Below are 114,372 nucleotides of genomic sequence, written 5' to 3'. Positions count from 1 at the left end.
CAGTGGCTCGCTGGCGAGTCAGATCACTTTTCCAAACAGGACCCGGTCAGCGGCGACACGCTGTGGCAGGGGTGCGCGGCTTCATCGGAGCAGGTTACAGCGGCCTGCCAGGCGGCCCGGTCGGCCTTTCCGGCGTGGGCAAGACAGCCTTTTGCCGCCCGTCAGGCCATCGTTGAACGTTTCGCGGTACAACTCGAGAACCATAAAACCGCCCTGGCCGACTGCATTGCGCAGGAAACGGGGAAACCGCGCTGGGAAGCGCTGACGGAAGTGACCGCGATGATCAACAAAATTGCGATTTCCGTTAAAGCCTATCACGCTCGCACCGGGGAGCAGCAACAGGGCGAAAATGCCCTGCGTCATCGTCCTCATGGCGTGCTGGCGGTATTCGGCCCGTATAATTTCCCGGGCCATTTACCGAATGGTCACATTGTGCCCGCCTTGCTCGCCGGTAACTGTGTGGTGTTCAAACCCAGCGAGCTGACGCCGGCCACCGCTGAGAGAACGGTACAGCTGTGGCGGGAGGCGGGCCTGCCAGATGGCGTCATGGGACTGCTGCAGGGCGGACGTGAAACCGGCCAGGCGCTGGCGGCTGAGCAGGGCATTGACGGCCTGCTGTTTACCGGTAGCGCACATACCGGTTATCAGCTTCATCGCCAGTTTGCCGGGCAGCCTGAAAAAATGCTGGCGCTGGAAATGGGCGGTAACAATGCACTGATCGTGGACGATCCCGCGGATACCGACGGGGCGGTGCATATCGCCATTCAGTCAGCCTTTATCACGGCAGGCCAGCGTTGTACCTGCGCGCGCCGCTTACTGGTCAAACGGGGCGCGGCTGGTGATGCCTTCCTGACACGGTTGGTTGAGGTGGCCGGGCGGTTGCAACCCGGCGCCTGGAACGCCGATCCGCAACCTTTTATGGGCAGCGTGATCTCCTGCGCCGCTGCCGAAAAAATTTATGCCGAATGGCAGCAGCGCGTCGCGGCGGGCGGCAAGATACTGCTGGCAATGCGCTGGCCCAACCGGCAACAGGCGCTGTTAACGCCCGGCATTATTGACGTGACCGCGGTAGACAATTTGCCGGATGAAGAAGTATTTGGCCCGCTGCTGGCGGTGATGCGTTACGACGATTATCCGCAGGCGATTCAACTGGCTAACCAGACGCGTTACGGCCTGGCGTGCGGGTTAATTTCACCTTCCCGCGAGCAGTTTGACCAGCTGTTGCTGGAAGCGCGTGCCGGTATTGTGAACTGGAATAAGCCGCTGACTGGCGCTGCCAGTACGGCACCGTTTGGCGGGATTGGCGCCTCGGGTAACCATCGCGCCAGCGCCTGGTATGCCGCAGACTATTGTGCCTGGCCGATGGCCTCGCTGGAATCGCCGCAGCTTACGCTTCCGGCAACACTGTCACCGGGCCTGGATTTTTCACCGCAAGGAGGTCGCTCATGAAAGCCACAGAAGCCAACTTTGATGGGCTGGTCGGACTGACGCACCATTACGCGGGGTTGTCATTCGGTAACGAAGCCTCGACGCGCCATCAACACCAGCCGTCGAATCCGCGGCTGGCGGCAAAGCAGGGCTTACTGAAAATGAAAGCGCTGGCCGACATGGGATTTGTTCAGGGCGTGATGCCGCCGCATGAGCGGCCCGGCATTGCCGTGCTGCGTCAGCTGGGTTTTAGCGGCAGCGATGCGCAGGTCCTGGAAAAAGCCCATAAAACGGCCCCCGCGTTACTGTCAGCCGCCAGCTCGGCCTCGGCGATGTGGGTGGCCAATGCGGCAACGGTATCACCCTCAGCCGACAGCGCTGACCGTCGGGTGCATTTCACCGTCGCGAATCTCAACAACAAATTTCACCGTTCCATTGAAGCCCCGCAAACGGCCGCTCTGCTGCGAGCGCTGTTTCGCGATCCGCGACATTTTGTTGTGCATGATGCGCTACCGCAGGTGGCCAGGTTTGGTGATGAAGGGGCGGCCAACCATAACCGTCTGGGCGGCGACTATGGTGACGCGGGTGTACAACTGTTTATCTATGGTCGCGACGGCCAGTCTGATACGGCCCCCCGACGCTACCCGGCCCGGCAAACCCGTGAAGCCAGTGAAGCGGTCGCCCGCCTGCATCAGCTCTCGCCTGAAAAAGTCATTTTTGCGCAGCAAAATCCGGCGGTCATCGATCAGGGCGTTTTCCATAACGATGTCATTGCCGTGAGCAATCAGCAGCTGCTGTTTTGCCATCAGCAGGCTTTTGTTGATCAGCCCGGTTTACTGGCGCAACTGCGCGACCGTGTGCCGGGTTTTGTCGCCCTGGAGGTGCCAACAGCCCGGGTGTCCGTGCAGGATGCCGTCAGTACCTACCTGTTTAACAGCCAGCTGCTGACGCGCCCGGATGGCAGCATGATGTTGGTGCTGCCGGAAGAGTCGCGCCAGCATCCCGGCGTCTGGGAATACCTGCGTGAACAGGTGGAAGGCGGCGGTCCGTTACAGTCCCTGCAGGTGTTTGACCTGCGGGAAAGTATGCACAACGGTGGCGGCCCCGCCTGCCTGCGGTTGCGCGTGGTATTAACCCCCGAGGAGCGCCAGGCCGTTAACCCGGCGGTGCTGATGAACGATCACGTGTTCGCCACGCTGAACCGGTGGGTCGATAAGCACTATCGCGACAGGCTGACGCAAAGCGATTTAGGCGATCCGCAATTACTGGAAGAAGGGCGGGTTGCCCTTGATGAATTGACCAGGCTGCTAGACTTAGGAAATGTGTATACATTTCAGCAGTGAAGCAGGTGGTGCCGTCAGGGTTGCCCGCTTCCGCTTTTAAGGAGAAACGATGCAGGACTTTTTGCAGCAAACGCTGTCGGGTGAAGCGCCACGTTTGCGTAGCGGTGAGACGGCGCATCTTCGCTGGCAGTGGTTATACCATGGTCTTTTGCTTATGGAGCCAAAGGCACCGGTTAACCAGGCGCTGGTACTCTCTGCGGGCATTCACGGAAATGAAACCGCCCCGGTTGAAATCCTTAATCAGCTCATCACGCCTTTACTCCGGGGCGAAAAACCACTTCAGCAGCGTATGCTGGTGGTGTTAGGTAATCCTTCGGCACTGCGCGCGGGGAAGCGTTATGTGACCAGTGACATTAACCGACTGTTTGGTGGCCGCTGGCAGCAGATTGATGATGGCGATGAAGCGCGGCGGGTGCTGCGGCTGGAACAAACGCTGGAAAACTTCTGGCAGCGGGGGGCATGTGACGAAACCCGCTGGCACCTGGATATGCATACGGCACTGCGCGGCTCTTACCATCCCCGCTTTGGCGTACTGCCGCATAATCCGCGTCCCTGGCCGGACGCGTTTTTGCACTGGCTGGGCGCAGCCGGCCTGGAGGCGCTGGTATTTCATCGTTCGCCGGGGGGCACTTTTACCCATTTCAGCTGCGAACATTTTGGCGCAGCCAGCTGTACCCTGGAGTTGGGGCAGGCGCGGCCGTTTGGCGAAAACGATCTGTCGCAGTTCAGCGCCGCGTTTCAGGCCCTGGCTGCTCTGCTGTATGGTGAAACATTGCCTGAGCCCGCCGGTCGCCCGCGCCGTTATCGGGTCTGCCAGCAGATCACGCGCTTAAGTGAGGCGTTTCAGTTGCATATGCCGAATGACACGAAAAATTTTACCGCGTTTCCGCAGGGGGCGTTATTAGCTGAGGATGGCGAGACGCGCTACTTTGTCCAGCAGGCGCGGGAATACGTGCTCTTTCCCAATCCCCATGTCGCGCTGGGATTGCGGGCGGGTTTAATGCTGATTGAAGAGAGCGAGCAGACTCAGGCGTTACCTCTCTGAACGGTCTCACCGCGCAGTTTAAAAAAAGAGCGGAAGAGACCTTCCGCTTTACTGCTAAAGGCATTACAATTCTCCACGATTTATCCGAAATTTCCTGATTATTCATACTCTTTTGCAATTCCTGACGCCATTCTTCTTATTCCCTCCATGATCGGCTGAAATATGACTTTTGTGCTTTCACGCTTTTACGCTCACTCGCAGTAGTTGACGTTCAACGTCGTATGCTTGTTTCCGAAGACGCGACAGCGCGCTGTCGTAACGAAAGTGAACAAGTAAAAAAGGACACTGTTATGCGTAAACTGACTTCTCTGTTACTGGCTTCTACCCTGGCATTTGGTGCGGCATCTGTAGTGCATGCCGAAGCGGATAACCTGACGCCACCGCCAGCAGGCAGTGAGAAACCGATGCACAAGCCGATGCACCGGGGTGGGATGGACATGATGTTTGGCGGACTGAATCTGACGCCAGAACAAAAAACAAAAATGCATGAAATTATGAAAGCGGGCCGTGGCGAGATGCAGCGCCCGTCAATCGAAGAGCGTCGCGCTAACCATGCGATTATCGCCTCTGACAGCTTCGACAAAGCGAAGGCCGAAGCCCAGGCGGAGAAAATGACCGCCAACGCCAAAGCGAACGCGGTGGCAATGATGGAAACCCAGAACAAACTGTACAACGTACTGACGCCAGAGCAGAAAAAGCAGTACAACGCGAATTTTGAAAAGCATCTGACTGAAAAACGCCCGATGCATGACAAAGCGGCTCCGGCCCCTGCACCTGCTGAATAAGCCTCGGGTTAATCACTAAAGCCGGTCTGAGACCGCCGGCCTTGTCCACGTTGCGTGGGCAGTGCCGGCGGTTTTTTTATGCACGCGCGCCAGCGGGAAAGCGGTTAAGGAAAAGGGCGGTTCTGTCGCGTCACGCGGTCAACTCAGGGTTGCGTTGCAGGTCGCCATCTGTCCGCCTTTTGTGCCGTCAGCAGGCGGTTCAGAGCGGAATGACCGGATACTGGCCGGACAGCACCGGACGGCACAGGATCTTATAACCATCGTGGTCGAACCCGCCTTTACCCCGTTTCAGCCGTCTGGCTTCTTCAAGCGAGTCAACTGAGCCCAGATAGAACCAGTGGTCAATGACATGAATCTGCGTCATCTGTTTCCCTTCTTCCACCAGCGCCACCGCCCCCTGCCAGGGCCAGCAGAAGACGCGGACGTTTTCCAGCGCCGCCAACAGTCGGTCCTGATGATCGCTCACGGACTCTTTGCCGCAGCAGGCCCCCGCACAGCGGCGTAACGCTGAGCGGAAACAGCCCCGGCTGGGGCTCAGTGCTTCCAGACCTAATAAGCCGTGGCAAAGCTGATACTCATCGGCCAGCTGTTTCAGCCGTTCCAGGGCAGCGAAGCGACTGCGGTATAAACCAAACAGGTTGGGCGACTGACTGAAATCGACATCGCGCGCATACACGACCTGTGGTTTCCCTTCGGGCGTAATTTGCAGCGAGCAGAGCTGGCGATTTTTGCGCAGGCGTTTATTGAAGAGCGGCTGCTGAGTTTTAATCATCTGCGCCTCCAGTAGCAACGCGCCGAGATCGCCCGCCGTGGGGATCCAGCTAACGCGTCGCGACTGGCGCAACATTTTGGCTTCATCAGGTGTTCGGAAATGAGACATGACGCGCGAACGCAGGTTAACGCTTTTGCCAATGTATAACGGCAGCGTGTCGCTTTCGCCATGAAAGGTATACACGCCGGGCAGGTTGGGCAAGCCTTCCAGCCATTCACGCAAATGTTCCGGGTATTCATAAATCGCTGCCGCATCAAATTCGAGGCGGTGGGTTGCTGCACGTCTTGCCAAAACGAACTCCCTATACTGGTTGTCCATACAGCATAACAGGCAGGTTAAATGATCGCCAGCTTCAGATTCATAACCGGTATGTTGCCCGCCAGCCGATCAGCGAGCCTGCGGTGATCAGGGCAACACCTTGCCAGAAGCTGGCGGGCGGTGTCAGGCCCAGCCATAAGCTGGCCAGCAAGGCGGACAGCACGGGCGTAAAACAGGAGGCGGTCGCCAGCAGGGGCAAATTTCCCTGCTGAATGCCGTCGTTCCAGGCAGAGTAGGCCACGGCGGTAGAGGCATCCACGAACAGCACTTGCGCCAGCGCGGTGACGATAAAAAACAGTGAAACACCGTTGCTACCGCATGCATAACGGCGTGTCACATTGTTATAAAGCGCCCGGGCCAGGGCTGCCGCCCACCAGCAGATAGCGACGGGGCAGGACACGCGGATCGGGCAGGCCTCTTGTCAGGCACAACAGCAGGGCGGTGATGGAATAGATCAGGGCGGCACCGCCGGTGGGGCCAAAAGCCTCACTGACGCTACGCAGCAGACCCAGGGTCGTACTCCAGAGTAAAATTGCGCTCAGCCCGGTCAGGGTGGCGTTCGTGTAACGTTACGGACATGGGGTTTCAGCAGTTAAGGCAACCCTTGCCGGGCGGCAAGGGTCGGCGGCGTTATTTCCAGAATTCGTCGAAAACAGTGATAGGCGGTCGACGTTTGTGCTCGGTTTTCAGATACCAGCCTTCAATGATTTTCGCGCTGTCCGGATCGATCGTTTTCCCTTCAAGGTAGTCATCGATCATGTCGTAGGTGACGCCCAGTGCGACTTCATCCTGCAGACCGGGGCGATCGTCTTCTAAATCGGCGGTCGGTTTTTTCAGATACAGATGTTCCGGGCAACCCAGCGTTTTCAGCAGCAGTTTGCCCTGGCGCTTATTGAGGCGGAAGATAGGGTTAATATCGCTGCCACCATCGCCGTACTTGGTAAAGAAGCCCGTGACGGCTTCTGCGCCATGGTCGGTGCCCACCACCACGCCTTTGGTCATACCGGCAATGCTGTACTGCGCTTTCATACGCTCACGGGCTTTCTCATTGCCGCGGACGAAATCCGACAGCACAATGCCGGCGTCTTTCAGCGCGCGCTCACTGGCCAGCACCGCTTCTTTAATATTGACCACCAGCGAGCGGTCTGGCTGGATGAAGGCCAGCGCATCCTGGCAGTCCTGCTCATCAGCCTGCACGCCGTAAGGCAGACGCACCGCGATAAAGGTGTAGTCGTTATCGCCTGTTTCCTGGCGAAGCTCCGTGATCGCCATCTGGGCCAGCTTGCCCGTCAGGGTAGAATCTTGTCCGCCGCTGATACCGAGTATTAACGCCTTCAGGCCGCTGTGGCGCGTTAAATACGCTTTGAGGAAATCCACGCTGGTACGAATTTCCTGCTGCGGATCGATAGTGGGTTTCACACCCAGTGCGGTAATGATTTCCTGCTGCAGTGACATCAACATCTCCTTAAGTCTTTAGCCAGCCGGCACAATACAAAGCCTGTCTTAAAGCTAACGCGCATCCCCGAAAACAACAAGCCAAAGCGGGTGATGTTTTCTTTTTGCTGGTCTGAATCCGACAAGTTTTACCTCAGCGGAGGTTTTTTTGCCAAAACGATAAAGGTCAGTATAGCCAGCATGAAGCAACCAAATATCGTCAACGTCATACTGATTACTGATGTGCCGCCCATCCCGGTTACCGGCACGGCAAGTGCGCCCAGAGTGAACATCGTCACGCCAATGACGGCCGAGGCGCTACCGGCACGTTGCCCCTGACTTTGCATCGCCAGTGAGGCGGCGGTGGTGGCAATGACACCATTGCTGGCAATCGAAAAGAACAGCGCAACCAGCAGCAGCGGGAGCGGGGCGTGCGTTAACCCGGCGGCCAGCAGCGCGCTGGAGGCCACGAATGCCAGCATCAGGCCGCCTTTCAGGACGCGATATTCACCCCAAAGCGGGCAGAGGCGGGCGCTGGTCTGTGAGGCAATCACTAAACCGATACCGTTGGCGGCAAAGCAAAAGCTGAACGCCTGGGGTGACAGACCGTAGATTTCCTGCAGCACGAACGGCGATGCGCCGATATAGGCGAACATGCCCGACATCATAAACCCTTGTGTCAGGCAGAAACCCATAAAGGCACGGTGGGTGATGACCTGCCCCAGTGCAGCATAAGCAGCAAAAACCGAGCCCTGACTCCGCCGATCAACGGGCAGACTTTCATGCAGTTTCCCGCGCGCCAGCAGGATGAGCAAAATGGCGATGCCGCTCAGCACAACAAAAATACCGCGCCAGTCCAGCACGGTCATCAGGGCACCGCCCAGTACGGGAGCGCCAATAGGGGCAAGGCCGTTAACCAGCATCAGCAGCGCAAAAAAGCGCGTCAGTTCATGGCCATTGTACATATCGCGCGCTACTGCCCGTGACAGCACCGCACCGCCCGCTCCCGCTAATCCCTGAAACAGACGAGCCAGTAACAGTTGATCGATAGTCTGGGCAAGGGCGCAGCCCAGCGACGCGATAAACAACAACGTCAGTGACAGGGTCAGAGGGCGCAGACGACCAAATTTGTCGCTCATGGGACCAAACAGAAGCTGACCGGCGCCCAGTCCCAGCAGGCCAGCGGTAAGGCTGAGTTGTGCTGTAGACGTTGGCGTAGCCAGGTCACTGGCTAACTGAGGCAGGGCGGGCAGATACAGATCGATGCACAACGGTCCCAGCGCAGCCAGTAATCCCAGGGTGATGGCGTAAACCAGCCGGTTGGGTGAGGAAAGCGTCATTTGGCCTCTGATGATAATGTTTAAGTGACGTTGTCACAAAAGTGCATTCAGCGCGTCTTTTGTGCCTGTAAAACGGCACTGGCCAACACGCAATGGTGCAGTGAGCCAGCATGCCTGGTCTGTTCCGGCGCATTTTAACAAATCCCGCGAGACAGATTGAGTTTAAGTCTGTCATTAACTTGATAAAAACCGTTTTATGTTCCAGGCTTTTCACCACATGGACAAAAAATGAGGAACAACAAGATGAATAAAGTGATGGGATGTATCGCTGCAGCGCTGACGCTGGCTGCGCTCTCTGGTTGTACGACTTACGATCGTGCGGAAAGCTACGTGACTAAGCCAGTGGTTAAGGACGTCAAAAAAGGCATGACCCGCCAGCAGGTCCGTCAGATTGCTGGCCCTGCTTCAACTGAAATCACCATGGTGCATGCGCGCGGTACCTGTCAGACCTATGTGATTGGCGAGCGTGACGGTAAAGCACAAACTTACTTCGTGAGCTATAACGATATGGGTCGCGTGATGAACTACGGCTTCCAGAGCTGTGCTGAATACGATACCGATCCGCAGGTTAAGCAGTAAATTTTCGCTGACCTGAAAAAACGGCTCGCTTATGGCGAGCCGTTTTTTTATCTCTACAGTCCAGCCGGACGCGGCACTTCAACGTAGCTGCCGTTAATCTCCCGCTGATAGTAATGCCCGTCCTGCACGTAGAACCGTCGGCCATTAAAATCCAGCACCCGCATACCGCCGACGCTGCTGACATAGGTCGGAGCAGGCGGCTCAACAACCACGTACTCATCACCGTGTCGCTGATAATAACTGCCATTCAGCAAATAGTAGGTTAATCCCCCAATCAGAACCGCCGTTGCCGCCACTGGCAGAACGTGGAAATGGTCAGGACCATGCCAGCGCGGCGCAGGACCATGCCAGCCCGGGCCGGGCCGGTACCAGTGAGGGCCGGGCCCCCAGTCGCCGGGGCGCGCAAACACTGCGCTGGGCGTAATCATCGCTAACGCGAGGAATGAAGCGATAACCGTTTTCATGTGCATTCTCCTGCTGTGACTCGCTGCAGAATTCTCCTTTTAGCGTCCAAAAACAAGCAGAAAGCGCACGTATTATTGCCCATTTACCACGCTTAACGTTTCCTTAACGTGAATGTAAAGAGAGAGGGAAAATAAGGAGAAACAGGCAGGGAAAAGGGAGAAGACCTGGCACCGGGTGCCAGGTCAGCTGTGATTAGCTGTGCTCTAATTCACGGTGTTCGTCTTGCTCAAGAACGCGTCGGTCTGTCAGGCCCAGCCAGCGACTGGTCAGGGAACCTGCGGTCATTGCACCATTCACGTTTAACGCGGTTCTGCCCATATCGATCAACGGTTCGATCGAAATCAGCAGTGCGACCAGCGTGACGGGCAGGCCCATCCCGGGCAGCACGATTAACGCCGCGAAAGTCGCACCACCGCCGACACCGGCAACGCCCGCTGAGCTCAACGTCACAATGCCCACCAGAGTGGCAATCCACAGCGGATCAAACGGGTTAATGCCCACTGTCGGCGCTACCATCACGGCCAGCATGGTCGGATAAAGACCAGCACAACCGTTCTGCCCGATCGTAGCGCCAAACGACGCCGAGAAACTGGCAATGGATTCCGGCACGCCCAGACGACGGGTTTGCGCTTCCACGTTCAGCGGAATGCTGGCGGCACTGGAGCGGCTGGTGAAGGCAAAGGTCAGCACGGGCCAGACTTTGCGGAAAAAGCGCATAGGGTTGATGCCGTTTACGGACAGCAGCAGACCGTGTACCACAAACATAATGCCCAGGCCCAGATAGGATGCGACCACGAAGCTACCCAGCTTAATGATGTCCTGCAGGTTCGATCCGGCAACCACTTTAGTCATCAGCGCCAGCACGCCGTAAGGCGTCAGTTTCATGATCAGGCGCACCAGCTTCATCACCCATGACTGCAGCGTATCGATCGCCGTCAGGACACGCTGGCCTTTCACTTCGTCATCTTTAAGCAGGTGCAGGGCCGCCACGCCTAAAAAGGCTGCGAAGATGACGACACTGATAATCGAGGTGGGGCTGGCACCGGTTAAATCGGCAAAGGGGTTTTTCGGGATAAAGGACAGGATAAGCTGCGGCGCCGTCAGATCGGCCACTTTGCCTACATAGTTATTCTGGATGGCACTCAGACGCGCCGTTTCCTGGGCACCCTGTACCAGGCCGGTTGCATTAAGATGGAACAGCCCGGTCACGAAAACCCCGACCAGCGCCGCAATCGCGGTCGTAAACAGCAGCACGCCAATGGTCAGGAAACTGATTTTGCCCAGCGAAGAGGCGTTATGCAGGCGCGCCACCGCGCTCAGAATTGAGACAAAGACCAGCGGCATCACGATCATCTGCAACAGCTGGACATAGCCGTTACCAACCACGTTAAACCAGCCAATTGACGCTTTGACCGTATCGCTGTTACTGCCGTAAATAAACTGCAGCGCCAGGCCAAACGCGACGCCAAACACTAACCCGACCAGCACTTTTTTTGACAGACTCCAGTTGGCGCGGCTCAGGCGTGACAGCAGAAGCAGCAGCACCACAAAGGCAATGATATTAAGCGTTAAAGGGATATCCATAGAAACTCCGAATCATGCAGCATTCCCCTGGTAAGGAAAGCAAAAGTAGTTATTGTTCATACAGGTGTCCGGAAATGGTATCAGGTGAATTTAGTGCGATCTTATATCCAAATGGAATAGCTTATAACGTTGCTTGAGCGGCCAGTGGCTCAGGAGCCGGAATGCCCCGACAGGAGGCGGCTGACGCCGTTTTGCAAGGTATCAAATACCTGAGTGGGCCAGCCATTTTCGCCAAACGCAGGCATCCCTGGCGGGAACCACAGCGCGTAAGCCATCAGGCACAGGCACAGAGCGCGCTCCAGTTGATTGCCTTTTTGGCTGTTAAGAATGGGCAGACGAAAACGCCAGCGACAGGGCCAGAGCAGAGGAACGCCGGCCGGAGTGAGCATATCGGCCACAATGTGGCTCAGGTAACCCAGCGTCATGCCCTGCAGAACATCGGCGGGCACCGGCCAGCTTTTCGGCACGTTAATCTGAAACAGCCACAGGCCAGCCGCGACGGCAAGCAGGCTGTGGGTGAACCCGCGATGACCAAATGCCCGGGCAATGGGATGCGACAACCAGCGCAGGCGCTGGCCCAGCAAGGACTTAGGATGATCGATGTCAGGCAGCAGGCAGGTCAGCAGGCTGGCGGGAATTAAATGCCACCAGTCCGCCTGAGCCATCACCGGGGTGAGCTCGGCCCGTTTCGCAAAAATGGCGCTGGCAACAGCAAAAAAGATATGGCCTTCGGCCGTCATGATAAACCTGGCTGCAAAAGAAACTGTCAATGCATCCAGTATAGGGATTTATCCAGTAAATGAGAACCTGTGACGCTGTAACGAAGCGTTAATTTTTTAAGGGGATGCAACAGGTTACAGCGCCTTTGCGGTTAAGCCTGCAAATGCTCCCGCGTTAACTGCGTCAGGCTGCTCAGCTTCACGTCGGCGAGCGCCCAGCGGGCATCATCCTGATGGCTGGCTGCCGGAATCACAATTGATCGCATTCGTGCGGCTTTGCTTGCTACCATGCCGTTCACCGAATCTTCCAGCGCGACGCAGTGAAGCGGATCAATGCCCAGCGCCTCGGCGGCGTTGAGGTAGACCTGCGGATGCGGCTTGCTGTAGGGCAGATGTTCGGCGGAAGACAGCACATCAAAATAGTGATTCAGGTTAAACATCGTCAGTACCTGTTCCAGCATGAAGCGGGGCGATGCGGAAACCAGGCCGGTCTTCAGGCCGTGCTGTTTGCACAATGAGAGGGCGGACTCGACGCCGGGCAGAAGCGGGCGGTTTATCGCAATTAGTTCCATTGCACGGGCGATGATACGCTGTGTGACCGCTTCCTGACTCGGTCCCGACCAGGGCAACGTTTCGTACCACATGCGCACCGTCTGATCGATACGTAATCCGAGCGTATCGGGTAATTCGTGGCGTCGGGTCAAATCGATATTCAGGGTTGAAAAGATGTCCATTTCAGCCTGATCCCAGAGAGGTTCAGAATCAATCAACAAGCCATCCATATCAAATAAAGCTGCAAAAACAGGGCGGTGGTAAGACATGTTTCGCTCCTTAAAAAGTTCAGGCTACCTTAGCATGAACACAGGGTTGGTGCGCAGATGAGGCGAAACGGGCGCAGACCGCTCTTTTTTTTGGGAAAATTCTGCAAGGGCAGGTAGACTGAAGCAAATGGGATTTTGGGTTCAGGAGATATCATGACCTATCAACAGGCTGGCCGCATTGCCATCCTTAAGCGTGTCGCTGGCTGGGTGATTTTTTTACTCGCGTTGCTGTCTACCATCATTTCACTGCTGAGCTTTTTGTTTAAGCACAGTGAAAAGAAACCCGGTATTGATGCCGTGATGCTGGATTTCATTCATGTCATGGTGGATATGATTCGCTTTAATACGCCGTTTCTGAATGTGTTCTGGCAAAACTCACCGGTGCCCGAGTTCAATGGACAGATGAATCTGGGCTTCTGGTTTATCTATATTTTGATTTTTGTCGGGCTGGCGCTGGAAGCGTCCGGTGCGCGCATGGGACGTCAGGTGCGCCATGTGCGGGAAGGGATTGAAGATCAGATGATTCTTGAGCAGGCAAAAGGCAGCGATGGCCGGACCCGGCAGCAGCTGGAAGAAAAGGTACGGGTCCCGCGCCACACCATTTTTCTGCAGATTTTCCCGCTCTACATCCTGCCGCTGGTGATTGCCATCGCCGGTTACTTTCTGCTTTCTCTGCTTGGTTTTCTCTAAACGATCAGGCCGGTTTCACCTGACCGGCTGCCCGTGCATCGTCATCCAGCAACTGGCTCACGGCAAACTGCGCCGCGCCCAGCCAGTTGCCGCCAAACACGTTGGCCCGGTTCAGCAGATAGTAAAGCTGATAAACCGGCTGACGCTGCGAAAAGCCATCGGGTAATGGCCAGCTCTGGTGATAACCGTCAAAGATCGCCTTCGGCAGATCGGTAAACCAGCTCAGCATCGCCAGGTCGCATTCCCGGTCGCCCCAGTAACAGGCAGGATCGAAAATCCAGGGGCCAGTCTCGCTGCCCGCACAGTTAGCTGGCCACAGATCGCCGTGGAGCAGGGAAGGTTGAGGGTGATGGGACGCCAGGGTCCGTTGCACACAATCAATAATCCGTTCGGCATCGCCGTACAGAATGCCTTTCTCAGCGGCAATCTGCAGTTGCCAGCCGATTCGTTGCTCCGCAAAGAAAACTGACCAGCGCCGCAACCAGCTGTTGGGCTGTGGTGTAGAGGTCAGATTATTATCGAAATCAAGCCCGAACTGAGGTTGCTCGCTCCACTGATGCAGACGCGCCAACTGCTGGCCTAACTGGTAGGCGCTCTGCGGATTCAGGGGCTGAGGTTTGATATATTCCAGCAGCAGGAAACTGTAGTCACGATCGCTGCCAACGCCATAAACGTCCGGAACGCGGATCGTCTGGGTACGGCGCAGCAGGGCGAGTTGATCGGCTTCCCAGCTAAACAGGGACACTTTATCGCGGCTGTTGCACTTCACAAACACATCCTGCTCACCATAGCGGATGAGCCAGGCGGGATGCACATCACCCCCGGGGAGTTCATGACGTTGGGTAATTTCGGCGTTGCCAAATTGCTCGTTTAACAGACGACTAATGGCTGACCACATCGGGTTATCCTCTTTATTCGCTGCCTGAGTTCAATTGTAACGCGGACGCACGCGATAAAAACCTGCGCGTGTGCACAGACTAGTCTGCGGCACCTGTTGCTTGGCGCAGAAAGTCGTCAAGCGTGGTCAACGTCACGTCGGGTTTCTGGCCCAGCGCGCTTTCGCCCGCGGCAAGAGCCTGCTGTTTTAGCGCGGCCTCATCCAGTGTGGTGACAATGCCAAAACTGTTGGTGCCAAGCTCATGGGCGTTGCCACTGTCATCCATTAACGTGGTAGAGAAGCCCCCTGATGTCAGAGCACCGGTCAGGTTCAGAACGTCACTGAGTCCGGCTTCCTGATAATGAAAGGTCACGACATAGCGATGTAGATCTCCACTGCGCATTTTGCACCTCGAAAGGGTTAAATATCACACAGCGTAGTACAGGGTGAAAAAACAGGCGAATAATGAAGGGGATGAGCCAACAATTCGGACTAAACTGTTTACCGTTTGTGCGGATGCTGGCGACCCGAACGTATGTAAATCTTGTAAACGAACAGATGTTATTTGGCAAAAACAACTCTATAATGCGCGCCGAACTCAGGTTAACGTCCAGCAAATACGGGACGTTACGCTAATGCATGATGTTCTGAGCGAATTCATATCTCTTTACAAAAGTTACGGTAAAGGGGATTGATCGCACCGGGAAACCCTTCAGAATCTTCGTTTTCAAAACTGTTGCACGGATCACACTTAATGAACGCCTTTAACAAGCTGTCTGCTGTTCTATTGCTCTCTGCCGGAGCGTTTTGTCACCAGGCGCTGGCCGATAACGCGGTCTTCACCGCGATGGATGACCCTTCAACGGCGAAAAAGCCTTTTGAAGGATCGGCCTCTGCAGGTTACCTGGCGCAAACCGGTAACACCACCAGCTCATCGTTGACCGCACAGACCAACATGACCTGGTATACAGAATCAATGGCCTACAGCTTGTGGGGCAATGCCGCGAATACCTCTGCAAACGATGAGCGCTCGTCCGAAACCTATAACGTAGGTGCGCGTTCGCGTTACAACATGAGCGCCTATGACTACCTGTTTGGTCAGGCAAGCTGGTTAAGTGACCGTTACAATGGTTATGACGGACGCGATGTCCTGACCGCCGGTTATGGTCGTCAGATCCTGAATGGCCCGGTGCATTCACTGCGTGCGGAATTCGGTCCTGGTGTCCGTTACGACGATTACCGTGAAGGTGGCCATAAAACGCAGGCGCTGGCTTACGGTGCGGTGAGCTACCAGTGGCAGCTGACAGATACCACCAAATTCATTCAGGGGGTTTCCGTGCTGAGCTCACTGGGTGACGATACGACAGTGAACTCTGAAACGGGCTTACAGGTAGCGATTAACGACCATTTCGCCCTGAAACTGGCGTATAACGTCACCTGGAACAACAATCCACCTGAGTCTGCGCCCGACCATACGGATACCAAAACCACGGTCATGCTGACGTACGCGATGTAATCCGCGTTAACTCTGTCTGACAGAGAAGCGGTCTGGCCTGGGGCCTGGCCGCTTTTTTTTGATCTGTCTGAGAGTTAGCGGAAAGGCATGGGTTTTGCTCACGTCTGAAAACTGCTATTATTCGTGCCGCATCAACTTCCTGGCGACATTCCGACAATGTGGGTCTGATTTCACGCCAGGTGAATCAAACTACTCAATTTTGTATGTAGGCTTTCGTGTGGCTTACCACTGCAACTAAGGACATTCTATGCCTGTAATTACGCTTCCTGATGGCAGCCAGCGCACTTATGATCGCCCTGTCAGCGTGATGGACATCGCGCTTGATATCGGCCCCGGTCTGGCCAAAGCCTGTATCGCCGGACGAGTGAACGGTGAACTGGTCGATGCGGTTGATCCCATCACCGACGACGCGTCTGTCGCCATTATTACTGCAAAAGACGAAGCGGGTCTTGAAATCATCCGTCACTCTTGCGCGCACCTGTTAGGCCATGCCATTAAGCAGCTGTGGCCCGACACGAAAATGGCTATTGGTCCGGTTATCGACAACGGTTTCTACTATGATGTCGATATCGATCGCACGCTGACCCAGGAAGATATTGAGCTGCTGGAAAAACGCATGCATCAGTTGGCTGAGACCAACTACGATGTCGTGAAGAAGAAGGTTAGCTGGCAGGAAGCGCGCGATGTCTTCGCGGCGCGGGGTGAAGTCTATAAGACCACCATCCTGGACGAGAATATCAGCCATGATGATCGCCCTGGGCTGTATCATCATGAAGAATACGTCGATATGTGCCGCGGTCCGCACGTACCGAATATGCGTTTTTGTCACCATTTCAAACTGCAGAAAATTTCAGGTGCCTACTGGCGTGGCGACAGCGACAACAAAATGTTGCAGCGCATCTACGGCACCGCCTGGGCCGATAAAAAGCAGCTGTCTGCCTATCTGCAGCGTCTGGAAGAAGCGGCGAAGCGCGACCACCGTAAGATCGGTAAACAGCTCGACCTCTACCATATGCAGGAAGAAGCGCCGGGTATGGTTTTCTGGCATAATGACGGCTGGACAATTTTCCGTGAACTGGAAGTGTTCGTCCGCAGTAAGCTGAAAGAGTACCAGTACCAGGAAGTAAAAGGTCCGTTCATGATGGACCGCGTGCTGTGGGAAAAAACCGGTCACTGGGAAAACTACAAAGATGCGATGTTTACGACCTCTTCGGAGAACCGTGAGTACTGCATCAAGCCAATGAACTGCCCGGGTCATGTGCAAATCTTTAATCAGGGGCTGAAATCCTATCGCGATTTGCCACTGCGTATGGCCGAGTTCGGGAGCTGCCACCGTAATGAACCCTCAGGTGCGTTACATGGTCTGATGCGCGTTCGTGGCTTTACTCAGGATGATGCCCATATTTTCTGTACGGAAGATCAACTGCGCGCCGAAGTGAACAGCTGTATCCGCATGGTTTACGACATGTACAGCACCTTTGGCTTTGAAAAGATCGTGGTGAAACTGTCTACCCGTCCTGAAAAACGCATCGGTTCTGATGAAACCTGGGATCGTGCAGAAGAGGATCTGGCTGCGGCGCTCAATGAAAACAACATTGCGTTTGAATACCAGCCGGGTGAGGGCGCCTTCTACGGCCCGAAAATTGAATTTACTTTATACGATTGCCTTGACCGTGCCTGGCAGTGCGGAACAGTTCAGCTAGACTTTTCCCTGCCTAAACGTCTGGATGCCACCTACGTGGGTGAAAACAACGATCGTCAGACGCCCGTGATGATTCACCGTGCGATTCTGGGGTCGATGGAACGCTTTATCGGTATTTTGACCGAAGAGTTTGCCGGTTTCTTCCCTAGCTGGCTGGCACCAGTGCAGGCTGTCGTCATGAATATTACCGACGGTCAGGCAGAATATGTTGAGACTTTGACACGTAAATTGCAGAATGCTGGCATTCGTGTGAAAGCGGACTTGAGAAACGAGAAGATAGGCTTTAAAATCCGCGAGCACACATTACGTCGCGTCCCTTATATGTTGGTCTGTGGTGATAAAGAGGTGGAAGCTGGCAAAGTGGCCGTTCGCACCCGCCGTGGTAAAGACCTTGGGTCGATGGATGTCGATGTGTTTGTTGAGAAGCTGCAGCAAGAGATTCGCAGCCGCAATCTTCACCAATTGGAGGAATAAGGTATTAAAGGCGGAAAACGAGTACAACCTACGCGTCCGAATCGCATCAACAGTGAAATTCGCGCAACAGAAGTGCGCTTAACAGGCGTTGAAGGCGAGCAACTTGGTATTGTCAGTCTACGCGAAGCTTTGGAAAAAGCTGAGGAAGCGGGTGTAGATTTAGTTGAAATCAGCCCGAACGCCGAACCGCCGGTTTGCCGCATTATGGATTACGGCAAGTTCCTCTATGAAAAAAGCAAATCTTCTAAGGAACAGAAGAAGAAGCAAAAAGTTATTCAGGTTAAGGAAATTAAATTCCGTCCTGGAACCGATGATGGCGACTATCAGGTCAAACTACGCAACCTGATTCGCTTTCTGGAAGAAGGCGATAAAGCCAAAATCACGCTGCGTTTCCGCGGTCGTGAGATGGCGCACCAGCAGATCGGTATGGAAGTGCTTAACCGCGTCCGTAAAGACCTGTGTGATGATCTGGATTTGGCTATTGTCGAATCCTTCCCTTCGAAGATCGAAGGCCGCCAGATGATCATGGTGCTCGCACCTAAGAAGAAACAGTAGGCATTCAAGTAGCAATGACCGCGCAGCGCTCGCGTTGTGCGGTTTGTTGTTCGCCTGTCTGGGTCATGTTATCAACAATGCGAAGTGGATATTTTTTAAAATGCCAAAGATTAAAACTGTACGTGGCGCGGCTAAGCGCTTCAAGAAGACCGCTTCTGGCGGCTTCAAGCGTAAACACGCGAACCTGCGTCATATTCTGACTAAGAAATCTACCAAGCGTAAACGTCACCTGCGTCCGAAAGGCATGGTGTCTAAAGGCGATCTGGGTCTGGTTGTTGCCTGCCTGCCGTACGCATAAGTAAATTTTTTTAATCAATTCAGAATATTAAACAGGAGAGCTAAATGGCTCGTGTAAAACGTGGTGTAGTTGCTCGCGCACGTCACAAAAAAATCTTAAAACAAGCTAAAGGTTACTACGGTGCACGTTCACGTGTTTACCGCGTTGCCTTCCAGGCTGTTATCAAAGCTGGTCAGTATGCTTACCGCGACCGTCGTCAACGTAAGCGTCAGTTCCGTCAGCTGTGGATCGCGCGTATCAACGCAGCGGCGCGTCAGAACGGTATGTCTTACAGCCGTTTCATCAATGGTCTGAAAAAAGCAGCCATTGAAATTGACCGTAAAATCCTGGCCGACATCGCTGTATTCGACAAAGTGGCATTCACTGCACTGGTAGAAAAAGCGAAATCAGCTCTGGCGTAAGTCAGTTGAAAAAGGGAGCTTGCTCCCTTTTTTATTACCTGTAACCTGAGCAAAAGATTGACTTTTTCGCCTCTGCGCTTTTCAATAGTGCCGTTGAGTATCACAACAAGGTAACGCAAGCATGAATGCTGCTATTTTCCGTTTCTTTTTTTACTTTAGCGCCTGACAATCAGGGGCTTTTGCGCATAAGAAAAGAAACGAAAAATCGCGCTGAAAGCCTCCCACGTGGAGGCTTTTTTATTTTTGGCGCTAGCATATTGGACCGGCAGGTCCCAACAAGTACTAACCAGCCTGACTGGAAAAAGAGGAAAACATGTCCCAACTAGCAGAACTGGTGGCGAACGCCACGGCGGCCATCGACGGGGCGACCGATATCGCCGCCCTTGACGCGGTGCGCGTCGAATATCTGGGGAAAAAAGGGCATCTGACTTTGCAGATGACCACGTTGCGTGAGCTGCCAGCAGAAGAGCGTCCAGCAGCCGGTGCCGTGATTAACGAAGCCAAACAGCAGGTGACAGATCGTCTGAATGCCCGCAAAGAAGCGATGGAGTCGGCGGCGCTCAACGCCCGTCTGGCGGCGGAAACCATCGATGTCTCGCTGCCGGGACGCCGTATCGAAAACGGTGGACTGCATCCGGTTACCCGTACTATCGATCGCATCGAAACCTTCTTTGGTGAACTGGGCTTTGCGGTGGTGACCGGCCCGGAAATTGAAGACGATTACCATAACTTTGACGCGCTGAATATCCCCGGCCATCACCCGGCACGTGCCGATCACGACACCTTCTGGTTCGATGCCACTCGCCTGCTGCGTACGCAGACATCCGGCGTACAGATCCGCACGATGAAAAACCAGCAGCCGCCGCTGCGCATTATCGCCCCGGGCCGCGTGTACCGTAACGACTACGATCAGACACACACGCCGATGTTCCACCAGATGGAAGGCCTGATCGTCGATAAGAACATCAACTTCACCAACCTGAAAGGCACGCTGCACGATTTCCTGAACAACTTCTTTGAGGAAGATTTGCAGATCCGTTTCCGTCCGTCTTACTTCCCGTTCACCGAACCGTCTGCGGAAGTGGATGTGATGGGGAAAAACGGCAAGTGGCTGGAAGTGCTGGGCTGCGGCATGGTGCATCCTAACGTGCTGCGCAACGTCGGTATCGATCCGGAAGTCTACTCGGGCTTCGCCTTTGGTATGGGCATGGAGCGTCTGACCATGCTGCGTTACGGCGTGACCGATTTACGCGCATTCTTCGAAAATGATTTACGTTTCCTCAAACAATTTAAGTAAGGGCAGGTTATCCAATGAAATTCAGTGAACTCTGGTTACGCGAATGGGTAAATCCAGCCCTTGACTGCGCAGCGCTGTCAGAACAAATCACCATGGCGGGTCTGGAAGTGGATGGCGTTGAGCCAGTGGCTGGCGCGTTTCATGGCGTGGTGGTCGGTGAGGTCGTAGAGTGCGGTCAACACCCGAATGCCGACAAGCTGCGTGTGACCAAAATCAACACCGGGGGCGATCGTCTGCTGGACATCGTGTGCGGTGCGCCGAACTGTCGTCAGGGCCTGAAAGTAGCCGTCGCCACCGTGGGTGCCGTTCTGCCGGGCGATTTCAAAATCAAAGCCGCAAAGCTGCGCGGTGAACCCTCGGAAGGCATGCTGTGCTCGTTCTCGGAGCTGGGTATTTCCGATGATCACAATGGCATTATTGAACTGCCTGCCGATGCGCCTGTGGGCACCGATATCCGTGACTATCTGCAGTTAGATGACAACACCATCGAAATCAGCGTGACGCCTAACCGCGCTGACTGTCTGGGCATCATGGGCATCGCTCGGGATGTTGCGGTCCTGAACGGCCTGCCGCTAAATGCGCCCGCCATCGAGCCGGTCACTGCCACGATTCCCGATACCTTCCCGATTCGCGTTGACGCGACCGATGCCTGTCCTCGCTATTTAGGCCGGGTGGTCAAAGGCGTGAACGTTGCCGCAGCAACGCCGCTGTGGATGAGAGAGAAACTGCGCCGCTGCGGTATTCGCTCTATCGATCCGGTCGTGGATATCACCAACTACGTGCTGCTGGAGCTGGGTCAGCCGATGCACGCCTTCGATCTGGATCGTCTTGACGGCGGGATCGTGGTGCGCATGGCAGAAGAGGGCGAAGCACTCACGCTGCTGGATGGTACAGAAGCCAGACTCAGCAGCGATACGCTGGTCATTGCTGACCACCAGAAAGCGCTGGCGATGGGCGGCATTTTTGGCGGTGAGCATTCCGGCGTAAACACCGAAACGCAAAATATTTTACTGGAATGCGCCTGGTTTGAGCCGCTGGCGATTACCGGCCGGGCGCGTCGTCATGGTTTGCATACGGATGCTTCACATCGTTACGAGCGTGGCGTGGATTCGGCGCTGCAGCACAAGGCGATGGCGCGGGCGACGCAGCTGCTGCTGAGCATCTGTGGCGGCGAAGCCGGTCCGGTTATCGATCAGACGGTAGAGGCCGCGTTGCCGGTGCCTGCCACTATCACCTTACGTCGTGAGAAGCTGGATCGCTTAATCGGTCATGTGGTCAGCGATGCCCAGGTGACCGACATTCTGACCCGCCTCGGTTGTCAGGTGAGCGTAGGCAATCAGGAATGGCAGGCGGTCGCACCGACCTGGCGCTTCGATATGGCTATCGAAGAAGACCTGGTGGAAGAGATTGCGCGCATCTACGGTTACAACAATATCCCGAACGTGCCGGTGCAGGCCGGTCTGGTGATGACCAAGCACCGTGAAGCCAACCTGTCGCTGAAACGCGCAAAGATGCTGCTGGTGGATAAAGGCTATCAGGAGGCCATTACCTACAGCTTCGTGGATCCAAAAGTCCAGCAGTTGCTGCATCCCGGCGAAGAGGCATTGCTGCTGCCAAGCCCGATTTCCAGCGATATGTCCACCATGCGTCTGTCGCTGTGGACCGGTTTGCTGAGCGCCGTGGTCTATAACCAGAATCGTCAGCAGAGCCGCGTGCGCCTGTTTGAGAGCGGTCTGCGTTTTGTGCCTGATACACAGGCAGATTTAGGTATCCGTCAGGATTTGATGCTGGCCGGCGTACTGAGTGGCAATCGCTTCGAAGAGCACTGGGATCTGGCGCGCCAGGCGGTTGACTTCTATGATTTGAAAGGCGATTTAGAGTCATTACTGGATTTAACCGGTAAGCTCGACGCCATCACTTTCCGTGCAGAAGCGAATCCGGCGTTACATCCGGGACAAAGTGCGGCAATTTATTTGCATGATGAACGAATCGGATTTATCGGAGTGGTTCATCCCGAACTTGAACGTAAGCTGGATCTGAACGGTCGCACCTTAGTCTTTGAACTGCTTTGGAATAAGGTCGCAGACCGCGTCCTGCCTGATGCGCAAGAGATTTCGCGCTTCCCGGCAAACCGCCGAGATATCGCCGTTGTTGTGGCGGAAAACGTGCCCGCAGCAGATATCATCGCAGAGTGTAAGAAAGTTGGCGTAAATCAGGTAGTTGGCGTAAACTTGTTTGACGTGTACCGAGGTAAGGGTGTTTCCGAGGGCTATAAGAGCCTCGCAATCAGCCTGATTTTGCAGGATACCAGCCGGACACTCGAAGAAGAGGAGATTGCCGCGACGGTTGCCAAATGCGTTGCGGCATTAAAAGAGCGATTCCAGGCAACCTTGAGGGATTGAACCTATGGCGCTTACAAAAGCTGAGATGTCAGAATACCTGTTTGAGAAACTCGGGCTGAGCAAACGTGATGCAAAAGAGTTAGTGGAGCTGTTTTTCGAAGAGGTTCGCCGCGCTTTGGAAAATGGAGAACAGGTTAAACTGTCGGGGTTTGGTAATTTTGATCTGCGTGACAAAAACCAACGTCCGGGCAGAAACCCAAAAACGGGAGAGGATATTCCGATTACTGCACGTCGCGTAGTCACCTTCCGTCCAGGGCAGAAGCTTAAAAGTCGCGTTGAGAACGCCACACCCAAAGACAGTGACTGATCCCAGTGTTTTAAAAAGGCCGCGCAAGCGGCCTTTTTCATTTCTTTTTTTCGCAATCCTTTTACAATCAATTCCCTGTTACCCAGATCAATTCCGCTTATGTCCCAGCTTGAACAACTTGCACGGCACAGCACACGGCAAAATCAAAAATGGCTGATGGGCCTGAGTCTGCTGCTGCTGGCGCTTTTTACGGTCAGCCTGTGTGCAGGCGAGCGCTGGATAGGGCCTGCCGCCTGGTGGAGTGAGAGCGGCAGGCTGTTTGTCGGCCAGTTACGTTTACCCCGTACCGTCGCGGTGATGCTGGTGGGGGCGGCGCTGGCGTTGAGCGGGGTGATGATGCAGGCGCTGTTTAGCAATCCGCTGGCCGAGCCCGGCCTGCTGGGGGTGTCCAGCGGGGCAGGCATTGGCCTGGTGGCGGGCGTGCTGTTCAGCGGCGGCGCATTATGGAGCCTCTCGCTTTCGGCGATAGCGGGCGCGTTGGTGATTACGCTGATTCTGCTGCACTTTGCCCACCGCCATTTATCCGTCAGCCGTTTATTGCTTACCGGCGTAGCGCTGGGCATGATTTGCAGCGCGATGATGACCTGGGCGGTGTATTTCAGCAGCAGTCTCGATTTGCGCCAACTGATGTACTGGATGATGGGCGGATTCAGCGGCATCGACTGGCGTTATGGCTGGATGATGCTGGCGTTATTGCCGGTGATTCTGGCCAGCATGACGGCGGCCCGCGCGCTCAATCTGTTGGCCCTCGGTGAGACCTCCGCGCGCCAGTTAGGACTGTCTCTGGTCTGCTGGCGTAATCTGCTGGTGCTGGCCATGGGCTGGCTGGTCGGGGTAAGCGTTGCGCTGGCCGGGGCGATAGGATTTGTCGGGCTGGTCATTCCTCATCTGTTACGCCTGGTGGGATTGCACGATCATCGTGCGTTGCTGCCGGCCTCCGCGCTGGCAGGGGCCAGCGTACTGTTGGGGGCAGATATTATTGCCCGTCTGGCACTGGCCTCGGCTGAGTTGCCTGTTGGCGTGGTCACGGCCACGCTGGGTGCGCCATTGTTTATCGTTTTGTTAGTCAAATCGACACGTCAGCCTGCGCTGACAAACAAGTCTTAACCACAGGAACCCCGTATGAGCATTTATCAAACTGAACTGGTTACGCTGGATGGTGAGAAAACCACGCTGTCTGCCTGGCAGGGCAACGTCCTGCTGGTGGTGAACGTGGCCTCGAAATGTGGTTTAACGCCGCAATACGAAGCCCTGGAAAATATCCATGAAGCCTGGCATGACCAGGGCTTCAGTGTACTGGGTTTTCCGTGCAATCAGTTCCTGGAGCAGGAACCCGGCACCAGCGAAGAAATCAAGACGTTTTGCAGCACCACCTACGGTGTGACCTTCCCTCTGTTCGAAAAATGTGAGGTGAATGGTGAACATCGTCATCCGCTTTATGCGCAGCTGGTGGCCGCAAAACCGGATGCCGTTCGGCCGGAAGAAAGTGGCTTTTATGAGCGTATGGTCAGTAAAGGCCGGGCACCAAAAGCGCCAGGGGATATTTTGTGGAATTTTGAAAAATTCCTGATTGGACGTGACGGCAGCGTGATCCAGCGTTTCTCGCCCGATATGTCGCCAGAAGACCCGATTATTCTGGAAACGATTAAGGTCGCGCTGGCGAAATAGGTGTTACTCAGCCTGCAAGCGGTCGCCGTTGCCGGACGGCTGCAACCGGTGAGCGGTGCGCTTCATGCCGGGCATCTGATCCATCTGGTGGGGCCGAATGGCGCGGGCAAAAGCACCTTGTTGTCCGCGCTGGCCGGTCTGGAGCCGATAACCGGTCAGATGACTTTACAGGATAAAGCGCTGGCTGACTGGCCCGGACCGGCGCTGGCCCGGGTGCGCGGCTGGTTGCCTCAACAGCAGCTGCCACCCGGCATGATGCCGGTTTATCACTATCTTCGTCTGCATCTGGCGTCTTCAGGGCCACACAATGATGCGCGGTTAATGAGCTTACTCGCCCGGCTGCAGTTGACAGAAAAACTCTCCCGACCGCTGAATCAGCTTTCCGGGGGCGAATGGCAGCGCGTCCGACTCTGTGCGGTCATGGCACAAATCGATCCGCAGATTAATGCGGACGGTAAACTGCTGATTCTTGACGAACCCATGACGGCGCTGGATGTGGCGCAGCAACACGCTGTCGATAATCTGATTCAGGAACTCTGTCGTGCAGGGGGTTGTGTAATTGCCAGCAGCCATGACCTTAACCACAGCCTGTGGCATGCCGATCGGGTCTGGCTGTTGCATCAGGGCGCGGTTGTGGCACAGGGCAAACCCTGTGAAATCCTGCTCCCGGAACAGCTCACGCCACTCTACGGTATCCCTTTCCGACAACTCACCCTGGAAGGCCGTCCGCTGCTAACGGTTTTACCCTGAGACTTGCCACGTAGCGGGCTTTGCCGCTACATTTACCCCGTTATAACTGATTAAGGATGAGCTGTGATGCGCATGGGGTTGCTGTTCGTGGTGTTACTGTTGGTGGGCTGTAGCCATCGTGCACCGCCTGTCAATGGTCGCCTCTCTGACTCCATTACCGTTATCGCGCAGCTCAACGATCAACTGGGGAGCTGGCGGGGAACACCGTATCGCTATGGTGGCATGAGCCGCAAGGGCGTTGACTGCTCGGGTTTTGTCTATCTGACATTTCGGGATAAGTTTGATTTGCAGCTCCCACGCAGTACCGCCGCCCAGAGTGATATCGGCACGCGCATCAGCAAAGAGGACCTTCTGCCCGGCGACCTGGTGTTCTTCAGGACCGGCAGTGGCGAAAATGGCTTACATGTGGGCATTTACGACACGGATAACGCCTTCATCCATGCTTCAACCAGTCAGGGCGTCATTCGGTCCTCGCTGGATAATGTCTACTGGCGGAAAGTGTTTTGGCAGGCGCGACGCATATAATTTGTCAACCTAAGCCCGCCCGGTTAGTGCGGATTAATTCAGAAAATGACCGGATCTAAAAAATATTCCTAATTTGGCTTTAACCAACTCATTTTATTTATAACATTGGGAGCGGGAATCTTTTTCATACTTTACAGAATTGTCCCAAAAATTATTTGGCTTAAAGTTTATTTTCTTAAAACTAAAGCCAGTAATGGCCTAAAAATATCTATCTCATCAGTCCTTTGCTACTATTGCCAGTAAGTTTTTAATCATATACGATGCACTATCGCCACATATACTGGCTGTAAAATGAAAATTCATCTGTCGGCCGACTATGAGTCGGAAATTTGGTTTTATGCCGCCTGTTCTCAGGAAGGGCACTTAACCGCTATTGAGCTGGCTACCCAGTTCGTCCACGAAAGTGCGCCTATCACGTTGCCGCAGGATGTTCTGTTGCCGCAGCTTGATGAGACACAGCGCCTGCGCCTGCTGCAGCGGCAGGTTTCGTTACTGGAAAAGCATCAGACCTTTTTCGAAACGCACAATCTGCTGGCCTTTATGCCCACAGACGAGGGCATGGCAAGCACCCTGCTCGAAAGTGAGTTTCTGACGCGTAAAATAAAACAACTGCCCTTTTTAAGGTTGGATATCAGCGAAACGTTTCTCTCGCTCCATTTGGGAAAAAATAATCCGCTTCTCGCGGCGTTATATGGTGAGTTTAAATTGTCTCTGTCGCATTTTGGCGCGGGGAAATCGTCGACGACTGCCGTTTACGATAATCTGTTTAGCTGTATCAGGCTGGATAAACACTTTATTCAGTCGCTTGCTAAACGTGCTTCTTTTTTACCATTTATGCAAAGCATCATTGATAATTTCCGTAGCCATTGCGATCGGATGATTATTTGTGGCGTAGATGACGAAATTTTACTGGATAAAGTTAGCCATCTAAGTAATGTGCATCTGCAGGGGGCCTTGTTCCCGGTGGTGAAATCTGATGCGTTTGAGTCCTTGATCTACTCCGAGCAATTCCTGCACTCTCCCTGATATTTGCACGACTGTCGCCTGTTTAATCCCGGCTATCAACGCTACACTGTGGGTTTTATCATACGATACCCGGTGTCGTTTGGGAGTAGACATGGTCTTTGACAACAGCTGGTTTCGAGAGCTTTCGGGTACTTATACCGCCTTACATCCCACCCCGCTTGCCGGTGGCAGACTGTTATATCACAACGGTCCGCTGGCGCACGAAATGGCGCTGGAGAGCGATCTGTTTACCGGGCAGGGGCACGGTGTCTGGTACGGTGCGTCACTGTTGCCGGGTATGCAACCGCTGGCGCAGGTATACAGTGGCCATCAGTTCGGCGTCTGGGCAGGTCAGCTGGGTGACGGGCGCGGCATTCTGCTGGGTGAGCAGCGCCAGCAAGACGGCAGCCGTCTCGACTGGCATTTAAAAGGAGCAGGGCTGACGCCGTATTCGCGCATGGGCGATGGTCGTGCTGTGGTGCGCTCGACGGTGCGTGAGTTTCTGGCCTCGGAGGCGCTGCACCATCTGGGGATCCCGACCACGCGCGCGTTAACGATAGCCATCAGCGATGAGCCGGTTTACCGTGAAACCGCTGAGCGCGGTGCAATGCTGATGCGGATCGCGCCGAGTCATCTGCGCTTTGGCCATTTCGAACACTTCTTTTACAGCCAGCAGCCTGACAAGGTCAAACAGCTGGCGGAGTATGCCATTCGTCATCACTGGCCGCATCTGACGGAGGACGCCGACCGTTATTATCTGTGGTTCGCCGATATCGTCCTGCGCACAGCACGCCTGATTGCGCAGTGGCAGAGCGTGGGCTTTGCGCATGGTGTGATGAATACCGACAACATGTCGATCCTTGGCCTGACGATGGATTACGGCCCTTACGGTTTTCTGGATGACTACCAGCCGGACTTTATCTGTAATCACAGTGATTACCAGGGGCGCTACAGCTTCGAGAATCAGCCGATGATCGGTCTGTGGAATCTTAATCGCCTGGCGCATGCCCTCTCAGGATTACTCAGTGCAGAGCAGCTAAAGCAGGCGCTGAGCGGTTATGAAAACGAACTGATGCGCGTCTGGGGCCAGCGGATGCGGGCGAAACTGGGCTTTCTGACCGAAGAGGCAGGGGATAACGCGATTCTGACCGGTCTGCTCAGCTTAATGAGTCAGGAACGGCGCGATTATACGCTGACGTTCCGCCTGCTCAGTGAAACGCAGCAGTCAGAACAGCGATCGCCGTTACGGGATGAATTTATCGATCGCGCTGCCTTTGATCGCTGGTATCAGGATTACCGCACCCGTTTGTTGCAGGAGCAGGTCAGCGATGCGACGCGCCAACAGGTGATGAAAGCGGCCAATCCGGCGCTGGTATTGCGAAATTATCTGGCACAGCAGGCGATCGAGGCGGCGGAGCAGGGTGAGAGCGGGGCGCTGGCCCGTTTACATCAGGCGCTTCAGCAGCCCTTCAGTGACGCGACGGCCGCTGAGTATCGTCAACGGCCGCCGGACTGGGGCAAATCACTGGAAGTCAGTTGTTCCAGCTAAGTTATAAACGGTGAGAAACTGCCTCAGCTAACAGGGCCAGTACAGCTTCGCTGTCTTGCCAGTTGAGGCAGGGATCGGTGATGGACTGACCGTACGTCAGGGGCTCACCGCTCACCACTTTCTGATTGCCTTCTTCGATAAAACTTTCGATCATCACGCCCGCTACCGCGCGTGAACCTCCTTTGATCTGTTCAGCCACCTCAGCAGCAACGTCGCGCTGACGACGATGCTGTTTCAGGCAGTTGCCGTGGCTGAAATCAATCACCAGCTGTGGCGCTAAGCCGAATTCATTCAGGCAGGCAGTCGCCTCGGCGACATCGGCGGCATGATAATTGGGCTGTTTACCGCCACGTAAAATCACATGGCCGTGCGGGTTGCCGCTGGTCTGGTAAATGGTCATCTGCCCCTGTTTATCCGGCGACAGGAACATATGGCTGGTTCGGGCAGCGCGAATGGCATCCACAGCAATACGCACATTGCCATCGGTGCCGTTTTTGAAGCCGACAGGACAGGAGAGCGCAGAGGCCATTTCACGATGGATCTGGCTTTCAGTGGTGCGGGCTCCAATGGCCCCCCAGCTGATCAGATCGGCAATAAACTGCCCGATCACCATATCCAGAAATTCCGTTGCTGTGGGTAAGCCGAGGGCGTTGATATCAATCAGTAGCTTACGGGCAATGCCGATGCCGCGGTTCACATCAAAGCTACCGTCCAGATCCGGATCGGAGATCAGGCCTTTCCAGCCGACCACCGTACGTGGCTTTTCAAAATAGGCCCGCATCACGATTTCCAGCCGGTCCTGATACTGCTCGCGCAGCGCATTTAAACGCCGGGCATAGTCTAAAGCCGCCACCGGGTCATGCAGGGAGCAGGGACCAATCACGACCAGCAGACGGGGATCGTCGCCCGTGAGGATGCGCGCAATGCGCTTGCGTGCTGCGGTGATATTATCGGCCATGGCGGAGGAAAGCGGATATTCAGCTGCCAGACTGGCAGGAGAGATCAGGCTGCCAATGCGCGCCGTGCGCAGTTCGTCAGTTTTATTCATGGTGTTCTCTAAATGTGTTCTTCGCAGCGGTGGAATACCGGGAAGTGATGAGGGTCACAATAAACCATTAGCTTGTGAATTCAAGCACCAACGTGACAATGGCAGGCAAAATTACGGCAGCGCCACGTTACAGGGCGCTGCCGGCGGCGGATCAGTACATGCGGCGCGTCAAGCCCATAATATCGAGGATCTTGGTGGCGATCTCTTCCACGGAATAGTTGGTACTGTTGAGATAGCGAATCTGGTGGGTACGGAACAGCGCTTCCACTTCGCCCACCTCCAGCCGACACTGACGCAGGGAAGCATAGCGGGTATTTTCCGCGCGTTCCTGACGTATGGCCGCCAGGCGTTCCGGGTCAATTGTCAGGCCAAACAGTTTATGCTGATGCTGGCGCAGAGCGGGCGGCAGTTTCAGGTTATCCATATCATCGGCAATAAACGGATAGTTCGCGGCACGAATACCAAACTGCATCGCCAGATAGAGGCTGGTGGGGGTTTTACCACAACGGGAAACGCCTAACAGAATGACCTGCGCGTCTTCCAAGCCGCGCAGTGAAATGCCGTCATCATGTGCCAGGGTGTAATCAATCGCCGCAATACGCGCATCGTATTTACCCAGATTGCTGGCATCCAGTCCGTGCGTTCGGTGTGCGACCGGTGCCGGTGCGAGACCAAGCTCCTGCTGAAGCGGAGCGACCAGCGCCTGAACAATGTCCTGACAAAACCCGTCACTTTGCAGAATGATGTCGCGCACTTCCGGCGTGACGATAGAAAAAAAGACCAGTGGACGCACGCCGCTTTGCTGAAAAAGGGCATTGATCTGCGCTTTAACCGCCTGCGCGCGCTGAACATTTTCAACAAACGGCAGGGTGACACTGTTGGTGTTAACGGGAAACTGCGATAGCACCGCGTGGCCTAATACTTCGGCGGTAATCGCAGTGCCGTCGGAGATATAAAAAACGCTTCTGTCGGTGGTCATGGAGCATGCCTCGTGCAAGGAAGTCGTGAAAAGACGGAGCAGGGTTAAGTTCAGGCGCGCGAATCCCAGCGGGGGCATGTGAAGTCTGGCTTAACCATTTGTCGTACAGTTTTAGCATAACCGACAGAAAATATTCCTTTTCTCCGCCACAGATTTGCCATGAAAATCGCGCCTGAAGCGGCCTTTTTCACCCGCCTTGTTGCGCAACAAAAACGACGCTTTAGAGGGCCCTGAAATGAAAAATAATTTTAAATGAGTGGCTTGTGATAAAAAACATCCTTTGCGCAACGTCTTAAAAAAGCGGGTTATAGTCTGAAACTGGCGTGCAGAATCTGCTTTAACGATTCAACAGATCGTGTTTGCCAAAACGTTATGCCAGGCTGATTGTGTTAATAGCAGGATTTTCCATGTGCCCATTCATTAATAAAGGATCAGTTCAATGTCCAATAAAGGCGAACAGCCGTTAGTACTCTGGTACAACCAGCTTGGCATGCATGATGTTGATCGGGTAGGAGGCAAAAATGCGTCTCTGGGTGAGATGATTACCAATTTGTCCTCTCTGGGGGTTTCGGTACCCAATGGTTTCGCGACCACCTCCTGGGCCTTTAATCAGTTTCTTGAGCAGAGCGGTCTGAACCAGCGTATTTATGCATTGCTGGATGACACCAATATTGATGATGTTGATCAACTGGCGAAAGCAGGTAAGCAGATTCGTCAGTGGGTCGTCGAAACGCCCTTCCAGCCTGAACTTGAAGCCGCCATTTTGTCGGCCTACGAACAGCTCTCAGCAGACGATGCCGAGGCCTCTTTTGCCGTACGCTCCTCGGCCACCGCAGAAGATATGCCCGATGCTTCCTTTGCCGGACAACAGGAAACCTTTCTGAACGTGCAGGGCATCGAAGCTGTGATGGTAGCGGTGAAACATGTTTACGCATCCCTGTTTAACGATCGTGCCATCTCTTACCGTGTTCATCAGGGCTACGATCACCGGGGTGTTGCCCTGTCGGCAGGCATACAGCGTATGGTCCGTTCCGATCTGGCCGCATCAGGCGTGATGTTTACCATTGATACGGAATCTGGCTTCGATCAGGTGGTGTTTATCACGGCGGCGCTGGGTCTGGGCGAAATGGTGGTGCAGGGCGCTGTCAACCCGGATGAGTTTTACGTGCATAAACCCACACTGGCCGCGAAGCGTCCGGCAATCGTGCGCCGCAACATGGGCTCGAAAAAAGTGCGGATGGTGTATGCCGATTCACGTGAGCACGGCGAGCAGGTGCGAATCGAGGATGTGCCGGAAACGGAACGCGACCGCTTCTGCCTGAACGACAGCGAAGTTCAGGCACTGGCACAGCAGGCGGTACTGATCGAGCAGCACTATAAGCGCCCGATGGATATTGAATGGGCAAAAGACGGGCATACCGGCAAGCTGTTCATCGTGCAGGCGCGACCGGAAACCGTGCGCTCAAATGGTCAGGTGATGGAGCGTTACACCCTGCAAGGCCAAGGAAATGTGGTCATTGAAGGCCGTGCAATTGGCCATCGCATTGGTGCCGGGCCGGTTAAGGTGATTCATGACATCAGCGAAATGAACCGTATCGAAAAAGGTGACGTGCTGGTGACCGATATGACCGATCCTGACTGGGAACCGATCATGAAAAAGGCCTCCGCTATTGTCACCAATCGCGGGGGGCGTACCTGTCATGCCGCGATTATAGCGCGTGAATTGGGAATTCCGGCGGTGGTCGGGTGCGGCGATGCCACCGAGCGCCTGAAAGAAGGTCATACCGTGACCGTGTCCTGTGCGGAAGGCGATACCGGCTATGTTTACGACGAACTGCTCGATTTTGACGTGACCAGTTCGCAGGTCGATACCATGCCGGACCTGCCGCTGAAGGTGATGATGAACGTGGGTAACCCGGATCGCGCCTTTGATTTTGCCTGCTTACCCAATGAAGGGGTTGGGCTGGCGCGCCTGGAGTTCATCATCAACCGCATGATCGGTGTGCATCCTAAAGCGCTGCTTGAGTTTGACCAACAACCGCCGGCGTTGCAGCAACACATCCGTCAGCTGATGAAAGGCTTTGACGATCCCGTCGAGTTCTATATTGCGCGCCTGACTGAAGGTATCGCGACCCTGGGCGCGGCATTCGCACCCAAACGGGTGATTGTGCGATTGTCCGACTTCAAAACCAATGAATACGCCAATCTGGTCGGCGGGGAACGGTACGAACCGGAAGAAGAGAACCCCATGCTGGGCTTCCGCGGCGCTGGCCGTTACGTGTCAGAAAGCTTCCGCGACTGTTTTGCGCTTGAGTGTGAAGCGGTGAAGCGGGTGCGAAATGACATGGGACTGACCAATGTCGAGATCATGGTGCCGTTTGTACGTACGGTGGACCAGGCGCAGGCGGTGGTCGAAGAGTTAGGTCGCCAGGGCCTGAAGCGGGGTGAGAACGGACTGAAGGTCATTATGATGTGTGAAATCCCGTCAAATGCTCTGCTGGCGGAGCAGTTTTTACAGCACTTTGACGGCTTCTCCATTGGCTCGAACGACATGACGCAGCTGGCGCTGGGGCTCGATCGTGATTCCGGCGTCGTGTCTGCCCTGTTTGATGAACGCAATGAGGCGGTGAAAGCCTTACTGTCCATGGCGATCAAGGCGGCGAAAAAACAGGGTAAATACGTCGGTATCTGTGGACAAGGGCCTTCGGATCATCAGGATTTTGCGGCCTGGTTGATGGAGCAGGGCATCGACAGTTTGTCACTTAACCCGGATACCGTCGTGGAAACGTGGCTGAGCCTGGCGGCCCTGAATAAGTCTGTCTGACGCGACGTTTACACTGTTACTTTAAGGCCAGCGCAAGCTGGCTTTTTTATTCCCGGCGGAAAAACAGACGGGGTTGATCAGTGCTGACCCGCTCCGGTTGTCGAGATATCACTTGCGCGGAAAGCGTATAAGGGGCGAGGTTGCTCTTCGGCCTGTTCATACAACCTGACCGGTGAAAAAGGGGCGCAACCCCTTTTCGACAGGCAAAAAAAAGCCCATCACAGGGGATGGGCAAAGACTACACACAGCAATTCTTTACGCTACTCAGGGGAAATAAGGGTGTTTAGAAATCAGTGAGTTGATTTCAAACTTGTTAAATATGTTATTCATACCGCTTGCTGGCGTCTTTAAGAATCCTCTTATTAGTTTAAAGGAAATAATATTTTGACCATCATTAAGAGCGTTCAGGAGAGTTATTATGTATGAAAAATAATCATTTCAGGCCGAAAAATGGGCTTAAAGCGCTAAATATGCGTTTTATCTTAAAAACTACTAATGAAAAAAAGGCTGGTGATATCTTAATCAGCCAGCCTACTTAACCACTACTAATCATATGAAATGCAGAACAGGGCCTATTGATCCGTCTTTTCGTCCAGGGTTTTGAGCGGATCGACCGGTGGTCTGGGAACTTCATTCATCCAGACGGACACCAGGCGATAGGAGACAGCCAGCACGACGGGGCCGATAAACAGTCCGATCATGCCAAACGCGATGAGTCCGCCAATGACACCGGATAAAATCAGAATCAGCGGCAGGTCGGCACCCATACGAATCAGCACGGGACGCAAAATATTGTCCAGTGTTCCGACGACGCAGCTCCACACCAGCAGCACCGTGCCCCAAGTCGTATCGCCGCTCCAGTAGAGATAAACAATGGCGGGCACCAGCACCAGCAGGGGACCAATCTGGACCAGACAGCAGAGGATCATCAGGACGGTCAGCAAGGTCGCATAAGGAATGCCGGAGATGGCCAGCCCGATACCGCCCAGCACGCCCTGTACCAGCGCAGTCACCACCACGCCCAGCGCCACCGCACGTACGGCTTGCCCGGCCAGCAAAACGGCGGCATCACCGCGACGGCCCGCCATGCGCACAGCGAAATGGCGAATCCCCAGCGCCGCCTGTTCACCGCGCCAGTAGAGCAGCACGCTAAACAGCAGCATCACGGCCAGGTGAATCATAAACCGGCCAAAGTGTCCGGCCTGCGCAACAAAGAAGCCTGTTGTACGACCGACGTAAGGCTGAAGCTTGGCCATGATGGCCGCACCGCCGCCGGCCACCAGTTTCTGGTAGCTGGCATACAGTTTTTCCCCGACCACAGGAATGTCATTCAGCCAGCTCAGCGTCGGCAGCATATGGCCCTGCGTCGCCCAGGCAATTACCGGAGCACTGTTATCAATCAGGCTGTTCACCAGCAGGGCAACCGGAATAATAAACAGCAGCAGAAGCAGAATGGTCATCACAATGACGGCCAGAGAACGCCGGCCCCAGAGCAGTCGCTGAATTCTCAGCATCAACGGCCAGGTCGCAATCACTACCATGCTGGCCCAGGCGAAGCCGAGGATAAAAGGTTGCACCACCCATAAGCAGGCGGCAATCAACAGCAAAATGAATATCAGAGTGAACAACATTTGGGGAAGGTCTATCTGCCGTTCCAGGCTTTTCATCTTAAGCATTACCTCTTTGAGATCCGTCAACGCAGGGGATGACAGTGACCCGTCATCATGAGCTATTTGAGGGCGTTTAAACAGGCTTGTAAAGAAATGGTTTCAGCCTTTCCTGAAAAAACGACAGGGCTGACAGAAATGTGATAAAACAGGAGATTAACGTACGCGACAGACGCAAACCTACACAACATCTTTGGTCACAGAATCATGATCCCACAGATTTCTCAGGCACCGGGTCTTATCCAGCGAGTGCTGACATTCCTTGAAACCCTCAAAGAACAGGGCTTCACCGGCGATACCGCCACCAGTTATGCCGACAGGCTTTCTCTCTCAACCGACAACAGCATCTATCAGCTGCTGCCCGATGCGGTGCTGTTTCCGCGCTCGACGGCTGATGTCGCGCTGATTGCCCGCGTAGCGGGGGACCCGGCGTTCTCGAGTCTGGTTTTCACCCCGCGCGGTGGCGGGACCGGCACTAACGGCCAGTCACTGAATCAGGGCATTATTGTGGATATGTCCCGCTACATGAACCGTATCCTGGAGGTTAACACCGAACAGGGATGGGTGCGTGTAGAAGCGGGCGTGGTTAAAGATCAACTTAACGCGTATCTGAAACCGTTTGGTTACTTTTTCTCGCCAGAGTTGTCGACCAGTAACCGTGCTACGCTGGGCGGCATGATCAATACCGATGCCTCCGGCCAGGGATCGCTGGTGTATGGTAAAACCTCTGATCATGTTCTTGGGTTGCGGGCGGTCCTGCTGGGGGGCGATATTCTGGATACCCGGCCCATGCCCACGGCGCTGGCCGAAAGCCTGGCGCAAACGCCCACGCCAGAGGGCCGCATCTATCAGCAGGTCCTGACGCGATGTCGCGAACAGCGTGACCTGATTCTGGAAAAATTTCCCAAACTGAACCGCTTCCTGACTGGCTACGATTTGCGTCATGTCTTCAGCGACGATATGCAAACGTTTGACCTGACGCGCCTGCTGTGCGGCGCAGAAGGCACGCTGGCCTTTATCAGTGAAGCCCGGCTGGACATTACGCCCCTGCCTAAAGTGCGGCGCGTGGTGAATATCAAATACGACTCCTTTGATTCTGCTTTGCGCAATGCGCCTCTGATGGTACAGGCGCAGGCTCTGTCCGTCGAAACGGTGGACTCGAAAGTGCTCAATCTGGCACGGGAGGACATCGTCTGGCACTCGGTGAAAGCGCTGATCACCGATGTTCCCGACAAAACGATGTCAGGGCTGAATATTGTGGAGTTTGCCGGGGATGACGAAGCGAAAATTGAGCAGCAACTGACGCAACTGTGCAGCCGACTTGATGCGCTGATCGCGCAGCAGGAAGGCGGCGTCATTGGCTATCAACGCTGTAACGACCTGGACAGCATCGAACGCATTTATAACATGCGTAAAAAAGCGGTGGGATTATTGGGCAATGCGAAAGGGCGGGCGAAGCCGATTCCGTTTGTCGAAGATACGGCCGTGCCGCCGGAACACCTTGCCGACTACATCGTCGAGTTCCGGGCGCTTCTTGACAGCCATGGACTGAGTTACGGCATGTTTGGCCATGTGGACGCGGGCGTGCTCCATGTCCGGCCTGCGCTGGATATGTGCGATCCGCATCAGGAAATGATGATGAAGCAGATTTCTGATGAGGTGGTCGAACTGACCGCGCGCTATGGCGGTCTGCTGTGGGGCGAACATGGCAAGGGCTTTCGCGCGCAATACAGTCCGGCCTTCTTCGGGGACACCCTGTTCAACGAACTGCGCCGTATCAAAGCGGCGTTCGATCCCGATAACCGGCTGAACCCCGGCAAGATCTGTACGCCTTACAACAGCGATGCGGCGATGATGCAGGTGGATGCCATTAAACGCGGCAGCTATGACCGCCAGATTCCTGTACAGGTGCGTGACACCTGGCGTGGCGCGATGGAATGTAACGGTAATGGCTTGTGCTTCAATTTCGACGTGCGCAGCCCGATGTGCCCCTCGATGAAAATCACCCGCAACCGCATTCATTCACCTAAAGGGCGCGCCACCTTAACACGCGAATGGCTGCGCTTGCTGGCAGAGCAGGGCGTGGATCCGGTGATGCTGGAGAAAAAACTGCCGGAGAAGACACTGTCGTTGCGGGGGCTGGTTGGCCGCATGCGGAACACCTGGTATGCCAATAAAGGGGAATATGATTTTTCGCATGAAGTGAAGGACGCCATGTCAGGCTGCCTGGCCTGTAAGGCCTGTTCAACCCAGTGCCCGATTAAAATTGACGTGCCGGCTTTCCGCTCGCGTTTTTTGCAGCTTTATCATACGCGCTATCTTCGTCCCCTGAGCGATCATCTGGTGGCCGCGGTGGAAAGCTATGCGCCCGTGATGGCAAAAGCGCCTACGGTCTTTAACTTCTTCCTTAAACAGCCCTGGGCCGCATCGTTCAGCAAAACGCACATTGGCATGGTGGATTTGCCCTTGCTTTCCTCACCCACTCTCAAACAGCAGCTGAGCGGCCATCCGGCAATGCAGATGACGCTGGAACAGCTTGAAGGGCTGACGGAGGCGCAGCGGGCGAAAACGGTGCTGGTGGTGCAGGATCCCTTTACCAGCTTCTATGAGGCCCGGCTGGTCAGCGACTTTATCAAACTGATTGAGAAACTCGGCTATCAACCTGTTCTGTTGCCCTTCTCGCCAAACGGTAAGGCACAGCACGTTAAAGGCTTTTTACAACGCTTTGCCCGCACGGCCAGTAAAACCGCCGATTTTCTCAATCGCGTCGCCCGACTGGGCATGCCAATGGTCGGCATCGATCCCGCCACGGTCCTGTGTTATCGCGATGAATATCGTCAGACGCTGGGGGAGGCGCGGGGCGATTTCAATGTGCTGTTGGTGCATGAATGGTTGCAGAATGCGGTGCAGGAACGTGACGTCCAGATTGCCAGCGGCGAAGCCTGGTACCTGTTTGCGCACTGCACCGAAGTCACCGCCTTGCCTGCAACGCCCGGTCAGTGGCAGGCGATTTTTTTACGTTTTGGTGCAAAGCTGGAAAACATCAACGTGGGCTGCTGTGGCATGGCGGGCACTTACGGACACGAGAGCAAAAATCTGGACAATTCGCTGGGCATATATGCGCTCTCATGGCATCCGCAGTTGCAAAAGCTGCCGCGTCAACGCTGTCTGGCAACCGGTTTTTCCTGCCGGAGCCAGGTTAAACGTGTTGAAGGCAATGGCATGCGCCATCCGCTTCAGGCTCTGCTTGAGCTGGTGTAAAAAGGCAGGAGACGTCAACCGCAGGCTGGATTAGAATATCCAGCCTGCATGTTTGACAAAGTTACTCTGGAGCACCGTCGCCTGTTCCCATTCACCTGTAATGGCCAGCTGGTGGCATAGCCGGGTCAGTGACAGTCTTGCCAGCTGGTAAGACTGAATGCGAAACAGCCGATCCCGGTCGGGATTTTGCATTTCTACGACCAGTCGGTGATGAAGCTTACCCATGGCATGCAAATAACTCTGGTCGTCACCGTTCAGTTGGCAAAGTTCTGCCATATCCAGACAGGTATCATTGAACTGACGTAACTGCTGAACGGAACACTCAGCCCGGTCAAGTCTGGCCTGCGCCAGGTAAAAATCGACAGTGAGATCGCGAACCGAAAAACGGTATTCATCAAGTTTGTGCTGAAGCCAGGCGGAAACCGATAACGACATAACGCATCCTGATGCTGAATGATAATAATTATCATATTCAACTGAGCAGCGATTGCAATTGGCAAATGAGAATTTTTTTCCGATTTATTTCACCTGTCGGTATAATCGGAAATAACAATCTGTTTACAACACAGAAAGGCGTAACCTATCAATAAAGGATTTATCATAAAGTGATGATTTTAAAATTCACCAGTTATTAACAGGTTACGGGGTCGAGCTTCCTGCCTGTTTTGCGAATGCAAGCCTGGCTGAAGACGCTATGCTTAATAAATGCGCTGTTAAAAACAGCACCTAATGATTATCCCTGCAAAACAAGAGGTTGAAGTGATCAGTGAGATCACTACCATAGGGGGATAGCCTGAAAAGGTCCGGACTCACAAGAGGTAGCAACATGTCATCCGTGAATGCAGACTCTTTCTCACCTGACGAATATGTGTGGAAAGGGTTAACGCTGACCGAAACCGCAGCGAAACAAATTCTAAATCTGGCCGCAGAAAACCCAGAAGTCAAGGGCCTGCGTTTAGCGATTAAACAATCCGGTTGTGCCGGCTTTGGTTATGTCATGGATCTGGTGAAGCAACCAGAAGATGACGACCTGCAGTTTACCTACTACGGCGCAACATTGTTTGTACCGCTTCAGGCGATGCCATTTATCGATGGCACTGAAGTGGATTACGTCCGTGAAGGCCTGAATCAAATTTTTAAATTCAATAACCCTAAAGCTCAACACGCCTGCGGGTGCGGTGAAAGCTTTGGCGTCGAGTAAGTGAAATATGTCACGACACAGCGAAACATCTGACGATGTACAAATGTGGGAAGGCAAGCTCAATTATAAAGAGGGCTTCTTTACCCAGTTGCAAACCGAAGAATTTGCCAACGGCATCAATGAAGATGTCGTGCGCGCAATTTCGGCTAAGCGTAACGAGCCAGAGTGGATGCTGGAGTTTCGGCTTAAAGCTTTTCGTGCCTGGCTGGAAATGGAAGAGCCACACTGGCTGAAAGCGCACTACGAAAAGCTCGACTATCAGGATTACAGTTACTATTCCGCGCCGTCGTGCGGCAATTGTGACGATACCTGTGCGTCGGAGCCGGGAGCCACGCAGGCTTCAGGCGCGGCGCCTGCCAACGATTACCTGACGCAGGAAGTGGAAAACGCCTTCAACCAACTGGGTGTACCGGTGCGTGAAGGCAAGGAAGTGGCGGTTGACGCCATTTTTGACTCGGTGTCGGTGTCCACCACCTATCGTAGCAAGCTGGCGGAACAGGGCATTATCTTCTGCTCGTTCGGTGAAGCCATTCACGATCATCCGGAGCTGGTGAAGAAATATCTGGGCACGGTAGTGCCACCCAACGACAACTTCTTCGCTGCCCTGAATTCAGCGGTTGCGTCAGACGGTACCTTTGTTTACATCCCGAAAGGGGTGCGTTGTCCGATGGAGCTGTCAACCTACTTCCGTATTAACGCGGCGAAAACCGGTCAGTTTGAACGCACCATCCTGATTGCTGATGAAGACAGCTATGTCAGCTACATTGAAGGCTGTTCTGCACCGGTCCGTGACAGCTATCAGCTGCACGCAGCGGTGGTTGAGGTGATCATCCACAAGAATGCGGAAGTGAAATACTCCACCGTGCAGAACTGGTTCCCGGGCGGTGAAGGCGAGGGCGGTATCCTTAACTTCGTGACCAAGCGTGCGCTGTGTGAAGGCGACCACAGTAAAATGTCCTGGACGCAGTCGGAAACCGGGTCGGCCATTACCTGGAAATACCCGAGCTGTATCCTGCGTGGCGATCACTCCGTGGGCGAGTTCTACTCCGTCGCCTTAACCAGCGGACGCCAGCAGGCGGACACCGGTACCAAGATGATTCACATTGGTAAAAACACCCGGTCGACGATTATCTCCAAAGGTATTTCTGCCGGTAAAAGCCAGAACACCTACCGTGGCCTGGTGAAAATCATGCCGACTGCCACCAACGCACGTAACTTTACCCAGTGTGATTCCATGCTGATTGGGCCAGATTGTGGAGCACATACGTTCCCGTATGTTGAAACCCGCAACAACACCGCCCAGCTGGAGCATGAAGCGACCACTTCACGTATCGGCGAAGATCAGATGTTCTATTGTCTGCAACGTGGCATCAGTGAAGAAGATGCTATCTCGATGATCGTGAACGGCTTCTGTAAAGACGTATTCTCTGAGCTGCCGCTGGAATTTGCAGTGGAAGCACAAAAACTGTTAGCCATCAGCCTTGAGCACAGTGTGGGCTGATTGACGCCGTCACACGCGTTGCCGGAAGCAATGTGAAGGAATAAGTATGTTAAGTATTAAAGATTTACAGGTTAGCGTTGAAGACAAAGCGATCTTACGTGGTCTGAACCTTGAGATTAAACCGGGCGAAGTTCATGCCATCATGGGACCGAATGGTTCAGGTAAAAGTACGCTGTCTGCGACCTTAGCTGGCCGTGAAGACTATGAAATTACCGGCGGTTCAGTGACCTTTAAAGGCAAAGACCTGCTGGAGCTGGAGCCGGAAGAGCGCGCGGGTGAAGGGATCTTCATGGCGTTCCAGTATCCGGTTGAAATTCCTGGCGTCAGCAACCAGTTTTTCCTGCAGACCTCTGTGAACGCAGTGCGCAAATACCGTCAGCAGGATGAGCTCGATCGTTTTGATTTTCAGGATTTCATCGAAGAGAAAATTAATCTGCTCAAGATGCCTGAAGATCTGCTGACCCGTTCTGTCAACGTCGGTTTCTCCGGCGGTGAGAAGAAGCGTAACGATATTCTGCAGATGGCCGCGCTTGAGCCCGATCTGTGCATTCTGGACGAAACGGACTCCGGTCTCGACATCGATGCCCTGAAAATCGTGGCTAACGGCGTAAACAGCCTGCGCGATGAGAAGCGTGCGTTCATCATCGTCACGCACTATCAGCGTATCTTGGACTATATCAAACCTGATTTTGTGCATGTGCTGTATCAGGGCAAGATCGTGAAATCTGGCGACTTCTCGCTGGTGAAACAGTTGGAGGAGCAGGGTTATGGCTGGCTTACCGACGAAGAGTGATACTGCGCTGCAACAGTGGCACCACCTGTTTGAATCGCGCGGTGAACTGCGCTCCATGCAGGCACAGCAGCACTGGCAGCAGTTAATGCGTCTGGGCTTGCCCACGCGCAAGCATGAAAACTGGAAATACACGCCGCTGGATGGCCTGCTGGCACAGCACTTTGTGTTGCCTGAGTCTCAGGACGTGAGTGCTTCACAGGTTGAAGCGCTCGCTCTGCCGCTGGATGCCATTCGTCTGGTGTTTGTCGACGGCAAATTCCAGTCTGCGCTGAGCGCGACCGGGACTGATTTTTTCGAGATTCAGCACAGCGTTGCCGCTGAGCGTCGCGATCTGCCTGCGCCCATTCAGCCAGAAGTCTTTCTGCATCTGACGGAAAGCCTGGCTGAAGAAGTGACCCATGTTCGTCTGCCGCGCGGTAAGGCGGCTTCACGTCCGCTTTATCTGCTGCACATCACCAGCGGCAAAGATGATGGCATGAACACCGTTCATTACCGTCATCATCTGCAACTGGAAGAGAGTGCAGAAGCGGAAGTCATCGAGCACTATGTCACGCTGAACGACAGCGCGCACTTCACCGGCGGTCGTTTTACCTTTGCTGTCGCTGATAATGCTACGCTGAAGCACACCAAGCTGGCCTTTGAAAGCACTAAAAGTTATCACTTTGCCCATAATGACATCGTGATTAACCGTGATGCGCAGGTGACCAGCACCAGCTTCTTACTGGGTGCGGGTTTAAGCCGTCATAACACCAGTACGCAGCTCAATGGCGAAAACACCCAGCTTTCTTTGAACAGTCTGGTGCTGCCCGTGAATCAGGAAGTGGCGGATACCCGCACCTATCTTGAGCACAACAAAGGCCACTGCCTGAGCCGTCAGATGCACAAAACCATCGTGCGTGACAAAGGGCGTGCGGTCTTTAACGGCCACATCAAAGTGGCGCAGCATGCGTTAAAGACAGATGGTCAGATGACCAACAACAATCTGCTGTTAGGCCGCCTGGCCGAAGTGGATACCAAGCCGCAGCTGGAAATTTATGCCGATGACGTTAAATGCAGCCACGGTGCGACCGTAGGCCGTATTGATGACGAGCAGATGTTCTACCTGCGTTCGCGCGGTATTGAGCAGGATGCCGCGCAGACCATGATCATTCACGCCTTTGCGGCTGAGTTAACCGAAACGCTGGAGAACCCCGTTCTTCGCCAGGCGGTGCTCCAGCGCATTGCTCAGCGTTTTCCAGGAGACAACTCATGATGAACTTCGATCTCGAGCGTATCAGAGCGGATTTTCCGGTTCTGAAGCGTGAGGTCAACGGTCATCCGCTGGCTTACCTTGACAGCGCGGCCAGCGCACAGCGTCCTTTGTCGGTCATCAATGCCGAAAGCCATTTCTACCAGCACGGCTATGCCGCCGTGCACCGCGGTATTCACACGCTCAGCCAGCAGGCAACCAGCGATATGGAAAACGTTCGCGAACAGGCGGCACGTTTTCTGAATGCGGCTTCTGCGGAAGAAATCGTTTTTGTTAAAGGTACGACGGAAGGCATCAACCTGGTTGCCAACAGTTGGGCGGGCAGTCAACTGCAACCCGGTGATAACCTGATTATCACGCAGATGGAGCACCATGCGAATATCGTGCCCTGGCAGATGGTGGCTGAACGCTGTGGTGCGGAAATTCGGGTACTGCCCCTGACCGACAACGGTGAGCTGGCGCTGGATCAACTGGCGGGGCTGATTGACAGTCGCACGCGCCTGCTGGCGGTCACCCATGTGTCCAATGTGCTTGGTACGGTGAATCCGGTCAAAGCCATCGTCGCGCAGGCCAGGGCAGCAGGTGTGGTTACCCTGATCGACGGGGCGCAGGCCGTGATGCACAGCGCCGTCGATGTACAGGATATCGGCTGCGACTTCTATGTGTTCTCCGGCCATAAGCTCTATGGCCCAACGGGCATTGGCGTGCTGTATGGCCGCAAGGCGCTGCTGGACATCATGCCGCCCTGGGAAGGGGGCGGATCGATGATTGGTGAAGTCCTGCTGCCCACCGGCACCACCTGGAATACGGCACCGTGGCGTTTTGAAGCCGGAACGCCGAATACCGGTGGCATCATTGGTCTGGGCGCCGCGCTGGAGTATGTTGAGGCGCTGGGACTGGATACGATTCATCAGCGGGAAACAATCCTGATGAATTATGCGCTTGATAAGCTCGCCTCCGTGCCGGATATCCAGATCTACGGTTCGCAGCAGCGTACCGGTGTGATTGCCTTTAACCTGGGCAAACATCACGCCTTTGATGTCGGCAGCTTCCTTGATCAGTACGGTATCGCGATTCGTACCGGCCACCATTGCGCTATGCCGCTGCTGCGCCATTATCAGGTCCCCGCGATGTGTCGCGCTTCTTTCACGTTCTACAACAGTGAAGACGAAGTGGATCGGCTGGCGGCAGGTCTGACGCGTATTCATCGCCTGCTGGGCGGCTGAACAACGTAAACGGAGTGATTCATGGCCACGTTGCCAGAAAAAGAGAAACTGGTGCGCAACTTTAATCGTTGCGCTAACTGGGAAGAGAAGTATCTGTACATCATTGAATTAGGTGCCAAACTCCCGGAATCGTCTGAAACACTGCACCAGCCTGAAAATGCCATTACCGGCTGTCAGAGTCAGGTGTGGATCAAGATGACCCCGCAGGCAGACGGTACGATCGCCTTTGAAGGTGACAGTGATGCAGCTATCGTTAAAGGACTGATTGCTATCGTATTTAGCCTTTATCAGAACCTGCAACCCGCTGAAATCGTGGCACTGGATGTTCGCCACTGGTTCAGCGAACTGGCCCTCGTTCAGCACCTCACGCCGACGCGCTCGCAGGGGCTGGAGGCGATGATTAAGTCAATTCGCCATACCGCTCAGAACCTCAGCTAAGATACACTCCAAAGACGCCATCCGGCGTCTTTTTACTGTCTGATGAGAACATCGCATGAAACCTGCTTTTTATATAGCCGGTGCATTGCTGCTGACCTGTTTTGGGCTCTCTGCACCCGGTTTTGCTACCGAATATCCCTTGCCGCCGCCTGGCAGCCGCCTGACAGGTGAAAATCTTGTTACCCAGGTGCCAGATAATAAACGCCCGCTGGAAGATATCGCTGCGCGTTATCAGGTTGGCCTGCTGGGCATGCTGGAAGCGAACCCAGGCACCGATCCGTGGTTGCCCAGGCCGGGTACGCAGCTGACCATTCCGCTACAGATGATTCTGCCGGATACGCCACGCGAAGGCATTGTGGTAAACCTGGCGGAACTGCGGTTGTACTATTACCCAAAAGGTGAAAACAAGGTCATCGTGTATCCGATTGGTATCGGTCAGATGGGGATCATGACGCCTGTGATGGTGACCAGCATCAGCCAGAAAATCCCCAACCCCACCTGGACGCCTACCGCGAATATTCGCAAGCGCTACGCGAAAGAGGGCATTACCCTGCCTGCAGTGGTGCCCGCAGGCCCGGATAACCCTATGGGGCTGCATGCGTTGCGTATGGCACGGGGAACCGGGCAATACCTTATCCATGGTACTAATGCCAATTTTGGTATCGGCATGCGCGTGAGTTCGGGTTGTATTCGCCTGCGCACGGACGATATTGAAGCGCTGTTTAATGCGGTGCCGGTGGGAACGCGTGTGCAGGTGATTAACCAACCGGTGAAATATACCGTTGAGCCCGATGGCAAACGTTACGTTGAAGTCCATCAGCCCTTGTCGCGCAGCGAGAAAGACGATCCGCAAACCGCGCCTCTGGCCTTAAGTGCGGGCTTCAGGACGTTTATGAAGAGCGAGAAAAGTGACCAGGCCTTGATTAACGCTACGCTGACGCGCCGTTCGGGCATGCCGGTGCTGGTCAGTGCCGGTGAGCCGGTGCAGGATGAGGCGAGCGTCCTGTCGGCACACTAATTAATGCGGGACAGGGCGCGAGTCCTGTCAGTGCACTAACCCAAGCAGATTGAGGCGACAGGCCTGCCTGGACATAACCGATGCGGAATGGGGCTAACGGACAGTCGCGACAGTAAAGGAGGCAGGACAGGGCAAACGTGCTGTCGACGAACGACGCGGCATCAGTGAAAGAGAAGGCGTTAGTTGCGGATCAGCAGACAAAAAAAATGGTGCCACAAGGGCACCATTTTTAAAACCAGAACTCTTACTTACGGTAAGAGTGAGCCTGGTTGTCCAGACGCTGGTTAGCGCGAGCTGCGTCATCTTTAGCAGCCTGAACGTCAGAACGCACTGCGTTCACGTCGTTGCTCAGCTGGTCAACTTTAGCGTTCAGAGTCTGAACGTCTGAAGACAGCTGGTCGATTTTAGCGTTGCTTGAGCAACCAGCCAGCAGAGTTGAACCCAGGATTACCGCGCCCAGTACCAGTTTAGTACGATTCATTATTTATACCCTCTAGATTGAGTTAATCTCCATGTAGCGTTACAAGTATTACACAAAGCTTTTTAACTTGAGAATAATTTTTTGATAAGAACATGCTTAAACATGATCGTTCGCTCAAAGAAACAGCGGATCAAAGAAGAAGATAAAAAAATTTAGCTAAAACAGAGAGATTTAATCGGATTAACCTTAATTTCAGGGGCGTTTTTATTGTTGTTTTGGGCTGGCGTTTTCAGGAATCTGTATTACAAAGCCCATAAAAAAAGCGCCTTTTAAGGCGCTTTCGATAATAAAGCCATAAACCCCGTATTACAGCACGTGTACCGATGCGGTATTCGTGGTTCCACTTGGCACCAGCGCGCCAGAAACCAGCACAACAACATCGCCTTTTTGAGCAAAACCGCTTTCCAGCGCCGCTTCTTTACCCAGACGATAGAAATCGTCAGTTGAGGCAATTTCGCTGACCATACGCGTCTCAATACCTTTGCTCAGAATCAACTGACGCGCTGTGGTGGCATTGGTGGTTAAGGCCAGGATGGTGGCGTTAGGGAAGTACTTACGCACGGCCTTCGCTGATTTACCGCCTTCTGTTGCGACAACGATAAGTGGCGCTTCCAGCTTCTCGGCGGTTTCAACGGCACCACGACACACCGCTTCGGTGATACGCAGTTTGCGGTTGTCATTCTGCTCATCAATGCGCGGCTTCATCACGCGGTCGGTACGCTCACAGATGGTCGCCATGATGGTGACCGACTCCAGCGGATAACGGCCTTTCGCACTTTCGCCCGACAGCATGACGGCGTCCGTCCCGTCCAGGATGGCGTTCGCTACGTCGCCGGCTTCTGCGCGAGTAGGGCGTGGATTCTTGATCATGGAATCCAGCATCTGGGTGGCGGTGATAACAACCTTACGCGCCTTATTACATTTTTTGATCATCATCTTCTGCGCGAAGATCACTTCTTCAACCGGGATTTCAACGCCCAAATCGCCACGGGCGACCATAATGCCGTCAGACGCATCCAGGATCTCGTCGAAGTTGTTCAGGCCTTCCTGGTTTTCAATTTTAGAGATGATCTGAATATTTTCGCCGCCGTGCTGCTTCAGGTGCTCACGGATTTCCAGCACGTCAGAGCGCTTACGGATAAAGGACGCGGCAACGAAATCAACGCCTTGTTCACAACCAAAAATCAGGTCGCGTTTGTCTTTCTCGGCCAACGCAGGCAACTGGATAGAAACGCCTGGCAGGTTAACACCTTTATTCTCACCTAAATCACCGTTGTTCAGGACTTCACAGATGACGCTGTTTTCGGTGACTTCAGTCACTTTCATGCCGATCAGACCATCGTCAACCAGAACGGTATTGCCGATTTTCAAGTCGTTGGCAAAGCCAGAATACGTCACCGCAACACGTTCGCTGTTGCCAATCACGCTCTGGTCAGTGGTAAAAGTAAAGGTCTGGCCAGCTTTCAGTGACACATCATTGCCACCTTCCAGCTTCATGGTGCGGATTTCCGGACCTTTGGTATCCAGCAGAATAGCGGCAGGAATGCCAGTTTTTTGGGTGACAGCACGCATATTGGTGATGCGCTGACCGTGTTCTGCATAGTCGCCGTGAGAGAAGTTCAGACGCATCACGTTCATGCCTGCTTCAAGCAGCTGGGTCAACATCTCTTCGGATTCGGTTTTTGGGCCGATAGTACAAACGATCTTAGTCTTTTTCATGACGGGTTATCTGTAAGTTGTGATGGATGATAAATAGGGTTTCGATGACAGCGCACCGAAATGAAAACGCTGGTTGAAAGAGAAAAGGGTGATACAGGATAAGAATAGGTGACGAAGGCCAGGCGTGCAGAGAAGTTGCGTGGTTAGTTGGCTTAACCACCGGGACGTTGTTGCGCAAACAATCTTAATTATCGTCATAAGCACGTAGTCGCTGAAACCTTTCAAGTAAACAACGCGGCCAGTATAATCACTAAGTATGCGAAAACCAATCGAAAAACAGTACGTAAAGGTAATGTAAATCAAGAAATGGGTTGTTGCGCAAGTGAAGAAAGGAAGTAAAAGAGTGGTGCGCTCTAATGGACTCGAACCATCGACCCCCACCATGTCAAGGTGGTGCTCTAACCAACTGAGCTAAGAGCGCAAAGTAAATTTGGTGCGTCCGAGTGGACTCGAACCACCGACCCCCACCATGTCAAGGTGGTGCTCTAACCAACTGAGCTACGGACGCACTTGGTGCGCTCTAATGGACTCGAACCATCGACCCCCACCATGTCAAGGTGGTGCTCTAACCAACTGAGCTAAGAGCGCAACATGCTGTCAGGGCGACAGCGGGGACGAATATTAACGACAGCGCAGAAGGCTGGCAAGGGGAAAAACGCAAAATTGCAAATGAATGAACATCATCTGTGCGAAGCGTCGTTTTTTTGAACGTAACGGGCCTGTTACGGCCCGTTCTGCTTTTAACGCGATGCGCGCGAAAGGATTAACGCGGCCGGGAGTTGCTGCAAACGCCGAACCCGCCACAGCATCATGACGGCGGCTGAGGTCAGGCCGACAATAAACCCACACCAGAATCCTGCCGGGCCCATGCGCGGCACCACCCAGTCGGTCAACGCCAGGATATACCCTGAAGGCAGCCCCAGTAGCCAGTAGGCGATAAAGGTTATAAAGAAAATAGACCTTGTGTCTTTGTAACCGCGCAGGATACCGCTGCCAATCACCTGAATGGAATCCGAAATCTGGTAAATGGCGGCCAGCATCATCAGTTGAGCAGCCAGCGTCACTACGTCGGGGTTATCGTTATAGAGCTGCGCAATGTGATGGCGGAAGGTCACCGTAAAGATCGCCGTAAGCACGGCCATACTCACGCCCACGCCCTGCGCGGTCCAGGCGGACACGCGCGCCTGTTCGGTTGATCCCTGACCCAGACGATAGCCCACGCGAATGGTTGTCGCGACGCCCAGTGACAGCGGCAGCACGAACATCAGTGAGCTGAAGTTCAGGGCAATCTGGTGACCGGCCACATTCACAATGCCCAGCGGGGAGACTAACAGCGCCACCACGGCAAACAGAGTCACTTCAAAAAACAGCGCCAGGGCGACAGGCAGGCCCAGACCGGCCAGACGTTTCAGAATGGCGGCCGAGGGCGATGACCAGCGCTGTTCAGGCCGGATATCCTGCATGCTGCGCATGCGCCGCACCCAAAAGCGCATACAGATAAACATCGCCCAGTAAACGGAGGCGGTGGCGACGCCACAGCCCACACCGCCCAACGCGGGCATACCAAAATGCCCATAGATAAAGACATAGTTGAGCGGAATGTTGAGCATCAATCCCAGAAAGCCCAGCACCATGCCGGGCTTGGTTTTAGACAGCCCTTCGCACTGGTTACGCATCACCTGAAAAAACAGGTAACCCGGCGCGCCAAACAGCAGGGCATGCAGATAACCTTCCGCTTTTTCAGCCAGCAGCGGATCGATATCGTGCATCGAGCGAATAAAATAGCCCGCGTTCCACAGGACCAGCATGATGAGCAATGAGAGAAAAAACGCCAGCCAAAACCCCTGACGAATCTGTTCAGCGATGCGCTCGCGGCGACCTGAACCATTAAGTTGCGCAATGGTCGGCGTCAATGCCAGTAAAACACCATGACCAAACAGGATGGCGGGAAGCCAAATGGACGTGCCAACAGCGACGGCGGCCATATCCGTGGCGCTGACGGCGCCGGCCATAATGGTATCTACAAATCCCATCGCGGTTTGCGCCACCTGAGCCAGGATAACGGGAATCGCGAGGGCCAGCAATTGACGCGCTTCTGTTAAATACTTCTGCACGTAAACACCTGACTTGTGTGATTAATAAGGAAATGAGGACGACTTCAGGCGAAGTCGGGACTAGTGTAACTGCCGCAGCCGATTTCTCCAATCTTTGTCACGCTTTGCGGTTGCGCATCTCTCAGCACGTTGAAATCTAAAAGTTAAGCGCGCCTGTGATAAACTGGAGGCAAACTTCACAGAGGCAAAGATTATGTTTACCGGTATTGTGCAGGGCACCGCAGAAATCGTGTCCATTGAAGATAAAGGTTTATTCCGTACTCATGTTGTCCGGCTTCCCGCTGAACTGGTGCCAGGCCTGGCACTTGGCGCATCCGTGGCCCATAACGGCTGTTGCCTGACCGTTACCGAGATTAACGGTGATTTGGTGAGTTTTGACCTGATCAAAGAAACCTTACGCGTGACCAATCTGGGCGACTTGCGCCAGGGCGACGTGGTGAATATTGAACGCGCGGCCAAATTCAGTGATGAGATTGGCGGACACCTGATGTCGGGCCATATCATGACCACGGCAGAAATTTGCAAAATTATCCGCTCTGAAAACAATCGCGAAGTGTGGTTCAGGATTCAGGATCCTCTGCAGATGAAATACATCCTGCACAAAGGATTTGTCGGCATTGATGGCATCAGTCTGACCGTGGGTGATGTGACAAAAACGAAGTTCTGCGTCCATTTGATTCCTGAAACGCTGGAGCGCACCACCCTGGGAGCCAAAACCTTTGGCGATCGGGTCAACATTGAAATCGATCCCCATACACAGGCCATTGTGGATACGGTAGAGCGCGTGCTGGCGCAGCGTGAAGCCGCTGCCGTGAAGGCACTTGCGGAGCAGGCCGATCAGCCGGAAGCCGATCACGAATAAGGCCCGCCTGGCAACAATCTTGTTGTCATCCGCATGCGGGTATTGCAAAAAAAGCAGCCCTGTTATCAGGGCTGCTTTTTTATCGGGAAACCGCTGACGCGCCGTCGCGTTTCGTCGCCCCGGCATCTCAACCAACCGACCTGAGCCGGTTCGGGCAATGCGCGGCGCTAAACCGCAGCGCGTCCTGTTACCGTGCTACGCGCAATCCTCCCTCTATGCCTCGGCTAAACACCACCTGCCATAGCTGGATCTCGCGGGCGCGAAACGCACCCGCGCAGGCATTCAGATAGTACGTGAACATGCGGCGGAAGCGTTCGTCATAGCGCCCGGCAAGCTGCGGCCAGGCATGTAAAAAGCGTTCGTGCCAGGCCATCAATGTCGTGTCATAGTCCGCGCCAAAATTATGCCAGTCTTCCATAATAAAATGGGGTTCGCTGACGTCGGCGATATGGCGCAAAGAGGGCAGGCAGCCGTTCGGAAAGATATATTTGCCAATCCAGGGATCGACATGCATATCCGTTTTGATCGCGCCTATTGTGTGAAGCAGGAAAATCCCGTCAGGCTTCAGGTTGCGATCGACCGTAGCAAAATAGGTGGGGTAATTTTTAGGCCCGACATGTTCAAACATGCCCACGGACACAATGCGATCAAACTGCTGATCGAGATCGCGGTAGTCCTGCAACAGGATTTGGACATCCAGCCCCTCACAGCGCTGTTGAGCCAGTTTTTGTTGCTCTGCCGAGATGGTTACGCCCTGAACGCTCACGCCATAATTTCTGGCGGCAAAGGCCGCCAGGCCGCCCCAGCCGCAGCCGATATCCAGCAGGCGCATTCCCGGTTTGAGTTGCAGCTTGCGGCAAATCATATCGAGTTTGGCTTCCTGCGCCGCCTCAAGCGTGGTGGCGTCTTTCCAGTACGCGCAGGAATACTGCATGTAAGGATCCAGCATCAGGCTGAAGAGATCGTTGCCTAAATCGTAGTGGGCTTTACCCACCTGCCAGGCCCGCTTTTTGGATTGCAGGTTCACCAGACGCGCCAGCGCAATACGCAGGATGTCCTGAATATGATGCGGCAGTTGCTCGTCGAGTTTATGCTTCAGCGCCCGATGAAAAAACATATCCAGCCGCTCGCATTCCCACCAGCCATCCATATAACTCTCGCCCAGGCCCAGGGATCCTTTCTGCAGAACGCGTTTGAAAAAATCGGGGTGTTTAACCTGAATATCCCAGGGCCGCGAACCGTTAATTTCAATATCGGCTTTTTGCAGTAACTCCTGAACGATGCGATACCAATGGTTACGTTCGATGCCTACTTCTTCTACACATGATGAACTCATAGCCACTCCATCACCAGAACCGTCAGAACCTGAGAAAAAGCAGGAGCTGTTTCTCAGGATTATGAGAAAAGTCACAGATGACGCCTTGCGCCAGACAACAAAAAGGGTACAGAGAAGAGAAAACGTCGGTATCCATGCAGCGTTGCTCACACAGATGCCGTCACAGCCTGAAGGCTGTGTGAAACATTTTTATTATGATGACAGTGCGAGTGGGTCTGGCAGAGGAGGCACACTGGCAGACCCTGATTCAGTCAGTGAAAACGGGTAACACGCAAATCGTTGCCTCAGTGATTATCCTGGCAGGGATGTGCAGATGAGGCAATATCAGTTTGTGCGCCGGCGCGGCGCTGTAGCTGATAGCCCATCCATGCCAGACCAATCGTCACCATCATAATTAGCGTGGTCGTAAACAGAGCCTGGATCAAGCCTGCGGACACCGCAAGGCTGGCGGCAAAACAGAGTCCGAGCTGAAGCGTGTTCTGCAATGCCGCCGCTTTCCCGGTGGCATTTGGGAAGGGCAGCAGCGCACTGGACACCACAATCGGATAAATCGCGCCATTTGCCAGCGCCATGCCGCAGAACGGCACCAGTAACGCCGTGAGTGACGGGCTTCCCGAAAGCGCGACGGCAAACAGCGCCCCGACACTCAGGCTATAGACGCCGAGCAACCACGGCAGCAGTGTTGCGCCAGAAAACCGGTTGAGCAGCGCACGGCAGCCAAACCCGCCGATTAAAAAGGCGATGGTTTGGGGAATATAACTGAGCCCGATATCCGCAGGAGACAGACCAATATCAGCCAGAATAAACGGCGAACCCGTCAGCCATGCAAAAAAACTGGCCGAGCAGGCGGAATACATCAGTACGTTACCGCTGTAGGCACGTGCGCGCAGCAGCGTCAGAAACCCAGGCTGCGGAGCAGGGGAACGTTGCTTTTTTTGCGGCGAAGGCAGGCGCAGCGTGACCAGGATGAGCGCCACAGCAATTCCCGTCAGCACCGCAAAAATGGCGCGCCAGTGAAAATGGCCGATCAGCCAGGCGCCCAGTAACGGTGCCAGGGCGGGAGACAGCGCGACGAGCGGCATAATGGTAGCAAAGACTTTATTGGCCTGTGACTGAGGATAGCGATCGACGACCAGCGCCTGCCAGCTGACGGCCGCCGCGCACACGCCGATAGCCTGCACAAAACGCAGTACCAGCATCAGGATCACATTATCTACCCACAACATACCCGCACAGCCCAGAGCAAACAGGGCGAGGCCTGCCAGCAGCACCGGCTTACGCCCCAACCGATCAGATAAGGGGCCCCAGACCAGTTGACCACAGGCAAAACCGGCCAGAAACAGACTCATGCTGGCGCTGATCATCCCGGCTGACGTGCTAAAACTTTGCTGCATAGCGCCGAAGGCGGGCAGGTACATATCGGTTGCCAGAAAGCCCAGCATACTGAGCACGGCAAGATAGGGAATAAAGCCTTTTGAAGCGGACATCGGGTTCTCATCAGTTGCAGAATAAACGCGGGGCAGTGTAAAAGCTGTACTTCACGCTGTGAAACGGTAAAATTTGCCTGTTGCTGTTAAAAATTTTGAAGGCAAATTATGTGGTCTGAATATGCGCTGGAAGTGGTGGATGCGGTCGCACGCGGTGGCAGCTTTAGCGCGGCCGCCCAGGAACTGCACCGTGTGCCTTCTGCCATCAGCTATACCGTTCGCCAGCTGGAAACCTGGCTGGCTGTGCCGCTGTTTGAACGCCAGCACCGGGAGGTGATTCTCACGCCGGCGGGCGAGCATTTCGTGCGGGAAGGGCGCAGCGTTATCAAAAAAATGGATGCCACACGACGTCAGTGTCAACAGCTCGCCAACGGCTGGCGCGGTCAGATTGGTATCGCCGTCGACTGCATCGTCAAACCGCAGCGAACCCGGCAGTTTGTCAGGGATTTTTACCGCCATTTTCCCGACATGGAGTTGCACATCAGCTATGAGGTCTTTAACGGCGTCTGGGATGCGCTGGCAGACGGGCGAGTGGATGTGGCGATAGGTGCGACACAGGCGATTCCGGTGGGGGGGCGTTTCGCCTTTCGCGATATGGGCACCCTGAACTGGCGTTGCGTGGTGGCGCGTCAGCACCCTCTGACGCAGGTTGCTACGCTGGATGATGAGGCGTTGCGCAACTGGCCTTCTCTGGTGCTGGAAGATACGTCGCGCGCGTTACCGCGTCGTATGACCTGGGCGCTGGATAACCAACGCCGGCTGGTGGTCCCGGACTGGCAAACCGGTCTGGACTGTGTGCGCGCCGGTTTGTGTGTCGCGATGATACCGGGCCATTTAGCGCGGCCCTTACTGGACAGCGGCGAGATGGCAGAGCTGAACTTACCGCAGGCGTTTCCGGAAAGTCCCTGCTGCGTCAGCTGGGCGGAAGATCGCGCATCACCGGCGCTGGGGTGGTTACTCCAGTACCTGGGCGATGCGCAAACGCTAAATCAGGAGTGGTTGAGCGAGGATTAACGGCGGTAATCGCGATAAGGGCCATAGCCCACCGAGCGTCGCTCAATAAGCGTCGGGTGGACTTCAATTGTCTGCGACTCTTCCCGCTTACTGGTGATGCGATCTAACAACATCTCCAGCGCCTTCTCACCCAACTGGGCTTTAGGTTGATGCACTGTGGTCAGTGCCGGAGTGAAATAGCGCGCATTGCGCACATTGTCGTAACCAATGACGGAGATATCCTGCGGCACGCGCAGGCCCATTTCGTCGGCCGCGCAGATTGCGCCCATCGCCATGATGTCGCCCCCACAGAATACGGCGCTTGGGCGCTGCTTCTGTGACAGAATCTGCTGCATGGCCTGATAGCCAGATTCGGGTTCAAAGTCACCCTGCACAATCCATTCGGCACGTGGCTGAATACCCGCTTCTTCCAGCGCCTTGAGGAAACCGGCATGGCGACCGCCTCCCGTGTTACGCTCCATCTGGCCGGGAATGGCACCAATATCGCGATGACCACGCTCAATCAAATAACGTCCCGCCAGATAACCGCCCTGGAAAGCATTGTCCAGTACGGTATCGGTAAAGTCGGCACGGGATTCGCCCCAGTCCATCACCACCATCGGAATATTGCGGTTCGCTTCCAGCATTTGCAGCAGATCATCCGGATACTCTGAACACATCACCAGAAGCCCGTCAACGCGCTTTTGCGCCATCATCGACAGATAGGCGCGCTGTTTTTGCAGGTCATTATGTGCGTTGCCCAGAATCAGGGTATAGCCTTTATCGAAGCAGTGATTCTCAATGGCCTCGATAATTTCAGCAAAGTAGGGCGCTTCACTGGACGTGGCGAGCAGGCCCAGCGTTTTGGTGTGATTCACCTTCAGGCTACGCGCGACTGCGCTGGGAGAATAATGCAGTTCCCGAATCGCTTCCCACACCGCTTCGCAGGTATTTTCTGCGACAAAGCGCGTTTTATTGATGACGTGTGAGACGGTCGTGGTGGACACGCCCGCACGCTTCGCCACATCTTTAATTGTTGCCATGTAAATCGAACTCCCGGGCCTATCTAAATTATTGATAAGCATATTGTTAAACGTTTGCGTCAGCGGACGGTTATTTCTGCGAAAAACATCGCTTTTCTGTCCGGTATTGAGTCATCAGGGCAGGAAATAACGTCTGAAAAGGGCGCGGACGCAACCGATATTGCGCGCTGTTGCGCAACAAAGGGGGGATTCTAACAAGGCTGTGCGGATAAAACGAGATTTTTACCCACGCGTATGTGAAAATGCTTTCACCTTACAAACGTCAGGGTTAAAGGAGAGGGGATGAGTACCGATTTAAAACTGTCATTAATGACGACGGCAGCCGCACTGTTAATGATCATCGCGTTTAGCTTCACCGCTATTCTGCACTAGCCGCATTCGTTTGCAGCGACGCTATACTGGCTGACTGGCTGACTGGCTGACTGGCTGACTGGCTGACTGGCTGACTGGCTGACTGGCTGACTGGCTGCGCGTCCAGCCTTGCAGGTGATACGTCCTGTCTGTCAGACCGTATCACCGGCAGGGGCGGCATTTTCGCCCGGAACATCCGGCTGCACAATCGGGGTGAGGTGGGCAATAAAAAAGCCGGGAAGTTGCCTTTCCCGGCTTTTTTGTATGAAGGACGTTTAGCGAACGGTCTTTGGCGTCATAACGCGACGCGCACCAATATAATGGCGCTGCCAGTAATCTTCGCTCAACGCACTGATTTGAATATCTTTACCGGTACGCGGTGACTGAATGAATTTACCGTTGCCCAGGTAAACCCCGACATGATCTGCGGTTCCACGCCCGTTGATGCGGAAGAAAACCAGATCGCCTTTTTCAAGGGATTCGCGGTTGACCGGTGCGGCATCCCGCAGATGGTACATTTCGTTAGCGGTACGGGGGATCTTAAACTTCACGACGTCTTTGTAGGCGTACCATACGAGGCCACTGCAATCAAAACCCGTATGGGGCGATTTGCCTCCCCACTGATAACGCTTGCCAAGTTGCCCCATCAGTTTTGCCATCGCCGTTTCACGCGCTTTCTGGTAACGCTGGCGATGCGCTTTACTCATTTTAATGGTGCCGGTTTCGGTATTGTCTGCCGTTAACGCCTTCGCAGCACGTTGATGACCATACCGTTTTTTGCTGGCGGCATTAACGGCGACTTTTTTGCTCAGCGTCTTGTGCGAGGCAGTCGTTTTAGCGAGCGTTTTGTGCGTGGTGGTGTGGGAGGTCGTTTTGCTGGTTTTCGTGGTCTTACTGACTTTCTGAACAGCGGAGGTGCGACTTTTTTTAGATGAGGCTTTAACCGCGCGTCGTTTGCGCCGATCATCCTCGCGCGCACTTTTTTTCTCTACCTTATGCAAGCTGGCCTTAACCGTCGCATGCGGGGAGGCAGCAGCGATGTTAAAGAAGAGTTGCGCAAAAGCCAGAATAAGAAGCGTAATGATTGAACGCATAGTCCGTTTACTGGTTAAGCTGTCAGATCAAACAGGTCTCTGACAAAGTTAAGAAAAATCTGATCACCGATCAGCGCCGAAGTCATTCTAGTCCAGTTTTTTTTAAAAGAGTAAGTCCTTTTTTTATTAATTGATGGAATGGATAAAAATCAGGCATAAATCAGGAATTTCAGTCTCTTATAACGGCAAATTCATTGCAAATTATGAATACATTCATAGTCTTTGTCACAGTTTCCTGCGAATGCCTGACCAGCTTACTTAGCAAACATGGCGATTTAACGTCGGACGAGCCAAAATCTCGTTTTCAGTCCTGGCGTGAAGTCGCTACAATAAAGAAACACGAAGTGACGAATTAAGGAAGGCAATAATGAGTACTGTAGAAAAAATTCAGCGCCAGATCGCAGAAAACCCGATCCTGCTGTACATGAAAGGTTCGCCGAAACTGCCAAGCTGCGGTTTCTCTGCGCAGGCGGTCCAGGCGTTGTCTGCCTGTGGTGAGCGCTTTGCTTACGTGGATATTCTGCAGAACCCGGATATTCGCGCAGAGCTGCCAAAATACGCCAACTGGCCCACGTTCCCGCAGTTATGGGTTGATGGCGAACTGGTCGGTGGCTGCGACATTATTGTTGAAATGTTCCAGCGCGGCGAGTTGCAGCCGTTAATCAAAGAAACCGCTGAGAAGTTTAAAGAAGCGGAATAACTGAAAAAGGCCGACCTCGTCGGCCTTTTTTATGCGCGTTACTCGGTTGTTTCTCCACCCGTCGCCGACCCTTCCGTTACAGCTAACGGCCAGCCTCCCAGCCGTTTCCAGCGGTTAACCAGCTCGCAAAATAAGGTCGCCGTTTGCTGTGTATCATAGAGCGCGGAGTGCGCCTGACTGCTGTCGAACGCCATTCCTGCGGCTTTGCAGGCTTTCGCCAGCACGGTCTGGCCCAGCACCAGTCCGCTCAGCGCGGCCGTGTCGAAGGTCGCAAAGGGATGAAAGGGATTGCGTTTCAGGCCCGCACGTTCCGCCGCCGCATTCATAAAGTTCAGATCAAACGTGGCGTTGTGAGCGACCATGATGGCGCGGTTGCATCCGGTCTCTTTGATGCCTTTTCGCACCATTTTAAAAATGGCATGCAGGGCCTCATATTCGCTGACTGCGCCGCGCAAAGGATTCGTGGGATCGATGCCCGTAAACGCCAGCGCTTCAGGGTGCAGGAGCGAACCGACAAAGGGTTCCACATGAAAATGCAGCGTCTCGTCGTGATGAAGCCAACCCTCATCATCCATTTTCAGGGTGATGGCAGCGACTTCCAGCAGCGCATCGGTTTGCGCATTAAAGCCCGCCGTTTCAACATCGATCACGACAGGATAAAAACCACGAAAGCGTTGATTGAGTGCGTTGGGGGAAGACGATTCAGACATCAGGATCTCATTGCAGAAAAAGGGCAGCGCGTAGTATGCCAAAAAAGCGCACTCTCTGCAGCAGATGTGGGCGAGGGAAGTAAGAATCAGCCTGCAGGAGGCAGGCTGATGGGCGGTAACGGTTAGTTACCGAGGCCGTGACCGGCATGTTTGTTTTCGATCAGCTCGATCTTATAACCGTCAGGATCTTCAACGAAGGCGATGATGGTGGAGCCGCCTTTCACCGGGCCCGCTTCACGGGTCACGTTGCCGCCGTCGTTACGGATACGTTCACAGGTCGCCGCGACATCATCAACGCCCAGCGCAATGTGGCCATAAGCATTCCCCAGGTCGTAGCTGTCTACGCCCCAGTTATAGGTCAGTTCAATCACCGCGCCTTCGCTCTCTTCGGTGTAGCCGACGAACGCAAGCGTATATTTATATTCAGCATTTTCGCTTTGACGCAGCAGACGCATGCCCAGCACACGGGTGTAAAAATCGATTGAGCGTTGTAAATCGCCAACGCGCAGCATGGTATGAAGTAAACGCATAGTTTCCTCTTTAAAAAAACGTCATCCCCGGATGACATAAATACGCAGTATAGCGACGATCATCGCCAAACAATAACCGCAGCCGTAACACCTTCTCACGGCTGCCTGCTGTTTTACAGCGCAGGATAATCAGTATAGCCCTCTGCGCCACCGCCGTAGAACGATTCGGGACGTTGTGGGTTAAGCGGAGCATCTTTTTGTAAACGCTGCGCCAGATCCGGGTTGGCGATGTAGTCACGACCAAACGCAACGGCATCGATGAGGCCACGGCTGATCAGGTCATCGGCTTTTTCGACCGTGTAGGCGCCGGCACCAATGATGACGCCCGGGAAGGTATCCCGCACTTTCTGGCGGAACGCATCGCTGTAAGGCGTGCCGCCTGCCCAGTCCGGTTCGGACATGTGCAGATAAGCGATGTTGCGTTTTGCCAGCTCAGCGATAAACCACAGCGCATCTTCTTCTTCGTTCGGACCGTTATCCAGGTTCTGGAAACTGCCAACAGGCGACACGCGAATACCTACGCGGTCTGCGGACCAGTTAGCAATGGCGGCATCGACGACCTCCAGCGCAAAACGGCCACGGTTTTCCACGCTGCCGCCGTAGGCATCGGTACGATGGTTAGACGACGGCGACAGGAACTGATGCATCAGATAACCATGAGCAGAGTGCAGTTCCAGCAGGTCGAAATCAGCTTCACGCGCATTGGCGGCTGCCTGACCAAAATCCGCCACAATCTGCTGGATTTCACTGACGCTCAGCTCGCGCGGCATCGAGGTATCTTCGCGATACACGCTACCGTCTTCAGCACGCAATGAGGTGCGGGTGCCTGCCGGAATGGCGGACGGTGCAACCGGTGCCTTACCTTCAGGCTGAACGCTGTTATGTGAAATGCGGCCGGTGTGCCAAAGCTGGACTGCGCTGTGGCCGCCTGCCTGATGAATGCCTTCATTGATGACTTTCCACGCGGCAATTTGTTCCTGCGTGTGCAGGCCTGGCGCGCCCGCATAACCTTTCGCCTGGAAGGAGACCTGAGTCGCTTCAGTGATAATTAACCCCGCACCCGCACGTTGGCGATAGTATTCGGCCATCAACGGCGTCGGGATATCGCCGGGTTCGATGCTACGTAAACGTGTCAGTGGGGCCATAAAGACACGATGAGGAACGGTAATTGCGCCCACTTTTAACGGACGAAACAACTGAGTACTCGCCATAACAACTCCTTTCAAGTAGACCGGTCGTCTACAAATGGTGGTTTTTTTAAACCAGCGGTTTTGTTAGCCACTGTTCGATGGTAATTAAGGCCAGCCGCATAGGCTGTGCATTACGGGATAGCTTGCTCTGTAAACTCGCACCCAGCCAGAGAACATACAGCAGTTCAGCCAGTTGCTCCGGAGGCGAGGGCAGAGATAAATCCTCTTCGTGCTGTGCCTGCGTCAGCGCCTTAACATAGGCGGCGATAACGTAGCTGGCTCCCTGCTGCAAGGCTATGCGCATAGGCTCTGACAGGTCGCAGACTTCGGCTGATAATTTTACGCTCAGGCAGCCCACAATATTGCCCTGCCGTTCAAACAGATCGAGCGCATGGCGAAAATGGGCCAGTAATCGCTCACCCGCCGATCCCGCAGGCTGGAAGAGCTGCTGCTCAAGGTTCTGCAGGTAACGGACAAAGTACCGCTCAAGCAACGCCACGCCAAAGGCTTCTTTAGAGGGAAAATAGTAATAAAACGATCCCTTAGGGATCTGCGCCTGATCCAGTAGCTGGCTCAGGCCCATGCCGGTAAAGCCCCGTTGCAGGCAAAGCGATTCGCCTGTCGTCAGCAGGTGTTCCCGGGTTTCATTACGTTGCGGCATCTTATTCATGGGGGTCATCCTGGTAGACCAATCGGTCTAATGCAAACTTTTATCGCGCGCCAGGCACGCAGTGTTAAATTGAAAGCGATTTAGAGTGAATAAATTGTTCAAGTTATGATTATTTCTTGCACAAATGTCGGGCTCTGGCTTCAATAGACGTATCACCGTTTCAGTAGAGGCCGTTGTGGCAGAGCAGCTTGAGTTTTTTCCGGTACCCAGTCCATGCCGGCGTATTTGCGAAACCGATTCACGTGGCTACTGCAAAGGCTGCCTGCGTAGCCGTGAGGAACGTTTTAACTGGCTGCAATACAGCGACAGTCAAAAGCGTGAGGTGCTCCGCCTCTGCCACCAGCGCCGTTTGCGCCTGTTACGTCAGCAGCACAAAGAAGAACCGCAGGAACCGCAACAACCCACCTTATTCTGACCGCATGGTGATTTCCGTTATACTCCCTGACACACATCCAGCCTCAAGGCCACAGGGAGAACACTATGTTACAACCGCAAGCCATCGCGCCACAGGGCCCCGACTTTTCACCGCTGATTATGGGCTATTGGCGTTTGATGGAATGGGGCATGACACCACAGCAGCTGGTGGGGTTTATTGAGCACCATCTTTCACTGGGCATTTCGACGGTCGATCATGCCGACATTTATGGTGATTACCGCTGTGAGGCCGCATTTGGTGAGGCGCTCAGACAGGCCCCGGGATTACGTGATCGGCTGCAGATCGTCACCAAGTGCGGTATCGCGACCCGCGCAAAACCTGAACACCAGATTGGCCATTACATTACGGAAAAAGCGCATATTGTGGCCAGTGCCGAACGCTCGCTGGGACATTTCAATACCGATCGCCTTGATCTGCTGTTGATTCATCGCCCCGACCCGCTCATGGCGGCCGATGAGGTTGCCGAAGCCTTTCTGCACCTGCATCAGGCAGGCAAAGTGTTGCATTTTGGCGTGTCCAATTTTACCCCCTCGCAGTTTGCCCTGCTGCAGTCTCGTTTGCCGTTTAGCCTCGTGACCAACCAGCTTGAGATCTCACCCGTTCAGCAACATGTTCTGCTTGATGGATCGCTGGATCACTGCCAGCAGCAGCGTTTGCGCCCAATGGCCTGGTCGTGCCTGGGGGGCGGACGTCTGTTCAGCGATCCGCATTTTCAGCCGCTGCGCGACGAGCTGGAAGCCATTCGTCAGGAGATCGGGGCATCAAGCCTTGAGCAGGTCGTCTATGCCTGGGTGATGCGTCTGCCGAGTAAACCCTTGCCCATCATCGGGTCAGGCAAAACCCATCGCATTACAGAAGCGGCAGGGGCGGCCGGGCTGACGCTCAGTCGGCAGCAGTGGTTCCGCATCCGCAAAGCCGCACTGGGCTATGACGTGCCCTGAGCGTAAACATTCGTCAATTTGCGGCAATCTTTGCGCTACGGGGCCAGGCTTAAGCTGAACCCCAGAGCAAAAAGGAGCCACAATGAAAGTGAACGCAATTGCGATAGCGACGCTGTTAGCCTGCGGTGCCGCGCAGGCGGCCAGCGAACAGGTGACAATTCATGCCGTTTCGGCGCAGGGAATCGGCAATGCCATCGGCACGGTAAATATTGAAGAGACGCAATACGGTTTGCAACTGACGCCCATGCTGGAAGGACTGAAGCCGGGCATTCACGGTTTTCATGTCCATGCGAAAGGCAGTTGTGAACCCGGCGAATCGGAAGGAAAAAGGGTGGCCGCGGGGGCGGCAGGGGGGCATCTTGATCCGGCGAACACCGGCAAGCACCTGGGGCCCTATGCTGAGGGCCATTTAGGCGACCTGCCTGCGCTCTATGTCGATGCGCAGGGTAAAGCCACCTATCCGGTGCTGGCACCGCGCATTAAAACGCTGAGCGAGGTGAAAGGCAAAGCGTTGATGGTGCATGTGGGCGGGGATAACCATGCGGATCACCCACAACCTTTGGGCGGTGGCGGGGCACGGTTTGCCTGCGGTGTTATCTGACGCTGTGTGTCGCTGATGGCGGCAGATTTTGCCGCCATCACGGCTTTTCGCTTGTTGACAATTTGTTGTAGCATCATCGTCTTATTCCCCCCTATGATACTGATTCCCGTTATAAAGCCTGACAAACTGAGGAGCAGTGCAAATGAAATGGAAGGGCGCCTGGCTACTGTGTCTGTTGCTGGCAGGATGCGATAAACCCAATGATACGCAACTGATCACAGAAACAGGACGTGAACTGCAGCGCACCATTGATACCAGTTCAGCACGCCTTCGCTGCGAAGAGATTGCGAAGGGCCGTGAACGGCTCAGTCGGGATGTGCGGCAAAAGCTTGAAGCGCAGCATTGCCAGAATGTTCTGCGCAGCGCCACGGAAACCAATTTCACGGATACCACCATTTACCGGCACAACACGACAATGATTTGTGGTGGCATCCTGGGCAAAAGTTTTACGGGGTCGATGATTTACCGGCGTTTTATCTATTCACCCGACGAAAAAGCCCTGGTGATTGAGCCTGTTTCCGAAGCCGATAAAACCCGGTTCGAAGGGCAAAAAACCGTTCAGCAACTTCAGGATGATTTTAACCGGCAGCACCAGCAGTATTGCCAGTAATCAGTCGGGAATCGCCTGTTTCAGCTGCGCCAGTGAACAGCGCAACCGCCACAGCAGGCCGGCCAGGGTGCCGGCGTCGGCACTGTTGACACTAAGCGCCTCTTCTGTGAGGCCCTGAAGCGCGTCCAGCGCGGTGTCCAGGTGGCGATGCTGCACACCGTGTAAGCTCATAATATTCTGCAGATTGTGCAATGCTTCGCTCCGGTACTGGTTCAGTATCGGGGTGTCTGTTTGCCAGACACGCAGTTGCCAGACGAGATGGGAACAGTTAAGCAGAACGACGCCCCAACGCAGTAGCCAGACGCGCGCCGTTTCATCTTTACTGTTACTGAGTTGACCAATTTTATGATAAATCAGCGACTCAAAACGGTTCTGATCCCGGTGTGGATGCTGACGAAGCTGATCCAGAAACGCCAGCCTCAACGCCTGGATATGGCGACGGCTGCGGCGTGAATCGGAGCTGGGCCGCAGGATCTGGAAAGCCAGCCAGGCCAGCAGCACACCGCAGACTTTCGCTATGTTATCGTTCACGAACCCCTGATAATCCCAGTCGGGCGGATTGGTGACGGCCAGAAACGACCCCAGAAAAACAATAAACTGGCCCCACATCGCCGCCCGCTGTTTCTGCTGTACCCGGAACAGTTGTAGCGTCAGCAGCAGCGGAAACAGGATGGCCAGCAGTTGCCACAGCTGATTAAACTGCACCATCACACCAAATTTAAACAGCACGCTAAAAGCAAACAGCCAGAGCAACGTTTTCAGTAACAGCGTAATGCTGCCTGTGGGCGAAGGGGCCGAGGCGTAAAGGACACAGGCAATCGCCGTAAACGTCAGGGCCGAGGCACCCGAGGTCCATTGTGTCGCGATCCAGAATGCGCAGCCTGCCACGATGATGCTGAATGTTCGTAGCGCACTCCAGCCGGCTTCGGCGCTGTCACTTTCGCTGGCCAGCGCAGACACTGCGGGCGGCTGAAAGCGGGTATCGGCATCAGCCTGTTCCAGCTGCCTTATCCAGCGCAACACATTGAGGTACATCCAGCAGAAGTAGCGCAGCCGCTGACAAAACGCCCGTTGCCGGTAATCACCATCGCTGGCAGGGGTGATGCTGCGTAACAAGGCTGCCAGCCGGTACTTATCACAGTCCGGTTTTGCCAGCTCCTGCGTAATGCGTGTTAAGGCCAGATACAGCGCTTCCGGCGCGTCTGGCCAGTTCAGCAGCATGCGCCGCAGGCTGGACAGGACGCTGGTCAGACGAAGCTGCTGATGCAGGATATAGTTCAGGACGTTATTTTGGCGACGAAAGCGGTAATGGCTCCAGAATGCCTGGATACGCAATAAATTCATGGTCAGGATCTGGCCAATCACCGCTTCGTGAGCGTGACGGATCTCGTCGTTCCGGGTGTCCTGCAAGAGCAGCGTGGCGTGATCCAGCAGACGCGTGTGCATCTGCTTCAGGGCGGTGATCAGGGCTTCACCGTCTGACGTACTGGGCAGGATCATCATCATTAAACCCGCACAGAGCAGCCCGGAAATCACCTCACAGACGCGCGCCTGGGCAATGTCCCACAGGCCACTGATATCGGTCAGATTGACACAGCTGAAGGCAATGATCGCCGCAGTGTACCCGGCCAGCGAAAACCCATAGGCGACATTATTTTGATAGTGGTTGGCCACCCAGGTACACAGCGCCAGCCAGCCTGCGATAAAAAAGGCAAACAGCCAGGGTTCATTAAGCGTATGGCCCGCAATCAGCAAGGCGGCCGTTGCCCCCAGCAGGCTTCCAACAATACGTCCCAGACTCTTACTGATCACACCGCCGATTGTCGGGAAGCTTACCACCGCAGCGGAGGTCATGGCCCAGTAGGGTTCGTTAAGATCCAGTCCATAGGCAATGCTCAGGGCCAGGCACATGGCAGCCGCGTTACGCAGAGCATAACGCCACTGATTGCTGTCCGCTTTCAGCCAGGGCAGGTTTTGCCAGGCCAGTCCGTTGAGGTTCATGGCTGTATCGTAATCGTGCAGGTCGTACCGGCGATTAACAGAGCGTTATCCGGGAGAGCAGCGAGACGAATGCGTACAGGAACACGTTGAGCAAGGCGCACCCAGGGCACGTTCGGTTTGATATCGGGCAGCAGCCCACTGTCGGCGTCCAGACTCTGATCGTAAATCGCGCGCCCTATGCTCTCAACCTGACCGGATAACTGCCGGCCCGTACTGTAGAGCGTCACCTGAGCGGCCGCACCCGGACGAATATGGCGCAATTTGGTCTCTTCAAAGTAGCCCACGACATAAAAAGCGTGACTGTCCACCAGCGCAAAAAGCGGAGTGCCAGCCGTGGCGAAATTGCCGGGACGTAGTGTCAGATTGCTGACCCAACCGTCCGTGGGGGCGTTCACGGTGGTTTGCTGTAAATTCCATGCGGCCTGTTCACGCGCGGCCTGCGCGGCCTTGACATTGGCCTGCGCCGCCGCTGCATTCAGTCGGGCGACATCCAGATCTTCGCCCGAGATGGTATTGCGCGGCAGTTTACTGCGCCGGTTGAATTCATTTTGGGCTTTCGCCATATCGGCCTGCGCCTGGCTCAGCTGTGCGTCGGCTTTATGCAGAGCGATTTGCCAGGGCACAGGATCCAGCGTCAGTAACCGATCCCCTTTATGTACAAACTGATTATCGACCACGTTCAGTGCCGTGATCCGTCCCGAAATTTGCGGGGTGATCGTGACCAGCTCGGCACGTACTTTGCCGTCGCGCGTCCACGGTGACTGCATGTAGTAGTTCCAGGCCCACCAAGCGCTGAGAAGCGCCAGCGTGAAAACAATCAACGTAGAAAAGTACTTTAATCCTGAAAGGTTCATCTTTTTCATCCGTGCGCCATTAACCAGAGTGCGCCTGTTACACACAACACAAACAGCGAGAGATCGAACAGGGTGGGATGCCAGACCTCACCCGACGCAAGCCAGCCGCGCAGAAGCGGGTGGATAAATAACCAGATAACAAAACCGGCCAGCACCGCTTTAAACAGGGGAGGGAAATAGAGTGAGGCGCCGAAAATCAATTCGGAAAGCGGGCTGATGCTGAAAAATCCTTGGCGAATGATATCCATTGCAGTGCAGTATCCTGGAACCTGTGCGTGAAACAATTTCAGCCGAAACTGTTCACTTGGTTATTTGTAATTTAAACTTCGGGCTTGCAAAATGCTATACAATGCAGCTTGATAGCTGCGTACATACATTATAAGGAGATAGCATGGATACCCCTCTCGGCACGGATCTGTCCAGGCTGGTGCGAATCTGGCGAGCACTGATTGATCAACGTTTGAAGCCGTTAGAGCTGACTCAAACGCACTGGGTAACACTGCACAATATCCATCAACTGCCGCCTGAGCAGTCGCAAATCCAGTTAGCGAAAGCCATTGGTATCGAGCAGCCTTCTCTGGTCAGAACCCTGGATCAACTTGAGGAGAAAGGGCTGATTACCCGGACCACTTGCGCCCACGATCGCCGGGCCAAACGCATTAAGCTGACACAACAGGCAGAACCAGTCATTCAGCAGGTTGAACACGTGATTGATATTACCCGGGATGACATTCTCTCCGGTATCAGCCGCGACGAAATCAACCAGATGGTGACGCTGATTGCGCGTCTTGAAAAGAATATTCTCGAACTGCAAAACAAAGAGAAATAAGACCGACGCGCAGTGCGACCGGCACCGGCGTCGGTTGGTCACTGCGTTAACGCGGAGAAACGGTAACCTGACTACCGTCGGTGGCCAACGCAACACGTTGTCCGACTGAGTAACGGCTGGCTGCCTGTTTCTGCACCACCATAATGGTGTTGCCGTCATCCTTACGGATTTCCAGCTCAACGCCGTCAGTTTTGTTCATTGCGCCTTGTACGCCCTGACCTGCAACGCCACCCAGCACCGCGCCTCCCGCTGTTGCCAAGCTACGTCCTGCACCACCGCCGATGGTATTACCCAGGAATCCACCCAGTACGGCGCCGCCAATGGCCCCAATGATGTTGCTGTCGTCTCCACCCTGGATTTTAACCGGGCGAACTGAGACTAAGGTACCGTAAGAAACACTTTGTACCTGCTTGGCCTCACTGGCACTGTAGGTATCGCCCGATAACGTATCGGTATTGCTACAGCCCGCCAGCATCGCACCAGTCAAAGCGACCACAATTAAACGCTTAATCATTTGAAACTCCTTTATTCAAGAATGCGCCATCTCTATCGCGAAATCCTGTAAACAGTATAAGACAGAAAACTGGCGAATTAACCTTCTGCGGAATAAAACATGGCTGTCGACAGCATAGACCGCAAATTTTTAACAATGATTCAATCAATCATAAAAATACCCGGGACGTTAACCACCAGACAGTTTATTGATTTAAAACAAAGTAATCGTGGATTCAGGGCCGATATTTTGTCAGGCTACAGGCAGCGTATTCACTTTTTCATCCCGATGAAAGGAACGGCTATGAAATCAGGACGCTACATTGGCGTGATGTCGGGTACCAGCCTTGATGGGGTCGATGTCGTGCTGGCCGCCATCGACGAAAATATGGTGGCGCAGCAGGCGAGCTACTGCCATCCCATGCCGCCCGATCTGCGCCAGAGCATTCTGGCGATTTGTCAGGGCCAGGCAGTGACGTTGTCGCAACTGGGGCAACTGGACACGCGACTGGGCCAGCTATTCGCTGACGCAGTACTGACGCTTATGCAGCGCGAGGCGCTGGAGATGAGCGATGTGGTGGCGATTGGCTGTCACGGTCAAACGGTATGGCATGAGCCGCACAGCGCGGCACCCAATACCTTACAAATTGGCGATAACAACCAGATAGTGGCGGCAACAGGCGTGACGGTTGTCGGGGATTTCCGTCGGCGCGATATGGCGCTGGGTGGGCAAGGCGCGCCGCTGGTGCCTGCCTTTCATCAGGCCCTGTTAATGGATGCCACGGAACGGCGCATGGTGCTGAATATCGGCGGTATTGCCAATCTCTCCCTGCTGATTCCGGGGCAGCCCGTGCGCGGCTTTGATACCGGGCCGGGCAATATGCTGCTGGACGCATGGATATGGCGTAATCAGGGGAAAGCCTATGATAAGGACGCGAACTGGGCGCGAAGCGGTAAGGTCAGTCCTGCATTACTCGAAGCGCTACTGCGTGAACCCTGGCTGGCGCGGGTGCCGCCCAAAAGTACCGGACGCGAACTGTTTAATCTGGGCTGGCTTGAACAGCATTTGCGCCACTTTCCCGGCATCGCTGCTCAGGATGTACAGGCCACGCTAAACGAGTTCACCGCCGTGACCATTGCGCAACAGGTGCAACTCAATGATGGCTGCGATCGGTTGCTGGTATGCGGGGGCGGCAGCCGAAATCCGTTGCTGATGGCCCGCCTGGCGGCGCATCTGGCCGGAACAGAAGTCACGACAACCGATACCGTCGGGATTAATGGTGACGACATGGAAGCGCTGGCATTTGCCTGGCTGGCTTACCGCACACTGTCTGGTTTGCCGGGCAATTTACCTGCGGTGACCGGGGCGCGGGAGAAAAGCATCATCGGGGCGATTTATCCGGCGAATCCGCGCTTTTACCGCTGAGAGAAAGGGGACAGGTTTGTCCCCTGAGCAGAAGGCGCGTAAAACAGCATCAGGCCACGCCGGGCAGGTGCGTCAGTTTACGCACGCCGGTAATGACGGTGGCGACGATCGTTTCACGTCGTGTAATGACTTCAACCTGGTAGTATTTGCTGCGATAGGCAATTGAATAGATAACCGGATGGTATTTGTTTCCCTCACCATAGCGGGACATATGGGCTTCAAGCGCGCGCGAGGCGGCTACGATATGGACGGGTTCTTTATCACCGCGGATGATTTGCTTCATTCAGTTCCTCAAATGCTGTACCTGTGGGGCGCGCCTTAAGACGGCGCGTGACTTCGGCCTTTAACACTGAACATCTGACTGCTTAACATCTTTGATAATTTAAAAACAGCGTGCACGTCGACTATTGCAATGCGATGACACAATCTGAAACGCGCTTCTAATATTTAGCAGCGCGTTTTCAGTCCGGCAAGGAAGAACGAAAAATTCACTTTCCTGCGGATAACCGTCTTATTTTAACTCGGGCCAGGTAACAGAGGAGACGCCGTTGACTTTCGGCCAGGAGAAAAGAAACCCCTGGAATTGTGAAACGCCGGCCGCTTCCAGCCACATCCATTCTTCGGGCTGTTCAATGCCCTCTGCAATCACGGTAATTTCCAGTGACGAACAACAGGCTAAAATAGCGTGCACAATAGCCTGCTTCGGGCCGCTTTTATGCACATTGCTGATAATGCTGCGATCAATTTTTATTTTGTCGGGCTGAATCTGCGTCAGTAAGGATAGCCCGGCATAGCCCGCGCCAAAATCATCCAGTGCCACGCTGATGCCCGCTGCTTTGAGCTGTTTCAGCGCCGCTGCAAAGTCGTCAGGACGGGAAATGATTTCATTTTCGGTAAACTCGACCACGATCTGCTCAGGAACCAAATCGTGGGCGTAGATTTCAGTAAGCAGAAACGTTACGGCATCCGGCACCAGCACCAGCGACATGGGCAACAGGTTGACTGACAGCATAATGCCGTCTATCCCCAGCGCCTTCGCCTGTGCAAAAGCGATGCGTTTGGACTGCAGATCGTCGCGGTAGATGTTCTCCGGCGGGAGGCGTGAAAAGTAATCCTGTTGTGTTTCGCCCTGCGAGCCCCGAAGCAGGGCTTCCAGCGAGACGATTTTACGTGCAAGGGGATCGATAATCGCCTGAAAGGCAAAATTGACGCCTTCGTGATTAATCAGCGCGTCGTCACCTTCGCGCACTTCCTCATCATCACTGATAAAATCCCAGCTTTCCGCTGAGGGAATTTCAAAATAATTCTCTTTTTCCCGTGCTTCGACAAAGGTGCGCAAAAATTTAAGCGCTCTGTCTTCATAGGTCAGCTGATATTTGGTTGTGCCTTTTTCAAGCACGGCATTAAGCACAGTGGTTTTATCGTATTCACGCAGATCAAACAGCTCCATGCCCACGTTACCGAAACGGCGGGAAGGCGCATAATCCCGCATTAATTCCACAATATTATGATGGCTGGTATCACGGCAGATACGTTCGTAAACCGCCAGTACATCATTCTCTGGACCTTCAAGAACCTGAAAAAAATGGGTGCCATTAAATAATAAGATGCCGGTAACGCTTGATGACTCATTAATTTTATTGGCTTTAGCGACCAGGCCTTCCAGCATTTTCAGTGGAACATGATCAGCGATGTGACTGCGATAGATAATTGTCGACAACATAACGTCTTCCAGATTCTTGTTCTTTTTACCGCACACATTGCCAAAACCCAGACCGGGCGGCCCCGAGCCTGCGTGAATGCCGTTGCAAAATGTGTTTGAGCCAGGCGTTTCCAGCATGGCGCAAGGAGGGTGCTTACCTGTGAGGTTCCGTTGTCACAGACGGGTTAATAGCGTTCAGATCACGCTGTCGGGCATCAACCGATTTGCTCTGGTTTTTTCTTTACCAGCGTGGTATCGCATCGTTTCCATTATATCAGTACTTCGACGTCCGGCGAGGAAATCCTGGTGTCTTTTTTGCAGTTTATGAACGGTTAATAAAGCGGTTTCTCTGCCTCAGCAGTCAGGTTACGCGAGGTAATCAAATTTTCTCTTTCATCTTCTCCTGCACGGGATTTAAAAAGGGTAGTGCCTTGATTTGGTATGATTTTCTTAGCGGGAGGCCAGACGATAAGGCTGAACGTAATGATTAAGACGGCGAACCGAACTTTCCGTATAAACCGTTTTGTAAAACAGGATGCTGATACAACATTAACGGAAGGGCGAAGATGGGTTGCGAATAAATCTCAAAACCACCGTTTTATAATTGCCTGCGTAGTTTTAGGCATAATTCTCAGCTAGTGTTAATGACGCTACATTATTAAATAAAATCATATTTTGCTTTTTCTCACCTGATTGATACAGCAACCACCGGGGGCAGTACCATGCTTAAATCAAGCTACTATTATGTGTGTCCATACAACAGAAGCGGATGGATCATTCATAAAGAAGGCTGTGTTCATCTTTATAACAGCCGTGGCCGGGAATTTATTGGTTCACTGTATAGCCGTCAGCAAGCGCTGACAGTGGCAAAAATCCATCATCCCGAAGCGATTCTGTGTACGGTCTGTCTGAGCCACTATGTCTGTCCCACAGCCGGCAACCGTCTCACTTCCCGTGGCCGTCCGCTGCCGACACGACATACGCCAAAATCATCCTGAATAAGGCTGAGTGATAAAGCAGGGACTATGATGTCAGAAGGCGGAGGGCGCCGGTCAGCCCGACGTGTCAGAAGTTGAAATGGCGATTGCTGAGCCCGTGAAATAACGGGCAGCGGCGCTGTCGTGCAGTCAATAAAAAAGCAGCTGCGAACAGCTGCTTAAGTCGGTTAAGCCTGTTTAGGCTGACCGTTTGAGGCGGTCAGGCCGCCATCGACAGGCAGATTCGCCCCGGTAATGTAGCAGGCGTCGTCGCTGGCAATAAACGCAATCGCATCAGCGATATCTTCCGGCTCTCCGGCGCGACGTAGCGGAATACGGTCGTAGAAGCGTTCAAGCAGTGCCTGATCGTTCTTAACGCCTTCGGTCAGGTCGGTAAACGTAAAGCCAGGACAAATGGCGTTGACCCGCACGCCATCGGTGCCGTAGTCCATCGCCAGTGAGCGGGTAAAATTGGTGATTGCGCCTTTCGCCGCGTTATACACACTCATGCCCCAGTCGCCGCCCAGGCCTGATACTGACGAAATGTTCACGACGTTGCCCCGGGTTTTCAGCAGGGCAGGCATAAAATAGTGCACGCAGTGGAAGACGCCGTCGAGATCAACGCTCATCAGCTTTTTCCAGTCAGCGAGTTCAATCTCGTGAATGCGGCCCTGCACGATGATCCCGGCGTTATTCACCAGCACATCAACGCGGCCATATTTTTCTTCAACGCGGCTTGCCAGGGCCTGAACCTGGTCGGCTTCAGCGACATCACAATCGGCAACCATATGGTCCTGACCCGACAGTTGTGCCGCGACCTTTTCCAGTTTATCCCGGGTACGTCCCACCAGCACAACAGACGCGCCTTCCTCCGCAAAGCGTTTTGCACTCGCTGCGCCAATTCCTGATCCGGCGCCTGTCACTACAACGATTTTTCCTGTAAATCTGGACATGTTGCCTCCTTAATGGCGTTGCTTTTCTGTTGATACGCGTTTAAGCCTGGCAGCCACCAGGCTCAGGTCAAGCGCAGCGCGTCCGGATGCGCAGAGTTTAACCTGAGCAATCGCGGTACGCGTTGCGCTAACGCCGGCCTAAGGCCTTCTGAACAGCGCCATACTGCGGCCTTCCAGTTCGAAGTCCTTTTCCTTGGTAATCACCAGACCGCGTTTATCCACATCGCTGGTGGTCAGTTCCAGCACCCAGCCGCCGTCACCGAACTGCGGAATACGGAAGGGCACATTACCCTCGAAAGGATTAATTAACATCAGCACGTCATACCAGATTCCTTCCTGATTCTGCAGGTCGGGCCGACCGATATAAACGCCAAGGGTTGAGCCTTCATCCCACTGTTCAGCCTGTTGCAGACCGCCGCCCGCATTGAACCATTTAATTTCCATGCCATCGCGCCAGCTTTCGCGCCGCAATAACGGCTGGGTTTTACGTAAGGCGATAATGTGACGGGTAAATTCGCGTAACGCTTCGGCGGAAGGGGGCAGATTGTCCCAGTGAACCCAGGAAATTTCACTGTCCTGACAATAGCCGTTATTGTTGCCCATCTGGCTACGGCCAAACTCATCGCCTGCCAGCAGCATGGGCGTACCGTGCGAGAAAAACAGGGTGGCCAGGAAGTTACGCTTCTGACGCTCACGGACGGCATTGATGCCTTCGTCATCCGTCGGCCCCTCAACGCCATAATTGTACGAACGGTTATCGTTATGCCCGTCGTTATTGTCTTCACCATTGTCGGCATTATGCTTCTCGTTGTACGACACCAGGTCGTTCAGCGTGAAGCCATCATGCGCCGTGATAAAATTGACGCTGGCCCAGGGGCGGCGACCGCGCTGGTCATACAGATCGCCGGAGCCAAGCAACCGCGCCGCAAAGTCGGTAGAGACATTATTGCCTTTCCAGTAATCACGCACCGTATCGCGATACTGATCGTTCCATTCCGCCCAGCCCGGCGGGAAACCACCGACCTGATACCCACCCGGACCAATGTCCCACGGTTCCCCGATCAGTTTTAATCGGGAAAGCAGCGGATCCTGAGTAATGGCGTCGAAGAAGCCGCCGCGTGGATCGAAGCCTTCCGGTTCACGTCCCAGAATTGTACCCAGATCGAAGCGGAAGCCGTCGATATGCATGGATTCTGCCCAGTAGCGCAAGGAGTCCGTGACCATCTGCAACACACGTGGATGCGAGGTGTTGACCGTGTTACCGGTTCCGGTGTCGTTAATGTAGTAACGATGCTGGTCCGGTAATGTACGGTAGTAGGAGAAGTTATCGATGCCTTTAAACGACAGGGTTGGACCGAGCTCATTGCCCTCGGCCGTGTGGTTATAAACCACGTCCAGAATCACTTCGATACCGGCATCATGGAAGGCGCGCACCATATCGCGGAATCCCTGAATACCACGCGGGCCGAAATAGCGTGTGGCCGGGGCAAAAAAGTTCAGTGAGTTATAGCCCCAGAAGTTTTTCAGCCCTTTATCCAGCAGGTGTTGATCGTCGGGAAACCAGTGCACCGGCAGCAACTCGATTGACGTAATGCCCAGACTTTTGATATAGCCCACCGTCGACTGATGGCTCATGCCGTCGTAGGTGCCGCGCACCTCCGGGGGTAACGCCATGTTCAGTTGGGTGAAGCCTTTCACATGGGTTTCATAAACGATGGTTTCTGACCAGGGAATCTGCGGCCGGTTCTGATCCTGCCAGTCAAATTCGTTCGGATCGATGACGCGACATTTCGGCGTAAAAGGCGCACTGTCGCGATCGTCAAACGTCAAATCTTTATCGTCGTGATACAAATCATATGCGAAGTGCGCCTCATTCCAGGCAATATCGCCGGCCAGTTCGCGCGCATACGGATCGACGAGTAATTTGTTAGGGTTGAATCGGTGACCGTTTTCCGGGTCGTAAGGGCCATACACCCGGTAGCCATAAAGCGCACCTGGCTGTAAACCCGGCACGTAACCGTGCCAGATCTCATGCGTAAACTCTGGCAGCTCCAGACGGGCGATCTCCTGCTTGCCGCTGGGATCATAAAGACACAGCTCTACGCGTTCTGCATGCGCAGAAAACAGCGCAAAGTTGACGCCTTGCCCATCATAATTTGCCCCAAGCTGATGGGCCGATCCCGACGTAATTTCAAAACGATGATTTGACATCTGTCCCTCTCAATTAACGAACCCAGTAACGGCGTTTTAGTCCTTGTACCAGCCTGTTTCTAGCAAGCTAACAGTGCCAGTGCCCAAAAGTTATTTAACCTGTCCAGCGCAATATGGTCGGTCAGGGTGATTTCCTCGCCGCTCAGCAGATCGCGGTAGCGTCGATGCGCCAGCGCCTCAGGCAGCGGGATCGCGGTGTCATCCCAGCGTCCGGCAGGCGGGGACGTCAGCGTCTGTAGCGTGTTAAAAATCAATCGCGGCGTAATCACGATAATCGCCTCGTCACCCTGCGTGCGGGCAAACGCCAGCAGCGCGTCCTCATGGGCGCCCTGTGCCGTCAGCGGCAGGTACGCGCCCCGGGCAAACAGCGCGGGGTGCGACTGCCGGGCGTTCAGCAATGCCTGCGTGGCATACTGGTTCACGTGACCACTGAGCCAGCCCTCAGGCGTATCGGGCAGCGCGGTGATGCCAGCATGCAGCATCTTGTCCAGCGCCGCGTAATCGGGCTCACGCCGGTTGTCCGGATCGACCAGGCTGAAGTCCAGCGCTTCACTTCCCTGATAAATATCCGGCACGCCGGGTGCGGTAAGTTTGATGATTCGCTGGCTCAGACTGTTTATCAGCCCGGCCTGAATAAACGGCTGTAATGCGGCGACAAAATCCTGCAGAAAAGCCTGATTATCAGGGGAGAGCAGATGATGAGCGTAATCCAGTACCGCCTGTTCGTAATCCGTATTGTTCTCCGTCCAGTCGGTACGCAGCTTGGCTTCACGCAGGGCTTTTTCAACGTAGCCGGCAAAGCGCTCGGCCAGGGCGGCCAGTCCGGCCCGATCATCCGGTTGCAACGTCGGCGGCCAGACGCCCGCCAGTGCCTGAAAGAGTAGCCATTCCACGGTGGCTTCGGGTGCCGGACCCTCCGCAAGCGAGCGGACCGCCGGGCGATTCAGCTCACGCCAGCGCGCGACGCAGGCTGCCCACTTCTGCGGTGCTTCTGTCAGGGTATAGAGACGGGCACGGGCATCTTCGCCACGCTTGGTATCATGGGTTGAACTGGCGGAAAGAGCATCGGGCTGGCGCGCAAGGCGGTCCTGCATTTCCTCATGAAACTGCGCCGATGAAAACTGCGCCTGCAGCGGTTCTGCGCCCACTTCATTCAACGCCAGCGCCATGTTTTGACGATAAAACAGCGTGTCTTCGATGGATTTCGCCATCAGCGGGCCGGTCAGTTGCTGGAAACGTGTACGGAAGCTGTCTGCCTGCCCGGTCACCGCATGCGCCACATCACCCTGCATAATGCGCAGCAGGAAATCCAGCGCGTGGCTGTCCGGTGCATGGGCTGATGCCTTGACGTCTGCGGCGACCGCCTGCAACCGTTGCTGGTCATCGGCGGTCAGGCCCTGCGTATTGCCATAGGTACGATAAACCGGAAACGCCACCAGCAGCTCACGCAGCGCGTTGCGCAGATCGTCCGGGCGCACGGCGACGTGTTCATCTTCGGCAATAGCCGTGGCCAGCTGCAGCAGACGTGAAAACTCGCCGGCAAAGTTACGGTCTGCCATCAGGCATTTCGCTTTACGCAGTTCCTCTTCCATCTGCACGTCAGCGCCGCTGACGTCTTCCCAGGCCTGACGCAGTGATCCAAGCGTTTTATTATCCACCAGCACATGAGACAACGCGCTGATAAATTCATAGCCCGTGGTGCCTGAGATGGGCCAGTCGGCCGGAAGGTGTTCTCCGGCGCCCAGGATTTTCTCAACGGTGAGATAACAATCTGGCCCGGCGGCCTGGCGGAGCTGCTCCAGATAGCCTTTGGGATCGGCCAGCCCGTCAACGTGGTCAATGCGCAGCCCGTCAACCGCACCGCTGTGTACGAGGCTCAGAATAAGCCGGTGCGCATCTTCGAACACCGCCGGATCTTCCACCCGCACGCCCACTAAACCGGTGACCTCGAAAAAGCGACGATAGGAGAGGTCGTGTGCAGCATCGCGCCACGACATCAGCCGCCAGGGCTGCTGCTCATGCAGTGCCGCCAGGTCGCCTTTGCCGCTGAGCTGGAGCACCGCCGCTTCACGACCTTCCCAGCTTGCCGGGGTCAGCGGATAATAGCTTTCGAAATAGGCCAGCGCGGGCTTGCCTGTATCGGGATCGCGCTTCACGCTGAGCTCGCCATTTTCCAGCACGGTATCGATATCGTCGCCCAGGAACGGCAGCGTTAAGCGCCGTGACCAGTCAATATCAAAGTAACGTGCATAGCGGCTGTCCTGACCATGCTCAAGGACGTCGCGCCACCAGCCATTTTCCAGCGAGGCCGCCATGTGGTTGGGTACGATATCAATAATCAATCCCAGTCCGGCGGCTTTCAGGGCGCTGACCAGACGATCAAAGCCCGCACGACCGCCAATGGCCGGATCGATCGCGTTGACGTCGGTGACATCGTAGCCGTGGGTGGATCCCTTTGTAGCGGTAAAAATGGGCGAGGCATAAAGATGGCTGATGCCCAGGTCTTTCAGATAGGGCACCAGCGCCGCAGCACGATCAAACGTCATGCCGTTACGAAACTGAATACGGTAGGTAGCGGTTGGAATACTCATTTGCTGTCTCCCGCAGCCAGACGAACTACGATGGAATGTTGGGGCAACCGATCGGCCGCTTTCGGCCAGACAAAGAGGGTTTCACCGGGCATTTCAGGCAGCGGCTGGGCCTGCTCACCTATGTTCAGCGCCATGGACAGTGTCCCCGCAGGAAAGGTCCAGCTCACGGCAACAAAGCCCTCGGCGGTCGCCAGCACCTGACCGCTGTGACCGCCTGCGGTGGCCAGCAGCGGGACAATGGACTGCTGTCGGATTGCCAGCAGTGACCGGGTCAGCGTCAGCCAGCGTTGGCCTTCCTCACTTTCCAGCTTGCGCCAGTCCAGCTTTGAACGCACAAACGTCGCTTCGTCGTTTGGATCGGGCACGCTTTCGCCCTCATGACCGGCATGGCCTTCAAACTCTTTTGCCCGGCCTTCACGCACGGCTTTAGCCAGATCGCCATGAAAATCGGTAAAGAACAGGAAAGGGTGGGTTTCGCCATACTCTTCCCCCATAAACAGCAGCGGGATATGCGGTGATAACAGTAATGTCGCCAGTAGCACCTGTGTGCGTTCAGCGCCGGCCAGCGAAATCAGCCTTTCGCCCTGCGCACGGTTGCCCACCTGGTCGTGGTTCTGAATAAAATCAACAAAGGCCACAGGCGGCTGTCCCGTGCTGTCTACACCGCGTTTCTCACCGGACTGAACGGACACCTCACCCTGATAGACAAAGCCCTCGGCCAGCGCGCGCGCCACGCGTTTTTCAGGCTGATCGGCAAAGTCTTTGTAGTAAGCGTGCGTTTCACCGGTGGCGAAGACATGCACGGCATTATGGAAGTCGTCATTCCACTCCGCCGTAAACAGCGGCACGCCGCCGTCTTCCGTCCTGGGGTGCAGGAAAATGACGTTACGGCAATCTTCGGTGGTGAGGTGAATCTGGCGGTCAGGAATGTCCACCCGGATCCGCTCAGCAATCTCCGTCAGCACGTGCTTGTCAGCGATATCCTCAATCTGATCGATGGCATCAAAACGCAGGCCATCCAGACAATACTCCTGCAGCCAGAAAAGGGGCGCTTCCGCGATATAGCGGCGAACGGCGTCAACATCATAGGCAATACCCGCGCCCCACGGCGTCATGCGATCTTTGTGAAAGAAGTCGGGTGACAGCAGCGGCAGATAATTTCCGTCCGGACCAAAGTGGTTAAGCACGATATCGAGTACAACTGCAATGCCATAGCCATGCGCGGCATCAATAAACGCTTTGAAATCGTCGGGCGAACCGTAGGCGGCATGCGGTGCGTAAAGCAGCACGCCATCGTAGCCCCATCCGCGCTGGCCGCCAAACTGCGAGACCGGCAACACCTCAATCATGGTGATGCCGGTCTCAGCCAGATAAGGCAGTTTTTTAATTGCGGCCTGGAAAGTACCTTCTTCCGTAAACGTGCCGATATGCATTTCATAGACCACGCTTTCCTGCCACGGACGACCACGCCAGTCGGTGTTCTGCCAGCGATAGTGTGTCGGATCGATAACCAGCGACGGTCCACTGACATCATCCTGCTGCGCGCGTGAGGCGGGATCGGGGATAACGGTGCCATCGTTCAGCACAAAGTTGTACGCTGCGCCCGCCTGAATGCCGCTGGCATGATATTCAAACCAGCCGTCTTCGGCGGGTGTCATGGCACTATCCTGACCGCCCAGTCGCAGCGTGACCTGCTGCTGGCCGGTCGCCCAAACGCGGAAACGCACGCTCCCGTCGGCCAGAAACTCCGCCCCCCAACTCTTACAAAATGCTGTCGATCCCATTCCGTTGCCTCTTTAATCAGAAAGTACGCAATAAGCACCCTCACGCTATCGGTCAGCCGAGGGTACGGGTTGAAAATGTTGTTAACGAGATCAGGCACCCAGGAGAGGGGAACGCCTTCATCACCTCTGCCTGCGTTACTATTCAGAAAGTGTTATGTGTCATACCGCTTCAGACGCCAGGCAGCGTCTGATTCACACCATGCTTAAGCCCTAATCATAGACTACGTTGCCGCATTTACTGCGCGTGTCCGCCTTTGTACACGATTTATTCCTCAGCGAGGCTGATACGCACCGCCATCGGGCCCGCCCTGGTTTTCGCTGAATTTCATGGAAAATCAGATAAAACCCTGTGCCGTTATGCACAAAAAAACCGCCGTAAACAGCGGTTTCGCGGTCAAACAGGTGAATTTATGTGACGTTGTCACGATAACGTCAGCCAGACCCGAGAGCCTGGCTGACGCGCCATCAGGCCGGGATGGTTTCCGCCTTTTGGCTACGTGACCAGACACGGTGTTCGGCCATGGCCGCCGTGAAATCATTCATCAGCGCGATTTCAGCATTGTCGGCTTCCACGATGCCGTCTTCCTGCTGATTCTCATCCAGGTCAAACTGCGCTTTAAAGCGACGCGCTTCCCCACTCAGACCAATGACTTTCAGGTGCTTGTACGCTTCCAGCAGGAAGTAGCGTGCATCACCACTTTTCAGCAGCGCATCCATGTTGCCATTGGGGACGATCACGGCGTCGAACGTAAGGGAAGGCAGGCCGTTAAAGGTGGCATCGATGGGTAACTGTGATCCATCGTCGGCACTGACCTGGCCCATGTGCGCCGCCAGCAGTTTCGTATGCACGCCGGCCGTTTTCAGGTGTTGCAGGATATGCAGCACATCATCGGCGTTGACGCCCTCGCTGACTAACAGCGCCACCTGGCGGCCTTTGATATCCCCATCCGGGATCGCGTACAGGCTCAGGCTGTCATCCTTTTGCAGGCCGTTAACCTCTTTTGGCGCGGCGGTATTCAACTGGTCGTCGCTGAGCGCAATCCCCAGATTGGTGGCAACGCCCTGCGCCAGCGTGACGTTAATGCGCAGCAGATGATCGAGCACGCGCTCACGAATGTAAGGGCGAGCCACTTTACTCAGTTCAAACGAATACGCGCCAATAATATGTTGCTGTTCGATGGCAGTCTGGCTGTTCCAGAACAGTCGCGGCTGTGAATAGTATTCGCCGAATGAAGGGCTGCGTTCGCGCACTTTATGTCCTTCAATGCGCTCCTGATAGCTTTCAAAGCCGCCACCTTTTGCCGCCGGTGGGGTTTCCCGTGGCCAGTTGTCATTGATCGAGTTCGGCTCGTAGTTGGCCGGATTGGTATCAATGTCCATCCGGTGCATGCCCTGACGCTGAAAATTGTGGTAAGGGCAAACCGGGCGGTTAATCGGAATTTCATGGAAGTTAGGCCCGCCAAGACGGCTGATTTGCGTATCGGTGTAGGAGAACAGACGGCCCTGAAGCAGGGGATCGTTGGTGAAATCCAGGCCGGGAACGATGTGACCGGGATGGAAGGCGACCTGCTCGGTTTCGGCGAAGAAGTTGTCCGGGTTGCGGTTCAGCACCATTTTGCCGACGCGCACCACAGGCACCAGCGCTTCAGGAATCAGTTTGGTGGCGTCCAGAATATCAAAGTCAAACTTAAACTCATCCTCTTCCGGAATCATCTGCAGGCCAAGCTCAAACTCAGGGAAATCACCCGCTTCAATCGCTTCCCACAGATCGCGACGGTGGAAGTCGGGATCGCGGCCTGTCAGCTTCTGAGATTCGTCCCACAGCAATGAGGCTTTACCGGCCAGCGGTTTCCAGTGGAAACGCACAAACGTGGCTTTACCTTCGTCGTTGATCAGGCGGAACGTATGAATGCCGAAGCCTTCCATCGTGCGGTAGCTGCGTGGGATACCGCGGTCGGACATCGCCCACATAACGTTGTGCAGGGTTTCGGGCTGCAGCGAGACATAATCCCAGAATGTGTCGTGCGCACTCTGGCCCTGAGGGATCTCATTGTGCGGTTCGGGTTTCACCGCATGCACAAAGTCCGGGAACTTATGCGCATCCTGAATAAAAAAGACGGGCGTATTGTTGCCCACTAAATCAAAAACGCCTTCCTCGGTATAGAACTTGGTGGCAAAGCCACGAATATCCCGCACGGTATCCGCCGAACCGGCACCGCCCTGAACGGTAGAGAAGCGCACAAAAACCGGCGTGATCTGCTCAGGCTCGCTCAGAAAATGGGCTTTGGTCACGTCCTTCAGCGAGCAGTAAGGCTGGAAGTAACCATGGGCGGCCGAGCCGCGCGCATGGACGATGCGCTCAGGGATGCGTTCATGATCAAAATGGGTGATCTTCTCCCGCATAATAAAATCTTCAAGCAGCGTCGGACCGCGTGATCCGGCGCGCAATGAGTTCTGGTCGTCTGCAATACGGGTGCCCTGGTTGGTGGTCAGCGCGCTGCCTGTGCCGCCTTTGCGGTTCACCTCCAGCTGATCCAGCTTTGCATTACGCGTCTCAGGGGCTTTAAGGCTGCCGGGCGCCGTTGGTTGTTTCCCCGGTGGTGTGGGTTCGGCAGGAGGCTGATGTGAACCGTCTTTGGGGGCTAATGATCCCAGGCCGGGCTGTGAGGATTCGGGGCCGGTGGTTGGGGCACGGTGATTCAGGGGCGTAGTAGATTTCTCATTCGACATGACACATTGCTCCAGCTGTTTTTATACGACGTGAGGTGGCTGTAAATATAGAACACCTCACCGATTACGCCTGAAAATATTCTGTTTAACCGGTGCGCTTAAATATCGCACGGTGTGTGATGCCTGTTTTTTTATTTTCAGCAAAGCACAGGCGGAAATAATTTATTAGCGAAATTAAATGGCGAATTTTTGATGGTTTTTCTTTGTTTTTCATCTGGTTGATTGTTTTCTGTAAGGGCGGGGAAGGGCCGGGGTAATCGCCACACGTTTATTTTTCATGCGGTATTTTCTGAAACAGGTCGCCTTTCGTGATTAACGCACTTTGCTGGCGATACGGTATTTTACGCATAGCGTTATACCGCTGCGCTTATTAAGATAAAGGGCGATGTGATTGAGTCAGACAAAAGACAAAGCAGAGCCGTTGATAGTGTGCAGAGCGGATAAAAGGGGAACTGACAGAGGAAAAGTGCCAGTCCATGGCGTCGTCCTTCCTTAAGGCGCCTTACTCAGAACTACTTAGACGTGCGTCGGCTGGTTTTGCCGCCTTTCCGACCGGCCTCCCTGGCTCTTTCAGGATCGTTCCTGAAATTACCTCCGCTGGCTTTGCCTCCTGCACTGCCAGCTTCACTGGCGCGATCAGGATCGTTAGCAAAATTTCCGGCTCCACCTCTGTATTTCTGTTGTGTCATAGTCAGACCTCATATCAGTGTTCCGTAAGATAAAAAGGACTAGCTAGTCACACTGTCATTTTAGTTGTTACAGGAAATTATGCCACTCTGCACGCGCAGACTTTTTGCGGCTTTCGTAAGTTATTTCCCGAAAAATCAGTAAGTAATATTCTGTTACGGGTGAGCGGCTGTGACGGGATGAGTGACGCTTATCGTTCACCCACTGTCAGAATGGGTTTAATGAAGCATTACCTGGAAAGATGGTCATTAACCTATTGATAAAATTGCCCAAAATGGCGAGTTAAAAATTAGCTGTTACACTTTCTGAATACCTTTCAGGAGTGACTATGAAATTAGGCTTTGCATGCAAGTACTTAAATGCGGACGGCAAGCAGTTCTTTCCCTTTCGCGCCACCACCCGGACACGTTTTCTCCGCCTGGATAAGGCGCAGGGCAGCGCACTGCTTTATGAGATCGCGCAAACCAATTTGCAGAATCTGTATTTAACGCTGGAGGCGATAGCGACACAGCCTGACGCGTTAAGAATGATGCGCATTGGCAGCGATTTACTGCCGCTGTACACCGTGCCAGAAGCAAAGCCGCTGTTTGCCCGTTTTTTGCCGGAACTGTATCCGCTTTTTGCCCGCTGCGGTGAACTGGCCAGACAGCATAACATTCGTCTGTCATTCCATCCGGGACAGTACAGCGTGCTGGCGTCAGACAATCCTGATGTAGTAACCCGCGCGCTGGAAGATGTGGAATACCATGCCCTGTGCGCCTGCCTGATGGGCTACGGCAAAACCTTTCAGGATTTTAAAATCAACATCCATATGAATGGCAAACGGGGTTTTGACGGGTTTAAACAGGCCTTTCACCGTCTCAGTCCCGAAGCCCGCCTGATGCTGACGGTAGAAAATGATGAGATATCCTGTTCGCTGGACGACGTGCTTCAGGCCCGTGCATTGTGTCCCGTCGTGTTAGACATTCATCATCACTGGGTGAAAGAGAATCAGTTTATTCAGGCCGATGATGTTCGTATTGCCCAAATTACAGAGTCCTGGCGTGGCGTACGGCCAGTATTGCACTATTCCATTTCGCAGGAGGGTCTTATCCCTGAGAAGGGGTTCCCCGATCAGCAGCAACTGGCGGTGCCAAAAACCAAACTGCGGGCGCACTCCGATTATTATTTCAACGCGACGCTCAATGACTGGGCATTGTCGTTTAGCGATTTCGACATTATGTGCGAAGTGAAAATGAAGAACCTGGCCAGAGAAACGCTTTACACGCAGGCAAAAAGTCACAGGCTGGTGGCCTGACAGGACCGGCGGGCAAAAAAAGAAGGGCCGGTGGCCCTTCAGATCATCACAATCCCTTTTTCAGTGGCGGAACGCCACCTTCGATTTGTGCCTGCTGAGCACCGGAACCGGGGCGGGCATTCCCCAGCAGCGGCTCTTCTCCTAAAATATCCGGCTGCTCTTTCGCGCTAAACTCACCGCGACCGTCGAAGGAGGGGCCTTCACTCCAGCGGCCTTTCGGCAACGGTTTATCCAGTGAGGTATTCAGGCAGTAGTAAGCATGTTCCTGCGCTTCCCCTTCCTGTGGGAAACTGTCCGGGATGGGCAGCGACGCATCCAGGCCGCCTAAATCTTCGATTACCGCCAGCCACTGCTGCTGGTGCATCGTGTCGCGGGCAATCAGGAAAGACAGGAAATCCTTCATGCCTTTATCCTCAGTCAGATTGTACAGGCGCGTCGCCAGTACCCGGCCTGTGGCTTCAGCCGTCACGTTTGCCAGCATATCGGCCGCCACATTGCCGGACGCGTATATATGGCTCATGTCAAAAGGCATGCCGTTCGCATTCACCGGCAGGGCAGCCAGCCCTGATGACAGGATATGACGGGGATTCATTCCGCCGAGAATCGCATTCACCACGGGATCTTTTGCCGAGGCTTCCTGATAAGAAAGGGGCGCGCCCTCCAGGTTGAGGGCCACCGCATGGCCCAGCATCTCAATATGGCTCAGTTCTTCAGTTGCCGTAGAGATAAGAAGATCTTTGATTCGCGCATCGCCGCGTGCGCCCATGGCCTGGAAGAAGTACTGCATTGCCACACGTATTTCGCCTTCCACGCCGCCAATGGCTTGCTGGAGTAACATGGCGAATTCAGGATCGGGTTTCTCTACTCGCACGGGGTACTGCAGCTTTGATGAGTGATGAAACATGGTTATCTCCTGGTTAGTGAGGAATCGATCAACAGCCAAAAGCCTGGTCATGAATGCCAGAGAAATAAAGCGCAGCGAGGTAGGTTTTCTTCATCGCCGCTGCGTTTAACCTGTTGATTTACCGAGAAAGGAGGGGCGAGGTAAGCTGAAAAAAAATAAAAAAAAAGCCCCTGAATCAGGGGCGAATTTTTAGGGAAGGCAAAGCATCCATGCTAATTAGCGTTTCATCACAACTTATCAAAAACGGACATCGCCCGGCGTACGCTGAAGCACAATCTCCAGGGCCTGACGATAGATATCCTGCATGGTCACATCGGTTTCACATTCGAGTTTGTGGATCAAACCCAGCACGATGTCTTTTTCAGAAACGTGAGCCTTATAGGCAGCAAGCTCTGACCAGGTTTCGGCAATCACATCTTTTTCGCTGGTGAAATGGGCACCCGCGTTCATGAAATAGTCTGAAATCTGAGACTCAGTATTCGTTGTCGTTTGCATCATGGCCTCAAAATCGTTAGAAAGAAAAATTTTGCATCTGAAGGTGGAAATCCACTCACCTTCAGATGCGGTGCAAAGCACCTTTCGTTACAAGTGACTTAACATCACGCCGTAAAGTTATACAAAAAAACCAAGTTTGTACAATTTTTTGTATAAAATTTTAAGTGGTCGGATGACTTTTCGGCGCTTATTGCAACATAAAATCTAAAAGCATTAACATTTGCTGTTGATTTTTAAGGGATTATTGAGGATGCCCTCTGCGCGGCGCCTCTTTGGAAAGTTGTACAACCTTGTACAAGATGGCTTTTCTGAGCGGGCAGGGTTGTACAGGCGACGCGGGAACGGATCACTGTCACGCGTGCTGTGTGCGGCAGCGTCCTCCCTGGCGGCAACGTCGACATGGCAGGCTAATAACCCCTGAGCGCAGACGGGGAACCGCGTCTGGCAGGTGAACTCTGCAAACAGGCCGGGGCGGGCGCGTTGCCCGGAAGTGCCGTGTGAATCTGTCAGGCGCCGTGGTCATAATTTACTTTCTTATGAACGCGCAGGGCGTTAAGGTTTACGCCTCTTGAATCACAAGGACATGATAATGGTTAACGACTATTTTTCACTGCCGCCCGCGGGCATGACGCAGGAACAACACAAACGTACGGTCGCCGTTGCGGCGGCGCTGGCAGTGGCAAAAGAGTCAGTCAGCGCCTCGACGTCAGCGAATGGCTCTAAAGCAGCCTGGGATTTGCAGGCCGTGGCAAACGAAATTGCCAATCTTGCGGATGCGATTCAGGATGCGCTGGAGGCCGACAGCACCGTGTAATCTTCCTGCCTGACGGGATGCGCGACGCTGATTGCCTTCACGTGCCAGCCGTCAGGCTCGGCGACCTGGCGGGCGCAGGGCGGATTAAGGAACGTGAGCGTCAGCTGTCCGCCAGCCGGATCTCCCGGTTATATTCACGACAGACAGCTACGCAGCGATCCGGATGCCGCTCACATCGCGTACAGGAAAAGCGGCACCGTCACGACAGGGCCACGCCGCCCGGCCACGGACACTCACGCAGTGCGGGCTTAAGGCACGGTGTTATCAAACCCGGCCAACAGGCGGGACATTTTTGCCTGGGGCGTGGTGTCAACGCCGTCTTTACCGCCGTCTGCCTGGCCCATCCAGCTCTCGTCGGCTTCCGGATGCGGTCCGGTTAACACAACCGTGCCTTTTCCATACGTATAGCGGGCGATAGCGACGTCACCATTCCGGTAAAAGGCCAGAGGGGTAAAACCATCCCGGGCTTGATTGCCCTCAAGGTACGGACCGTCCTGATAATAGAACCGCGTTGGCTGACGCTGCCAGTCAACGCGAATCGTGTAATCGCCCTCATCAGCAATGCCCGAGCCTGGACGGCCCACTTCCGATTCCAGCGGTGAGCTAATCAGCCCCAGCCACTGACTGTCTGCCAGGTAGGCCCCCATGCAAAGGCCCAGAAACCCCTTGCCGCTGCGAACAAACTGTCGAATAGCCCGGACGCCTTCCTCTCCCAGTGCGGCATAAGCCGCGGGAATATCCTGACCGCCGCCAGGCTGAATATAGAGATCAAACTGACGCAGGTTCTGTGCCGTCAGCCTGAGCGTTTCATGCTCGCCGATGTACGTTGTGCGAACCGGCCGGGTGAGGCCGTGGAGCGATTTCACCACCATTTCCGAACAGCCGTCACATCCTGCCGCGCCGCGATAAACGGCGATGTTCAGCGGCGGCGGGACAGCCAGCACCGCGCCGGGCACCAGGCTTAAGGCAAGCAGCAGGGCGGTCAGTCTTCCGTTACGGGGGCGAAGGATTGCATGATAAGCCAGCCTCATAGGTTATTTCCTGTCGGTTAAATAACGTGGGTATGCACGGCGTAATCCCGGCCAGTCGCCTGTGCTCAGGCAGGCGTGCTGGCGGTAAATCGGCGACTTGAGCAAGCGCTCAATTTAGGGAAGTGACGGATGCCTGTCAACGGGTTTATTGACCTGACAAACCTTTTCAGCGGCGTGATACAGCCCGTACAGACAGGCCATATCACGTCTTAACGCCGTTACGGTCGCTTAGTTTTCATAACCTGAGGCGATAATTTTTGCGGCGCTGGCCAGCACATCCTTACGCGAGGCCGCGTGTTTGTCGGTCTGCGTGTAGTAGGTCACCAGCACCAGCGGGGCATGATGCGGTGGCCAGATCACGGCGATGTCGTTGGTGGTGCCGTAATCACCGCTGCCGGTTTTATCCGCGACCACCCAGTCAGCAGGCAGACCCGCACGTATGCTGTAGGTGCCGGTTGTATTGCCCTTCATCCAGTCGGCTAACTGCTGGCGTTGAGCAGGTGCCAGCGCAGTGCCTAAAACCAGTTTTTGCAGGCTCTGCGCCATCGCTGTCGGTGACGTTGTATCACGTGTATCACCCGGAATAGCGGTATTAAGTGTGGGCTCGGTTCGATCGAGACGAAACGTGTTATCGCCGATGCTGCGGGCGAAGGCGGTCACGGCATGCGGCCCGCCAAGGTGCGTCAGCAGTTTATTCATCGCCGCGTTGTCGCTGTACTGCAAGGCCGCCGCACTGAGTTCTGCCACGGTCATCGTGCCGCCCACCTGTTTTTCGGTCACGGGGTTGTAATTCACCAGGTCGGCGTGACGAATCGCGATGTTTTCATTCAGCAGGCCTTGTGCGGTTTCCGCTTTCTTCAGAATGGCCGCCACCGTAAAGACTTTACTGGTGCTGCAAAGGGGAAAACGTTCGTTACCACGATAAGTAAAAACAGAACCATCACCGGTGTCGATCGCCGCCACGCCTAAGCGTCCGCCTGCGGCATGTTCCAGCTGCCTGACAGGTTGCGCTAACAATGCGTCATTGAAATGGGCCTCGGCGACAAAAGGGACCGCCAGCGCCAGTAGGGTTGCCGCTGCACAGATGCGCAGCCGGGGAGCCGTAGCCATATAAACCTCCGTTAATGTGTATCTGCATTCAGACATACCCGGCACCTCACCGCCTCAGAAAGCGGCGCGTACTGAGCGAAACGTGTGAAATACGCCCCTCGTGAAACTTATGTCAGTTTCTGCCACCTGATGCCCCCGTTATGACACGAAGGTCGCGTTATTGCGGGACATATCGCCTGTCAAAAGTGTGACGAGGGAGAGAGTAAGGGATTTCAAATTATCGACAAGCGAGATAATTTGAGAGGAGCCAAAAGAATTTCTGGGGTTAACAATGAAAAATGATGTTCCGCTTAATGCACTCCGGGCCTTTTATGCTTCGGCCCGGTACCTGAATTTTACTCACGCAGGTATGGCACTTTTCGTCTCGCAGGCGGCCGTGAGCCAGCAGGTCAGGCTACTTGAAGAGCGGCTGGGCGTGACGTTATTCCGGCGCTTACCGCGTGGACTGGAGATGACGGATGAGTCCCGGCTGCTGTTTGCCGAGGTGTCCGAGGCGTTCACCCAGCTTGAAAAAGCCTGGCGCCGGTTTGAAGGGGGTGAATACCGCGAAGTGATGACCCTCGCCTGTGTCGGGACCTTTGCGCTGGGCTGGCTGCTGCCGCGTCTGGATGCCTTTCATCAGCAGCATCCTGCGCTGGAAGTGAACGTGCGCACCCATAATAACGTCGTGAATCTGGCGGGCGAAGGCATCGATTATGCCATTCGCTTTGGGACGGGGGCCTGGCCTGCAACGCACAACGAACCGCTGTTTACCGCACCGCTGACTGCGCTTTGCCGGCCGGATATCGCCCGTCGGCTGCAGCAGCCCGGCGATCTGTTACGGGAAACGCTGCTGCGTTCTTATCGCGCGGATGAGTGGGGTAACTGGTTCACTGCGGCAAATATCACGCCCCCCAGAATGACTGGTCCGGTTTTCGACTCCTCGCGGCTGATGGTCGAGGCAGCGGTTCAGACGGGCGGTGTCGCGCTGGTGCCGGTCTGCATGTTTCAGCGGGAGCTGGAGGCGGGCATCCTGCTGCGGCCTTTTGACATTGAGATTGATGTCGGTGGCTACTGGTTAACCTGGCTGCGATCAAAAACGCTGACGCCATCGATGGAGATATTTCGCGAATGGATAAGGCAGCAGGTAAATGGCTGACCGGACCGGTCACAAGCCCATGCGCCCCACACGCCGCTCAGGTTACGGTTGCCGGCGGAAAGCGCAGGGCGAGTCAGGCGCGCGGTGACGTTATCCCGGCATGATGACGGCGCAGGGTTAACCGATGATGCCTGCGCGGACATTGTGCGTATTCATCACAGGGGCGGAGGCAACGTATTATCCCGCCATGCGGGCAAAACAGCGCGACGTTTTTTATTTTCTGAGATGAATCAGCCAGAGGATAAACTCACTGTTATTTCTCACGCCTACTTTCTGCATGATTTTTTGCTTAAGATAATAGATGACGTGTACAGGTGAAGCCATCTGGTACGCGATCTGGTTAACCGTCATACCGGTCATAAAAAGCCAGCTTAAAGAAAGTTCCTGCTCGGTTAAATAGACCTTTTTTCCCTGTGTACTTTTCAATTCCATTTTTATTCTGCCTCTCAATGCTTTTTTTCAATGCCACGGTGATAGCCGTGTTCGGCGGTAATGCAGGCATGATAGGCAAACGTGTTGGATATCACAGTATAAATCATTTCACGTTATCTTATTTTTTTAACTATATGATTATTATCACTTTTAATCCGGGTGAGACACGTTCACATCACAAAAGATGAACGTTGTATCTGGCGATCCTGTCTTCATTTTTGCAAAAAAGATTGGCTGTAGTGATTTTCCCGTCATAAAGGGCGAGCGTGCAGCGTGAAACAGCGCTGGCAAATCAGACCCCGTTTATCGCCTGCTATTTTGACGCCTTTTTCGGACTTGCTTAGGGCTATTTTTATCACTATGCACGGTCAGGCGGTTGTTTATTTCCGTTATCGTCTGCGCGCCGCTTGTACGCTTAGCCGATTGATGTTGCTAACGCTGTCAGCATTATTTCCGCCCGGGTTATGCGGCGAATAAATACGCGCCGCTAACGGGCAGCGTTCCGTGCTTTTTAAACATCCGTTCAGCGAAGAGAAGAATTCTGCATGCGCCGGCGAAAAAACAACCGGTACGGTTAATGGCTGCACAGGCCTGTCATAAGGCGGTGAAAAGGGCAGAAAAAAATATCCATCCACATCAACTGTTTTACATAAACCTCTCCGGTTTCGCTTGATCGCACTGGCGGATCGCGATTACTGTAATTATATACAGCAATTTGGCGTGAGAGGTGAATATGGAATTTATCAGGCCAGCAAAAGTGAGCACGCCTTTGCAATTACCGCTGTTTGTCGAGCGGGTGCCGTGCGGTTTTCCGTCTCCGGCGCAGGACTACGTTGAGCAGCGGATTGATTTGAACAAGCTCATCGTTCAGCATCCCAGTTCGACATACTTTGTGCGCGTCAGTGGAGAATCGATGTCCGGAGCGGGCATTAACGACGGCGATATGCTGGTGGTGGACAGCGCACTGGTGGCTTCTCATGGCGATATTGTGGTGGCCGCGATTGAGGGCGAATTTACCGTCAAGCGGCTTCAGCTTCAGCCCTGCCTGCAACTGATGCCAATGAACCGTCAGTTCAAACCCATTGTGATTAGCACAGAAGACGCGCTCGAAGTGTTTGGCGTTGTGACCTATGTGATCAAGTCGGTTTATTAATCATGTTTGCGCTGGTCGATGTGAACAATTTTTATGCCTCCTGTGAAACGGTGTTTCGACCGGATCTCAAGGGCAAGCCCATTATTGTGCTCTCCAACAACGATGGCTGTGTGATTGCGCGTAATGCCGAAGCCAAAGCCCTTGGCGTCACCATGGCCGTGCCGTTTTTTAAAATGCGAGAAATCATTGCCCGCCATAACGTGCAGGTCTTTAGCTCTAACTATGCGCTGTATGCGGATATGAGCACCCGGGTCATGACGCTACTGGAGGAAATGGCCCCGTCGGTAGAAATTTATTCGATTGATGAGGCCTTTCTGGATTTAACCGGCGTCAGCCACTGCATGTCGCTTGATACCCTGGGGCACCAGATTAAAAAACGCATCAAAAAAGAAATTCATCTTAACGTCTGTGTCGGGATTGCCCCTACCAAGACGCTGGCGAAGCTGGCGAATTTTGCGGCCAAAAAATGGGCGGGCTACACCAACGGTGTGGTCGATCTGTCCGATCCGGTGCGCCAGCAAAAACTGCTGGCGAAGGTGTCGGTCAAGGATATCTGGGGCGTTGGCCGCCGTCTCAGCCAGCGGCTTGAGGAGATGGGGATAACCTCGGCCGCAGACCTGGCGCGTCAGCGTCCCAGCCTGATTCGTAAGAATTTCAGCGTGGTGCTGGAACGCACGGTCAGAGAATTATGCGGTGAACCCTGTCAGGATTTAGAAGCCCTCGAACCCACCAAACAGCAGATCATGTGCTCACGTTCTTTCAGTAGCCGTCTTTCAGACTATGCACAGGTGCGTGAGGCAGTCTGTACCTATGCCGAACGTGCCGCCGAAAAACTGCGGAAAGAAAAACAGTACTGCCGACAAATCGGGGTGTTTCTGCGCACCAGCCCCCATGCCGTTGGTGAAAACTTTTACGGTAATCAGGCCACTGGTCAGTTACTGACGCCGTCGCACGATACGCGCGACATTATCCGGGTGGCGACCGACATGCTGGACTACATCTGGATCGCGGGCCACCGCTATATCAAAGCGGGCGTTGTCCTGAGCGACTTCTTTGACCACGGCGTGACTCAGTTGGATTTGTTTGATGAGCGACCGGTCAAGCCGGGCCGTAACGATCTGATGCAGGTTATCGATCAGATCCACAAAGCGGGCAAGGGGAAAATGTGGTTCGCCGGACAGGGGACAGAGAAGCGCTGGGCGATGAAGCGCGAAATGCTGTCGCCGGCTTATACCACGCGCATCAGCGATCTGCCGGTGGTGAAGTAAGGCGCGGGCAGGGATGACAGCAACAGAATGCTCTTATAAGGGGGCCGTTTGGGCTGCCGCTCGGTTTAAATCTGGCGTTGTGGTCTAGGCTAAAACAGGTATCCATCCCCTTAAGGAGAGCTTTGTCATGTCAGAACTCAGTAAATCGCCGGTGGCAGATCGGGCCGAACATAACGCCTTTTTTCCTTCTGCCTACTCACTTGACCAGTTCACCCGCCCCACATCTGATCTCGGTGATGCCGACTATCCCCAGCCGTATTCAGGGAATAAAAAGGTCCTGGTGATCTGCACCGACGAGCGCTATCTGCCGCTTGATAACGACACCCTGTTTTCCACCGGTAACCATCCGATTGAGACGCTGCTTCCGATGTATCACCTGTATCAGGCCGGTTTCCAGTTTGATGTGGCGACGTTGTCCGGGCAGATGGTGAAGTTTGAACACTGGGCGATGCCCCAGCAGGATGAGGTGGTCATTGGCTTTTACAATCACTGCCTGTCGCTGTTTCGTTCCCCGCTGACGCTGAACGCTGTCGTTCAGTCACTGACGCCCCGGTCAGAGTACGCAGGCGTCTTTATTCCTGGCGGTCACGGCGCGCTGATAGGGCTGCCCGAAAGTGAAGCCGTCGCTGAGGTGATCCGCTGGACGCTGGCCAACGATCGTCACCTGATTTCGCTGTGCCATGGCCCGGCTGCCTTTCTTGCTCTGGACAAAGGCGACAATCCGCTTAATGGCTATAAAATTTGCGCCTTCCCCGATGCGACCGACAAACAAACACCGGATATCGGCTACATGCCGGGACAGTTAACCTGGTTCTTCGGGGAGAAACTTCAGGCCATGGGACTGACGCTGGTGAACAGCGATATTAAAGGGACCGTGCATAAAGATCGCCGGGTACTGACGGGCGACAGTCCCTTTGCGGCGAACGCGCTCGGTAAACTGGCGGCAGACGAGCTGCTTAAAGCCAACGCCTGATCGACCTGCTTTTTATCCCACCACGGCATCGCCTGCACCGCACTTTGTGCAGACGATGCGCCGGGGTGGGATTCGGGTGTACTTGCACCCGGTGCCTGAGATACAATCGTTCTGCCTATCGTTTCCGGGTAATGTCGGAAATGCAGCCTCTCAAACTGGTCGTCATGAGCAGCCAACAATCCACAGCGAATAAACAAAAAGAACGCGGCAGGCCCAGAGAATTTGATATCGAACAGGCTCTGGACCAGGCGATGATCGTGTTCCGGCAGAAAGGATATCATGCCGCCTCGCTTAACGATTTGAGTGAGGCAATGCAGCTTTCTGTCGGTAGTATCTACAAAGCGTTTCAGGACAAGCGATCGTTGTTCCTGCTGGTTTTTCAGCGTTACATCACGGTCCGCAACGAGGATCTGCGCGGACGCCTGGCCCGCTTTTCGACCGGCCGCGCAAAGTTAAGTGAACTACTCCAGTTTTATCTGGATTCTTCCCGGTCAACGGAAGGGCGCACCGGCTGTCTGGTCGTAGGCAGTGCTATTGAATTACAGGTGCTGGATGTGGAGCTGTCACAACAGGTTACACAGGTTATCTTCCGCAATAAGGCCTTTCTGATGTCACTTTTGCAGGAAGGGCAGCATGATGGCTCCATCAGGCGCGACCTGGATGTGGAGACGGCTGCAGGACTGATTTTGCGTATTGCCTTTGGTATGCGTGTTACCGGCAAGGTGGCGGATGTACACGATGAACAGGCTACGATTGCGCTGGCCCTGAAAATCCTGGATTAATCTTTGCTCATTTAGGAAGTAAATATTCCCTTATGTCATCCATGCAGGGCGGCCGGTCACCCATGGGCTGCCAGACACAGGCACAGTGTGCCTTCTCTAAAACACTTTGCTGTTACAGAAAAAGTAAAATTTGAGGATTATGCGTGAAACATGACAGGGCAAACATCGGTGAAGAGATTCACGCGCTTTTAGGGCGCGTTGTGTCAGGCATCCTGCAGCCGGGTAAAACGCTCACACTGCAGGAAATTATTGGTGCGTTGCACCAGCAAAGTCTCCAGACAAGCTGTAAAACGACCCGACAGACCTGCGAAGAGGCTATCCGTATCCTCGCGCATAAACTCCATTAATGACGACGGGCTGAAGCAAGGAAGCCTGTACGGCCGTCACGTCACAGTAACGACAGCAGCAACAATAATGCCAGCAGCAGCAGCGAAAAGGCCGCAACGGCTTCGCAACGATGCCCCGTCCCGTCACGGCAGTCACTGGCCGTCTTAACGACCAAACAGCAACCCAATCAGTTCACGGCAAAGGCGCTCTTCTTCCTGACTGGCTGACAGCTCAAGACGGCGCAGCAGTTTAGTGCAGATAGACTTACGGTTCACGTTCTGGCCGGCGCGTAAAATATCTACCACGATTTGCCCCAGCATTTCCTGCTGTGAAGGGAGACCCGCCGCAGAAAAATAGCGGGAGATATCGTCGGCGCTCTGCGGTAAGCGATGATTGCGTTGCATAGAGGTTCTCGGGTGGTTCAAAAGTAGTCAGTTGAAAGTAGCGTAAAGTTATACAATAAAATAAAACTTGTACAGCTATTTTCGCAGAAAAAGCGTGCGGCGCGATTCAGGCGGGGACAGAGAGAAGGGCGGAAAGCGGACACAGAGAGAATACAGACAGCTGGCACGCAGTAAACGCGGACGCATCCGGCGTCCGCGAAGCGCGGTATCGCATTAACCTGTCGGCGTTAATGCTCGGTCACATTGGCGGGAACCTGGCCCGTTACTACCATCCAGTTGAGTTCGGCCCGCTCGCGCGTAGCCACGTTAATAAAGCTTTTCAGCCATTTACGCGCATCGGCGATCAGGAGCACGCGCTCATCGTCGCTTTCATGGTCCGCCATCGTGCTGAGCTGGCGAATCAGTGAAACCACCGTGATCTCCTCATTCTGTAGTGCCAGGTTCACCGCAGCTTCACCAATAATCTTATGACCGGTAGCCTCATCGTGAAAATTCATATGCACCTCCTGAGAGTGAGTGAGAATGTCGTCGACCCAGTAATTAGTTTAGTAAAAGGAATGAATAGCGATAGTGTGATTTTATTCGGTGATACCTATCAAAGAAAACATTAAAAACAGTGAACTTTTGTACCGCAGGCTAACACCTTAATAAGCGAACGAAAATTTATACAGACCCGTTTTATCCGCCAGAATTGAAGTGATTAAACCACTAGATAGTGGCGAACTGGCCTGAAATTACGATAGGTCCCTGACACGGTGCCCTGGCCGTCAGCGGCATTCCGGACCGCAACCTGACGCTGTAAATAAAATGTACATAAGAAAGAGATGCTAATGTTTTTGTGTTGTCGCAAAGCAAAGTGAGAAGGAATGAAAAAGGCCATAACAGGCGAGCGCCTGCGTCAGAAAGACAAAAGGATATATGAGCCCTGATCATGCCGTGTAAGCCGTTATTACACTATTTACGACGAACCGTTATTTCCGGATAAAAAGATATTGAGAGGGTGAAGCAATGAAGAGGCGGCAGGAAATAAAAAAGCCGCCCTGATCAGGCGGCAACGCTGTTATTTTGGCACTTCGGAAACGGCTTTAACGTCCGCTTTATTGATCTGCTGTTTCACACCATTGGCATCGGTATAACCCAGTAAACCGGCATCAGATTCAGACGGCTTACCGTCGCTGATAATAGTGCGGCCATCGTTGGTATGAATAGCGTAGCTTGTGCGGGTACAACCTGTTAATGCGGTCATGCCGATCAAAACTGCCAGCGGTAAAATCAGAGTCTTCTTCATATTATCCACCTTATTTCTGTGATTGAGTCCGTTAGTTATCAAGTTCACTCATATTGCTGATCTGATCGCGATTAATTTGTTCGGTTTTGCCTGTCTGGGCGTCACGATAGGACACCAGCCCCGTATCGCTGTCAATTTGAGGCTTACCATCGGTCACTATTGTACGGCCGTCTGACGTTTTAATGGACTGGTTGGAAGAACAACCGGCTAACGTTGCCAGAGAGAGGGCAAGCAAAACGGCAGCTGACAGGGATTTAGTATGCATTTCATCTCCTTGAAGTGGACCTTGAATTAAACAGCATAGTCGCTTTTGAGAATTTTGCAGGGCGGTGAGCGAAACAATAAACGCACTTGCGCAGAAAAAGCGCGAATAGCTAAAGCGTATTTATGCCTCTCAGAAATTTCACATTTAGCGCCTGCGGTTTGGTATTTAGTCTGCGGCCCTTTACGCTCGTTGACAGGTTAACGAAAAAAGGAATCGAGAATGAAATGGCAAATGGGTGCAGTTGCAGCGTTATTAATGGGTTCCGTTGCTTGTGCGGCAGAAACAACCGCGATGAAGAATCCGCTGAGTGTACACGTATTAAATCTGGAGACCGGCACGCCGACTCCCGGTATTTCTGTTGACCTCGAACATAAAGAACAGGGCAAGTGGGTTAAGCTTTCCTCAGGGGTAACCGATAAAAACGGCAGAATTAGTGCACTATTCCCGACAGATAAACAATATGAAACGGGCGATTATAAAGTTGTATTTAAAACGGGAGATTATTATCAGAAGGTTCAGCACGAGTCCTTTTTCCCGGAAATTCCGGTGATATTTCACATGGACAAAAGTGAATCGCATTACCATATTCCATTGCTGCTGAGCCCGTACGGCTATTCTACCTATCGCGGTAATTAATCCTCACCGGCAACGCCTGAATACCCGGGTGTTGCCGGTCTCTTTCGCCCCCTCCGCCCTGGTCATCGCCGCGCGATGTCGCGTTTTCCCGACCAAACCCTGGCTTTGCAGTCTTCACCTTGCCACGCCCGGACAAAAAAACTTTTGCTGCTACGGGTGCGATCATCGGTTAAATTGCCCCTCTGTGCCGGAACGGTTAACCTGCCGGTGCCGGAACCTTCATACCGAACAAAGCAGGGCGCGTTGTGCCTGCTTTACGTACAGGAGAATCGCTGATGCGAAAAGGATTAACTGTGGTTGCCATGGTCATGCTGTCAGGCTGCAGCCTGATGCACAAATCGTCGCCCGCGCCAGAAACGTTACACTATCGCTGTGGCACCTTGCCGCTCACCGTCACCCTGGATAACGCTAAAGATCAGGTCAGCTTTATCATGGATGGCAAACCGCTGACGCTGACGCAAACCGTTTCTGCCTCCGGGGCCCGCTACAGCGACGGACAGTATGTTTTCTGGTCTAAAGGAAACGGTGCTTTTATTGAGCGCAACGATAAAATCGTCGTGAATGACTGCGAGCTGCAACCGGCTGGTTAACGTTATCTGAGTGAGTGTGCATGATGAGTGACAATGAAATGCTGCAAAACATTGCCCACCTGCGTCGTGAATACACGCGCGGTGGTCTGCGTCGTAACGATTTGCCGGATAATCCGCTGGCGCTGTTCGAAAGCTGGTTAAAGCAGGCCTGCGAGGCACAATTGCCCGATCCTACAGCCATGACGGTAGCCACGGTCGATGAACAAGGCCAGCCTTATCAGCGTATCGTGCTGTTGAAGCATTATGATGAACAGGGCATGGTGTTCTATACCAACCTCGGCAGCCGTAAAGCACAACATCTGGCCAACAATCCGCGTATTTCGCTGCATTTCCCGTGGCATTTTCTGGAGCGCCAGGTCATGGTGCTGGGCGAAGTCGAAAAACTGTCGCCGCTGGACGTCCTGAAATATTTCAGCAGCCGCCCGCGTGACAGCCAGATCGGTGCCTGGGTTTCGCGTCAGTCCAGCCGGATTTCTGCCCGTGGTGTGCTGGAAGCGAAGTTTCTGGAACTGAAGCAGAAATTCCAGCAGGGCGATGTGCCGCTGCCCAGTTTTTGGGGCGGCTATCGGGTAAAATTTAACACCATGGAGTTCTGGCAAGGGGGCGAACATCGCCTTCACGATCGTTTCCTCTACCAACGGGATAACGACGGCTGGAAAATTGACCGACTCGCCCCGTAAAACTGCGCTTTCCCCTTATCAGCGCTGGCACAGAAGCCGTCAGCGCTTTATGCTATAGCCCTCATTTTTTTCTTCCGCAACTCAGCGGAAAGCTGTGTACCAGCCTAGGTGCAGTCTGATCAATTTGGAGTCAGTGATGACCAGCAGTAACCTGATACAACAATTGCAAGAACGGGGCCTGATCGCCCAGGTGACGGATGAAGACGCGTTAGTCGAGAAACTGGCGCAAGGGCCAATTTCGCTCTATTGCGGCTTTGACCCCACTGCTGACAGCTTGCACTTGGGCCATCTGGTACCGCTGCTCTGCCTGAAACGTTTTCAGGACGCCGGACACAGGCCGGTGGCGCTGGTGGGCGGCGCAACCGGTCTGATTGGCGATCCCAGTTTTAAAGCGGCAGAGCGTAAGCTCAACACCAGCGAAACCGTCGGTGAATGGGTCGAAAAAATCCGTAAACAGGTTGCGCCATTCCTGGATTTTGACTGTGGGGCGAACAGTGCGATTGCGGCCAACAACTATGACTGGTTTGGCAATATGAACGTGCTGACCTTCCTGCGTGACATTGGTAAACACTTCTCGGTTAACCAGATGATCAACAAGGAAGCGGTCAAACAGCGTCTGAACCGTGACGACCAGGGGATCTCGTTTACCGAATTCTCCTACAACCTGTTGCAGGGCTATGATTTTGCCTGCCTGAACGAACTGCACGGCGTAACGCTGCAGATCGGCGGCTCGGACCAGTGGGGCAACATCACTTCCGGTATCGATCTGACACGTCGTCTGCATCAGAACCAGGTGTTTGGTCTGACCGTTCCTCTGATCACCAAATCGGACGGCACCAAGTTCGGTAAGACCGAAGGCGGCGCGGTCTGGCTGGATGCTAAGAAAACCAGCCCGTACAAGTTCTACCAGTTCTGGATCAACACCGCCGATGCGGATGTTTACCGTTTCCTGAAATTCTTCACGTTCCTGAGCATTGAAGAGATTAATGCCCTGGAAGAAGAAGATAAAAACAGCGGAACCGCGCCGCGTGCACAGTATGTACTGGCCGAGCAGGTTACGCGCCTGGTTCATGGCGAAGAGGGTCTGGCAGCCGCGAAACGCATCACGGAAAGTCTGTTCTCCGGTGCGCTCAGTGACATGACCGAGGCCGATTTCGAACAGCTGGCGCAGGACGGCATGCCCACCATCACGCTGTCTGCTGAGGACGATCTGCAGCAGGCACTGGTTAAAGCGGAGCTGGTACCGTCACGCGGCCAGGCGCGCACCATGATTGGCTCAAATGCCGTATCGCTGAACGGTGAGAAGCAGTCGGATGCGGAATACCGCTTCCGCGACAGCGACAAGCTGTTTAACCGCTTCACGTTATTACGCCGCGGTAAAAAACATTACTGCCTGATCAACTGGCAGTAGCTTTTCAGGGCCGGTTTCCGGCCCTTTTTTATGGCAAGGCAGGACAGGGTAAAAAAGTGAAAAACGTTTTAGCAATTCAGTCGCACGTGGTGTTTGGTCATGCAGGCAATGCGGCGGCAGAGTTCCCGATGCGCCGTATGGGCGTGAACGTCTGGCCGCTGAATACCGTGCAGTTTTCCAATCATACGCAGTATGGGCACTGGACCGGCACCGTCATGCCGGCGTCGCATCTCACCGACATCGTCAAAGGCATCGCCGATATCGACCGCCTGAAAACCTGTGATGCGGTGTTAAGCGGCTATCTGGGATCGGCCGAACAGGGCGAAAAGATTCTGGACATCGTGCATCAGGTAAAAGCCGCCAACCCCGAGGCCTGGTATTTTTGCGATCCGGTCATGGGGCATCCGGAAAAGGGCTGCATTGTGGCACCGGGCGTGGCGGAGTTTCACTGCAAAATGGCGCTACCGGCCAGCGATATCATCGCGCCAAATCTGCTGGAGCTGGAAATGCTCAGCGAACGCACGGTAACCAGTGTCGAATCCGCCGTTGAGGCTGCCCGCCTGCTGATCACGCAGGGGCCAAAAGTGGTGCTGATTAAGCATCTGGCACGGGCAGGACGCCGCAGCGATCGCTTTGAAATGCTGCTGGTCACCGCCGACGAAGCCTGGCACATCAGCCGTCCGCTGGTGGACTTTGGCGTTCGCCAGCCTGTAGGCGTGGGCGATTTAACCAGCGGCTTATTGCTGGTCGATCTGCTGCACGGACAGTCGCTGCAGGCGGCGCTGGAGCACGTCACGGCCGCCGTCTATGAAGTGATGCTGAAAACGCATGAGATGGGGGAATATGAGCTGCAGTTGGTTGCCGCGCAGGACGCTATTGCCCGGCCAACGCACTATTTTCCGGCAGAGAAGCTGTAAAAAAAGGGCCGGTAACGGCCCTGATCGTGTCAGATAAGGCCTTCCGCTTTTAGCGCGGCCTGAACCGATGGCCGTTCTTCAACGCGCGCAAACCACTGTTGCAGGTGGTTCAACGCGCTGACATCCAGGTTCAGCGCTTTCGCCCAGCGCGTCACCACATACAGATAAGCATCCGCAACGCTGAAATGCACGCCCATCAGCCACGGCTTGTCCTGCAGTTCACCGTTTACCCAGGCAAATTTTGCCTCCAGCTGACGGCGCACCAGCGCTTTGTACTCGTCGGGCGCATCGTTGCGGAACAGCGGTGAAAAACTCTTATGTAACTCACTGCTGATGTAGCCGAGCCACTCAATGGTGTGATAACGCGTCAGGCTGCCGACGGGGGCCAGAAGATGACGATCGGGCTTGAGATCGGCCAGGTACTGCACAATCGCCGCGCCTTCGGTCAGGACATTACCCTCACTTAGTTGCAGCGCCGGTACCTGACCCTTGGGGTTGATTTGACGAAAATCATCCCCCCGCTCGGTGAGCTTGGTTTGCAGGTCGACATTGACCTGAGTGAAATCCAGACCACATTCACGCAGAACAATATGGGGTGAAAGAGAGCAGGCACCAGCTTTACAAAACAGTTTCATCATGAAGCCACCATGTTGCGAGTCGTGTTTGCATAGTAATCCCCTGTGGCAGAATTACCAGTTATTAGCATGAGTAATCTACCAGGAACCGATCGGCGACAAAAACAAAAAAACCGGGCAAGGCCCGGTTTTTGCTGCGTGTCAAAATCGCACTCAGGCTTTTTCCGCTTCCGTCGTCTGCGTCATACGGTTCAGCAGCGGGGCCGTCACCAGCATCAGCACAGCGATGACGGCGGTGGCAATCCCGATCTGCTGGAACACTTTGCCGTACGTGACCAGCGAAATCAGCGGATCGGTAACGTTTTCAGGCACCGCCATCAGGTTGGCCACTTTACCGGCAATGACGGCAGCACCCGCGGTGGTCAGGAACCATGAGCCCATGATAAAGCCCATCAGGCGCTGTGGAACCAGCTGTGCCACCATCGCCAGGCCCAGTCCCGAAATCATCAGTTCGCCGATACTTTGCAGGCCATAGCTGAGAATGAGCCAGTTCAGGGACACGATACCGGCATCGCTGGCAAATTTCGCGCCGACAGGCAATACCAGGAACGCGGCAGAACACAGCACCATGCCGATAGCGAACTTGTGCGGCATCGGCAGCTTGTCGCCCAGCTTGTTATACACGGCTGCCAGAATGGGGCTGGCCAGCATAATCCAGAACGGGTTCAGCGCCTGGAACTGCTCTGGCGCAAAGGTAATGCCAAAAAGGGTATGCTCAACGTTACGAATCGCAAAGAAGTTCAGCGACGTAGGCATCTGCATGTAAAGCACGAAGAAAACGATGGCTTCGACCATCAGCAGGAAAGCGACAATCATACGGCGACGTGCCGCGCCCTTCAGTGCGAAGGCTTCTTTGGCAAAGATCACCATAATGCCCAGCGCAATCAGGCCCAGCAGAATACGGGCAATGGCCTGATGGTGCAGCATCCAGTTAGCCAGGGCGATCAACACCACAATACCTGCCAGCGTCATCAGCAGTTTGCCGAACTGGAGTGGGGCAAAGTCCGGTTTGGAACCAAAGTCTTTCACCAGGCGCTTACAGAACAGGAAGTTAAGCAGCGTGATGACCAGGCCGATCACCGACAGCGAAAATGCCACGTTATAGCCATATTTCTCGGCTAACCACGGCGTCAGCATCATTGAAAACAGTGAGCCGATGTTGATGGACATGTAGAACATGGTAAAGGCGCCATCAATGCGCGGATCGTCTTTCTCGTAGCAGGTGGAAAGCAGGGAAGAGGGGTTCGCTTTAAACAAGCCGCTGCCCACCGCAATAGTCGCCATACCGATATAGACGACGCTGACGTTATGACCGGAGAAGGCGACAAGCGCGTAGCCGATGGCCAGCACCAGTACACCCAGCATGATAACGCGTTTGGTGCCCAACACTTTATCGCCCAGCCAGCCGCCGATAGCGACCAGACCATAAACCAGTGCGCTAAAGGACGAGAACAGGGTAATGGAGTCGGACTCCGACATGCCCAGCTGTCGAACCAGATAGACGGCCATAATGGCCTGCAGGCCGTAGTAGCCAAAACGTTCCCATAATTCGATTGAAAAGATCAGGTAAAACGCTTTGGGCTGTTTAAAAGCATTAAGGCTGACGGCCTCGTCGGTGTGTTTGTTTGCAGTTGACACTTGTACCTCTGTTATTTCATATCCTGCGTCGTGACAGGCATTCCGTCCGCGCCATGTGATCACACCATGGGCCAGATTTTTATTAGATGGGAAAAACGGCGACTAATTTGGCTGAATAAAGGCGGCAGGGCAAGCGTTTTCTACCTTCTGTCAGACAGGGTCAATATGGTGTTAAAACCTAAATAAATATTACTGATTGAAATTTTGTCATGTTTTCAGGTTTTTTATTGGTTCAAAATACCTGCGTGGAGCTTTTCAGATCGTCAATAATGACATTAACCACTAAACGGCGGTTGCGTAGAGCTTTGCTTTGAAAAGTGATCTTTCACCAGAATAAAGCGCCGGAAATGCGGCTTTTGACGTCGTTTTGCTGAAATAATCTGCATATTATGACGCAAAACGACGTCGGGTGCGCAATAAAGTTGATTAAACTCACATTATTCGCTGTTATTTCAGCAGAAGAAAAATAGTTTCATCAGGAAATAATGCCTCCGGCCCTTAATTAACAGGCGTAAAAAACCAGCAAAAATGCGCTCACCTGCTCGACAGCGCACGCGCACTCACGTAGCCTCTTTATTTCCTAAAAAGGATGTTGCTATGTCGTTATCTTTACGTCTCGCCTTAGTGGGTGACTACCGCCCGGACGCTGTTTCGCATCAATCCATTCCCCTGGCGCTGGCGCGCGCCGCGGCGCACCTTGCCATCCCGATTGAGCCTGACTGGATTCCCACCCCGCATTTAGATGATCTGTCCGCCGTTACGCAGCATGATGCCGTCTGGCTGGTGCCCGGCAGCCCCTATAAAAACGATGACGGCGTGTTTAGCATGCTGCGTTGGGTACGGGAAAACGGTAAGCCCTTTCTCGGCTCCTGTGGCGGGTTTCAGTATGCGGTTATCGACTATGCCCGCCACGTATTGGGCTGGGAAGATGCCAGTCATGCCGAAACCAGCGAAACCGGTCGGATGGTGATTGCGCCGCTAAGCTGCTCACTGGTCGAACAGCGAGGGGAGGTCACGTTTGCACCCGGCTCGCGTATGGCCAGCGCCTACGGTGCGCTGACCAGCGATGAAGGTTATCATTGCAATTTTGGCGTGAACCCGGCTTTCAGTGCGGCGCTGCAGGGTAAAAACATGCGGATCACGTCCTGGGATCTGAACGGCGATGTGCGCGGCATTGAACTGACCGATCATCCTTTCTATGTCGCCACCTTATTCCAGTCCGAACGGGCGGCATTACAGGATAAGGATTCGCCGCTGGTGATGGCCTGGATGCGGGCGGCGCTGGCGCAGCGTCAGCGCTGAACAGTAAAACAGCCTGTGACCAGTCACAGGCTGTTATCCGGGCTTATTCGACCTTATCGGGATATTCACACAGGTCTTCAATCAGGCAGGACCCGCAACGCGGTTTGCGCGCCACGCAGGTGTAACGACCGTGCAGAATCAGCCAGTGATGGCAGTCGACTTTAAACGCCTTCGGCACGACTTTTAACAGTTTCTCTTCGACCTGCTCGACGTTCTTACCCGGCGCAAAATTCGTCCGGTTGCAGACGCGGAAAATGTGCGTATCCACCGCAATCGTCGGCCAGCCAAAAGCCGTATTCAGCACCACGTTAGCCGTTTTACGGCCGACGCCAGGTAAGGCTTCGAGCGCGGCGCGATCTTCAGGCACCTGACCGCCGTGCTGGTCCAGTAAAATACGGCAGGTCTTAATCACGTTCTCGGCTTTACTGTTGAACAGGCCGATCGTTTTGATGTACTCCTTCACGCCGTCCACGCCCAGCGCCAGCATCGCAGCAGGTGTATTCGCCACGGGGTACAGCTTTGCAGTAGCCTTGTTAACGCTCACGTCCGTCGCCTGAGCCGACAGCAGAACCGCAATCAGCAGTTCAAACGGCGAGGTGAACTGCAGCTCGGTCGTAGGGTGAGGGTTGGCCTGCTGCAGACGACTGAGAATCTCAATGCGTTTCGTCTGGTTCACACGGCTTTTCCCGTGTTGCCCTGCGGCGCATCAAGCGCCGCGTCTTCTGCGCGACGCGCTGCGCGCTGCTTCATTTTCTGATCGATCACATATTTCCCCGCCAGCATCATGCCCAGACCGATAAAGGCACCCGGCGGGAGCATTGCCAGCAGCATTGGCGAGTTAAAATGAATCACGTCAATACGCAACACTTTAGCCCAGGGACCCAGTAACTGATCCGCACCGTTAAACAATGTGCCGCTGCCGATGATTTCACGGATCGATCCCAGTACCACCATTGCGCAGGTGGCGCCCATACCGATAGCAAAGCCATCCAGTGCGGCAAGGGGAATACTGCTTTTCGAGGCCACGGCTTCAGCCCGGCCCACTACGATGCAGTTGGTCACGATCAGCGGAATAAAAATACCGAGTGACTGATACAGACCGTAGGCGTAAGCGTTAATCAGCATCTGCACGCAGCTTACGACAGAGGCGATGATCATCACGTAGATAGGAATACGGATCTCAGAAGGCACCCAACGACGCGAGGCCGAAATAAAACTGTTTGTCAGGGTCAGCACCAGCGTCGTGGCAAGCCCCAGCCCCAGAGCATTGGTGGCCGTAGCGGTCACCGCCAGCAAAGGGCACAGGCCCAGCAGCTGCACCAGCGCCGAGTTATTTTTCCACAGCCCGCCGACCAGCAGGTTTTTCGCTTCACTCATTGGCGTCTCCACATTCGGGTAACGAAGAGAGTTTCCCTTTCAGGGATTCAATTAACAATGCCGTACGTTTGGTGGCATTCACGACGGCGCGCGGGGTAATGGTGGCACCGGTAAACTGGTCGAATTCGCCGCCATCTTTTTTGACGGCAAACGCTTTGTCATTCGGCCCGGTTACCACTTTGCCATTAAAACTGTTGATCCAGTCAGAAATCCGTAACTCGATTTTGTCCCCCAGGCCCGGCGTTTCATGGTGCTCAATCACCCGCACGCCGAGTACCTTACCGTGAAAATCCGCGCCGACCAGCATCTGAATCGCGCCAGAATAGCCATCCGGGGCGGTGGTTTCCAGGGCGGCGGCCACAGGTTCGTTGCCTTTTCGCGCCAGATAAAGATGATGAGGACTGGCATTACCCAGCGCCGCATCAGTGACAACGTAACATTCCTGCTGAATGTGGTTATCGTACATATCGGTCGGCACCACCTGATCCAGCAGATTTTTTTGCTGTAACTGCGTCTGGTGCTCGACGGTGGGTTTGGTCACGGTATTTACAACAGCAGTGACGCCGGTGGTGATCGCGGCAAAGAGAGCCAGCGTCACGCCATTCTTGCGTATGGTGTCCAGCATCATTTAATCCTTTTGATGACCGTAAACGCGCGGCTGCGTGTAATAGTCAATCAGCGGTACGCATATATTAGCCAGCAGAACGGCGAAAGCAACGCCGTCCGGATAACCGCCAAAACTCCGAATGAGCCATACCAGCAGACCAATAAGGGCACCATAAATCAGACGGCCACGGTCAGTGGTGGAGGCGGTAACCGGATCGGTGGCGATAAAAAATGCGCCCAGCATCGTCGCCCCGGAAAACAGATGAATCAGCGGACTGTTCAGCGAGGCGGGAGCCAGTAACCAACCAAGCGTGGCGCAGACGGTCAGCGACAGCAACATCGCGGCCGGAATATGCCAGCGAATGGTGTTTTTCCACAGCAGGAATACCCCGCCAAGCAGGTAACCCACGTTGACCCATTGCCAGCCCAGACCGGCCAGAACGCCGCTGTAAATGGGCTGGGCTAACAGTTGCTCTGCACTGTGGCCTGCGCGCAAGCCGGTTTTAAAGGTATCCAGCGGTGTGGCCTGGCTGACACCGTCCACGCCCAACTGCAGTTGCTGTAACGTATCGCCCGCCAGGGTATGACCCGTAAAGATCATGCTCAGCGAGTCCAGCACGCCGGGTTTAATCACCTGTAAGGCTTCTGGCGGCATCCAGCTGGTCATCTGAACCGGAAATGAGATCAGAAGAACGACATAGCCGACCATGGCCGGGTTGAAGGGGTTTTGTCCCAGGCCACCGTACAACTGTTTGGCAATAACAATCGCAAATACCGTACCGACCACCACTAACCACCAGGGGGCCAGAGACGGGATGCTGATCCCCAGCAGAATTGCCGTCAGCAGGGCGGAGTTGTCGGCCAGCTGAGGGGCGACCGGTGTGTTACGCAGGCGCAGGATAGCCGCTTCTGTCAGCAACGCTGTCAGCGAGGCCAACACAACCTGCAATAAGGTTCCCACGCCAAAAAAGTAGCACTGCGCGGCAAAACCAGGTAGCGCCGCCAGGATAACCAGCATCATGATGTTGCCGGTACTGCGGCGGTTATGAGTATAAGGTGAACTTGCGATACGGAACGCCATTTAATCCTCAGGTGTCAATGTCGATTGCGCTTTACGCGCTTTGGCACGGGCGACAGCCGCCGCAATCGCGGCTTTACGCGCATCGGCGGGGTGATCGAGTTCAGGTGCCTCTTCGGCTTCGGCATTGGCATGATTAGCCTGCTCCTGCGCCCTCTCTGCCTGCTCAACGTCCCTGTGCGCCTCCGCCGCCGCGACAGCCGCCTCACGGGACGCGTCTTCTGCCTGCGCCTGCGCGGCAGCGCGCTTTTTCGCTTTGGCACGTTCAATGGCGGCGGCTACCGCAGCTTTACGTGGATCTTCAGATGCGGTGTCGGTAGCCTCAGCGTCAGCCGCCGCCTGGGCGGCTTTCTTCGCTTTGGCTCGTTCGACGGCAGCGGCCACCGCGGCCTTACGCGTGTCTTCGGATGCGGTGTCGGCCGCCTCAGCGTCAGCCGCCGTCTGGGCGGCTTTCTTCGCTTTGGCACGTTCAATGGCAGCGGTCACCGCGGCTTTACGCGGATCTTCGGATGCGGAGTCGGCCGTCTCAGCGTCAGCCGCCTGGGCGGCTTTCTTCGCTTTGGCACGTTCGACGGCGGCGGCCACCGCGGCTTTACGCGGATCTTCAGATGCGGTGTCGGCAGTCTCAGCGTCAGCCGCCGCCTGAGCGGCTTTCTTCGCTTTGGCACGTTCGACGGCAGCGGTCACCGCGGCTTTACGCGGATCGTCGGATGCGGTGTCGGCCGTCTCAGCGTCAGCCGCCTGGGCGGCTTTCTTCGCTTTGGCACGTTCGACGGCGGCGGTCACCGCGGCTTTACGCGGATCGTCGGATGCGGTGTCGGCCGTCTCAGCGTCAGCCGCCGCCTGGGCGGCTTTCTTCGCTTTGGCACGTTCGATGGCGGCGGTCACCGCGGCTTTACGTGGATCCGCCACCGCCGTTTCAGTCGTGTCCGCGCTGTCAGGCGTCACCGGTTTCTTCGCTCTGGCACGCGCAATTGCCGCTTCAACCGCAGCCTTGCGTGGATCGGTCGTCTGACGACTCAGCGCCTGAGTTTCCGCCTGTGCCTCAGCCTGCCGTAACCGGGCCTGCGCATGACGTGCCTCGGCAGCGGCATCTTCATTCTCAGCAGATTGTTTCGCTCTGGCGCGGGCTTTTGCCGCAGCCAGTTCTCCGCTTTCGCTGCGGGCTACGCGCTGTTTGGCTTCAGCATGACGTGCTTCACGCGCCTGCTTTTCCCGCTCCAGTCGTGCCTGGCGTGCCTCAAAACGCGCTTTCGCTTCCAGCGTGCGTTTGGCTTCCAGGTCGATGGCGCGCAGCTCAGCTTTTTCCTGACGATAGTACTGCACCAGCGGAATGTTACTCGGGCAGACGTAGGCGCACGCACCACATTCAATGCAGTCATCAATGTGATGGGCACGGGCTTTATCGTGATCGCCCCCCTGGCTATACCAGTACAGCTGCTGTGGCAGCAGGTTGGCCGGACAGGCGTCAGCACAGGCAGAGCAACGAATGCAGGACTGTTCCTGTTGCGTGTTGCCCATCTCAGTGCCGGACGGGGCCAGAATACAGTTGGTGATCTTCACGACCGGCACATCCAGCGACGGCAGGGTAAAGCCCATCAGCGGGCCGCCCATAATGACCATTTGTCCTGGTGAAGGGTGAAAACCGACCTGGTGCAACAGGTGGCTGATTGGCGTCCCTAAGCGGCTCCACACGTTCCGGGGTTGCGCGATGGCTTCACCGGTGAGTGTCACCACGCGCTCGGTGATCGGTTCGCCATTGATAATGGCGCGCTTCACGGCCCATGCCGTACCGACGTTTTGCATCAGCACGCCAATATCCGTAGAACGACCACCATGCGGCACTTCCATGCCGGTGAGTATCTTGGTCAGCTGCTTAGCGCCGCCGGACGGATATTTCGTCGGGATAACGCGGATCTGTAAATCCCGCTCACCACCCAATGCCTGCTTCAGGGCGGCGATAGCCTCGGGTTTGTTATCTTCGATACCAATCAGCACGCGCTCCGCCTGAAGCACCCAGGCCAGAATGCGGCATCCTTCCAGCACCTCGGCGGCGTAGTCCTGCATCAGACGATCGTCAGCGGTGATGTAAGGTTCGCACTCAGCCGCGTTAATGATCAGCGTGTTGACGCCCTGCAGGCCGCCTTTCAGTTTGGTGGCCGTCGGGAAGCCCGCGCCGCCCAGACCGGCGATGCCGGCATCATGTATGCGTTTAAGAATGGCGCTGCGTTCATGCTGACGGTAGTCCGGAAGCGGGGAGAGCGGCATCCAGCGATCGTCACCGTCAGGCGTCAGAAAAATACACAGCTCTGACAGGCCAGACGGGTGCGCTGTCATGTGCTGAGCGATAGCGTCAATGACGCCCGAGGTGGGCGCATGTACAGGCAGCATTCTGCCCTGTCCAAACGTAAGCGGCTGGCCGCGCAGCACCTTATCGCCAGGGGAAACGCAAATTTCGCCTTCGTGGCCAATATGTTGCTTCAGGGGAATGATAAACCGGTGCGGCAGCGGCAATTCAGCGAGCGGCGTGCCGTTGGACTGGGTTTTCATCTCAGGCGGATGAATCCCGCCCTGAAAATCCCAGATCTTCTCTTTTTTAAAGAAATTAAGCAGATTAAGCATGACTCTCTACCGGGATCACCCGAACAGGAATGGTATTCAGATCCCACTTCCAGTTGGCCGTGGTGGTGGCAACCGGACGCATTTCAATGCAGTCGGTAGGACAGGGGGCAACACACAGATCGCAGCCGGTGCAGACATCGCTCAGCACGGTATGCATGGCGCGCGTGGCACCGACGATGGCATCAACCGGGCAGGCCTGAATGCACTTTGTGCAGCCAATACAGTTTTCTTCGTCAATCCACGCGACGGTACGCACGGGCGCTTTAGCCTCGTCATCGCCATCGATCGGTTGTGGCTCAACATTGAGCAGGGCGGCCAGCTTAAGCATGGTCTGCTCACCACCGGGCGCGCATTTGTTAATGGCTTCGCCATTGTTGCCCACGGCGTCAGCATAGGGGCGACAGCCGGGGTAACCACACTGACCGCACTGGCTCTGCGGCAGCACGGCGTCAATCTGCTCAACAATGGGATCTTCTTCGACTTCAAAGCGGCGTGACGCGTAACCCAGCAGGGCACCAAAGACCAGGCTCAGGGCGCTCAGTACCGCCACCGCTATCCAAATTGCACTCATCAGAATTTCACCAGACCTGTAAAGCCCATAAAGGCCAGTGCCATCAGCCCCGCGGTGATCAACGCAATAGAATTCCCTTTGAAGGGGGCCGGGACATTCGCCAGCACCAGACGCTCACGCATCCCGGCAAATAACACCATCACCAGCGAGAAGCCCAGCGAGGCGCTGAATCCATACAGCGCCGCCTGAAGAAAGGTGTGATTGAGGTTAACGCTCAACAGGGGGACGCCCAGTACCGCACAGTTTGTCGTAATCAACGGCAGGAAAATACCCAGCAGGCGATACAGCGATGGGCTGGTTTTGCGCACCACCATTTCGGTGAACTGAACGACAACCGCGATCACCAGGATATAAGCCATGGTCCGCAGATACACTAAGTCCAACGGAACCAGAATGAGGTGATTCACCAGCCACGCGCAAATGGAGGCCAGCGTAATCACAAACGTGGTGGCGAGGCCCATGCCAATGGCCGTTTCCAGCTTTTTGGAAACGCCCATAAACGGGCAAAGGCCGAGAAACTTCACCAACACGAAGTTGTTCACCAGCACTGTGCCAACAAAAAGGAGAAGATAATCGGTCATTTTTTCGCCTGAATACCAGAAAGCGGCTTATTATCATTGATAAAGCGCTGCATCACAACTCCATCGCATTATTGTCAGCCGCCAACCGCACTCAGAATTAAACTCTTGACGAAAACAGCAGCGTCATCGCTGAGTAAATGTCGCTTTTACCCGCGCGGAACGTTTGAAATAGGGAACAAAAACGGCGGCGGCGGCCAGTGAGAGTAGCAAAGTCTGCAACGCGCGTGCATCAGACACCGGCGTAAAGGCAAAGGTTTTCAGCGCCAGCAAAACGGTGATCAGCAACCACACGATATAGTGACGCGGCAGACGGTGCGAACGTTTAAAGAACATCCACACAACCCACATGCTGTAAGCCCACAATGCGGTGGCGGTCAATAATGAAATGGCCCAATAGCCCGTCACCAGCGAACGGTGGTTAAACAAGGTTTCGCGCCATTGCGCATCAAACAGTGGCGTCAGATACATGGCCATCACCAGTGCGGTGGTCAGCAGCGTCATCAGCAACCATGCCAGTGGCAGTAAAAGCCAGCCGCCAATACGTGGGGCTGTCATCGGGGTCGTCATTGCGGTTCATCCTGTTTCAACGTCGTCAGCGGGTCAGAATAGCATGTTAAGACAGACGCAAACCAACAGTGAAAACAGGAGGGCGGGAACAGGGGAGATGCGCGGGATTACACCACGTAGCGCCAGACTGACTTTGGTACGCAGCCCAGGTCGAACAAGCGGCCACCCGATGCGAGTTCAGCACGACGATGGTCGGCTGCCCGGTACATATTGATAATGTCTTTGTCGTCCGACAGCGAATAATTCAGATGGTCATACAGTTTTTCAAGACTTTCAAGGTTATTCACTTTGCGAAATTTTAACAGGTAATCGTGCGCAGTCATTTTTGTCATAACGAATCAATAAGAAAGAAGGCCAAGTATAGGGAGCCGCTTAACGCTGTCCAGTTCCGCGGATGAAAAAAAGCAAAAATCAGACAAACGTGGGGCATAGCTCGCTAAAGGTGAATTTTATCAGGTTTTGAATCGTCGCCATAATCCTGTCGCTGTAAAGCGGTGCATCCAGACCCAACCTAAAAGAATCATTTCTGAGTCACAAGTCACTTTTTATCTGCTTTTATGTACGAATCGATTGTGTATAACTGCGATTCAGGGCCGGATAACAAAATAACCAGGATAAACCTCAGGCCAGTGCGGTCAGCGGAATCGTTTCATGCCGGAGACAGGGGATTTCTGTGTGTGCTGGAAATCACAAAACAGACTTTTCCCGGGGCTGAAAACGGGATGGCTCATTCTGTACGCCTGGCTGTAATCGTTTTCAGCAGTGTCACACTTAAGCGATTCTGTTTATTACATTTATTTAACGTAAGTTGAAAAAAGACACAGGCGTTTTGTCCATAAGCCCGCGCTGAGAGCATTCCGTTAATCAACGTAACCCCTTTAAATCGCTCAGTTTTGTGAGGCGTGTCGCCCTAATCTGCCCTTTTTTACGTCAGGCTACACAGGCATTTTACCCTGTACAGCAAACGCCCTTCAGAGGAAGAAAAACTATGTGGAAACGTTTACTCCTGACGACAATGGTCAGCGCCGCATTAAGTGGCTCAGTGTTAGCGGCGGAAATGACAGTGGGATTCTCACAGGTAGGCTCAGAATCCGGCTGGCGTTCGGCTGAAACCAATGTCGCAAAAAGCGAAGCCAAAAAACGCGGCATTAATTTAAAGATCGCCGATGGTCAACAGAAACAAGAGAATCAGATTAAAGCCGTGCGCTCCTTTATCGCGCAGGGCGTGGACGCCATCTTTATTGCGCCTGTTGTGCAGACGGGCTGGGAGCCGGTATTAGAAGAAGCCAAAGATGCCAAAATCCCGGTATACCTGCTGGACCGCGCCATCGTCGTAAAAGATAACTCGCTGTATCAGGCCGTTGTCACCGCCGATAACGTTCTGGAAGGCAAGCTGATTGGTGACTGGCTGGTAAAAACCGTCGGCGATAAAAAATGTAATGTCGTAGAGCTGCAAGGCACGGTTGGCGCGAGCGTCGCCATCGATCGTAAAAAAGGCTTTGCTGAAGCGATCAGTGGCCACCCGAATATTAAAGTGATTCGCTCTCAGTCTGGCGACTTTACCCGCAGTAAAGGGAAAGAAGTCATGGAAAGTTTCATCAAGGCCGAGAACAACGGCAAAAATATCTGCATGGTTTATGCCCATAACGACGATATGGCCATCGGGGCCATTCAGGCGATCAAAGAAGCCGGTCTGAAACCGGGCAAAGATATTCTGACCGGATCGATCGATGGTGTGCCGGATATCTACAAAGCGATGCTGGCCGGGGAAGCCAACGCTAACGTCGAGCTGACGCCAGATATGGCCGGCCCGGCCTTTGACGCGCTGGAAAAATTCAAAAAAGACGGCACCCTGCCACCCAAAATTATCAGAACCGAATCAAAACTCTTTTTACCTGCTGACGCGCAGGCCGAGTTAGACAAGAAAAAGAACATGGGTTACTAAGCCGCAGGCCGCCCTTCGGGGCGGTCTTCTTTGATGTAGGGCGGAGTTGACAGCATGACGACACACAATGAATCACCTCTTTTAGCCATCAACGGCGTCAGTAAAGGTTTTCCCGGCGTGAAAGCGCTGGACGATGTCTCTTTCAGCCTGCGCAAAGGCGAAATCATGGCGCTGTTAGGTGAGAACGGCGCAGGCAAATCAACCCTGATCAAAGTGCTGACCGGCGTGTACACCCGCGACAGCGGCACGATTACGTTAAACGGTCAGGCCATTTCGCCGCGCAGTACTGCTGAAGCACAGAAAATCGGTATCGGCACGGTCTACCAGGAAGTGAATATGCTGCCGAATATGTCGGTGGCCGATAATCTGTACATTGGGCGCGAACCGCGTCGGTTCGGCATGATTGATCGTAAGCGCATGGTGCGCGAGGCGGATGCCCTGATGCGCAAATACGGTTTTGCACTGGACGTCACGCGGCCGCTTGGTCATTACTCCGTCGCGATGCAGCAGATTATTGCGATCTGCCGGGCGGTGGATCTCTCCGCCCAGGTATTAATCCTCGACGAACCCACCGCC

At 54.4% G+C, this 114,372-nt stretch carries 113 protein-coding genes, 3 tRNA genes, 1 other RNA gene, 1 pseudogene and 1 other annotated feature (2 of these 119 only partly in view); of the genes and pseudogenes, 57 read left to right on the top strand and 61 right to left on the bottom strand.

The genetic code is table 11. From position 1 onward, the window contains the following. From astD to spy, 4 genes are all read left to right on the top strand, one after another. A protein-coding gene (gene astD / locus RAC60_RS03170; RefSeq protein ID WP_375092597.1) for a succinylglutamate-semialdehyde dehydrogenase crosses the window boundary here: on the top strand, positions 1–1,449 show its 3' portion. 21 nt of this gene lie to the left of the window's left edge; the window shows 1,449 of its 1,470 coding nt (coding positions 22–1,470); its start codon lies off the left edge, out of view; its stop codon occupies positions 1,447–1,449. Beyond that, on the top strand, positions 1,446–2,771 hold the full coding sequence (astB, locus tag RAC60_RS03165) for an N-succinylarginine dihydrolase (protein WP_375092595.1): 1,326 nt from the start codon (positions 1,446–1,448) through the stop codon (positions 2,769–2,771). The genes astD and astB overlap by 4 nt, the downstream gene beginning before the upstream one ends. Positions 2,772–2,820: 49 nt before the next feature. Further along, on the top strand, positions 2,821–3,816 hold the full coding sequence (astE, locus tag RAC60_RS03160; RefSeq protein ID WP_375092593.1) for a succinylglutamate desuccinylase: 996 nt from the start codon (positions 2,821–2,823) through the stop codon (positions 3,814–3,816). A gap of 290 nt (positions 3,817–4,106) precedes the next feature. After that, positions 4,107–4,601 carry an ATP-independent periplasmic protein-refolding chaperone Spy gene (gene spy, locus RAC60_RS03155; RefSeq protein WP_058701720.1) on the top strand — a complete coding sequence of 165 codons (495 nt, stop codon included), beginning with the start codon at positions 4,107–4,109 and terminating at the stop codon, positions 4,599–4,601. Between the two features lie 199 nt (positions 4,602–4,800). Here the strand turns inward: spy and cho are convergent, their stop codons facing one another. The 4 genes and pseudogenes from cho to RAC60_RS03135 all read right to left on the bottom strand — a co-directional run bounded on the left by cho (position 4,801) and on the right by RAC60_RS03135 (position 8,465). Next, positions 4,801–5,664, bottom strand: a complete 864-nt coding sequence (gene cho, locus RAC60_RS03150; RefSeq protein WP_006118941.1) for an excinuclease Cho — start codon at positions 5,662–5,664, stop codon at positions 4,801–4,803. A 67-nt stretch (positions 5,665–5,731) separates the two neighbouring features. Then, a pseudogene (locus RAC60_RS03145) lies at positions 5,732–6,242 on the bottom strand (hypothetical protein). Between the two features lie 79 nt (positions 6,243–6,321). Next, entirely contained in the window at positions 6,322–7,146 is an 825-nt protein-coding gene (nadE, locus tag RAC60_RS03140) for an ammonia-dependent NAD(+) synthetase (protein ID WP_375092591.1), read from the bottom strand. A gap of 128 nt (positions 7,147–7,274) precedes the next feature. After that, the gene (locus RAC60_RS03135; protein WP_006118943.1) at positions 7,275–8,465 is read right to left on the bottom strand and encodes a multidrug effflux MFS transporter; all 1,191 of its coding nucleotides are present in this window, start codon (positions 8,463–8,465) and stop codon (positions 7,275–7,277) included. 243 nt (positions 8,466–8,708) lie between these two features. On the opposite strand from RAC60_RS03135, the gene osmE reads away from it, so the two are divergent. Next, positions 8,709–9,044 (top strand): osmotically-inducible lipoprotein OsmE, encoded by a 336-nt coding sequence (gene osmE / locus RAC60_RS03130; RefSeq protein ID WP_006118944.1) that lies wholly within the window; start codon positions 8,709–8,711, stop codon positions 9,042–9,044. Between the two features lie 53 nt (positions 9,045–9,097). Here the strand turns inward: osmE and RAC60_RS03125 are convergent, their stop codons facing one another. From RAC60_RS03125 to hxpB, 4 genes are all read right to left on the bottom strand, one after another. Then, positions 9,098–9,508: a DUF6515 family protein gene (locus tag RAC60_RS03125; protein ID WP_277281936.1), complete on the bottom strand. Its 411-nt coding sequence runs from the start codon at positions 9,506–9,508 to the stop codon at positions 9,098–9,100. Between the two features lie 193 nt (positions 9,509–9,701). Then, positions 9,702–11,093, bottom strand: a complete 1,392-nt coding sequence (locus RAC60_RS03120; RefSeq protein ID WP_375092589.1) for an L-cystine transporter — start codon at positions 11,091–11,093, stop codon at positions 9,702–9,704. Between the two features lie 149 nt (positions 11,094–11,242). After that, complete coding sequence (locus RAC60_RS03115) at positions 11,243–11,833, bottom strand: metal-dependent hydrolase (RefSeq protein ID WP_033741117.1); 591 nt, start codon at positions 11,831–11,833, stop codon at positions 11,243–11,245. Positions 11,834–11,964: 131 nt separating this feature from the next. After that, on the bottom strand, positions 11,965–12,633 hold the full coding sequence (gene hxpB, locus RAC60_RS03110) for a hexitol phosphatase HxpB (protein WP_205956386.1): 669 nt from the start codon (positions 12,631–12,633) through the stop codon (positions 11,965–11,967). Between the two features lie 153 nt (positions 12,634–12,786). Between hxpB and RAC60_RS03105 the strand changes: the two genes are divergently transcribed. Continuing rightward, entirely contained in the window at positions 12,787–13,323 is a 537-nt protein-coding gene (locus tag RAC60_RS03105) for a YniB family protein (protein ID WP_006118949.1), read from the top strand. A gap of 4 nt (positions 13,324–13,327) precedes the next feature. On the opposite strand, the gene RAC60_RS03100 is transcribed toward RAC60_RS03105, so the two are convergent. Both RAC60_RS03100 and ghoS read right to left on the bottom strand, forming a co-directional pair. Then, on the bottom strand, positions 13,328–14,221 hold the full coding sequence (locus RAC60_RS03100; protein ID WP_375092586.1) for a fructosamine kinase family protein: 894 nt from the start codon (positions 14,219–14,221) through the stop codon (positions 13,328–13,330). A 79-nt stretch (positions 14,222–14,300) separates the two neighbouring features. Beyond that, positions 14,301–14,603 carry a type V toxin-antitoxin system endoribonuclease antitoxin GhoS gene (gene ghoS, locus RAC60_RS03095; RefSeq protein ID WP_375092585.1) on the bottom strand — a complete coding sequence of 101 codons (303 nt, stop codon included), beginning with the start codon at positions 14,601–14,603 and terminating at the stop codon, positions 14,301–14,303. 351 nt (positions 14,604–14,954) lie between these two features. On the opposite strand from ghoS, the gene RAC60_RS03090 reads away from it, so the two are divergent. The 15 genes from RAC60_RS03090 to RAC60_RS03020 all read left to right on the top strand — a co-directional run bounded on the left by RAC60_RS03090 (position 14,955) and on the right by RAC60_RS03020 (position 28,649). Further along, positions 14,955–15,716 carry a YdiY family protein gene (locus RAC60_RS03090; RefSeq protein ID WP_006118952.1) on the top strand — a complete coding sequence of 254 codons (762 nt, stop codon included), beginning with the start codon at positions 14,955–14,957 and terminating at the stop codon, positions 15,714–15,716. A gap of 247 nt (positions 15,717–15,963) precedes the next feature. Further along, positions 15,964–17,892, top strand: coding sequence for a threonine--tRNA ligase (gene thrS, locus RAC60_RS03085; RefSeq protein WP_006118953.1), 1,929 nt, complete (start codon positions 15,964–15,966; stop codon positions 17,890–17,892). 3 nt (positions 17,893–17,895) lie between these two features. Then, complete coding sequence (gene infC / locus RAC60_RS03080; protein WP_006118954.1) at positions 17,896–18,447, top strand: translation initiation factor IF-3; 552 nt, start codon at positions 17,896–17,898, stop codon at positions 18,445–18,447. Between the two features lie 100 nt (positions 18,448–18,547). After that, positions 18,548–18,745: a 50S ribosomal protein L35 gene (gene rpmI, locus RAC60_RS03075; protein WP_006118955.1), complete on the top strand. Its 198-nt coding sequence runs from the start codon at positions 18,548–18,550 to the stop codon at positions 18,743–18,745. 44 nt (positions 18,746–18,789) lie between these two features. Further along, a complete protein-coding gene (gene rplT, locus RAC60_RS03070; protein ID WP_006118956.1) occupies positions 18,790–19,146 on the top strand; it encodes a 50S ribosomal protein L20 in 357 nt (118 codons plus the stop codon). A 116-nt stretch (positions 19,147–19,262) separates the two neighbouring features. Next, positions 19,263–19,388 (top strand) — a sequence feature (Phe leader region). Then, positions 19,268–19,312, top strand: a complete 45-nt coding sequence (gene pheM, locus RAC60_RS03065; RefSeq protein ID WP_106120997.1) for a pheST operon leader peptide PheM — start codon at positions 19,268–19,270, stop codon at positions 19,310–19,312. It overlaps the preceding feature by 45 nt. Before the next feature lie 71 nt (positions 19,389–19,459). Beyond that, complete coding sequence (pheS, locus tag RAC60_RS03060; protein WP_033741123.1) at positions 19,460–20,443, top strand: phenylalanine--tRNA ligase subunit alpha; 984 nt, start codon at positions 19,460–19,462, stop codon at positions 20,441–20,443. Between the two features lie 14 nt (positions 20,444–20,457). Next, the gene (gene pheT, locus RAC60_RS03055; RefSeq protein ID WP_375092580.1) at positions 20,458–22,845 is read left to right on the top strand and encodes a phenylalanine--tRNA ligase subunit beta; all 2,388 of its coding nucleotides are present in this window, start codon (positions 20,458–20,460) and stop codon (positions 22,843–22,845) included. Positions 22,846–22,849: 4 nt separating this feature from the next. Further along, positions 22,850–23,152: an integration host factor subunit alpha gene (gene ihfA / locus RAC60_RS03050; protein WP_006118960.1), complete on the top strand. Its 303-nt coding sequence runs from the start codon at positions 22,850–22,852 to the stop codon at positions 23,150–23,152. A 99-nt stretch (positions 23,153–23,251) separates the two neighbouring features. Then, complete coding sequence (btuC, locus tag RAC60_RS03045; RefSeq protein ID WP_172912411.1) at positions 23,252–24,259, top strand: vitamin B12 ABC transporter permease BtuC; 1,008 nt, start codon at positions 23,252–23,254, stop codon at positions 24,257–24,259. A 15-nt stretch (positions 24,260–24,274) separates the two neighbouring features. Further along, a complete protein-coding gene (locus tag RAC60_RS03040; protein ID WP_039340642.1) occupies positions 24,275–24,820 on the top strand; it encodes a glutathione peroxidase in 546 nt (181 codons plus the stop codon). Further along, the gene (btuD, locus tag RAC60_RS03035) at positions 24,821–25,570 is read left to right on the top strand and encodes a vitamin B12 ABC transporter ATP-binding protein BtuD (protein WP_375092578.1); all 750 of its coding nucleotides are present in this window, start codon (positions 24,821–24,823) and stop codon (positions 25,568–25,570) included. It begins immediately after the preceding gene. Between the two features lie 66 nt (positions 25,571–25,636). After that, positions 25,637–26,095, top strand: coding sequence for an NlpC/P60 family protein (locus RAC60_RS03030; protein WP_033741136.1), 459 nt, complete (start codon positions 25,637–25,639; stop codon positions 26,093–26,095). A 291-nt stretch (positions 26,096–26,386) separates the two neighbouring features. Next, positions 26,387–27,121, top strand: coding sequence for an EAL domain-containing protein (locus tag RAC60_RS03025; protein WP_006118964.1), 735 nt, complete (start codon positions 26,387–26,389; stop codon positions 27,119–27,121). A gap of 91 nt (positions 27,122–27,212) precedes the next feature. Further along, the gene (locus RAC60_RS03020; protein WP_324019839.1) at positions 27,213–28,649 is read left to right on the top strand and encodes a protein adenylyltransferase SelO family protein; all 1,437 of its coding nucleotides are present in this window, start codon (positions 27,213–27,215) and stop codon (positions 28,647–28,649) included. 1 nt (position 28,650) lies between these two features. On the opposite strand, the gene RAC60_RS03015 is transcribed toward RAC60_RS03020, so the two are convergent. Beyond that, positions 28,651–29,697: a 3-deoxy-7-phosphoheptulonate synthase gene (locus RAC60_RS03015; RefSeq protein WP_058708700.1), complete on the bottom strand. Its 1,047-nt coding sequence runs from the start codon at positions 29,695–29,697 to the stop codon at positions 28,651–28,653. 151 nt (positions 29,698–29,848) lie between these two features. Then, positions 29,849–30,676, bottom strand: a complete 828-nt coding sequence (locus RAC60_RS03010; RefSeq protein ID WP_006118966.1) for a pyruvate, water dikinase regulatory protein — start codon at positions 30,674–30,676, stop codon at positions 29,849–29,851. Between the two features lie 439 nt (positions 30,677–31,115). On the opposite strand from RAC60_RS03010, the gene ppsA reads away from it, so the two are divergent. Then, positions 31,116–33,500, top strand: coding sequence for a phosphoenolpyruvate synthase (gene ppsA, locus RAC60_RS03005; protein WP_205954505.1), 2,385 nt, complete (start codon positions 31,116–31,118; stop codon positions 33,498–33,500). Between the two features lie 203 nt (positions 33,501–33,703). On the opposite strand, the gene rprA is transcribed toward ppsA, so the two are convergent. Together rprA and ydiK are read right to left on the bottom strand one after the other, a co-directional pair. After that, positions 33,704–33,813: antisense sRNA RprA (rprA, locus tag RAC60_RS03000), an RNA gene on the bottom strand. A 259-nt stretch (positions 33,814–34,072) separates the two neighbouring features. Continuing rightward, a complete protein-coding gene (ydiK, locus tag RAC60_RS02995; protein ID WP_039340615.1) occupies positions 34,073–35,167 on the bottom strand; it encodes an AI-2E family transporter YdiK in 1,095 nt (364 codons plus the stop codon). A 207-nt stretch (positions 35,168–35,374) separates the two neighbouring features. On the opposite strand from ydiK, the gene RAC60_RS02990 reads away from it, so the two are divergent. Continuing rightward, positions 35,375–38,428: an FAD-binding and (Fe-S)-binding domain-containing protein gene (locus RAC60_RS02990; protein WP_375092574.1), complete on the top strand. Its 3,054-nt coding sequence runs from the start codon at positions 35,375–35,377 to the stop codon at positions 38,426–38,428. 30 nt (positions 38,429–38,458) lie between these two features. On the opposite strand, the gene RAC60_RS02985 is transcribed toward RAC60_RS02990, so the two are convergent. Continuing rightward, a complete protein-coding gene (locus RAC60_RS02985) occupies positions 38,459–38,863 on the bottom strand; it encodes a hypothetical protein (RefSeq protein ID WP_375092573.1) in 405 nt (134 codons plus the stop codon). Between the two features lie 391 nt (positions 38,864–39,254). Between RAC60_RS02985 and sufA the strand changes: the two genes are divergently transcribed. The 7 genes from sufA to RAC60_RS02950 are packed head-to-tail and all read left to right on the top strand — an operon-like array spanning position 39,255 to position 45,854. Then, positions 39,255–39,629, top strand: coding sequence for a Fe-S cluster assembly scaffold SufA (sufA, locus tag RAC60_RS02980; RefSeq protein ID WP_006118971.1), 375 nt, complete (start codon positions 39,255–39,257; stop codon positions 39,627–39,629). Positions 39,630–39,636: 7 nt separating this feature from the next. Beyond that, positions 39,637–41,130, top strand: a complete 1,494-nt coding sequence (gene sufB / locus RAC60_RS02975; protein ID WP_033741147.1) for a Fe-S cluster assembly protein SufB — start codon at positions 39,637–39,639, stop codon at positions 41,128–41,130. 46 nt (positions 41,131–41,176) lie between these two features. Continuing rightward, positions 41,177–41,923: a Fe-S cluster assembly ATPase SufC gene (sufC, locus tag RAC60_RS02970; protein ID WP_006118973.1), complete on the top strand. Its 747-nt coding sequence runs from the start codon at positions 41,177–41,179 to the stop codon at positions 41,921–41,923. Next, positions 41,898–43,175, top strand: a complete 1,278-nt coding sequence (gene sufD, locus RAC60_RS02965; RefSeq protein WP_110267580.1) for a Fe-S cluster assembly protein SufD — start codon at positions 41,898–41,900, stop codon at positions 43,173–43,175. The genes sufC and sufD overlap by 26 nt, the downstream gene beginning before the upstream one ends. After that, positions 43,175–44,398: a cysteine desulfurase SufS gene (sufS, locus tag RAC60_RS02960; protein WP_054633960.1), complete on the top strand. Its 1,224-nt coding sequence runs from the start codon at positions 43,175–43,177 to the stop codon at positions 44,396–44,398. The genes sufD and sufS overlap by 1 nt, the downstream gene beginning before the upstream one ends. Before the next feature lie 21 nt (positions 44,399–44,419). Then, complete coding sequence (gene sufE / locus RAC60_RS02955) at positions 44,420–44,836, top strand: cysteine desulfuration protein SufE (RefSeq protein ID WP_006118976.1); 417 nt, start codon at positions 44,420–44,422, stop codon at positions 44,834–44,836. A gap of 55 nt (positions 44,837–44,891) precedes the next feature. Then, on the top strand, positions 44,892–45,854 hold the full coding sequence (locus RAC60_RS02950; protein ID WP_289366856.1) for a L,D-transpeptidase family protein: 963 nt from the start codon (positions 44,892–44,894) through the stop codon (positions 45,852–45,854). Between the two features lie 244 nt (positions 45,855–46,098). Here the strand turns inward: RAC60_RS02950 and RAC60_RS02945 are convergent, their stop codons facing one another. From RAC60_RS02945 to RAC60_RS02920, 6 genes are all read right to left on the bottom strand, one after another. Continuing rightward, positions 46,099–46,335, bottom strand: coding sequence for a major outer membrane lipoprotein (locus RAC60_RS02945; RefSeq protein ID WP_006118977.1), 237 nt, complete (start codon positions 46,333–46,335; stop codon positions 46,099–46,101). Positions 46,336–46,641: 306 nt separating this feature from the next. Next, positions 46,642–48,054: a pyruvate kinase PykF gene (gene pykF, locus RAC60_RS02940; RefSeq protein WP_033741152.1), complete on the bottom strand. Its 1,413-nt coding sequence runs from the start codon at positions 48,052–48,054 to the stop codon at positions 46,642–46,644. A gap of 344 nt (positions 48,055–48,398) precedes the next feature. Next, positions 48,399–48,475, bottom strand: a tRNA-Val gene (locus RAC60_RS02935). A gap of 10 nt (positions 48,476–48,485) precedes the next feature. After that, positions 48,486–48,562: transfer RNA gene (locus RAC60_RS02930), tRNA-Val, on the bottom strand. Between the two features lie 3 nt (positions 48,563–48,565). Continuing rightward, a tRNA-Val gene (locus RAC60_RS02925) sits at positions 48,566–48,642 on the bottom strand. A 152-nt stretch (positions 48,643–48,794) separates the two neighbouring features. Continuing rightward, positions 48,795–50,168 (bottom strand): MATE family efflux transporter, encoded by a 1,374-nt coding sequence (locus RAC60_RS02920; protein WP_006118979.1) that lies wholly within the window; start codon positions 50,166–50,168, stop codon positions 48,795–48,797. 193 nt (positions 50,169–50,361) lie between these two features. Between RAC60_RS02920 and RAC60_RS02915 the strand changes: the two genes are divergently transcribed. Continuing rightward, positions 50,362–51,030: a riboflavin synthase gene (locus tag RAC60_RS02915; protein WP_033741155.1), complete on the top strand. Its 669-nt coding sequence runs from the start codon at positions 50,362–50,364 to the stop codon at positions 51,028–51,030. Between the two features lie 187 nt (positions 51,031–51,217). On the opposite strand, the gene cfa is transcribed toward RAC60_RS02915, so the two are convergent. Together cfa and punC are read right to left on the bottom strand one after the other, a co-directional pair. Then, positions 51,218–52,366: a cyclopropane fatty acyl phospholipid synthase gene (gene cfa / locus RAC60_RS02910; RefSeq protein ID WP_033741158.1), complete on the bottom strand. Its 1,149-nt coding sequence runs from the start codon at positions 52,364–52,366 to the stop codon at positions 51,218–51,220. 284 nt (positions 52,367–52,650) lie between these two features. Next, a complete protein-coding gene (punC, locus tag RAC60_RS02905) occupies positions 52,651–53,853 on the bottom strand; it encodes a purine nucleoside transporter PunC (protein WP_277281973.1) in 1,203 nt (400 codons plus the stop codon). Between the two features lie 108 nt (positions 53,854–53,961). Between punC and punR the strand changes: the two genes are divergently transcribed. Next, positions 53,962–54,867, top strand: a complete 906-nt coding sequence (punR, locus tag RAC60_RS02900; protein ID WP_110267577.1) for a DNA-binding transcriptional activator PunR — start codon at positions 53,962–53,964, stop codon at positions 54,865–54,867. Here the strand turns inward: punR and purR are convergent. Next, the gene (gene purR, locus RAC60_RS02895; RefSeq protein ID WP_006118983.1) at positions 54,864–55,889 is read right to left on the bottom strand and encodes an HTH-type transcriptional repressor PurR; all 1,026 of its coding nucleotides are present in this window, start codon (positions 55,887–55,889) and stop codon (positions 54,864–54,866) included. The genes punR and purR overlap by 4 nt on opposite strands. A 282-nt stretch (positions 55,890–56,171) precedes the next feature. Here purR and RAC60_RS02890 point away from each other — a divergent pair, with 282 nt between their 5' ends. Continuing rightward, positions 56,172–56,261: a YnhF family membrane protein gene (locus tag RAC60_RS02890; protein WP_100208612.1), complete on the top strand. Its 90-nt coding sequence runs from the start codon at positions 56,172–56,174 to the stop codon at positions 56,259–56,261. 254 nt (positions 56,262–56,515) lie between these two features. Here RAC60_RS02890 and RAC60_RS02885 read toward each other — a convergent pair whose 3' ends face one another. After that, positions 56,516–57,334: a C40 family peptidase gene (locus RAC60_RS02885; protein WP_375092568.1), complete on the bottom strand. Its 819-nt coding sequence runs from the start codon at positions 57,332–57,334 to the stop codon at positions 56,516–56,518. 364 nt (positions 57,335–57,698) lie between these two features. Here RAC60_RS02885 and RAC60_RS02880 point away from each other — a divergent pair, with 364 nt between their 5' ends. Further along, positions 57,699–58,034: a Grx4 family monothiol glutaredoxin gene (locus RAC60_RS02880; protein WP_170317969.1), complete on the top strand. Its 336-nt coding sequence runs from the start codon at positions 57,699–57,701 to the stop codon at positions 58,032–58,034. Positions 58,035–58,072: 38 nt separating this feature from the next. On the opposite strand, the gene rnt is transcribed toward RAC60_RS02880, so the two are convergent. From rnt to RAC60_RS02860, 4 genes are all read right to left on the bottom strand, one after another. Next, positions 58,073–58,744: a ribonuclease T gene (gene rnt, locus RAC60_RS02875; RefSeq protein WP_375092566.1), complete on the bottom strand. Its 672-nt coding sequence runs from the start codon at positions 58,742–58,744 to the stop codon at positions 58,073–58,075. 122 nt (positions 58,745–58,866) lie between these two features. Then, a complete protein-coding gene (gene gloA / locus RAC60_RS02870) occupies positions 58,867–59,274 on the bottom strand; it encodes a lactoylglutathione lyase (RefSeq protein ID WP_033741163.1) in 408 nt (135 codons plus the stop codon). Between the two features lie 113 nt (positions 59,275–59,387). Then, the gene (locus RAC60_RS02865) at positions 59,388–60,485 is read right to left on the bottom strand and encodes an alkene reductase (protein ID WP_039340582.1); all 1,098 of its coding nucleotides are present in this window, start codon (positions 60,483–60,485) and stop codon (positions 59,388–59,390) included. 46 nt (positions 60,486–60,531) lie between these two features. Further along, positions 60,532–61,134 (bottom strand): TetR/AcrR family transcriptional regulator, encoded by a 603-nt coding sequence (locus RAC60_RS02860; protein WP_375092564.1) that lies wholly within the window; start codon positions 61,132–61,134, stop codon positions 60,532–60,534. Between the two features lie 124 nt (positions 61,135–61,258). Here RAC60_RS02860 and RAC60_RS02855 point away from each other — a divergent pair, with 124 nt between their 5' ends. The 4 genes from RAC60_RS02855 (at position 61,259) to RAC60_RS02840 (ending at position 63,722) form a co-directional block, all read left to right on the top strand. Then, positions 61,259–61,549 (top strand): DUF1289 domain-containing protein, encoded by a 291-nt coding sequence (locus RAC60_RS02855; RefSeq protein WP_375092562.1) that lies wholly within the window; start codon positions 61,259–61,261, stop codon positions 61,547–61,549. Positions 61,550–61,614: 65 nt separating this feature from the next. Next, on the top strand, positions 61,615–62,511 hold the full coding sequence (locus tag RAC60_RS02850; RefSeq protein WP_033741168.1) for an aldo/keto reductase family oxidoreductase: 897 nt from the start codon (positions 61,615–61,617) through the stop codon (positions 62,509–62,511). Positions 62,512–62,593: 82 nt separating this feature from the next. After that, a complete protein-coding gene (gene sodC, locus RAC60_RS02845; protein WP_054633889.1) occupies positions 62,594–63,112 on the top strand; it encodes a superoxide dismutase family protein in 519 nt (172 codons plus the stop codon). Between the two features lie 142 nt (positions 63,113–63,254). Beyond that, the gene (locus RAC60_RS02840; protein ID WP_039340576.1) at positions 63,255–63,722 is read left to right on the top strand and encodes a hypothetical protein; all 468 of its coding nucleotides are present in this window, start codon (positions 63,255–63,257) and stop codon (positions 63,720–63,722) included. Here RAC60_RS02840 and RAC60_RS02835 read toward each other — a convergent pair whose 3' ends face one another. The 3 genes from RAC60_RS02835 to RAC60_RS02825 are packed head-to-tail and all read right to left on the bottom strand — an operon-like array spanning position 63,723 to position 66,825. Beyond that, positions 63,723–65,723, bottom strand: a complete 2,001-nt coding sequence (locus RAC60_RS02835) for an FUSC family protein (RefSeq protein ID WP_375092559.1) — start codon at positions 65,721–65,723, stop codon at positions 63,723–63,725. Beyond that, on the bottom strand, positions 65,720–66,577 hold the full coding sequence (locus tag RAC60_RS02830; RefSeq protein WP_203232187.1) for an HlyD family secretion protein: 858 nt from the start codon (positions 66,575–66,577) through the stop codon (positions 65,720–65,722). Before RAC60_RS02830 ends, RAC60_RS02835 begins: the two co-directional genes overlap by 4 nt. A gap of 5 nt (positions 66,578–66,582) precedes the next feature. After that, positions 66,583–66,825 (bottom strand): DUF1656 domain-containing protein, encoded by a 243-nt coding sequence (locus RAC60_RS02825; protein WP_324019814.1) that lies wholly within the window; start codon positions 66,823–66,825, stop codon positions 66,583–66,585. Positions 66,826–66,968: 143 nt separating this feature from the next. On the opposite strand from RAC60_RS02825, the gene slyA reads away from it, so the two are divergent. Further along, on the top strand, positions 66,969–67,406 hold the full coding sequence (gene slyA, locus RAC60_RS02820; RefSeq protein WP_006118997.1) for a transcriptional regulator SlyA: 438 nt from the start codon (positions 66,969–66,971) through the stop codon (positions 67,404–67,406). 46 nt (positions 67,407–67,452) lie between these two features. Here the strand turns inward: slyA and slyB are convergent, their stop codons facing one another. After that, positions 67,453–67,920 (bottom strand): outer membrane lipoprotein SlyB, encoded by a 468-nt coding sequence (gene slyB / locus RAC60_RS02815; protein ID WP_006118998.1) that lies wholly within the window; start codon positions 67,918–67,920, stop codon positions 67,453–67,455. Between the two features lie 282 nt (positions 67,921–68,202). Here slyB and anmK point away from each other — a divergent pair, with 282 nt between their 5' ends. Beyond that, the gene (anmK, locus tag RAC60_RS02810; RefSeq protein ID WP_006118999.1) at positions 68,203–69,324 is read left to right on the top strand and encodes an anhydro-N-acetylmuramic acid kinase; all 1,122 of its coding nucleotides are present in this window, start codon (positions 68,203–68,205) and stop codon (positions 69,322–69,324) included. 49 nt (positions 69,325–69,373) lie between these two features. On the opposite strand, the gene RAC60_RS02805 is transcribed toward anmK, so the two are convergent. Together RAC60_RS02805 and RAC60_RS02800 are read right to left on the bottom strand one after the other, a co-directional pair. After that, a complete protein-coding gene (locus RAC60_RS02805; RefSeq protein WP_006119000.1) occupies positions 69,374–69,607 on the bottom strand; it encodes a DUF4060 family protein in 234 nt (77 codons plus the stop codon). Positions 69,608–69,835: 228 nt separating this feature from the next. Then, complete coding sequence (locus tag RAC60_RS02800; protein WP_006119001.1) at positions 69,836–71,047, bottom strand: diguanylate phosphodiesterase; 1,212 nt, start codon at positions 71,045–71,047, stop codon at positions 69,836–69,838. Positions 71,048–71,748: 701 nt separating this feature from the next. Here RAC60_RS02800 and RAC60_RS02795 point away from each other — a divergent pair. After that, positions 71,749–72,024, top strand: coding sequence for a hypothetical protein (locus RAC60_RS02795; RefSeq protein ID WP_033741176.1), 276 nt, complete (start codon positions 71,749–71,751; stop codon positions 72,022–72,024). 167 nt (positions 72,025–72,191) lie between these two features. Here RAC60_RS02795 and RAC60_RS02790 read toward each other — a convergent pair whose 3' ends face one another. The 6 genes from RAC60_RS02790 to RAC60_RS02765 all read right to left on the bottom strand — a co-directional run bounded on the left by RAC60_RS02790 (position 72,192) and on the right by RAC60_RS02765 (position 82,961). Further along, on the bottom strand, positions 72,192–72,956 hold the full coding sequence (locus RAC60_RS02790; RefSeq protein WP_375092554.1) for an SDR family NAD(P)-dependent oxidoreductase: 765 nt from the start codon (positions 72,954–72,956) through the stop codon (positions 72,192–72,194). A 138-nt stretch (positions 72,957–73,094) separates the two neighbouring features. Then, entirely contained in the window at positions 73,095–75,167 is a 2,073-nt protein-coding gene (glgX, locus tag RAC60_RS02785; protein ID WP_375092553.1) for a glycogen debranching protein GlgX, read from the bottom strand. A 59-nt stretch (positions 75,168–75,226) separates the two neighbouring features. Continuing rightward, entirely contained in the window at positions 75,227–77,758 is a 2,532-nt protein-coding gene (gene treY / locus RAC60_RS02780) for a malto-oligosyltrehalose synthase (protein WP_375092552.1), read from the bottom strand. Further along, complete coding sequence (gene treZ / locus RAC60_RS02775) at positions 77,755–79,542, bottom strand: malto-oligosyltrehalose trehalohydrolase (protein WP_375092550.1); 1,788 nt, start codon at positions 79,540–79,542, stop codon at positions 77,755–77,757. The genes treY and treZ overlap by 4 nt, the downstream gene beginning before the upstream one ends. 465 nt (positions 79,543–80,007) lie before the next feature. Then, positions 80,008–82,272 carry a catalase HPII gene (gene katE, locus RAC60_RS02770; RefSeq protein WP_375092549.1) on the bottom strand — a complete coding sequence of 755 codons (2,265 nt, stop codon included), beginning with the start codon at positions 82,270–82,272 and terminating at the stop codon, positions 80,008–80,010. 512 nt (positions 82,273–82,784) lie between these two features. Beyond that, positions 82,785–82,961: a general stress protein gene (locus tag RAC60_RS02765; RefSeq protein WP_072021692.1), complete on the bottom strand. Its 177-nt coding sequence runs from the start codon at positions 82,959–82,961 to the stop codon at positions 82,785–82,787. Positions 82,962–83,287: 326 nt separating this feature from the next. Here RAC60_RS02765 and RAC60_RS02760 point away from each other — a divergent pair, with 326 nt between their 5' ends. Next, a complete protein-coding gene (locus RAC60_RS02760; RefSeq protein WP_058701997.1) occupies positions 83,288–84,256 on the top strand; it encodes a UV damage endonuclease UvsE in 969 nt (322 codons plus the stop codon). 46 nt (positions 84,257–84,302) lie between these two features. On the opposite strand, the gene RAC60_RS02755 is transcribed toward RAC60_RS02760, so the two are convergent. Together RAC60_RS02755 and RAC60_RS02750 are read right to left on the bottom strand one after the other, a co-directional pair. After that, positions 84,303–85,160: a manganese catalase family protein gene (locus tag RAC60_RS02755; RefSeq protein WP_039340546.1), complete on the bottom strand. Its 858-nt coding sequence runs from the start codon at positions 85,158–85,160 to the stop codon at positions 84,303–84,305. A gap of 237 nt (positions 85,161–85,397) precedes the next feature. Beyond that, positions 85,398–85,655, bottom strand: coding sequence for a biofilm development regulator YmgB/AriR family protein (locus tag RAC60_RS02750; protein ID WP_033741464.1), 258 nt, complete (start codon positions 85,653–85,655; stop codon positions 85,398–85,400). A 589-nt stretch (positions 85,656–86,244) separates the two neighbouring features. On the opposite strand from RAC60_RS02750, the gene RAC60_RS02745 reads away from it, so the two are divergent. Continuing rightward, positions 86,245–86,469, top strand: a complete 225-nt coding sequence (locus RAC60_RS02745) for a hypothetical protein (RefSeq protein ID WP_110267569.1) — start codon at positions 86,245–86,247, stop codon at positions 86,467–86,469. 248 nt (positions 86,470–86,717) lie between these two features. Here RAC60_RS02745 and RAC60_RS02740 read toward each other — a convergent pair whose 3' ends face one another. Next, positions 86,718–87,500: a BPL-N domain-containing protein gene (locus RAC60_RS02740; RefSeq protein WP_172912424.1), complete on the bottom strand. Its 783-nt coding sequence runs from the start codon at positions 87,498–87,500 to the stop codon at positions 86,718–86,720. A 228-nt stretch (positions 87,501–87,728) separates the two neighbouring features. Further along, complete coding sequence (gene bla, locus RAC60_RS02735; RefSeq protein ID WP_052133179.1) at positions 87,729–88,610, bottom strand: class A beta-lactamase; 882 nt, start codon at positions 88,608–88,610, stop codon at positions 87,729–87,731. Between the two features lie 271 nt (positions 88,611–88,881). Here bla and RAC60_RS02730 point away from each other — a divergent pair, with 271 nt between their 5' ends. Then, a complete protein-coding gene (locus tag RAC60_RS02730) occupies positions 88,882–89,748 on the top strand; it encodes a LysR family transcriptional regulator (RefSeq protein ID WP_058708767.1) in 867 nt (288 codons plus the stop codon). A 213-nt stretch (positions 89,749–89,961) separates the two neighbouring features. Here the strand turns inward: RAC60_RS02730 and RAC60_RS02725 are convergent, their stop codons facing one another. After that, the gene (locus RAC60_RS02725) at positions 89,962–90,180 is read right to left on the bottom strand and encodes a LuxR C-terminal-related transcriptional regulator (protein ID WP_033741197.1); all 219 of its coding nucleotides are present in this window, start codon (positions 90,178–90,180) and stop codon (positions 89,962–89,964) included. 733 nt (positions 90,181–90,913) lie between these two features. Between RAC60_RS02725 and umuD the strand changes: the two genes are divergently transcribed. From umuD to RAC60_RS02700, 5 genes are all read left to right on the top strand, one after another. Beyond that, complete coding sequence (gene umuD / locus RAC60_RS02720) at positions 90,914–91,333, top strand: translesion error-prone DNA polymerase V autoproteolytic subunit (protein ID WP_033741198.1); 420 nt, start codon at positions 90,914–90,916, stop codon at positions 91,331–91,333. Between the two features lie 2 nt (positions 91,334–91,335). Beyond that, on the top strand, positions 91,336–92,601 hold the full coding sequence (umuC, locus tag RAC60_RS02715; protein WP_058708770.1) for a translesion error-prone DNA polymerase V subunit UmuC: 1,266 nt from the start codon (positions 91,336–91,338) through the stop codon (positions 92,599–92,601). Between the two features lie 127 nt (positions 92,602–92,728). Further along, entirely contained in the window at positions 92,729–93,574 is an 846-nt protein-coding gene (gene hchA, locus RAC60_RS02710) for a glyoxalase III HchA (RefSeq protein ID WP_033741201.1), read from the top strand. 140 nt (positions 93,575–93,714) lie between these two features. Next, on the top strand, positions 93,715–94,356 hold the full coding sequence (locus tag RAC60_RS02705) for a TetR/AcrR family transcriptional regulator (protein ID WP_375092545.1): 642 nt from the start codon (positions 93,715–93,717) through the stop codon (positions 94,354–94,356). Positions 94,357–94,499: 143 nt separating this feature from the next. Then, positions 94,500–94,703 carry a hypothetical protein gene (locus RAC60_RS02700; protein ID WP_033741206.1) on the top strand — a complete coding sequence of 68 codons (204 nt, stop codon included), beginning with the start codon at positions 94,500–94,502 and terminating at the stop codon, positions 94,701–94,703. A gap of 144 nt (positions 94,704–94,847) precedes the next feature. On the opposite strand, the gene ycgZ is transcribed toward RAC60_RS02700, so the two are convergent. The 4 genes from ycgZ to RAC60_RS02680 form a co-directional block, all read right to left on the bottom strand. Further along, positions 94,848–95,087, bottom strand: coding sequence for a regulatory protein YcgZ (gene ycgZ, locus RAC60_RS02695; protein WP_033741208.1), 240 nt, complete (start codon positions 95,085–95,087; stop codon positions 94,848–94,850). A gap of 227 nt (positions 95,088–95,314) precedes the next feature. Continuing rightward, a complete protein-coding gene (locus RAC60_RS02690) occupies positions 95,315–95,584 on the bottom strand; it encodes a hypothetical protein (RefSeq protein ID WP_033741209.1) in 270 nt (89 codons plus the stop codon). 563 nt (positions 95,585–96,147) lie between these two features. Beyond that, positions 96,148–96,375, bottom strand: coding sequence for a YgdI/YgdR family lipoprotein (locus RAC60_RS02685; RefSeq protein ID WP_033741210.1), 228 nt, complete (start codon positions 96,373–96,375; stop codon positions 96,148–96,150). Positions 96,376–96,406: 31 nt separating this feature from the next. After that, positions 96,407–96,640, bottom strand: coding sequence for a YgdI/YgdR family lipoprotein (locus tag RAC60_RS02680; RefSeq protein ID WP_033741212.1), 234 nt, complete (start codon positions 96,638–96,640; stop codon positions 96,407–96,409). Positions 96,641–96,859: 219 nt separating this feature from the next. Between RAC60_RS02680 and uraH the strand changes: the two genes are divergently transcribed. The 5 genes from uraH to pdxY all read left to right on the top strand — a co-directional run bounded on the left by uraH (position 96,860) and on the right by pdxY (position 100,874). Further along, entirely contained in the window at positions 96,860–97,276 is a 417-nt protein-coding gene (gene uraH, locus RAC60_RS02675) for a hydroxyisourate hydrolase (RefSeq protein ID WP_375092543.1), read from the top strand. A gap of 275 nt (positions 97,277–97,551) precedes the next feature. Next, a complete protein-coding gene (locus RAC60_RS02670) occupies positions 97,552–97,866 on the top strand; it encodes an MliC family protein (protein WP_006119010.1) in 315 nt (104 codons plus the stop codon). A gap of 23 nt (positions 97,867–97,889) precedes the next feature. Then, entirely contained in the window at positions 97,890–98,546 is a 657-nt protein-coding gene (pdxH, locus tag RAC60_RS02665; RefSeq protein WP_033741468.1) for a pyridoxamine 5'-phosphate oxidase, read from the top strand. Between the two features lie 136 nt (positions 98,547–98,682). Continuing rightward, complete coding sequence (gene tyrS / locus RAC60_RS02660; RefSeq protein ID WP_039340530.1) at positions 98,683–99,957, top strand: tyrosine--tRNA ligase; 1,275 nt, start codon at positions 98,683–98,685, stop codon at positions 99,955–99,957. A 56-nt stretch (positions 99,958–100,013) separates the two neighbouring features. Then, on the top strand, positions 100,014–100,874 hold the full coding sequence (pdxY, locus tag RAC60_RS02655) for a pyridoxal kinase PdxY (RefSeq protein ID WP_006119013.1): 861 nt from the start codon (positions 100,014–100,016) through the stop codon (positions 100,872–100,874). Between the two features lie 29 nt (positions 100,875–100,903). Here the strand turns inward: pdxY and gstA are convergent, their stop codons facing one another. Next, positions 100,904–101,509 (bottom strand): glutathione transferase GstA, encoded by a 606-nt coding sequence (gstA, locus tag RAC60_RS02650; protein WP_174250611.1) that lies wholly within the window; start codon positions 101,507–101,509, stop codon positions 100,904–100,906. Between the two features lie 153 nt (positions 101,510–101,662). Next, positions 101,663–103,147, bottom strand: a complete 1,485-nt coding sequence (gene dtpA, locus RAC60_RS02645; RefSeq protein WP_058701991.1) for a dipeptide/tripeptide permease DtpA — start codon at positions 103,145–103,147, stop codon at positions 101,663–101,665. A gap of 597 nt (positions 103,148–103,744) precedes the next feature. Between dtpA and RAC60_RS02640 the strand changes: the two genes are divergently transcribed. Continuing rightward, entirely contained in the window at positions 103,745–104,449 is a 705-nt protein-coding gene (locus RAC60_RS02640) for a CTP synthase (protein ID WP_375092540.1), read from the top strand. A gap of 43 nt (positions 104,450–104,492) precedes the next feature. On the opposite strand, the gene nth is transcribed toward RAC60_RS02640, so the two are convergent. The 9 genes from nth to ydgT form a co-directional block, all read right to left on the bottom strand. After that, positions 104,493–105,125, bottom strand: coding sequence for an endonuclease III (gene nth / locus RAC60_RS02635; protein ID WP_006119017.1), 633 nt, complete (start codon positions 105,123–105,125; stop codon positions 104,493–104,495). After that, entirely contained in the window at positions 105,122–105,826 is a 705-nt protein-coding gene (locus tag RAC60_RS02630; protein WP_054633871.1) for an electron transport complex subunit E, read from the bottom strand. The genes nth and RAC60_RS02630 overlap by 4 nt, the downstream gene beginning before the upstream one ends. Then, a complete protein-coding gene (gene rsxG, locus RAC60_RS02625) occupies positions 105,819–106,451 on the bottom strand; it encodes an electron transport complex subunit RsxG (RefSeq protein WP_006119019.1) in 633 nt (210 codons plus the stop codon). Before rsxG ends, RAC60_RS02630 begins: the two co-directional genes overlap by 8 nt. A gap of 3 nt (positions 106,452–106,454) precedes the next feature. Continuing rightward, a complete protein-coding gene (gene rsxD, locus RAC60_RS02620) occupies positions 106,455–107,513 on the bottom strand; it encodes an electron transport complex subunit RsxD (protein ID WP_006119020.1) in 1,059 nt (352 codons plus the stop codon). Then, the gene (gene rsxC / locus RAC60_RS02615; RefSeq protein ID WP_375092537.1) at positions 107,514–110,132 is read right to left on the bottom strand and encodes an electron transport complex subunit RsxC; all 2,619 of its coding nucleotides are present in this window, start codon (positions 110,130–110,132) and stop codon (positions 107,514–107,516) included. Continuing rightward, positions 110,125–110,703, bottom strand: coding sequence for an electron transport complex subunit RsxB (gene rsxB, locus RAC60_RS02610; RefSeq protein ID WP_033741239.1), 579 nt, complete (start codon positions 110,701–110,703; stop codon positions 110,125–110,127). Before rsxB ends, rsxC begins: the two co-directional genes overlap by 8 nt. Beyond that, positions 110,703–111,284 (bottom strand): electron transport complex subunit RsxA, encoded by a 582-nt coding sequence (gene rsxA, locus RAC60_RS02605; protein ID WP_013025663.1) that lies wholly within the window; start codon positions 111,282–111,284, stop codon positions 110,703–110,705. The genes rsxB and rsxA overlap by 1 nt, the downstream gene beginning before the upstream one ends. Before the next feature lie 123 nt (positions 111,285–111,407). Next, positions 111,408–111,851, bottom strand: a complete 444-nt coding sequence (locus RAC60_RS02600) for a DUF2569 domain-containing protein (protein WP_033741245.1) — start codon at positions 111,849–111,851, stop codon at positions 111,408–111,410. Positions 111,852–111,958: 107 nt separating this feature from the next. Further along, positions 111,959–112,174 (bottom strand): transcription modulator YdgT, encoded by a 216-nt coding sequence (gene ydgT / locus RAC60_RS02595; protein WP_033741248.1) that lies wholly within the window; start codon positions 112,172–112,174, stop codon positions 111,959–111,961. 665 nt (positions 112,175–112,839) lie between these two features. Between ydgT and ytfQ the strand changes: the two genes are divergently transcribed. Together ytfQ and RAC60_RS02585 are read left to right on the top strand one after the other, a co-directional pair. Next, a complete protein-coding gene (gene ytfQ / locus RAC60_RS02590; RefSeq protein ID WP_033741249.1) occupies positions 112,840–113,796 on the top strand; it encodes a galactofuranose ABC transporter, galactofuranose-binding protein YtfQ in 957 nt (318 codons plus the stop codon). A 54-nt stretch (positions 113,797–113,850) separates the two neighbouring features. Further along, positions 113,851–114,372 carry the start of a sugar ABC transporter ATP-binding protein gene (locus tag RAC60_RS02585; protein ID WP_375092533.1) on the top strand. Its footprint extends 999 nt past the window's final position, so 522 of the gene's 1,521 nt are visible here — the first part of the coding sequence; its start codon is at positions 113,851–113,853; its stop codon lies beyond the right edge, outside the window.

Source organism: Pantoea sp. BR_17 (genome assembly GCF_041955125.1).
Lineage (GTDB): Bacteria > Pseudomonadota > Gammaproteobacteria > Enterobacterales > Enterobacteriaceae > Pantoea > Pantoea stewartii.
Note: the sequence above shows the minus strand (reverse complement) of the source record. Positions and strands in the feature narration are given on the sequence as shown.

Coding starts and splice junctions, on each gene's coding strand:
- osmE (WP_006118944.1), top strand. CDS start 8,709: ATGAATAAAGTGATGGGATGTATCGCTGCAGCGCTGACGCTGGCTGCG.
- RAC60_RS02750 (WP_033741464.1), bottom strand. CDS start 85,655: ATGCAAACGACAACGAATACTGAGTCTCAGATTTCAGACTATTTCATG.
- RAC60_RS03015 (WP_058708700.1), bottom strand. CDS start 29,697: ATGAATAAAACTGACGAACTGCGCACGGCGCGCATTGGCAGCCTGATC.
- RAC60_RS02830 (WP_203232187.1), bottom strand. CDS start 66,577: ATGAACCTTTCAGGATTAAAGTACTTTTCTACGTTGATTGTTTTCACG.
- RAC60_RS02790 (WP_375092554.1), bottom strand. CDS start 72,956: ATGTCCAGATTTACAGGAAAAATCGTTGTAGTGACAGGCGCCGGATCA.
- RAC60_RS03025 (WP_006118964.1), top strand. CDS start 26,387: ATGAAAATTCATCTGTCGGCCGACTATGAGTCGGAAATTTGGTTTTAT.
- RAC60_RS02630 (WP_054633871.1), bottom strand. CDS start 105,826: ATGAGTGAAGCGAAAAACCTGCTGGTCGGCGGGCTGTGGAAAAATAAC.
- pheS (WP_033741123.1), top strand. CDS start 19,460: ATGTCCCAACTAGCAGAACTGGTGGCGAACGCCACGGCGGCCATCGAC.
- sufC (WP_006118973.1), top strand. CDS start 41,177: ATGTTAAGTATTAAAGATTTACAGGTTAGCGTTGAAGACAAAGCGATC.
- thrS (WP_006118953.1), top strand. CDS start 15,964: ATGCCTGTAATTACGCTTCCTGATGGCAGCCAGCGCACTTATGATCGC.
- ycgZ (WP_033741208.1), bottom strand. CDS start 95,087: ATGCAACGCAATCATCGCTTACCGCAGAGCGCCGACGATATCTCCCGC.
- rsxA (WP_013025663.1), bottom strand. CDS start 111,284: ATGACCGATTATCTTCTCCTTTTTGTTGGCACAGTGCTGGTGAACAAC.
- RAC60_RS03010 (WP_006118966.1), bottom strand. CDS start 30,676: ATGACCACCGACAGAAGCGTTTTTTATATCTCCGACGGCACTGCGATT.
- RAC60_RS02690 (WP_033741209.1), bottom strand. CDS start 95,584: ATGAATTTTCACGATGAGGCTACCGGTCATAAGATTATTGGTGAAGCT.
- RAC60_RS02670 (WP_006119010.1), top strand. CDS start 97,552: ATGCGAAAAGGATTAACTGTGGTTGCCATGGTCATGCTGTCAGGCTGC.
- sodC (WP_054633889.1), top strand. CDS start 62,594: ATGAAAGTGAACGCAATTGCGATAGCGACGCTGTTAGCCTGCGGTGCC.
- ihfA (WP_006118960.1), top strand. CDS start 22,850: ATGGCGCTTACAAAAGCTGAGATGTCAGAATACCTGTTTGAGAAACTC.
- RAC60_RS02680 (WP_033741212.1), bottom strand. CDS start 96,640: ATGCATACTAAATCCCTGTCAGCTGCCGTTTTGCTTGCCCTCTCTCTG.
- ghoS (WP_375092585.1), bottom strand. CDS start 14,603: ATGCGCAGTGGAGATCTACATCGCTATGTCGTGACCTTTCATTATCAG.
- RAC60_RS02685 (WP_033741210.1), bottom strand. CDS start 96,375: ATGAAGAAGACTCTGATTTTACCGCTGGCAGTTTTGATCGGCATGACC.
- astB (WP_375092595.1), top strand. CDS start 1,446: ATGAAAGCCACAGAAGCCAACTTTGATGGGCTGGTCGGACTGACGCAC.
- RAC60_RS03020 (WP_324019839.1), top strand. CDS start 27,213: ATGGTCTTTGACAACAGCTGGTTTCGAGAGCTTTCGGGTACTTATACC.
- cfa (WP_033741158.1), bottom strand. CDS start 52,366: ATGAGTTCATCATGTGTAGAAGAAGTAGGCATCGAACGTAACCATTGG.
- umuC (WP_058708770.1), top strand. CDS start 91,336: ATGTTTGCGCTGGTCGATGTGAACAATTTTTATGCCTCCTGTGAAACG.
- treY (WP_375092552.1), bottom strand. CDS start 77,758: ATGAGTATTCCAACCGCTACCTACCGTATTCAGTTTCGTAACGGCATG.
- slyA (WP_006118997.1), top strand. CDS start 66,969: ATGGATACCCCTCTCGGCACGGATCTGTCCAGGCTGGTGCGAATCTGG.
- RAC60_RS02890 (WP_100208612.1), top strand. CDS start 56,172: ATGAGTACCGATTTAAAACTGTCATTAATGACGACGGCAGCCGCACTG.
- RAC60_RS02800 (WP_006119001.1), bottom strand. CDS start 71,047: ATGTTGTCGACAATTATCTATCGCAGTCACATCGCTGATCATGTTCCA.
- umuD (WP_033741198.1), top strand. CDS start 90,914: ATGGAATTTATCAGGCCAGCAAAAGTGAGCACGCCTTTGCAATTACCG.
- punR (WP_110267577.1), top strand. CDS start 53,962: ATGTGGTCTGAATATGCGCTGGAAGTGGTGGATGCGGTCGCACGCGGT.
- rsxG (WP_006119019.1), bottom strand. CDS start 106,451: ATGCTGGACACCATACGCAAGAATGGCGTGACGCTGGCTCTCTTTGCC.
- RAC60_RS03105 (WP_006118949.1), top strand. CDS start 12,787: ATGACCTATCAACAGGCTGGCCGCATTGCCATCCTTAAGCGTGTCGCT.
- purR (WP_006118983.1), bottom strand. CDS start 55,889: ATGGCAACAATTAAAGATGTGGCGAAGCGTGCGGGCGTGTCCACCACG.
- rnt (WP_375092566.1), bottom strand. CDS start 58,744: ATGTCTGAATCGTCTTCCCCCAACGCACTCAATCAACGCTTTCGTGGT.
- sufA (WP_006118971.1), top strand. CDS start 39,255: ATGTCATCCGTGAATGCAGACTCTTTCTCACCTGACGAATATGTGTGG.
- hxpB (WP_205956386.1), bottom strand. CDS start 12,633: ATGTCTTACCACCGCCCTGTTTTTGCAGCTTTATTTGATATGGATGGC.
- punC (WP_277281973.1), bottom strand. CDS start 53,853: ATGTCCGCTTCAAAAGGCTTTATTCCCTATCTTGCCGTGCTCAGTATG.
- bla (WP_052133179.1), bottom strand. CDS start 88,610: ATGGCTACGGCTCCCCGGCTGCGCATCTGTGCAGCGGCAACCCTACTG.
- rsxB (WP_033741239.1), bottom strand. CDS start 110,703: ATGAGTGCAATTTGGATAGCGGTGGCGGTACTGAGCGCCCTGAGCCTG.
- RAC60_RS03090 (WP_006118952.1), top strand. CDS start 14,955: ATGAACGCCTTTAACAAGCTGTCTGCTGTTCTATTGCTCTCTGCCGGA.
- hchA (WP_033741201.1), top strand. CDS start 92,729: ATGTCAGAACTCAGTAAATCGCCGGTGGCAGATCGGGCCGAACATAAC.
- ydgT (WP_033741248.1), bottom strand. CDS start 112,174: ATGACTGCGCACGATTACCTGTTAAAATTTCGCAAAGTGAATAACCTT.
- ppsA (WP_205954505.1), top strand. CDS start 31,116: ATGTCCAATAAAGGCGAACAGCCGTTAGTACTCTGGTACAACCAGCTT.
- pykF (WP_033741152.1), bottom strand. CDS start 48,054: ATGAAAAAGACTAAGATCGTTTGTACTATCGGCCCAAAAACCGAATCC.
- tyrS (WP_039340530.1), top strand. CDS start 98,683: ATGACCAGCAGTAACCTGATACAACAATTGCAAGAACGGGGCCTGATC.
- RAC60_RS02760 (WP_058701997.1), top strand. CDS start 83,288: ATGAAATTAGGCTTTGCATGCAAGTACTTAAATGCGGACGGCAAGCAG.
- rsxD (WP_006119020.1), bottom strand. CDS start 107,513: ATGGCGTTCCGTATCGCAAGTTCACCTTATACTCATAACCGCCGCAGT.
- rpmI (WP_006118955.1), top strand. CDS start 18,548: ATGCCAAAGATTAAAACTGTACGTGGCGCGGCTAAGCGCTTCAAGAAG.
- nadE (WP_375092591.1), bottom strand. CDS start 7,146: ATGTCACTGCAGCAGGAAATCATTACCGCACTGGGTGTGAAACCCACT.
- gloA (WP_033741163.1), bottom strand. CDS start 59,274: ATGCGTTTACTTCATACCATGCTGCGCGTTGGCGATTTACAACGCTCA.
- RAC60_RS02945 (WP_006118977.1), bottom strand. CDS start 46,335: ATGAATCGTACTAAACTGGTACTGGGCGCGGTAATCCTGGGTTCAACT.
- gstA (WP_174250611.1), bottom strand. CDS start 101,509: ATGAAACTGTTTTGTAAAGCTGGTGCCTGCTCTCTTTCACCCCATATT.
- rplT (WP_006118956.1), top strand. CDS start 18,790: ATGGCTCGTGTAAAACGTGGTGTAGTTGCTCGCGCACGTCACAAAAAA.
- btuC (WP_172912411.1), top strand. CDS start 23,252: ATGTCCCAGCTTGAACAACTTGCACGGCACAGCACACGGCAAAATCAA.
- RAC60_RS02740 (WP_172912424.1), bottom strand. CDS start 87,500: ATGAGGCTGGCTTATCATGCAATCCTTCGCCCCCGTAACGGAAGACTG.
- RAC60_RS03135 (WP_006118943.1), bottom strand. CDS start 8,465: ATGACGCTTTCCTCACCCAACCGGCTGGTTTACGCCATCACCCTGGGA.
- glgX (WP_375092553.1), bottom strand. CDS start 75,167: ATGTCAAATCATCGTTTTGAAATTACGTCGGGATCGGCCCATCAGCTT.
- RAC60_RS02850 (WP_033741168.1), top strand. CDS start 61,615: ATGTTACAACCGCAAGCCATCGCGCCACAGGGCCCCGACTTTTCACCG.
- RAC60_RS02765 (WP_072021692.1), bottom strand. CDS start 82,961: ATGACACAACAGAAATACAGAGGTGGAGCCGGAAATTTTGCTAACGAT.
- spy (WP_058701720.1), top strand. CDS start 4,107: ATGCGTAAACTGACTTCTCTGTTACTGGCTTCTACCCTGGCATTTGGT.
- RAC60_RS02855 (WP_375092562.1), top strand. CDS start 61,259: ATGTCGGGCTCTGGCTTCAATAGACGTATCACCGTTTCAGTAGAGGCC.
- rsxC (WP_375092537.1), bottom strand. CDS start 110,132: ATGCTTAATCTGCTTAATTTCTTTAAAAAAGAGAAGATCTGGGATTTT.
- anmK (WP_006118999.1), top strand. CDS start 68,203: ATGAAATCAGGACGCTACATTGGCGTGATGTCGGGTACCAGCCTTGAT.
- sufB (WP_033741147.1), top strand. CDS start 39,637: ATGTCACGACACAGCGAAACATCTGACGATGTACAAATGTGGGAAGGC.
- RAC60_RS02730 (WP_058708767.1), top strand. CDS start 88,882: ATGAAAAATGATGTTCCGCTTAATGCACTCCGGGCCTTTTATGCTTCG.
- RAC60_RS02985 (WP_375092573.1), bottom strand. CDS start 38,863: ATGTCGTTATCGGTTTCCGCCTGGCTTCAGCACAAACTTGATGAATAC.
- ydiK (WP_039340615.1), bottom strand. CDS start 35,167: ATGAAAAGCCTGGAACGGCAGATAGACCTTCCCCAAATGTTGTTCACT.
- RAC60_RS02640 (WP_375092540.1), top strand. CDS start 103,745: ATGTCGTTATCTTTACGTCTCGCCTTAGTGGGTGACTACCGCCCGGAC.
- RAC60_RS02755 (WP_039340546.1), bottom strand. CDS start 85,160: ATGTTTCATCACTCATCAAAGCTGCAGTACCCCGTGCGAGTAGAGAAA.
- RAC60_RS02990 (WP_375092574.1), top strand. CDS start 35,375: ATGATCCCACAGATTTCTCAGGCACCGGGTCTTATCCAGCGAGTGCTG.
- RAC60_RS02825 (WP_324019814.1), bottom strand. CDS start 66,825: ATGGATATCATTCGCCAAGGATTTTTCAGCATCAGCCCGCTTTCCGAA.
- RAC60_RS02805 (WP_006119000.1), bottom strand. CDS start 69,607: ATGAAGCAAATCATCCGCGGTGATAAAGAACCCGTCCATATCGTAGCC.
- slyB (WP_006118998.1), bottom strand. CDS start 67,920: ATGATTAAGCGTTTAATTGTGGTCGCTTTGACTGGTGCGATGCTGGCG.
- katE (WP_375092549.1), bottom strand. CDS start 82,272: ATGTCGAATGAGAAATCTACTACGCCCCTGAATCACCGTGCCCCAACC.
- RAC60_RS03040 (WP_039340642.1), top strand. CDS start 24,275: ATGAGCATTTATCAAACTGAACTGGTTACGCTGGATGGTGAGAAAACC.
- sufS (WP_054633960.1), top strand. CDS start 43,175: ATGAACTTCGATCTCGAGCGTATCAGAGCGGATTTTCCGGTTCTGAAG.
- RAC60_RS02860 (WP_375092564.1), bottom strand. CDS start 61,134: ATGAATAAGATGCCGCAACGTAATGAAACCCGGGAACACCTGCTGACG.
- RAC60_RS02795 (WP_033741176.1), top strand. CDS start 71,749: ATGCTTAAATCAAGCTACTATTATGTGTGTCCATACAACAGAAGCGGA.
- uraH (WP_375092543.1), top strand. CDS start 96,860: ATGAAATGGCAAATGGGTGCAGTTGCAGCGTTATTAATGGGTTCCGTT.
- RAC60_RS03120 (WP_375092589.1), bottom strand. CDS start 11,093: ATGGATATCCCTTTAACGCTTAATATCATTGCCTTTGTGGTGCTGCTG.
- sufE (WP_006118976.1), top strand. CDS start 44,420: ATGGCCACGTTGCCAGAAAAAGAGAAACTGGTGCGCAACTTTAATCGT.
- RAC60_RS03115 (WP_033741117.1), bottom strand. CDS start 11,833: ATGACGGCCGAAGGCCATATCTTTTTTGCTGTTGCCAGCGCCATTTTT.
- treZ (WP_375092550.1), bottom strand. CDS start 79,542: ATGGGATCGACAGCATTTTGTAAGAGTTGGGGGGCGGAGTTTCTGGCC.
- RAC60_RS02865 (WP_039340582.1), bottom strand. CDS start 60,485: ATGGCGAGTACTCAGTTGTTTCGTCCGTTAAAAGTGGGCGCAATTACC.
- RAC60_RS03100 (WP_375092586.1), bottom strand. CDS start 14,221: ATGTGGTCAGCCATTAGTCGTCTGTTAAACGAGCAATTTGGCAACGCC.
- RAC60_RS02725 (WP_033741197.1), bottom strand. CDS start 90,180: ATGGAATTGAAAAGTACACAGGGAAAAAAGGTCTATTTAACCGAGCAG.
- RAC60_RS03125 (WP_277281936.1), bottom strand. CDS start 9,508: ATGAAAACGGTTATCGCTTCATTCCTCGCGTTAGCGATGATTACGCCC.
- RAC60_RS02835 (WP_375092559.1), bottom strand. CDS start 65,723: ATGAACCTCAACGGACTGGCCTGGCAAAACCTGCCCTGGCTGAAAGCG.
- RAC60_RS02915 (WP_033741155.1), top strand. CDS start 50,362: ATGTTTACCGGTATTGTGCAGGGCACCGCAGAAATCGTGTCCATTGAA.
- RAC60_RS02705 (WP_375092545.1), top strand. CDS start 93,715: ATGCAGCCTCTCAAACTGGTCGTCATGAGCAGCCAACAATCCACAGCG.
- astE (WP_375092593.1), top strand. CDS start 2,821: ATGCAGGACTTTTTGCAGCAAACGCTGTCGGGTGAAGCGCCACGTTTG.
- ytfQ (WP_033741249.1), top strand. CDS start 112,840: ATGTGGAAACGTTTACTCCTGACGACAATGGTCAGCGCCGCATTAAGT.
- RAC60_RS03030 (WP_033741136.1), top strand. CDS start 25,637: ATGCGCATGGGGTTGCTGTTCGTGGTGTTACTGTTGGTGGGCTGTAGC.
- RAC60_RS02885 (WP_375092568.1), bottom strand. CDS start 57,334: ATGCGTTCAATCATTACGCTTCTTATTCTGGCTTTTGCGCAACTCTTC.
- pheT (WP_375092580.1), top strand. CDS start 20,458: ATGAAATTCAGTGAACTCTGGTTACGCGAATGGGTAAATCCAGCCCTT.
- RAC60_RS02840 (WP_039340576.1), top strand. CDS start 63,255: ATGAAATGGAAGGGCGCCTGGCTACTGTGTCTGTTGCTGGCAGGATGC.
- RAC60_RS02950 (WP_289366856.1), top strand. CDS start 44,892: ATGAAACCTGCTTTTTATATAGCCGGTGCATTGCTGCTGACCTGTTTT.
- pdxH (WP_033741468.1), top strand. CDS start 97,890: ATGAGTGACAATGAAATGCTGCAAAACATTGCCCACCTGCGTCGTGAA.
- RAC60_RS02600 (WP_033741245.1), bottom strand. CDS start 111,851: ATGACGACCCCGATGACAGCCCCACGTATTGGCGGCTGGCTTTTACTG.
- RAC60_RS02745 (WP_110267569.1), top strand. CDS start 86,245: ATGGTTAACGACTATTTTTCACTGCCGCCCGCGGGCATGACGCAGGAA.
- sufD (WP_110267580.1), top strand. CDS start 41,898: ATGGCTGGCTTACCGACGAAGAGTGATACTGCGCTGCAACAGTGGCAC.